At 33.5% G+C, this 115,343-nt stretch carries 106 protein-coding genes, 1 tRNA gene and 2 pseudogenes (1 of these 109 running past the window's edge); 53 read left to right on the forward strand and 56 right to left on the reverse strand.

All coding sequences use genetic code 11. The annotated features are described in order from the left end of the window. The first annotated feature begins 368 nt into the window (after positions 1 to 368). From ACM55F_RS05760 to ACM55F_RS05785, 6 genes and pseudogenes are all read left to right on the forward strand, one after another. A complete protein-coding gene (locus ACM55F_RS05760) occupies positions 369 to 1,361 on the forward strand; it encodes an NADP-dependent oxidoreductase (protein WP_416852805.1) in 993 nt (330 codons plus the stop codon). Positions 1,362 to 1,614: 253 nt separating this feature from the next. Next, positions 1,615 to 2,055, forward strand: a complete 441-nt coding sequence (locus ACM55F_RS05765; protein ID WP_416852806.1) for a nuclear transport factor 2 family protein — start codon at positions 1,615 to 1,617, stop codon at positions 2,053 to 2,055. Between the two features lie 98 nt (positions 2,056 to 2,153). Next, complete coding sequence (locus tag ACM55F_RS05770) at positions 2,154 to 2,777, forward strand: sugar O-acetyltransferase (RefSeq protein WP_416852808.1); 624 nt, start codon at positions 2,154 to 2,156, stop codon at positions 2,775 to 2,777. Then, positions 2,774 to 3,841 carry an alpha/beta hydrolase gene (locus ACM55F_RS05775; RefSeq protein ID WP_416852809.1) on the forward strand — a complete coding sequence of 356 codons (1,068 nt, stop codon included), beginning with the start codon at positions 2,774 to 2,776 and terminating at the stop codon, positions 3,839 to 3,841. Before ACM55F_RS05770 ends, ACM55F_RS05775 begins: the two co-directional genes overlap by 4 nt. 71 nt (positions 3,842 to 3,912) lie before the next feature. Further along, positions 3,913 to 4,056: pseudogene (locus ACM55F_RS05780) on the forward strand (2Fe-2S iron-sulfur cluster-binding family protein); the annotation flags it as partial. Positions 4,057 to 4,278: 222 nt separating this feature from the next. Beyond that, positions 4,279 to 5,904 carry a serine hydrolase domain-containing protein gene (locus ACM55F_RS05785; RefSeq protein WP_416852810.1) on the forward strand — a complete coding sequence of 542 codons (1,626 nt, stop codon included), beginning with the start codon at positions 4,279 to 4,281 and terminating at the stop codon, positions 5,902 to 5,904. Positions 5,905 to 6,059: 155 nt separating this feature from the next. On the opposite strand, the gene ACM55F_RS05790 is transcribed toward ACM55F_RS05785, so the two are convergent. Both ACM55F_RS05790 and ACM55F_RS05795 read right to left on the reverse strand, forming a co-directional pair. Further along, positions 6,060 to 7,073, reverse strand: a complete 1,014-nt coding sequence (locus ACM55F_RS05790; RefSeq protein ID WP_416852811.1) for a glycosyltransferase family 9 protein — start codon at positions 7,071 to 7,073, stop codon at positions 6,060 to 6,062. 43 nt (positions 7,074 to 7,116) lie between these two features. Beyond that, positions 7,117 to 7,722, reverse strand: a complete 606-nt coding sequence (locus ACM55F_RS05795) for a DUF4254 domain-containing protein (protein WP_416852812.1) — start codon at positions 7,720 to 7,722, stop codon at positions 7,117 to 7,119. 86 nt (positions 7,723 to 7,808) lie between these two features. Here ACM55F_RS05795 and upp point away from each other — a divergent pair, with 86 nt between their 5' ends. After that, positions 7,809 to 8,462, forward strand: coding sequence for a uracil phosphoribosyltransferase (upp, locus tag ACM55F_RS05800; protein ID WP_416852813.1), 654 nt, complete (start codon positions 7,809 to 7,811; stop codon positions 8,460 to 8,462). Here the strand turns inward: upp and ACM55F_RS05805 are convergent. Next, on the reverse strand, positions 8,457 to 9,386 hold the full coding sequence (locus ACM55F_RS05805) for a DUF6427 family protein (RefSeq protein ID WP_416852814.1): 930 nt from the start codon (positions 9,384 to 9,386) through the stop codon (positions 8,457 to 8,459). The two genes, upp and ACM55F_RS05805, sit on opposite strands and share 6 nt — an antisense overlap. A gap of 145 nt (positions 9,387 to 9,531) precedes the next feature. Here ACM55F_RS05805 and ACM55F_RS05810 point away from each other — a divergent pair, with 145 nt between their 5' ends. Further along, positions 9,532 to 9,762, forward strand: coding sequence for a DUF6341 family protein (locus ACM55F_RS05810; protein WP_416852815.1), 231 nt, complete (start codon positions 9,532 to 9,534; stop codon positions 9,760 to 9,762). 35 nt (positions 9,763 to 9,797) lie between these two features. Here ACM55F_RS05810 and purD read toward each other — a convergent pair whose 3' ends face one another. Next, the gene (purD, locus tag ACM55F_RS05815; protein WP_416852816.1) at positions 9,798 to 11,072 is read right to left on the reverse strand and encodes a phosphoribosylamine--glycine ligase; all 1,275 of its coding nucleotides are present in this window, start codon (positions 11,070 to 11,072) and stop codon (positions 9,798 to 9,800) included. Positions 11,073 to 11,205: 133 nt separating this feature from the next. On the opposite strand from purD, the gene ACM55F_RS05820 reads away from it, so the two are divergent. Next, positions 11,206 to 12,513, forward strand: a complete 1,308-nt coding sequence (locus tag ACM55F_RS05820; protein WP_416853181.1) for a phenylacetate--CoA ligase family protein — start codon at positions 11,206 to 11,208, stop codon at positions 12,511 to 12,513. Positions 12,514 to 12,643: 130 nt separating this feature from the next. Here the strand turns inward: ACM55F_RS05820 and ACM55F_RS05825 are convergent, their stop codons facing one another. From ACM55F_RS05825 to ACM55F_RS05845, 5 genes are all read right to left on the reverse strand, one after another. Continuing rightward, positions 12,644 to 13,420 (reverse strand): glycosyltransferase family 2 protein, encoded by a 777-nt coding sequence (locus ACM55F_RS05825; protein WP_416852817.1) that lies wholly within the window; start codon positions 13,418 to 13,420, stop codon positions 12,644 to 12,646. A gap of 1 nt (position 13,421) precedes the next feature. Beyond that, entirely contained in the window at positions 13,422 to 14,789 is a 1,368-nt protein-coding gene (locus ACM55F_RS05830; RefSeq protein WP_416852818.1) for an undecaprenyl-phosphate glucose phosphotransferase, read from the reverse strand. A 145-nt stretch (positions 14,790 to 14,934) separates the two neighbouring features. Then, positions 14,935 to 15,918 (reverse strand): UDP-glucuronic acid decarboxylase family protein, encoded by a 984-nt coding sequence (locus ACM55F_RS05835; protein ID WP_416852820.1) that lies wholly within the window; start codon positions 15,916 to 15,918, stop codon positions 14,935 to 14,937. Positions 15,919 to 16,112: 194 nt separating this feature from the next. Beyond that, positions 16,113 to 16,841, reverse strand: coding sequence for a class I SAM-dependent methyltransferase (locus tag ACM55F_RS05840; protein WP_416852821.1), 729 nt, complete (start codon positions 16,839 to 16,841; stop codon positions 16,113 to 16,115). Positions 16,842 to 16,859: 18 nt separating this feature from the next. Next, complete coding sequence (locus tag ACM55F_RS05845; protein WP_416852822.1) at positions 16,860 to 17,975, reverse strand: glycosyltransferase; 1,116 nt, start codon at positions 17,973 to 17,975, stop codon at positions 16,860 to 16,862. A gap of 228 nt (positions 17,976 to 18,203) precedes the next feature. Between ACM55F_RS05845 and ACM55F_RS05850 the strand changes: the two genes are divergently transcribed. Then, positions 18,204 to 18,590, forward strand: a complete 387-nt coding sequence (locus ACM55F_RS05850; protein WP_416852823.1) for a hypothetical protein — start codon at positions 18,204 to 18,206, stop codon at positions 18,588 to 18,590. Positions 18,591 to 18,620: 30 nt separating this feature from the next. On the opposite strand, the gene ACM55F_RS05855 is transcribed toward ACM55F_RS05850, so the two are convergent. The 7 genes from ACM55F_RS05855 to ACM55F_RS05885 all read right to left on the reverse strand — a co-directional run bounded on the left by ACM55F_RS05855 (position 18,621) and on the right by ACM55F_RS05885 (position 27,097). Beyond that, complete coding sequence (locus tag ACM55F_RS05855) at positions 18,621 to 19,745, reverse strand: O-antigen ligase family protein (RefSeq protein ID WP_416852824.1); 1,125 nt, start codon at positions 19,743 to 19,745, stop codon at positions 18,621 to 18,623. A gap of 130 nt (positions 19,746 to 19,875) precedes the next feature. Then, positions 19,876 to 20,946 (reverse strand): hypothetical protein, encoded by a 1,071-nt coding sequence (locus tag ACM55F_RS05860; protein WP_416852825.1) that lies wholly within the window; start codon positions 20,944 to 20,946, stop codon positions 19,876 to 19,878. Positions 20,947 to 21,022: 76 nt separating this feature from the next. Beyond that, positions 21,023 to 22,342 carry an MATE family efflux transporter gene (locus ACM55F_RS05865; protein WP_416852826.1) on the reverse strand — a complete coding sequence of 440 codons (1,320 nt, stop codon included), beginning with the start codon at positions 22,340 to 22,342 and terminating at the stop codon, positions 21,023 to 21,025. Positions 22,343 to 22,420: 78 nt separating this feature from the next. Then, a complete protein-coding gene (locus ACM55F_RS05870; protein ID WP_416852827.1) occupies positions 22,421 to 23,407 on the reverse strand; it encodes a hypothetical protein in 987 nt (328 codons plus the stop codon). A gap of 9 nt (positions 23,408 to 23,416) precedes the next feature. Further along, positions 23,417 to 25,096 (reverse strand): DUF6909 family protein, encoded by a 1,680-nt coding sequence (locus tag ACM55F_RS05875; protein ID WP_416852828.1) that lies wholly within the window; start codon positions 25,094 to 25,096, stop codon positions 23,417 to 23,419. 34 nt (positions 25,097 to 25,130) lie between these two features. Next, positions 25,131 to 26,618, reverse strand: coding sequence for a GH3 family acyl-acid amido synthetase (locus ACM55F_RS05880; protein ID WP_416852829.1), 1,488 nt, complete (start codon positions 26,616 to 26,618; stop codon positions 25,131 to 25,133). 80 nt (positions 26,619 to 26,698) lie between these two features. Continuing rightward, entirely contained in the window at positions 26,699 to 27,097 is a 399-nt protein-coding gene (locus ACM55F_RS05885) for a peptidase (protein ID WP_416852830.1), read from the reverse strand. A gap of 330 nt (positions 27,098 to 27,427) precedes the next feature. Between ACM55F_RS05885 and tatA the strand changes: the two genes are divergently transcribed. Then, positions 27,428 to 27,601 carry a twin-arginine translocase TatA/TatE family subunit gene (gene tatA / locus ACM55F_RS05890; RefSeq protein ID WP_416852831.1) on the forward strand — a complete coding sequence of 58 codons (174 nt, stop codon included), beginning with the start codon at positions 27,428 to 27,430 and terminating at the stop codon, positions 27,599 to 27,601. An 80-nt stretch (positions 27,602 to 27,681) separates the two neighbouring features. Here tatA and ACM55F_RS05895 read toward each other — a convergent pair whose 3' ends face one another. Both ACM55F_RS05895 and ACM55F_RS05900 read right to left on the reverse strand, forming a co-directional pair. Then, positions 27,682 to 29,805: a Tex family protein gene (locus ACM55F_RS05895; protein ID WP_416852832.1), complete on the reverse strand. Its 2,124-nt coding sequence runs from the start codon at positions 29,803 to 29,805 to the stop codon at positions 27,682 to 27,684. A 52-nt stretch (positions 29,806 to 29,857) separates the two neighbouring features. Further along, on the reverse strand, positions 29,858 to 31,156 hold the full coding sequence (locus ACM55F_RS05900) for a Fic family protein (protein WP_416852833.1): 1,299 nt from the start codon (positions 31,154 to 31,156) through the stop codon (positions 29,858 to 29,860). 118 nt (positions 31,157 to 31,274) lie between these two features. Here ACM55F_RS05900 and ACM55F_RS05905 point away from each other — a divergent pair, with 118 nt between their 5' ends. Further along, positions 31,275 to 31,544, forward strand: a complete 270-nt coding sequence (locus ACM55F_RS05905; RefSeq protein ID WP_416852834.1) for a DUF1294 domain-containing protein — start codon at positions 31,275 to 31,277, stop codon at positions 31,542 to 31,544. On the opposite strand, the gene ACM55F_RS05910 is transcribed toward ACM55F_RS05905, so the two are convergent. The 3 genes from ACM55F_RS05910 to ACM55F_RS05920 all read right to left on the reverse strand — a co-directional run bounded on the left by ACM55F_RS05910 (position 31,523) and on the right by ACM55F_RS05920 (position 34,181). Further along, positions 31,523 to 32,665, reverse strand: coding sequence for an ATP-binding protein (locus ACM55F_RS05910; protein WP_416852835.1), 1,143 nt, complete (start codon positions 32,663 to 32,665; stop codon positions 31,523 to 31,525). The genes ACM55F_RS05905 and ACM55F_RS05910 overlap by 22 nt on opposite strands. Before the next feature lie 130 nt (positions 32,666 to 32,795). Further along, a complete protein-coding gene (gene rpiB, locus ACM55F_RS05915) occupies positions 32,796 to 33,224 on the reverse strand; it encodes a ribose 5-phosphate isomerase B (RefSeq protein ID WP_416852836.1) in 429 nt (142 codons plus the stop codon). Positions 33,225 to 33,947: 723 nt separating this feature from the next. Further along, on the reverse strand, positions 33,948 to 34,181 hold the full coding sequence (locus ACM55F_RS05920) for a DUF2007 domain-containing protein (protein ID WP_416852837.1): 234 nt from the start codon (positions 34,179 to 34,181) through the stop codon (positions 33,948 to 33,950). A 119-nt stretch (positions 34,182 to 34,300) separates the two neighbouring features. Between ACM55F_RS05920 and rnr the strand changes: the two genes are divergently transcribed. The 3 genes and pseudogenes from rnr (at position 34,301) to ACM55F_RS05935 (ending at position 37,880) form a co-directional block, all read left to right on the forward strand. After that, the gene (rnr, locus tag ACM55F_RS05925) at positions 34,301 to 36,493 is read left to right on the forward strand and encodes a ribonuclease R (RefSeq protein WP_416852838.1); all 2,193 of its coding nucleotides are present in this window, start codon (positions 34,301 to 34,303) and stop codon (positions 36,491 to 36,493) included. Positions 36,494 to 36,498: 5 nt separating this feature from the next. Next, a pseudogene (locus ACM55F_RS05930) lies at positions 36,499 to 37,164 on the forward strand (head GIN domain-containing protein). A gap of 38 nt (positions 37,165 to 37,202) precedes the next feature. Further along, complete coding sequence (locus tag ACM55F_RS05935) at positions 37,203 to 37,880, forward strand: LysE family translocator (protein WP_416852839.1); 678 nt, start codon at positions 37,203 to 37,205, stop codon at positions 37,878 to 37,880. Between the two features lie 966 nt (positions 37,881 to 38,846). Here ACM55F_RS05935 and ACM55F_RS05940 read toward each other — a convergent pair. Continuing rightward, a tRNA-Cys gene (locus ACM55F_RS05940) sits at positions 38,847 to 38,917 on the reverse strand. 104 nt (positions 38,918 to 39,021) lie between these two features. Next, positions 39,022 to 39,381 carry a dihydroneopterin aldolase gene (gene folB, locus ACM55F_RS05945; protein ID WP_416852840.1) on the reverse strand — a complete coding sequence of 120 codons (360 nt, stop codon included), beginning with the start codon at positions 39,379 to 39,381 and terminating at the stop codon, positions 39,022 to 39,024. A 106-nt stretch (positions 39,382 to 39,487) separates the two neighbouring features. Between folB and ACM55F_RS05950 the strand changes: the two genes are divergently transcribed. The 4 genes from ACM55F_RS05950 to ACM55F_RS05965 all read left to right on the forward strand — a co-directional run bounded on the left by ACM55F_RS05950 (position 39,488) and on the right by ACM55F_RS05965 (position 42,897). After that, the gene (locus ACM55F_RS05950; protein ID WP_416852841.1) at positions 39,488 to 41,590 is read left to right on the forward strand and encodes a glutamine--tRNA ligase/YqeY domain fusion protein; all 2,103 of its coding nucleotides are present in this window, start codon (positions 39,488 to 39,490) and stop codon (positions 41,588 to 41,590) included. Positions 41,591 to 41,896: 306 nt separating this feature from the next. After that, positions 41,897 to 42,229: a YtxH domain-containing protein gene (locus tag ACM55F_RS05955; protein ID WP_416852842.1), complete on the forward strand. Its 333-nt coding sequence runs from the start codon at positions 41,897 to 41,899 to the stop codon at positions 42,227 to 42,229. 40 nt (positions 42,230 to 42,269) lie between these two features. Continuing rightward, positions 42,270 to 42,620, forward strand: a complete 351-nt coding sequence (locus tag ACM55F_RS05960; protein WP_416852843.1) for a phage holin family protein — start codon at positions 42,270 to 42,272, stop codon at positions 42,618 to 42,620. A 4-nt stretch (positions 42,621 to 42,624) separates the two neighbouring features. Further along, positions 42,625 to 42,897 carry a DUF6327 family protein gene (locus ACM55F_RS05965; RefSeq protein ID WP_416852845.1) on the forward strand — a complete coding sequence of 91 codons (273 nt, stop codon included), beginning with the start codon at positions 42,625 to 42,627 and terminating at the stop codon, positions 42,895 to 42,897. Between the two features lie 29 nt (positions 42,898 to 42,926). Here the strand turns inward: ACM55F_RS05965 and ACM55F_RS05970 are convergent, their stop codons facing one another. Beyond that, positions 42,927 to 43,913, reverse strand: coding sequence for an SPFH domain-containing protein (locus ACM55F_RS05970; protein ID WP_416852846.1), 987 nt, complete (start codon positions 43,911 to 43,913; stop codon positions 42,927 to 42,929). Between the two features lie 77 nt (positions 43,914 to 43,990). Between ACM55F_RS05970 and ACM55F_RS05975 the strand changes: the two genes are divergently transcribed. Both ACM55F_RS05975 and ACM55F_RS05980 read left to right on the forward strand, forming a co-directional pair. Continuing rightward, positions 43,991 to 44,632, forward strand: a complete 642-nt coding sequence (locus tag ACM55F_RS05975) for a porin family protein (RefSeq protein ID WP_416852847.1) — start codon at positions 43,991 to 43,993, stop codon at positions 44,630 to 44,632. Positions 44,633 to 44,720: 88 nt separating this feature from the next. Next, positions 44,721 to 46,181 (forward strand): hypothetical protein, encoded by a 1,461-nt coding sequence (locus tag ACM55F_RS05980; RefSeq protein ID WP_416852848.1) that lies wholly within the window; start codon positions 44,721 to 44,723, stop codon positions 46,179 to 46,181. 97 nt (positions 46,182 to 46,278) lie between these two features. Here ACM55F_RS05980 and gltX read toward each other — a convergent pair whose 3' ends face one another. Next, positions 46,279 to 47,784 (reverse strand): glutamate--tRNA ligase, encoded by a 1,506-nt coding sequence (gltX, locus tag ACM55F_RS05985; RefSeq protein ID WP_416852849.1) that lies wholly within the window; start codon positions 47,782 to 47,784, stop codon positions 46,279 to 46,281. 271 nt (positions 47,785 to 48,055) lie between these two features. Here gltX and ACM55F_RS05990 point away from each other — a divergent pair, with 271 nt between their 5' ends. The 6 genes from ACM55F_RS05990 (at position 48,056) to ACM55F_RS06015 (ending at position 58,216) form a co-directional block, all read left to right on the forward strand. After that, on the forward strand, positions 48,056 to 51,358 hold the full coding sequence (locus tag ACM55F_RS05990; protein ID WP_416852850.1) for a coiled-coil domain-containing protein: 3,303 nt from the start codon (positions 48,056 to 48,058) through the stop codon (positions 51,356 to 51,358). Continuing rightward, complete coding sequence (gene ybeY, locus ACM55F_RS05995) at positions 51,355 to 51,774, forward strand: rRNA maturation RNase YbeY (protein WP_416852851.1); 420 nt, start codon at positions 51,355 to 51,357, stop codon at positions 51,772 to 51,774. The genes ACM55F_RS05990 and ybeY overlap by 4 nt, the downstream gene beginning before the upstream one ends. A gap of 141 nt (positions 51,775 to 51,915) precedes the next feature. Next, the gene (mnmG, locus tag ACM55F_RS06000) at positions 51,916 to 53,787 is read left to right on the forward strand and encodes a tRNA uridine-5-carboxymethylaminomethyl(34) synthesis enzyme MnmG (RefSeq protein WP_416852852.1); all 1,872 of its coding nucleotides are present in this window, start codon (positions 51,916 to 51,918) and stop codon (positions 53,785 to 53,787) included. Positions 53,788 to 53,991: 204 nt separating this feature from the next. After that, positions 53,992 to 54,840, forward strand: coding sequence for a class I SAM-dependent methyltransferase (locus ACM55F_RS06005; protein ID WP_416852853.1), 849 nt, complete (start codon positions 53,992 to 53,994; stop codon positions 54,838 to 54,840). 244 nt (positions 54,841 to 55,084) lie between these two features. Then, positions 55,085 to 55,651, forward strand: coding sequence for an OmpH/Skp family outer membrane protein (locus ACM55F_RS06010; protein ID WP_416852854.1), 567 nt, complete (start codon positions 55,085 to 55,087; stop codon positions 55,649 to 55,651). A gap of 297 nt (positions 55,652 to 55,948) precedes the next feature. Beyond that, a complete protein-coding gene (locus tag ACM55F_RS06015; RefSeq protein ID WP_416852855.1) occupies positions 55,949 to 58,216 on the forward strand; it encodes a helix-turn-helix domain-containing protein in 2,268 nt (755 codons plus the stop codon). Between the two features lie 56 nt (positions 58,217 to 58,272). Here the strand turns inward: ACM55F_RS06015 and ACM55F_RS06020 are convergent, their stop codons facing one another. After that, on the reverse strand, positions 58,273 to 59,220 hold the full coding sequence (locus ACM55F_RS06020; protein ID WP_416852856.1) for an HU domain-containing protein: 948 nt from the start codon (positions 59,218 to 59,220) through the stop codon (positions 58,273 to 58,275). Positions 59,221 to 59,322: 102 nt separating this feature from the next. On the opposite strand from ACM55F_RS06020, the gene dprA reads away from it, so the two are divergent. Then, positions 59,323 to 60,423 carry a DNA-processing protein DprA gene (gene dprA / locus ACM55F_RS06025; protein WP_416852857.1) on the forward strand — a complete coding sequence of 367 codons (1,101 nt, stop codon included), beginning with the start codon at positions 59,323 to 59,325 and terminating at the stop codon, positions 60,421 to 60,423. A gap of 103 nt (positions 60,424 to 60,526) precedes the next feature. Here dprA and trpS read toward each other — a convergent pair whose 3' ends face one another. Beyond that, positions 60,527 to 61,501 (reverse strand): tryptophan--tRNA ligase, encoded by a 975-nt coding sequence (trpS, locus tag ACM55F_RS06030; RefSeq protein ID WP_416852858.1) that lies wholly within the window; start codon positions 61,499 to 61,501, stop codon positions 60,527 to 60,529. Between the two features lie 262 nt (positions 61,502 to 61,763). On the opposite strand from trpS, the gene ACM55F_RS06035 reads away from it, so the two are divergent. After that, the gene (locus tag ACM55F_RS06035; RefSeq protein WP_416852859.1) at positions 61,764 to 62,525 is read left to right on the forward strand and encodes a lysophospholipid acyltransferase family protein; all 762 of its coding nucleotides are present in this window, start codon (positions 61,764 to 61,766) and stop codon (positions 62,523 to 62,525) included. Here the strand turns inward: ACM55F_RS06035 and ACM55F_RS06040 are convergent. From ACM55F_RS06040 to ACM55F_RS06070, 7 genes are all read right to left on the reverse strand, one after another. Then, positions 62,509 to 63,954 (reverse strand): hypothetical protein, encoded by a 1,446-nt coding sequence (locus ACM55F_RS06040; RefSeq protein WP_416852860.1) that lies wholly within the window; start codon positions 63,952 to 63,954, stop codon positions 62,509 to 62,511. The two genes, ACM55F_RS06035 and ACM55F_RS06040, sit on opposite strands and share 17 nt — an antisense overlap. Further along, a complete protein-coding gene (locus tag ACM55F_RS06045) occupies positions 63,951 to 64,493 on the reverse strand; it encodes an RNA polymerase sigma factor (RefSeq protein WP_282727902.1) in 543 nt (180 codons plus the stop codon). The genes ACM55F_RS06040 and ACM55F_RS06045 overlap by 4 nt, the downstream gene beginning before the upstream one ends. A 14-nt stretch (positions 64,494 to 64,507) precedes the next feature. Next, positions 64,508 to 64,918, reverse strand: coding sequence for a lipoprotein (locus tag ACM55F_RS06050; protein WP_416852861.1), 411 nt, complete (start codon positions 64,916 to 64,918; stop codon positions 64,508 to 64,510). A 131-nt stretch (positions 64,919 to 65,049) separates the two neighbouring features. Then, positions 65,050 to 66,057, reverse strand: a complete 1,008-nt coding sequence (recA, locus tag ACM55F_RS06055) for a recombinase RecA (RefSeq protein WP_282727903.1) — start codon at positions 66,055 to 66,057, stop codon at positions 65,050 to 65,052. A gap of 200 nt (positions 66,058 to 66,257) precedes the next feature. Beyond that, positions 66,258 to 66,767, reverse strand: coding sequence for an acyl-CoA thioesterase (locus tag ACM55F_RS06060; protein ID WP_416852863.1), 510 nt, complete (start codon positions 66,765 to 66,767; stop codon positions 66,258 to 66,260). A gap of 49 nt (positions 66,768 to 66,816) precedes the next feature. Continuing rightward, on the reverse strand, positions 66,817 to 67,200 hold the full coding sequence (locus ACM55F_RS06065; protein ID WP_416852864.1) for a DoxX family membrane protein: 384 nt from the start codon (positions 67,198 to 67,200) through the stop codon (positions 66,817 to 66,819). A 4-nt stretch (positions 67,201 to 67,204) separates the two neighbouring features. Further along, positions 67,205 to 68,353, reverse strand: a complete 1,149-nt coding sequence (locus tag ACM55F_RS06070) for a DNA polymerase III subunit (RefSeq protein ID WP_416852865.1) — start codon at positions 68,351 to 68,353, stop codon at positions 67,205 to 67,207. Between the two features lie 220 nt (positions 68,354 to 68,573). Here ACM55F_RS06070 and ACM55F_RS06075 point away from each other — a divergent pair, with 220 nt between their 5' ends. From ACM55F_RS06075 to ACM55F_RS06110, 8 genes are all read left to right on the forward strand, one after another. Continuing rightward, the gene (locus ACM55F_RS06075) at positions 68,574 to 69,629 is read left to right on the forward strand and encodes a sensor histidine kinase (protein WP_416852867.1); all 1,056 of its coding nucleotides are present in this window, start codon (positions 68,574 to 68,576) and stop codon (positions 69,627 to 69,629) included. Then, positions 69,626 to 70,315, forward strand: a complete 690-nt coding sequence (locus tag ACM55F_RS06080; protein ID WP_416852868.1) for a LytR/AlgR family response regulator transcription factor — start codon at positions 69,626 to 69,628, stop codon at positions 70,313 to 70,315. Before ACM55F_RS06075 ends, ACM55F_RS06080 begins: the two co-directional genes overlap by 4 nt. A 144-nt stretch (positions 70,316 to 70,459) precedes the next feature. Further along, positions 70,460 to 71,191 (forward strand): dioxygenase family protein, encoded by a 732-nt coding sequence (locus ACM55F_RS06085; RefSeq protein WP_416852869.1) that lies wholly within the window; start codon positions 70,460 to 70,462, stop codon positions 71,189 to 71,191. A gap of 91 nt (positions 71,192 to 71,282) precedes the next feature. After that, entirely contained in the window at positions 71,283 to 71,969 is a 687-nt protein-coding gene (locus ACM55F_RS06090) for a pirin family protein (RefSeq protein WP_416852870.1), read from the forward strand. 179 nt (positions 71,970 to 72,148) lie between these two features. After that, positions 72,149 to 73,336 carry a phosphoglycerate kinase gene (locus tag ACM55F_RS06095; RefSeq protein WP_416852871.1) on the forward strand — a complete coding sequence of 396 codons (1,188 nt, stop codon included), beginning with the start codon at positions 72,149 to 72,151 and terminating at the stop codon, positions 73,334 to 73,336. A 298-nt stretch (positions 73,337 to 73,634) separates the two neighbouring features. After that, positions 73,635 to 75,491 carry a LysM peptidoglycan-binding domain-containing protein gene (locus tag ACM55F_RS06100; RefSeq protein WP_416852872.1) on the forward strand — a complete coding sequence of 619 codons (1,857 nt, stop codon included), beginning with the start codon at positions 73,635 to 73,637 and terminating at the stop codon, positions 75,489 to 75,491. Between the two features lie 48 nt (positions 75,492 to 75,539). Next, on the forward strand, positions 75,540 to 76,517 hold the full coding sequence (locus tag ACM55F_RS06105) for a DUF4837 family protein (protein WP_416852873.1): 978 nt from the start codon (positions 75,540 to 75,542) through the stop codon (positions 76,515 to 76,517). 41 nt (positions 76,518 to 76,558) lie between these two features. Further along, positions 76,559 to 77,005 (forward strand): GNAT family N-acetyltransferase, encoded by a 447-nt coding sequence (locus tag ACM55F_RS06110; RefSeq protein WP_416852875.1) that lies wholly within the window; start codon positions 76,559 to 76,561, stop codon positions 77,003 to 77,005. Here ACM55F_RS06110 and ACM55F_RS06115 read toward each other — a convergent pair whose 3' ends face one another. The 3 genes from ACM55F_RS06115 to rnpA form a co-directional block, all read right to left on the reverse strand. Beyond that, a complete protein-coding gene (locus ACM55F_RS06115) occupies positions 77,006 to 77,812 on the reverse strand; it encodes an OmpA family protein (RefSeq protein ID WP_416852876.1) in 807 nt (268 codons plus the stop codon). Then, positions 77,812 to 79,449, reverse strand: coding sequence for a S41 family peptidase (locus tag ACM55F_RS06120; RefSeq protein ID WP_416852877.1), 1,638 nt, complete (start codon positions 79,447 to 79,449; stop codon positions 77,812 to 77,814). Before ACM55F_RS06120 ends, ACM55F_RS06115 begins: the two co-directional genes overlap by 1 nt. A 103-nt stretch (positions 79,450 to 79,552) precedes the next feature. Then, the gene (rnpA, locus tag ACM55F_RS06125; protein WP_416852879.1) at positions 79,553 to 79,966 is read right to left on the reverse strand and encodes a ribonuclease P protein component; all 414 of its coding nucleotides are present in this window, start codon (positions 79,964 to 79,966) and stop codon (positions 79,553 to 79,555) included. A 125-nt stretch (positions 79,967 to 80,091) separates the two neighbouring features. Here rnpA and ACM55F_RS06130 point away from each other — a divergent pair, with 125 nt between their 5' ends. The 3 genes from ACM55F_RS06130 (at position 80,092) to ACM55F_RS06140 (ending at position 82,559) form a co-directional block, all read left to right on the forward strand. After that, positions 80,092 to 80,826, forward strand: coding sequence for a lysophospholipid acyltransferase family protein (locus ACM55F_RS06130; RefSeq protein WP_416852880.1), 735 nt, complete (start codon positions 80,092 to 80,094; stop codon positions 80,824 to 80,826). A 10-nt stretch (positions 80,827 to 80,836) separates the two neighbouring features. Next, positions 80,837 to 81,823 (forward strand): acyl-ACP desaturase, encoded by a 987-nt coding sequence (locus tag ACM55F_RS06135; RefSeq protein ID WP_416852881.1) that lies wholly within the window; start codon positions 80,837 to 80,839, stop codon positions 81,821 to 81,823. An 82-nt stretch (positions 81,824 to 81,905) separates the two neighbouring features. Beyond that, entirely contained in the window at positions 81,906 to 82,559 is a 654-nt protein-coding gene (locus ACM55F_RS06140; protein WP_416852882.1) for an HD domain-containing protein, read from the forward strand. Between the two features lie 94 nt (positions 82,560 to 82,653). Here the strand turns inward: ACM55F_RS06140 and ACM55F_RS06145 are convergent, their stop codons facing one another. The 7 genes from ACM55F_RS06145 to ACM55F_RS06175 form a co-directional block, all read right to left on the reverse strand. Beyond that, positions 82,654 to 83,058 carry a hypothetical protein gene (locus tag ACM55F_RS06145; RefSeq protein ID WP_416852883.1) on the reverse strand — a complete coding sequence of 135 codons (405 nt, stop codon included), beginning with the start codon at positions 83,056 to 83,058 and terminating at the stop codon, positions 82,654 to 82,656. Between the two features lie 146 nt (positions 83,059 to 83,204). Continuing rightward, positions 83,205 to 83,987, reverse strand: coding sequence for an enoyl-CoA hydratase/isomerase family protein (locus tag ACM55F_RS06150; protein ID WP_416852885.1), 783 nt, complete (start codon positions 83,985 to 83,987; stop codon positions 83,205 to 83,207). Positions 83,988 to 83,997: 10 nt separating this feature from the next. Further along, entirely contained in the window at positions 83,998 to 85,470 is a 1,473-nt protein-coding gene (locus ACM55F_RS06155) for a sensor histidine kinase (RefSeq protein WP_416852886.1), read from the reverse strand. Between the two features lie 2 nt (positions 85,471 to 85,472). Further along, positions 85,473 to 86,027 (reverse strand): CopD family protein, encoded by a 555-nt coding sequence (locus ACM55F_RS06160; RefSeq protein ID WP_416852887.1) that lies wholly within the window; start codon positions 86,025 to 86,027, stop codon positions 85,473 to 85,475. Further along, positions 86,014 to 87,369: an MATE family efflux transporter gene (locus ACM55F_RS06165; protein WP_416852889.1), complete on the reverse strand. Its 1,356-nt coding sequence runs from the start codon at positions 87,367 to 87,369 to the stop codon at positions 86,014 to 86,016. The genes ACM55F_RS06160 and ACM55F_RS06165 overlap by 14 nt, the downstream gene beginning before the upstream one ends. Continuing rightward, complete coding sequence (gene hemH / locus ACM55F_RS06170; protein WP_416852890.1) at positions 87,370 to 88,425, reverse strand: ferrochelatase; 1,056 nt, start codon at positions 88,423 to 88,425, stop codon at positions 87,370 to 87,372. A 95-nt stretch (positions 88,426 to 88,520) separates the two neighbouring features. After that, a complete protein-coding gene (locus ACM55F_RS06175; RefSeq protein WP_073209286.1) occupies positions 88,521 to 89,396 on the reverse strand; it encodes a helix-turn-helix domain-containing protein in 876 nt (291 codons plus the stop codon). 228 nt (positions 89,397 to 89,624) lie between these two features. Here ACM55F_RS06175 and hemA point away from each other — a divergent pair, with 228 nt between their 5' ends. The 12 genes from hemA (at position 89,625) to ACM55F_RS06235 (ending at position 101,380) form a co-directional block, all read left to right on the forward strand. After that, a complete protein-coding gene (hemA, locus tag ACM55F_RS06180; RefSeq protein WP_416852891.1) occupies positions 89,625 to 90,881 on the forward strand; it encodes a glutamyl-tRNA reductase in 1,257 nt (418 codons plus the stop codon). Further along, positions 90,881 to 91,798, forward strand: a complete 918-nt coding sequence (gene hemC, locus ACM55F_RS06185) for a hydroxymethylbilane synthase (RefSeq protein ID WP_416852892.1) — start codon at positions 90,881 to 90,883, stop codon at positions 91,796 to 91,798. The genes hemA and hemC overlap by 1 nt, the downstream gene beginning before the upstream one ends. Next, entirely contained in the window at positions 91,798 to 92,481 is a 684-nt protein-coding gene (locus ACM55F_RS06190) for a uroporphyrinogen-III synthase (RefSeq protein WP_416852893.1), read from the forward strand. Before hemC ends, ACM55F_RS06190 begins: the two co-directional genes overlap by 1 nt. A gap of 22 nt (positions 92,482 to 92,503) precedes the next feature. Continuing rightward, positions 92,504 to 93,529, forward strand: a complete 1,026-nt coding sequence (hemE, locus tag ACM55F_RS06195) for a uroporphyrinogen decarboxylase (RefSeq protein ID WP_416852894.1) — start codon at positions 92,504 to 92,506, stop codon at positions 93,527 to 93,529. A gap of 145 nt (positions 93,530 to 93,674) precedes the next feature. Beyond that, positions 93,675 to 94,055, forward strand: coding sequence for a hypothetical protein (locus tag ACM55F_RS06200; protein WP_416852895.1), 381 nt, complete (start codon positions 93,675 to 93,677; stop codon positions 94,053 to 94,055). Between the two features lie 83 nt (positions 94,056 to 94,138). Next, a complete protein-coding gene (locus ACM55F_RS06205) occupies positions 94,139 to 95,800 on the forward strand; it encodes an RNA-binding domain-containing protein (protein WP_416852896.1) in 1,662 nt (553 codons plus the stop codon). A gap of 64 nt (positions 95,801 to 95,864) precedes the next feature. Next, complete coding sequence (gene hemF / locus ACM55F_RS06210; protein ID WP_416852897.1) at positions 95,865 to 96,773, forward strand: oxygen-dependent coproporphyrinogen oxidase; 909 nt, start codon at positions 95,865 to 95,867, stop codon at positions 96,771 to 96,773. Positions 96,774 to 96,864: 91 nt separating this feature from the next. Beyond that, positions 96,865 to 97,857: a porphobilinogen synthase gene (gene hemB / locus ACM55F_RS06215; RefSeq protein WP_416852898.1), complete on the forward strand. Its 993-nt coding sequence runs from the start codon at positions 96,865 to 96,867 to the stop codon at positions 97,855 to 97,857. Between the two features lie 100 nt (positions 97,858 to 97,957). After that, a complete protein-coding gene (locus tag ACM55F_RS06220; protein ID WP_416852899.1) occupies positions 97,958 to 98,365 on the forward strand; it encodes a c-type cytochrome in 408 nt (135 codons plus the stop codon). Between the two features lie 215 nt (positions 98,366 to 98,580). Further along, entirely contained in the window at positions 98,581 to 99,051 is a 471-nt protein-coding gene (locus tag ACM55F_RS06225; RefSeq protein ID WP_416852900.1) for a methylated-DNA--[protein]-cysteine S-methyltransferase, read from the forward strand. 101 nt (positions 99,052 to 99,152) lie between these two features. Then, on the forward strand, positions 99,153 to 99,866 hold the full coding sequence (locus ACM55F_RS06230) for a 3'-5' exonuclease (protein WP_416852901.1): 714 nt from the start codon (positions 99,153 to 99,155) through the stop codon (positions 99,864 to 99,866). Positions 99,867 to 99,940: 74 nt separating this feature from the next. Continuing rightward, positions 99,941 to 101,380, forward strand: coding sequence for a nucleoside recognition domain-containing protein (locus ACM55F_RS06235; RefSeq protein ID WP_416852902.1), 1,440 nt, complete (start codon positions 99,941 to 99,943; stop codon positions 101,378 to 101,380). 117 nt (positions 101,381 to 101,497) lie between these two features. Here the strand turns inward: ACM55F_RS06235 and ACM55F_RS06240 are convergent, their stop codons facing one another. From ACM55F_RS06240 to trhO, 8 genes are all read right to left on the reverse strand, one after another. Then, the gene (locus ACM55F_RS06240; RefSeq protein ID WP_416852903.1) at positions 101,498 to 102,157 is read right to left on the reverse strand and encodes a CoA transferase subunit B; all 660 of its coding nucleotides are present in this window, start codon (positions 102,155 to 102,157) and stop codon (positions 101,498 to 101,500) included. Positions 102,158 to 102,208: 51 nt separating this feature from the next. Further along, positions 102,209 to 102,556 carry a four helix bundle protein gene (locus ACM55F_RS06245; RefSeq protein WP_196848721.1) on the reverse strand — a complete coding sequence of 116 codons (348 nt, stop codon included), beginning with the start codon at positions 102,554 to 102,556 and terminating at the stop codon, positions 102,209 to 102,211. 38 nt (positions 102,557 to 102,594) lie between these two features. After that, on the reverse strand, positions 102,595 to 103,296 hold the full coding sequence (locus tag ACM55F_RS06250; RefSeq protein WP_416852905.1) for a CoA transferase subunit A: 702 nt from the start codon (positions 103,294 to 103,296) through the stop codon (positions 102,595 to 102,597). A gap of 221 nt (positions 103,297 to 103,517) precedes the next feature. Next, entirely contained in the window at positions 103,518 to 105,827 is a 2,310-nt protein-coding gene (locus ACM55F_RS06255) for a penicillin-binding protein 1A (RefSeq protein WP_416852906.1), read from the reverse strand. A gap of 9 nt (positions 105,828 to 105,836) precedes the next feature. Next, entirely contained in the window at positions 105,837 to 106,316 is a 480-nt protein-coding gene (locus tag ACM55F_RS06260; protein WP_416852907.1) for a gliding motility lipoprotein GldH, read from the reverse strand. Then, on the reverse strand, positions 106,300 to 107,565 hold the full coding sequence (locus tag ACM55F_RS06265; protein ID WP_416852908.1) for a PSP1 domain-containing protein: 1,266 nt from the start codon (positions 107,563 to 107,565) through the stop codon (positions 106,300 to 106,302). The genes ACM55F_RS06260 and ACM55F_RS06265 overlap by 17 nt, the downstream gene beginning before the upstream one ends. A gap of 232 nt (positions 107,566 to 107,797) precedes the next feature. Continuing rightward, positions 107,798 to 108,259, reverse strand: a complete 462-nt coding sequence (locus tag ACM55F_RS06270) for a nuclear transport factor 2 family protein (RefSeq protein ID WP_416852910.1) — start codon at positions 108,257 to 108,259, stop codon at positions 107,798 to 107,800. A 58-nt stretch (positions 108,260 to 108,317) separates the two neighbouring features. Next, complete coding sequence (trhO, locus tag ACM55F_RS06275; protein ID WP_416852911.1) at positions 108,318 to 109,685, reverse strand: oxygen-dependent tRNA uridine(34) hydroxylase TrhO; 1,368 nt, start codon at positions 109,683 to 109,685, stop codon at positions 108,318 to 108,320. Between the two features lie 439 nt (positions 109,686 to 110,124). Between trhO and ACM55F_RS06280 the strand changes: the two genes are divergently transcribed. Continuing rightward, positions 110,125 to 112,665: a PAS domain-containing protein gene (locus ACM55F_RS06280; RefSeq protein ID WP_416852913.1), complete on the forward strand. Its 2,541-nt coding sequence runs from the start codon at positions 110,125 to 110,127 to the stop codon at positions 112,663 to 112,665. A gap of 83 nt (positions 112,666 to 112,748) precedes the next feature. On the opposite strand, the gene ACM55F_RS06285 is transcribed toward ACM55F_RS06280, so the two are convergent. The 4 genes from ACM55F_RS06285 to ACM55F_RS06300 all read right to left on the reverse strand — a co-directional run. Continuing rightward, positions 112,749 to 113,159: a BrxA/BrxB family bacilliredoxin gene (locus tag ACM55F_RS06285; protein ID WP_039108283.1), complete on the reverse strand. Its 411-nt coding sequence runs from the start codon at positions 113,157 to 113,159 to the stop codon at positions 112,749 to 112,751. Positions 113,160 to 113,247: 88 nt separating this feature from the next. Continuing rightward, entirely contained in the window at positions 113,248 to 114,402 is a 1,155-nt protein-coding gene (locus ACM55F_RS06290) for a lycopene cyclase family protein (protein ID WP_416852914.1), read from the reverse strand. Positions 114,403 to 114,437: 35 nt separating this feature from the next. Then, positions 114,438 to 114,902, reverse strand: a complete 465-nt coding sequence (locus tag ACM55F_RS06295) for a thioredoxin family protein (RefSeq protein ID WP_416852915.1) — start codon at positions 114,900 to 114,902, stop codon at positions 114,438 to 114,440. Further along, positions 114,902 to 115,343, reverse strand: partial view of a TonB-dependent receptor gene (locus tag ACM55F_RS06300; RefSeq protein WP_416852917.1) — the end only. Its footprint extends 1,811 nt past the window's final position; 442 of the gene's 2,253 nt are visible here — the last part of the coding sequence; its start codon lies off the right edge, out of view — the gene reads right to left on this strand; it ends in the stop codon at positions 114,902 to 114,904. Before ACM55F_RS06300 ends, ACM55F_RS06295 begins: the two co-directional genes overlap by 1 nt.

Genomic DNA, 115,343 nt, shown 5'->3' on the forward strand with positions numbered 1-115,343 from the left:
TTCACTATATTTGACATAGATATTGGTTTGTTTGGCGACATCAAGATACTGAAATTCAGTATCTTGACCAATATCTAATCCGTTTATTTTACTTCAAATAATTACACCCAACGGGTTATTTAATTCTAATTGATTAATCATCATCAATTAAAAATATTTAGTTGTTTACTTCCACCCACAAAATTAGCACAGAAACCAACTTGCTGTTTTGTTTTAAATGTCAATAATGCATTGTTTAAAATGTCATTATCAAAATCTAGAATCCTTTATATTTTTGACAATCTTAGCAAAGCAATTTTGACATTTTGAACAAAGCAAAAATTTCAAACTGGTTCTACCTTTGACAAATCATTTTAAATACAAAAACAATGAAAGCAATAATTTTAAAAGAAGTAGGAGGTCCTGAAAACTTAATTTTAGCAGAAGTTCCTGTTCCAACAATTAAAGACAACGAAGTCTTAGTTCAAGTAAAAGCAATAAGCATTAATCCAGTAGATGCGTTTGCACGCAGAAACCAAGCTGCATTGGATATGATTTATACCCGAAAAGGTGATGAAGAAAATATTATTCTTGGATGGGATGTTGCCGGTGTGGTAATCGAGACAGGTAAACGGGCAAAAAAATTCAAGCTGGGTGATGAGTTTTTTGGAAATTTTAACTTTATTGGTCAAGCAAATGCGTACGCTGAATTTGTAGCTGCTCCAGAAGAAGAAATGGTAATAAAACCGGCCAATGTAAGCTTTGAACAAGCCGCAGGCGCAACAATGGCTGCTTTGACGGCGTGGGCATCATTAGTGAAGTTTGCCAAAGTAAAAAAAGGAGACAAGGTTATTATCTACGGTGCATCTGGTGGTGTCGGACATTATGCCGTGCAGATTGCGAAGCATTTCGGTGCCTATGTTATCGGTGTCGCCTCTGGTGATAACAAAGATTTTGTTTTGGGTCTGAGAGCGGATGAATTCTTTGATTATAAAACACAAGCAGTGGAAGAATTTATAAATGATGCCGATATCGTGCACGACGCAGTTTGGGTAGAAGGAGATGTAAGCAGTACAGAAGATACCCATTTGGCTCGTTCATTAAAAACACTTAAACACGGAGGAATTTTGTCCAGCATTGTCGTTTACCCTGATCAGCAATTTATAGATAAGGCAAAAGCAAAGAAAAACGTGACCGTTCAGCGAGTAAATGTTACGCCAAACGAAAACTATCTAAAAGACATTGAAAATATTTCTCAACTTTTGTCTACGGGTGAAATTAAAACACATATTTCACACTTGTTTCCTTTGGCAGATATGGCAAAAGCACACGAGATTATACAGACCAAAAATACAGTGGGAAAGATAATTCTCGTTCCATAATTTACGGAATAAGTACTTGATAATAAATTAATTGTAAATTTATTTTATTTTTTGGCGATGAAATGGCAGGCAAATAGAAGATTTCAAATTCTTCTTTTTGCCTGCCTTTAATTTTTAGTTGCAAAAGAAATATTAAGAAAATGTAGTTACTAACCTTTAGGTAACGACTAATAAATTGTTATCAAATATACTATAGTTTTGTTGAGTAATAATAACAAAAATATTTTTCAACATTAATTTAAACAACAAAATTATGACACTAGAAATTTTAAAAACAAAAGAAGAACTTAGAAACTTAATTGATGATTATGCTTATTTAAGCGATGACAAAAAAATCGCTGAGGTGATGGATTTATTCACACCAGATGTTACTTATAAAGTGTATATGGGCGGTGCTTTGGTAGCCAATGTTTCCGGAAGAGAAAATATGGAAAGAGATTTCAACGGTCACGCTTCTCTAGTAAAAACCTATTTTACATTAAACGGACAACACACGGTAAAAATAGATGGCGATACGGCTACTGGCGTTTCTTTTTCTCAAATAAAAATGATTAGAGAGGTTGAAGGAAAAGATGTTTTGACTGATTACAGTGTAAAATATGACGACAGTTATTTGTTTCAAAATGGAAAATGGTTGATAAAAGATCGTATCGGATATTTTCTAATCATCGAAGCAAGACCTATTTCTTCATAAATATTTGAGCTTCTAAGAAAGATTGTTTGAGCCTTACAACAACACTGTTGTGAGGCTTTGTTTTTAAATTTGCTTCATACAATTTAGCTAAATACAGTATGAAAAATTTAGAAACAGATATATTAGAAACAGATATATTAGAAAGATTAAAAACAGGAGAACCAATTCGATTAAATGATTCTGAATATCATAAAATAACAGAAATTGTTACAAGAACTATAAAACTTTCTCAACAATTAAATACTTCTGATAACATTGATGATGCTCGTAAATTTTTAAGTGAGATTATTGGAACAAAAATAGATGAAAGCACAACCATCTTTCCGCCATTTTATACCAATTTCGGAAAGTTTACCAGCATCGGAAAAAACATTTTCATTAATCATGCTTGTTCTTTTTTGGATATGGGAGGAATTACGATAGAAGATGAAGTATTAATTGGTCCGAAAGTAAATCTTATTACAGAAAATCATCCGATAGATCCCAACGATAGAAGAGCTTTAATTACAAAACCTATTACCATAAAACGAAAAGTCTGGATTGGAGCCGGAGCCATCATTTTACCGGGTGTGACTGTTGGTGAAAATTCGATAATCGCAGCTGGAGCAGTAGTTTCTAAAGATGTTCCAGATAATGTAATCGTTGGCGGAATTCCGGCTAAAATCATTAAATCAATTGATTTAAACAGCAATATAAACAATAATAAGATTCAAATAAAATGAAGAAACTCTTAATAATCGCTGTGATTGTATTATTTTTTGGACAGCTTACAGCACAGACAACGCAAAAAAAATCATCAAATAAAAATTTTAAAAAAATGAATAATACAGAACAAGTTCAGCAGTATACTTTTCAATTAAGCGATAAGGTTAGCCGTCAAAAAGTTACTTTTAAAAACCGTTATGGAATTACCTTAACGGGCGATTTGTATCTTCCTAAAAATCGTGAAAGCGAAACATTAGCAGCACTTGCTATTAGTGGTCCGTTTGGTGCAGTAAAGGAGCAATCTTCAGGTCTTTATGCGCAAACAATGGCAGAGCGTGGATTTGCCGCATTGGCATTCGATCCATCTTACACAGGTGAAAGTGGTGGCGAACCTCGTAATGTTGCCTCTCCAGATATTAATACCGAAGATTTTAGTGCAGCGGTGGATTACCTTGGACTTCAATCAGTTATTGACAGAAACAAAATTGGCATTATTGGTATTTGTGGATTTGGCGGTATGGCATTGAATGCCACAGCTGTTGACAAACGTGTTAAGGCTGTGGCCACCACAAGTATGTATGATATGACGAGGGTTATGTCAAAAGGGTATAACGATTCTATGACGCTGGAGCAACGTACGGAAACACTGGATCGATTGAGCCAACAACGCTGGAAAGATGCAGAAAACGGAAAGCCAGCAGCTGGTCCACGTAATTTACCTAAAAAATTAAAAGGGGACGAACCTCAATTTGTAGTGGATTATTTCAATTACTATCGCACTCCCCGGGGTTTTCATCCCAACTCGGTTAATTCAAACGGGGCTTGGTTGGTTACCAATCCATTATCGTTTATGAATATGCCAATTTTAACTTATCTAAAAGAAATCTCTCCAAGACCAATCCTGTTAATTGCTGGAGAAAATGCACATTCACGTTATTTCAGCGAAGACATTTATAAAATGGCTTCCGAACCAAAGGAGTTATTGATTATCCCTAACGCTGTTCACGTGGATTTGTATGATAAAGTGGATATTATTCCATTTGACAAGTTGGAAACATTTTTCAAACAGCACTTAAATTAGGTTATTATTACCTAAAACTTAATCGTATGAAATATGTAGCAACCGTTTTGATTTTAGTTTCATTCACACTTTGTCTGGCTCGTGTTACATCAGGGACTGCCGAAATGACTAAAAACTCCATTCTTACCGATAAAGAAATTGCCGATGGATTGATCTTAACCTGTCAAGCGCATCCCACATCAGAAAGCATTTATGTAGATTATGACGATGTTTAAAAAGTCTAAATGATACCGGAAACTTCTCTGAAAAGGGAAGTTTTTTTATTTTAGGGAGGTTTTGATTTTTACTATATTAGCTGAATACTATTACAATCATAATCTACACCATTTAGGGGAGCCACTCATATATGTTTGATTTTGGGTGGCTTTGTGTGATTTTATCACACTTATATACAAGTTGGCAGCAATTTTAAAACATCAACAAAATAAAGCACTCTTATGAAAAACAGCACATTACTTTATTTATTTTTATTGTTATCCACAGGTTGTGTATCACAAACATTGCAAGATACTATTGCTCTTATTGACAAAGCAATGGGGATTTATTTACCAGAAAATCCGGGCTCACAATTGTCTATAAAAAGAAAGGACAAAATCATTTTCTCAAAAGCTTACGGGAACGCTAACCTTGAACATAATGTTCCCTTAAACCTGACATCTAAAATTGAAGCCGGTTCCGTTTCCAAGCAGTTTACGGCAGCAGCAATCTTATTATTGGAGCAGCAAGGCAAACTATCCTTAAATGATGATGTCAGAAAATATATTCCTGAACTTCCTGTTTACGGAAATATAATCAAGCTCGAACAAATGATGCACCATACCAGTGGCTTGAAAGATTGGGGAGAGATTGCCGGGCTTACGGGATGGGGCAGGTCTACAAAAAACTATACGAATGATGACGCACTGAACATTATTATTGCCCAAAAAACATTGAACAATATGCCCGGAGCAGAATATATTTACAGCAATTCAAACTATAATCTTTTTTCGATTATAGTAGAGCGGGTCAGCAGGCAGAGTTTGGCGGAGTTTACGAAGCAACATATATTTATTCCAGCGGGAATGACAAATACAGAATGGCGGGATGACCATAACAGAATTGTGAAAGACAGGGCTATTGCATACAACCTAACACAAAATGGCTATCAAACATTTATGCCTAATGAAGATGCCTATGGCAACGGCGGTTTGCTTACGACCACTGAAGATTTATTGAAATGGAATGACTTTTATCAGTCGGGTAAATTGGGAATGCCTTCGCTGCTCTCGAAACAGACCAAAACAGAAGCATTCAATAATGGCAAAATGAATGACTATGGCGCAGGTTTGAAAATCAGGAAATTTAAGGGGCGCAACCAAATTATGCATGACGGTTCCACCGCAGGTTATAGAGCCATGTTAGAAATATTTCCTGACATTAATCTTTCAATTGCTTTTCTAAGCAATACCTCTCAGTTTGATGGTTCGAAAACCCAACTGAACAACACTATAAGGAATATTTTTATTTCAGGAATAGAGCCCCCTGAAACCGATAAGAAAGAAACAGCGGAACGTGTTACCGAAACGCTTTTGAATTCGTATGCGGGTTGGTATAAAAATGACAGAACCGGGGCGGGATCTAAAATGGAAGTAAAGGATAAAAATCTGTTCTTTAACAATACTGCATTAATGCCACAATCTGAAAGTACGTTTAAAAATGGGCAGGCATTGATTGAAATAAATAACCAAAAAAGATCACTAAACGCTATCACAAAGACTGATACCGTTTCTTACTCTAAAGTTGAAACTCCTCTCGTCAACAAGGAATACCTTGATCATTATACAGGGAAATATTCTTCTGAGGAAACCAATTCCGCCATTATCATTTCTCAGAAAGACGGGAAGCTCATGCTGAAATTAAAACCAAATAACGAATTCCAATTAAATCCAACTTATAAAGATGCATTTACTATTTCTGATTACGGTGGCAATCTGTATTTTATAAAAAATAAAAAGAAGAAGACAATTGGCATGAAAATAAGCCAGGCAAGGGCAAGAAATATAGAATTCACAAAGTTGGAATAGATATAAATCAGAAAAACTGCAACAGCACAAAACCAACAATTGCTGGTTTTGTGCTAATGGAAAATAAAGCGTTCTAAAAGCCGCAACAGATTGGTAGCCACAAAACGTTAAAAATTCAAAAAATAAATTTATGGATAGTCTACATTACTTGTCTACTAAACCATAAACTGCGACTGAACACTAGAAACAACTTTCTCAACAGCAATCGTTCGCATGGCATCTTCATATCCTTGCACTTTTTTATTTCCATAAACCGAAGTGGGTAATTTTGGAAACAAATTTCTATCGGAAACCAAAGCATTTTCTAAAGGTTGATTAAAAGGCGAAAATCCTGCATAAGGATGCGTTGCGCCCCAAAGCGTAATCACTTTTACACCAAGCATGGCCGCAATATGCGCATTCCCGGAATCCATGGAAAGCATCACATCAAGATTACTGATGAGCTGTAATTCCTGCTTAAATTTGAGTTGCCCTGCCATAGTAATGACATTTTCTTTGTTAGCCGCAAGCGAATCCAAGATTTCAATTTCCTTTTTTCCACCGCCAAAAAGCAAAATGGTATTAGTTGTATCCAAAGCTAATTTATCAATCACTTCCTGCATCAAATCCAACGGATACACTTTAGAATTATATTGTGCAAAAGGAGCAATTCCAATTAATTTTTTGTTGTTTTCTCCAAGAATAATTGAAGTTTCTTTGTCTAAAACTACTTTTTTAGGAAATACAGGATTTGATAAATCAATGGAAAAACCGAGTTGACTGAACACTTCTACATGTCTTTCGAACATCGTTGGCAGTTGCTTGAAAATTTTATTTTCGGGTTGGGTCAATGCTTTTTTTTCGGATCTTCCTTTATCAACTGAAGCTACTTTTTTTCCGCTTAAAGCAAAAAAGTTTCTGACGATTTTAGAGCGCAAAACATTATGTAAATCGGCGAAAGCATCAACATTTCGTTTTTTTAAATCTTGGAACAAACGCAACAATCCAAGAAACCCTTTGTGTCGTTCTTTTTCATCGAAAGCAAAAAAAGAAACGTTGGGAATGGAATCAAAAAAAGGTTTGAAAAATGGTCTGGAAACGACCGTAATTTTAACTTCTGGATGCTGGTTTACAAAAGCGCGTAAAACAGGAACCGTCATGGCGACATCTCCCATTGCGGAAAGCCTCATGACGGTTATATGTTTGATTTTTTGGGACAAATTAAAACGAGAATTACTTCTTGTTTTGGTACAAAACAGGATTCAAATCATCATCATTGTACATTTTCATCTGCTTGTACACTTTCATGAATTTATCTCCATTTTCAATGTCTTTTATTAAGTCATCAATTGCGGTTGACAAATCAGTTCTTTGCTCTAATAAAATATTCAATTTCGCCTGACATTTATCTCTGTGATCTTGGGAAGCTGCTGCACGAGTAGCTTCTTCATTCATGTGATAAATTTTAAGAGCTAGAATCGACAATCTGTCAAAAGCCCAAGCTGGACTTTCTGAGTTGATTTTTGCATTCTCTTTTACTACAACATGACTGTATTTTTGAAGAAAATAACTGTCAATATATTCCACCATGTCCGTGCGCTCTTGATTAGAAGCATCGATTCTTCTTTTCAAAGTCAAAGCTGCAACCGGGTCAATATTTGGATCCCTGATAATATCTTCAAAATGCCATTGCACCGTGTCAATCCAGTTTTTATGATACAATAAATGTTCGAATTTATCCTTTGGAAACGGATTATTTATAGGCTGATCTACATTATCAAATTGATGATAATCTTTAATACTTTGTTCGAAAACTGAATAAGCTAATTTTGAAAACATATCTTTATATATTAAAACGCAAAGATACTTTTTTATACTTTTATAGTTTAAAAAAACTTTAGAAGTTTAATTCCAAAATTAAAACCATGCAAATCCATATTTTATCTGAAAACAATAGTGTTCTGAACCATTTTTTAGGACAAATTAGAAATGTGAATGTTCATAACGACAGCATGCGTTTTCGAAGAAATATTGAACGTATTGGTGAAATAATGGCTTATGAATTGAGTAAAGAACTGCATTATAAAAGCACCGATATTCAAACGCCACTTGGCATCAAGAAAACTACCGAAATTGAAGATAAATTGGTTCTATGCTCCATTTTACGTGCAGGATTGCCTTTACATTTGGGTTTTTTGAACTATTTTGACAATGCAGAAAACGGTTTTATTTCGGCTTTCAGACACCATCCAAACAATGATGATTACTTTGATATTGTAGTGCAATACCAAGCTATTGCTGATATAAATGGCAAAAATGTACTATTGATTGATCCCATGCTTGCCACTGGACAATCTATCGTCGCTGTTTTTAATAAACTAATGGAAAGAGGAACTCCAAAAGAAATTCACATAGCAGTTGTAATTGCAGCACCGGAAGGAATTGCCTATCTTAAAAACTATTTACCGGATACTTGTCATCTTTGGATCGCTTCATTAGACGAAAAACTAAATGAACACAGTTACATCGTTCCAGGGCTTGGAGATGCGGGAGATTTAGCTTTTGGGGAGAAATTATAATTGGGAGAAAAAGGCAAACAAACTACATAGAATAAAAACAAACAATACTAATTCCTGTTTCAATTTTAGCTGCACAATTTCAATATGACTTGTTGCCATGATTGCTAATGGCGCAAAGGTAAATAGCAATAAATCATTACTTTTATTTGAGGAAATCAAGAAAATTACTATTCCAATAAAGAATGAAGCTATTATTTTTTTGAAAGAAACATGTAAAATTTGTGGTCTGTTAGACAATGTGGCAAACATAGAAACAATAAAAAATAATGCGATGGTAGCATAGATCGAAAAAGCCGCATTTTGGTAATTATTGGTAAAATAATCAATCCGGAAATTGACTGTTACACTCCTCATTATGTATTCTATTATATTAACATTGAATACTGCAGCATATAACAAGAAAATAATTACCGCAGTAAAAAAGGCAATAAAAGGCAAGAACCAGTTTCTGTAATCTCTTGAAACGTGGAAAATTATTGATATAAAAACCAATACAATAAAAATAATGCTCCAAAAATGAAATAATGAGGCTAAAAAAATCCACAATGATGCATCAAATATTTTTTCTTTGGAAGCTTTAAGAGACTGCAGCGAAATTAATCGACGAAGGGCTAATAATATAAAAAAATTGGAAACAATTAGGTTCGTGTTGTCTAATACCGAAGGAAAAAAAAGCAACAATAAAAAATAGAAAAAAATGGTGTATGCACTGTCTTTACTGAGTCCGTTTTTTTTGACAATAAAATTTGTTATAAAAACTGAAGCCAATAAAATGCAGAAGAGTGTTACTTTTTTTAAAATTAAAAACAACGAATTAGTCCAAGACAAATCTTGAAATTGGTACATTAAAAAGAAAACCAGCATCAAAATTACAACCAATGAAAAATTTAATGGTGTAGATTTTTTAAAAACACTTGTTATCATAAGGATATTTTATACTTTTGTGTTTGTAAATATAATACTTGTTTAAAAAGGAAACCCTGCAAGTTCAAAAAGATTCTTCATAAAATAAGAACTTTTTAATATACAGAGTTACCTAAAACAATTAATAAAATTAATTTTATACATTATGAAATCATTTTTCGAAGGAATAGAATACTTATTTGTAAATATTTTATTTGCTCCTCTAGACTTTTTACGCACATTAGAACTAAAATCTTGGTTTGTTGCTAATACAATCAACTGGATTTTCATGATTATTTGTGCAGCTGCAATGGTATATTGGATCAAACAATTGAAAATTTTTGAAGACGAAGGAACAGAAAATCAAGATACTACCGCTCACTCTTTCTTAAAATAAGATTTAAAAAAAAGTGAACGATAGATAATTGGAAACTATTTTAAATCGTTTCCAATATCTTTTCTAAAATACATCTTATCAAAATTTAGTTTATCTATATTTTGGTAAGATTTTTTTATGGCCTCTTCAAAATCATTTCCATAAGAAGTTACCGTTAAAACCCTTCCGCCATTCGAAACAACATTTCCATTTTCTAATTTTGTTCCTGCGTGAAAAACAATAGAGTCTTGAATGTTCTCTAATCCTGAAATCACTTTTCCTTTTTCGAAATCTTCAGGATAACCACCAGAAACTACCATAATTGTAGTGGCGCTTCTTTCGTCAATTTCCAGTGTAATCTCATCTAGCTTTTCATTGGCCACAGCCAAAAATAATTCCACTAAATCAGTTTTCAATCTTGGAATAACCACTTCCGTTTCCGGATCGCCCATTCTCACATTGTATTCAATTACGATTGGTTCGTTATTCACATTAATCAATCCAATAAAAACAAATCCTTTGTATGGAATTCCGTCTTTCTGGAAACCGTCAATGGTTGGTTTTACAATTCGTGTTTCAATTTTCTCCATCAAAACAGCGTCAACATAAGGAACTGGAGAAACTGCTCCCATTCCGCCTGTATTTAATCCCGTGTCGCCTTCGCCAATGCGTTTGTAATCTTTGGCAGTTGGCAGGATTTTATAATTTTTTCCGTCAGTAAGAACAAAGCAGCTTAATTCTATTCCGTCAAGGAATTCCTCAATCACGACTTTAGAACTGGCGTCACCAAATTTTTGGTGTACTAACATGTTTCTTAATTCTTCTTTGGCTTCCGCCAAATCGTGAATAATCAAAACACCTTTTCCAGCTGCTAATCCGTCTGCTTTTAAAACATAAGGCGGTTGCAGTGTCTCCAAAAATTCACATCCTTTTTCAACTGTTTCGGCAGTAAAACTATCGTAAGCAGCAGTTGGGATATTATGTTTTATCAAAAATTCTTTGGCAAATTCTTTACTTCCTTCTAATTGAGCACCAATTTTTGATGGTCCAATAACCGGAATGTGTTTTAACTCGGCATCATTTAAAAAGAAATCGTAGATGCCTTTTACTAATGGATCTTCTGGTCCTACAACAACCATTTCTACTTTTTCTTGAAGAACAAAAGCTTTGATAGCGTCAAAATCAGTTGGACTTATATCAATATTGTTAGCTATTGTTGCTGTCCCAGCATTTCCTGGTGCTACAAAAAGTGTGTCGCAAAGCGGACTTTGAATCATTTTCCATGCAAAAGCATGCTCTCTTCCGCCTGAACCCAATAGTAAAATAGTCATGATGTTGTTTTATTTAGTTGTGGTGCAAAAATAATTGCTTTTGAACTTAAAAAATAATTAATTTTCAAAAAGTTGTTGGTTCTTGGTCATTAGTTGTTGGTAAATATTATTTTTGATGAAATATACCCTTAAAATGTTTCGACTTTTCGACTTATCACTGCAACTAAATGGTTTCCCGATGAAGGAAGCCAAAGCCGAATTGCGAAAAATTGTGTCTTTATCCGAAAAAGAACACGAAACTTTCCTTGAAAATAAAAAAGTAGAAATCGTTAATTTTCATTTACAGAATAATCCATTTTATCAGGAGTTAGTTGGTTCAAATGCTACCAACTGGCACGATTTACCCGTTTTAAATAAAAGAAACTTACAAAAACCATTGCTGGAAAGACTTTCGAACGGGTATTCTCCAAAAAACAGTTACGTTAATAAAACATCTGGTTCCAGTGGTGATCCATTTATTTTTGCCAAAGATAAATACAGTCATGCCATAACTTGGGCTTCCAATATTTATCGTTTTGATTGGTACAGAATTGATTTTAACAGTTCGTATCAAGCGCGTTTTTATGGAATTCCAATGGATTTTATTGGCAACAAAAAAGAGCGTTTCAAAGATTTTTTGAGCCATCGTTTTCGGTTTTCCATTTTTGATTTATCGGATTACGTTTTGGAAGGATTTTTGAAACATTTTCGAACCAAAAAATTTGATTACATCAATGGTTATACCAGTTCAATTGTTCTGTTTGCCAAATATTTAAAGAAAAAAAACATCATTCTAAAGGAAATCTGTCCTACTTTAAAAGTATGTATGGTGACTTCCGAAATGCTTTTTGAAGATGATAAAATTCTTTTGGAGCAACAATTTGGAATTCCGATTGTTAATGAATACGGCGCCTCAGAACTAGATTTAATCGCTTTTCAAAATCCTCAAGACGAATGGCAAGTGAATTCAGAAACACTATTTGTAGAGATTTTGGACGAAAATAATCAAGCGGTTCCAAACGGTACTTCAGGCCGAATTGTGATTACTTCCTTATTCAATAAAGCGCATCCGTTTATACGCTATGATATTGGCGATATTGGGATTCTCGACGAAAAAAGCACCTTGAAAAAGCCCGTTCTAAAGAAATTAATTGGAAGAACGAATGATATTGCTCTTTTGCCAAGCGGGAAAAAATCACCTGGATTAACGTTTTACTACGTAACAAAAAGTATCATTGAAGACGACGGTAATGTAAAAGAATTCATAATCAAGCAAACAAAAATTAATACATTTGAAATTAAATATGTGAGTGAAAATGAATTAAATTCGAAACAAATTCAAAAAATAGAGACCGCAATTGCCTTGTATCTGGAACCAAATTTGAAATTTAGTTTTATTAGAAAAAAAGCATTGAAAAGAAGCAAACGAGGAAAATTAAAACAGTTTAAATCGATGATTTGACACATAGACTTACACCATATAAGGTATCTAAGGAAATATAAGTATCAAGTCAAAATTAATTGATAGTTAAACTTACATGAACTTATGTTCCTTATATGGTTTAAAAATTAGGGATTAAAAAATTTCAATGTTAGAATTTAAGTTTCTTAATATAACCCGGTTTTATGATTAATTGCGTGAATAAAAACCCAATCATACAAAAGGACGCAACAACTATATTAAATCCATGAAAAGTCCTGTAAACCGTAAAATTATGCTTCAATAAGTCCAATTTAGAAGCTGAAAGTGAATGCTCTCTAATCCTATAAAAAGCTAGGCTTTCTGGAATAGGCTGTGCCGTTTTTATTTTTTTTAAAATCGTAAGCCATAACATCCAATCTTGGCGCTTCCTAATAGAAGAAATGGTGATTTTATCAAAATAATTCACATCATAAATACCAGTGAGATTCCCAACATAATTACAAAAAAACAGTTGTCTGTAGGAAAGATTTCCAGGCGCTTCCACTCTTTTGTTCAATGGCTTTCCTTCTTCATCAATGCAATCATAAAAGGAGAAAGTAAACGGTAAATTATTGGTTTTAAGAAAATCGATTTGTTTCTCCAGCTTTTGTGGTTTCCACAAATCATCTGCATCCAAAAAAGAAATATACCTTCCTTTGGTTTTAGCCAAAGCCGCGTTCCGGGCAATACCGGTTCCCGAATTTTTTTCGGATTGAAAAAATTTGATTCTATTGTCCTGAAGTGCCATTTTTGTAACAATAGAAACCGTTTCATCTGAAGAACAATCATCCACAATAATCATTTCCCAATTTTTGTAGGTTTGATTCTGAACAGACTGAATTGTTTCAGAAATGAATTTTTCAGAATTAAAAGACGGAGTTATAATTGAGACTAATGGTGTTTCCATTTTAATATGCTTTTTCTTCGCCCTTGAAAATATTAACTATAGTTTGGAAAATTATTTTTAAATCTAGGATAAGAGACCAATTTTCGATGTAAAAAACATCAAATTTTATTCTGTTAATCATATCATCTTCTGTTTCAATTTCGCCACGAAAACCTTTAACTTGAGCTAATCCGGTAATTCCGGGTTTAACGTAGTGGCGTACCATATATTTTTTAACTTTATTTCCATAGGTTTTATTTTGTGCCCAAAGATGTGGCCGCGGACCCACAACTGACATATCGCCAAGTAATACATTTATAAATTGTGGCATTTCATCTATACTTGTCTTTCTCATAAACTTGCCTATTCTAGTAACTCTCGGGTCATTTTTTGAGGCTTCTGTTTCAGTTTTTTTATTGATTTTCATAGAACGAAGTTTATAACAAAAAAACTCGTTTTCATCAATACCAGGTCTTCCTTGTTTAAAAAAAACCGGTCCACTAGATTCTAATTTTATTAAAACAGCTAATAATGGGATTAACCAAGATAAAATAAAAATAAAAATTATAATGGAGAAAACAATATCGAAACCTCTTTTAAACACCTTATTGGCAGGCTCATGCAATATCGTTTTCTTTAAAGAAAGTACTGGGAAAAATTCGTAATAGTCTATTTTTAAGTTTTTTGAAAAAATCTCTTTTGTATCTGGTATAAATTTTATTGTTTTATTGTTTTCATCAGCAAAATCGACCAAATCTTTCAAATATTCATTGGAAATTTCATTTAATGAGCAGTAAATTTCATCTACACAATTTTCAATTACAAAAGGTTTTAAATCTGCTAATTTTCCTTCAATATTTTGATTTGATTTTTTGTCTGAAAAGTAACCTAAAAAACGATATCCATAATCATTTCTTTTTTCAAAAAGATTTTTTAATTGGATTGATTCAGGTGTATATCCAATAATAACGGTACTTCTGTAATTACTTCCTGTCATTATTCTGTATTCTTTTAAATAATAAAACAATAAAAATTTAGAAATAGTAATCAACAATATAACTGATGATATAAACAAGGCAATCATCGTTCCACTAAAAACAGCTTGTTTTGAAAATGGAAAAAAAGCAATGATTATCAAAAGAAATAAAACTTTTTGCTTGATTATTTTCGAAATAATTTCAATAGGTGTTGTGAAACGATATATTTCATAAAATCGTATGAAAAAAGCAGCAGTAATCCATCCTATTGTTTGATAAATAAGATAATGTACAATGTTTAAATCGAGTTCTTTGAAGAAAAACAAGCTTAACACTGAAATAACTATTAGGTCAATTGAAATACTAATAGGTCTAATGTATTTTGAATATCTTCCTACTTGTGATGCCGCCATAATTAACGAATATAACCCATTACTATTTTTTTCATGGGTTCTTTTAAAAAAATTCCTGTTACTATTGAATTGAAATAATCTTAGGTATAATCATGCGATACGGAAACAAAATAGAGAGGCAGTAATTGCCTCAAAATAAATTTCTCTATTTTATATAGCCCGAAAAATCTTTATGTTCTTCTTTAGAAAGTTCATCTTTGGACAATGATTTAAAGTAGTCGTAAGTGATTTTCATTCCTTCAGCACGACCTATTTTGGCTTCCCATCCAAGCAATTCTTTTGCCTTTGTAATATCAGGTTGACGTTGTAATGGATCATTTATTGGCAAAGGAAAGTAAACCACTTTCTGATTAGTTCCTGTCAATTTTATAATTTCATCTGCAAAATCCTTGATGGTAATTTCATCCGGATTACCAATATTTACCGGATAAACATAATCTGAATGCAGTAATCTGAAAATACCTTCGACTTGGTCGTCCACATAACAAAACGAACGGGTTTGCATTCCGTCCCCAAAAATAGTTAAGTCTTCTCCACGAATAGCCTGACCTATAAAAGCGGGAATTACTCGGCCATCATTAAGACGCATTCTTGGACCATAAGTATTAAAAATTCTTACTATTCGAGTTTCAACTCCATGAAAAGTATGGTACGCCATAGTTATGGATTCCTGAAAACGTTTTGCTTCGTCATAAACGCCTCTTGGTCCAATCGTGTTTACATTTCCGTAATATTCTTCCGTTTGCGGATGAACCAATGGATCTCCGTACACTTCAGAAGTAGATGCAATAAGTATTCTCGCCTTTTTAACACGTGCCAATCCTAAAAGATTATGTGTTCCAAGAGAACCCACTTTTAAGGTTTGTATTGGAATTTTTAAATAATCTATTGGACTTGCAGGCGAAGCAAAATGCAGAATATAATCTAGTTGACCCGGAACGTGAACAAATTTGGTGATATCATGATGATAAAATTCAAAATTCTCTAGTTTGAACAAATGTTCTATATTTTTTAAATCTCCCGTAATGAGATTATCCATTCCAATAACAAAATAGCCTTCTTTAATAAAACGGTCACAAAGATGTGATCCTAAAAATCCAGCAGCTCCGGTGATAAGTATTCTTTTCATATTGATTTTATAGTTTGGATACCATAGAAGTAATTTATTAAAAGCAAATAATTACTTCTATCATACAACTCTCTTTGACTTCACAAAGAGGTTTCTGTCAAAAATAAACTTATCATTAGGATTGTGAAAGAAATATAAGCAAAATCTTTTTTTTCATAACCGTTTATCTTCAATCGTTGATGAAGCAATTCAAATTATTCAATTTTTTCTAAAACAAACACATTGTTAAAATAAGCTGTTGTATCAATTGGCAATAATAAACTGAACAGAACCCCAAAAAAATTAAAAAAGACAATAAAAGGAATTAGAAAAACTTGTCTTACGTTTTTATTATCAGGGAGTATATTCTTTATGTAATTTAAATTGAACTGAAAAATAACTTCTATATAATTTCCTGTTTTAAAGTTATCAACCACCTTAAAGCCATTTTTTTGATACAAATGTTTTAAAGCTGGTGTTGTATATCTTGCAAAATCATATGGCATTTCGTGTTCTTCCCACATAAAAGGAGTCGTTATTAAAGCCGTGCCATTTTTCTTTAATACTCTATTAAATTCCTTTAATAATTCATCAATATTAAAAACATGTTCTAAAACCTCGGTGCACAAAAGAGAATCAAATCTTTCATTTTCAAATGGAATTTTTTTGCCATCATAAAATTTATCTACTTCATTATAATTTTGTTCCCTTCCTTCAATCTTATAATCTACACCAATATATTCCTTCACATTAACAAATAGTTTTTTATAGGGCTTAGTTCCACAACCAAAATCCAATAGAGAACCATTAAGTTTATGAGCATTATTTTTTATGGTGCTTCGAATTGATTTTCGAATCAGAAAATTATAATTAATGAAAAACCCAATAATTCCGGGATGAAATTTTTCTTTATTAATCTTTTGTTTGATGAACTCTTTATACATTAACTTTTTTTTTCAATATTATTCTAAATAAATAGATTCCAGTTCATAAATATTTTTTTTAATATTATAGTTTTCGGAATACGAATTAAAAGCATTTTTTGATAATTTATCCAATAATTCTTTATCGATTAATAACTTTAAAATTTTAGTTTTGAAACCCTTTACATCCTCATTTTCAACAACAAAACCATTATAATTATCAATAATCAAGTCTTTATTTCCATCACAATTAGTAACTACGCAAGCTTTAGATAATGCTAAACTTTCAATAATAGAATAGGGCATTCCTTCATATCTGGAAGTTGAAATGTAAAACTTAGATTGATTGATTATATTAAAGACATCGGTTCTTTCTGTCCAATTTAAAAGCGTTACGTCATTGGTCATGTCTAACTCCTGAATCAAATTTTTAACGGATTCTAACTGACCTGATACTGGACCAACTCCCATTATGATTAAATGAATTTTAGCTTCTTTCTTAACTTCATGCAACACCCGTATCATTTGCTCAATATTTTTTTGATACGATGGACGTCCAACAGTACAAATATAATCTTCAGGCCACGTTTTAATAATGGTTAAGGGTTGTATTTTAGTTATTGGTTCAATACAATTGTTGAATACTATCGCATTTTTTGGTTTATAACCAACGGCTTCTATAGCTCGTTTTTTTTCGGACGCTGATGTGGCTAAAAGAAGACTATTTCCATTAGCAAGAAACTTTTCAATATTCAAAAAAAGGCTTTTTTTTAGACTATTTTGCGTACTTAAATAGGAGAAAGCGTGTGGTGTATAAATTACTTTTATTCCTAATAATCTTCCTGTAATTCGGCCTAGAATTCCACCTTTAGCGCTGTGTGAGTGTATTAGATTTGGCTTTTCCTTTTTTAGAATTTTATAGGTCTGAAATATTGACTTAATATCATTCAGTATTGAAATATCCCTAAAAATAGAAACTTTATATTCTTTTACTTTATTCCCGCTTTTATCAAAAAAAGGTTTTTCCGTGTCTTTAGTTCCATGAATAACAATGTTTTCAAACGAATCAGTATTCATATTTTCTAAAACAAGTCTCAAATAAACATCGACTCCACCTATAGAATGTAATATATGAACTATCTTTTTTTTTGCCATTTTTATGATGTAAAAGAATAATAATCATTCGTTATTCCTTGCGCATTTAGTATTAAAAATCAAATGTATCACAAATTTAATGATTACAAAGTATCGATCTAAATTATCTCATGAACACCTATTTTAAAAAGTATTCTTACTATATATAACTTCTATTAAATTTCTTTGATTAGAAAAAATAACGATATTTACGAAAATTTTAATTTCTATTATTTAAAATAAATTCAAATGAAAAAAACGTTTATGATTGCGACTCTAGTTGCTTTATTTTCATTGTCTTGTGGAAACAAGAAAGAGGAAACAACACAACAAGATGCCATTCAAGAGGTTGCGCCTAAAGCGTCTGATGAAATAAAAGTTGAAGTTACTGACTTTGACCGTTACGAAGGTAAAATTGTTTTGGGAACCAATGGTCAATGGTATTTAATAAAAGAAGGGGCTCGTTGGAGAACTAATTCTATAGCCGCAACAGATGATTATATCAAAACACTACCTGCCGGGAAAGATTATGTTGTAAAAAATGTACCAATCGAAACGCTACAACAATTTTCAGAAGTTGGAGAAATTTACCCGAATTTAGAATTTAAAAAAGATGTAATTAAGACCGCTAAATAAGCGGTTTTTTTTTGTGTCATTCTAAAAATATTATGCAGCAACCCGCTTGCTTTTTTGTTGAAGCCAATAACTCGCAAATATAGAAATCCATAATCCACTGAAAACAATTCCATCAAAACGAAGAAGGAAATCATCTGTAAGGTTTGAAGTGAAAAACAAAAAAAAGAAAGAAATTATAACTGCATTTTTTGTCTTAATTCCTAAATAAGCAATAAATCCAATATAAAATAAGGCTATAATTGGTCCCAATATTCCAAATTTCAATAAATAATCTAAAAATTGATTGTGCGTTGGAAACTCATATTTTGCCAGAAATATTTGATTCGTTTCTTTAAAATACTTTACTAATTCTATCTTCCCATCCGATGCTCCCACTCCAAAAGGAAGGTTTTTAAGGGATAATTCCCATGCTGATTTCCAGATGGATAATCGGGTTACAAAAGAACTATACACAGCTATTTCGGGATGATCTATTTCATCTAATCTGCCTACTTTGTCCATATTCGAAAAAATTTGAGACGAATACTTCTCTTTCATATAAGGATTCTTTTGTAGAAACAAAAATAAAACGGAACCAATCAAAACCAGTGTAATTATCGCTCGTTTGAAGATAACTTTAGAACTATAACTTTTGGAAATTTGGAAATAACCAACTGTCATAAAACCAAATAAAGTAGCTAATAATGCCATTCTGGTATTCACGTATAAAACAAAAAAGAAAGAGCTGATAAAAAGCACTAAATCTCCTATTTTATACCATTTATTATAATGTGCTTTTGAAGTTTCAAGCAAAAAATAAAGATTAGAAAAAGCTACAAAAGCCAAGTGCATATTGAGCGCCGGTGCATGAATACCAATACTGTCAGAAAACACATAACCCATTTCCCAAAGATGAATGCCATTGAGGTATTTAAAAAAATGCTCGGGATACAATACTATAAAACGCACAAAAAAGAATGCCATAATAAGTGTTGTACCAATACAATAGGCTTTCAAAATTTTAAGAAATTGAATTCGCTGATAACTTCCAATTATAAATATTGGAAAAAAAAGTAATGAAAGACTTTTCTCCAATGATTTGAATCCCAATACATACGAATCATTAGTCCCAAAAAACAACATTTCCAATAAAAACGGAGCTGCAATTACCAACATAATTGGTAGTTGGCTTTTTGAAATCTTTATTTTTTTTAAAAACAATAAATTGAAAATAACAAAAACTATCAGGAAAACAGTACATAGTTTTCTGAAAATTAAAGTAATCGCAATTAAAAATAAAAATAAATTAAATACTTTGTTGAATGTCTTTTCTGAAATGTTCATAATACAATGCAAAATATATTAAAGGGAAAAGGCCTATTTTATGTCTAATGGAAGTGCCTAAATCGGGTTCAAATATACCTTGAACTATAAAATAAGCAAACAAAATTAATAAGGTCCACAACTCAAATTGATATTGTTTTCTGTTTTTTAAACATCGTGAAAACCGAACAAATAAAATATAAAAAATCAATAATTGCCAGATTACAAAAGCCAATACTTGAGGAGATAAAATATGTTTAATTGCTTCAACTATAGGCACATTTACTGCCATAAAACCATAGACAATACCAAATGCTTCACCATACCAGGTGTCTTGTGATATTGGCGATACTATTGCCGTATTTATATTGTTTTTATTGATATTATTAATGACATAATTCTCCCTTGTTAGTTTAGAAATATACTCTCCCCTTACAACTCCATGACTCAGTGATAAAAAAATGGCAATCAGTAATCCATAAAAAATAGTAGAAAATGTTTTGTTCTCAAATTTGATAAATGACAATACATACATTCCTATTGCAAATATTGGCAGCAATATATAATAGGGCCTGAAAAATGAAAAACTAGCAATTAAAATAAGTGAAAAAATGATTTTAAATCTTGGCTTTTTATTGGATTGGAATATAAAAGGAATTGTACAAAACATTAAAAAAGTTATAAATTCCTTAGTAGGCATAGACATATATATCCCTGTGAGAAGAAGAGCAACATACACTAGACCATTCTTTACATTTAACTTATGGAAGTTTGAAGGCACTCCAATTTTATATAAGATGTAGGTTACTATAGGAAATTGAATTAGGGCAATAACAAAAAAAGGAAGATGTCGTAAACCCGTAAGTTTATAAAACATAATCGCAAAAGGATAACTGCCAAACCAGCCTATTTCTTTGCCTTTGTCAAATACTATTATTACAGTATCGTTAAAATATCTTTCCGGTAAAATATAAGGCGTCAAAAAGGCTATGATTAAATTGCAAAAAAACAACCCTATAAATACCGCTTTGTTTTTTTTTATTAGTGTTTTCATCAATGCTTTTTATAGAAAAACCTTATTTTATCCGTGAATAATTATATTAAAATGGGTGTTATTTCTCCTTCTTATTTTAATGAAATACAATTAATAATTTATCTTTTTTATAAACAATTATTGCTGTAACTATATTCCAAAAAAGTAAACTTGAAACAAAAGCAATTGCTGCTCCAGTCATAGAATACACCGGGATTAATATAATATTTAGAATTAAGTTGACTAATACAGCAAAAATTAAAACGATTTGGAAAGTACTTTGTCTTCCCGTCATATTCAAATATATAGCTGATACTCCAAAAAAAGAAGTAAACAATTGACCCACCATTAATATCAAAAGTGCTTGTTTGCTTTGTGTATAATTTTCTCCAAAGAAATATAAAATATTTTCGGAAAACAAACAAACAAATAAAACAACCGGTACTGTTAGTAAAACAATCATTCTGGCACTTTGTTTCAACGTGTTTAATAGTTCTTTTTTATTATTGTCTGTGTAAAGTTGTGCGATTTTTAAAGAAACAGAAATATACACCGAATTATTAATCATAAACAAAATAGAAACTAACTTCATTGCAATAGCATAATAGGCTACCGTTTCATCTCCTTTAAATTTTTTCAAAAACACTACATCGAAAGTCATCATCAAGAAAACAGCTAAATTACTTATAGCCATTGGATATGATTTGTGAGCAATAAAGGAGTACGAAAAAGGATTCGTGTCATTTGATAGTATTGAATCACCTTTTTGTTTTTTAAAAAGTCGAAAAATAATAATCGTTGTTATAATCGAAAGCGCAACAAATCCTATCAAAAAAGCATCTACCAAATAGGTTTCCTGGTGATAATAAAACAAAACAATCGCACCAAAAATAACAGAAACATACTTAAACGTATTTCTAAATAATTCAGCAATATAAATTTTGTCTAATGCTCGAATTGTTTCTGTATTAAATAAAGTTATTGAATAGAAAAACAACGCAATAATTGCTTTAGCCATCAAAAAATAAGTGCTTTTATCATTAAAAAATAAATTAATACTATTTTGACCAATGACAAAAAAAATAAGCAATACCAGTAAACACATTAAAAAAATAAGCACTACAATTTTTTTATAAATCGCCTTTAATTTTTCTGTTTCATTTGTGCTTTTTAAAATGCCTGTGAAATATAATATGGATTGATCAGTGCCGAGAACGCAAATACTGCTTAAAACCAATAAAACCATTCTTATAAAGTCAAATTGACCAATAATTTTTGGGTCGTAATTATGCGTTAGAAACAATGAAAATCCAAAAAGAGTAACTACGCCTATAATTCTTAAAAACATCGTTTTTAAACTCTGCGAAACAAATGGATTTTTTTTTATTTTATTGAAACCCACACTAATTTTTTTCAAAATTTTAGGAAATTATATTGGCTGATTAATTAAAACTCTATTTGGTTGTATTTAGTTTTAAAACAAGGTTAAAAATAATTATATCAATTTTAATTTTTTTATTTGACTTTTATAATAAGCTATAAATAAGTATATTAAAATAAATAAAAACAAAAACAAAACTGGTAAAACCAATTTTAACTTTCCTTTGACTGAGTTCGTATTTTCAATATTTAATGTTGCACTGTTGTCTTTTATAATTTTATCTAATCCAACTAATTCTACTCTATGAATTCCTTGTTCATTAATCAAAGTCTCTTTCGTCTTAATAACATCATTTAGCTGCGTGTTCTCATTATAATAAACCAATTTATCACTTTTTTGAGCGCCATTTACCATACTGGAAAATCCATTCAAAACACCATTTATTTGTGAAATAATAGTGTCATTTTGAATCATTTTTATTTGAATATTATTTACCGTTTCTTTTTGGACTTTTTTATAGTAATCCGTTTCGTTTAGATAAATTAAAATAGGTTGAACGGTTTCGGCATCGTTTGTTATTTTTTGGGTTTTGAAAGTAATCGTATGTAAGGTGTAATTTTTACTTGTCAAATTATCTTCGAGGATTTTTTTTATATCTCCACCCTCTGCCATCAACTTGATTAATTCAAAGTTCTCTGTCTTGTTTTCAATGAATTTATAAACATCCGTTATGGGCTTAATTTCTATTTTTATTATTTCTTTAGGCTTTTTTATCCCTACAATTTCTTTGAGAAAAACGGTGTCTCCCTCCTTGATTTTAGATTCAATCAAATCAATCTTTGAATATAAATAATCGGTGCTTCCAAAATTTGGAGTAGCTATAATTTGATGATTATAGGTTTTTTGCGTTTGGTCTAAAAATATTCCCAAACCTACTCCAACCAATACCAAAATTGAAATTACAATTGCATTTTTTACAAAAAACTGAATACATTTGAATATCATTGTATTAATGCCTTCAAAAAAACTTCTTATCTTTTTAGAAATTTGTGTTAAATCAATCTCCTGATCCTCTTGGTTATTGGGGTCATTTTTATTCATGCTATTCTTTTATTTTACGTTGAAAATTTGTTCCAATATCTTAATGGTAATCAAATAAGTAGGTTTTACTCCTGTTGTTCCCAGTCCTCCAGAAGCTAATGTACTTCCGGTTTCCAATGGATTATCCGAAGCATAATACGCATATCTCACTTTGATATCCAAAGGAACGCTTTTTCTGATTTTTGATGCGGATTGAATTGCTTTTTGATAATAAGAGCCTTCCATTTCTAAACCAATAACACTCCAGGTTGATTCATGGAAAAACTTCAATAAATCTCTGTTTTGCAGTGATGTTCCAAGTACGGTAACCATTGGTCCGGCAAAAACCGCAATTTCGTTCCCTTCAAACATCTCCGCCGATAATTCATTATGGAAAAAATAATTGTCTGCTGTTCCCTCATTGATGTGTGCATTCGGAATCATAATGTCCCCTTTTCCGCCTTCCAGGATTCCCGCTTTTCCCATGATGGAAACTGATTCGACATTCAATAATGTCTCTTTTTTATAAGGTTTTAATAATTCATCTATTGTTTCATACGCTTGTTCGCCAAAAGCATAATCCATAACAATTAACACTGGTTTTTTATTTCCTGTATTTGCTTTTGGAAACGATGTTTTTGCCCAATCAATCTTGGCTGTATCAAAAATTTGTACGTCAATATTAGTTCCTGAAGTATCCGGCAACGAAATCATTCCGTATTTCAAGGCAACATCTTCCACTTGATTGCGAACATCATAAGCACCAGATCTACTTAATTCTTCATATATAAAGAAATCTGGCTTGTCCTTAAACTTCTTTTTTAAAGCTGGTGTCGCAAAAATAGAGTTCATCACACTATGCATATTGGCACTAATCACATGAATTGGACGATCTAAAAGTTGATTTTCTTTCAAGACCTCCTTGATATTGGTAGCCCAAATTTCGCCATGAATATGATGTCCCAAACGTTCTCTCAAAATAGGGCTAAACGTTATGGTTCTTTTATTATTCTCGACCACTTCTTCCATCGCTAATTTCCCCAACCAAAATATAACATGCAAGAAACGATCTGGCGAAGTTACCGACCCAAAGGCATCATATATATCTAAAACTTCCTCAAATGTTCTTCCCAGAATGTTTGAAGCATGTGAAATCGCTTTCTCTTTTTCTACAAGAGTCAATTTTTTATTTTGCGAAACTGCCTGTTCCAGTTTGAACCAATCACGCGAAACTTCACCTGCATCATCAAGCAAAACTCTGTTTCTTATTTTATGGGATTCGATGAAAATAAAGGTCAAATGCGTCAAAATATCATAAATATCCGACCGTCCACGCGTAATCTCCACATTCATTTGTTCCTCGTCAATTCGATAACAATTACGACGCCTTTTTGGCGGAACAATCGCTTGAAAATGGGATTTAGAATACCCTTCATCCGAAGTTAAATTAATGAATCTACATTCTTCAATTCCTACCGGTAAACGCTCAATAACGTATAAAAGACCGTTCAATTCCACTTTTTCCTCACCAATATTACCATAAATTTCAGGGCGTAAAGCCAATAAAGCTTCTCTCAAAGTATCCCCGGAAACTCCCATTGGTTTATAAAATCCTCTATTGAACAAATGGCGCATCGTAATGTACATTTTTTCAATGGCTGCTGATGATTCTTGTGCTCTGGAGCGTGATATATGTTTAGTATCTTTCATTTATTCTATTTTCTAAAACTCAAATGTAACCCTTTTATTTTTTGTTTAATAAATCCACAATGGCTCTGTCATTAGAAAGTCTAGGAATTTTATTTTGTCCACCAAGCTTGCCTATCGATTTCATATACTCCTGAAAACCGTTTTTGGTCACTTTCGTAATCACAACTTTTCGCAATACATGTCCCACAATCAAATCGTCGTAATATACGTTTTGCTTTCTCATGGCATTATCTATCGCTTCCGCAAAAGATAAGCAGTCTTCCGGTTCGTTCTCGAATTCTATGAACCATTCGTGATACGGTAATCCTTCCGTTGGTGTGATTTGTGGCGCAACGGTAAATTCATTTATTCGAATAGTAGTTCCAATTATCGCTTCCTGTAAAGCGCTTTCCACTTCTTTTCCAATGACGTGTTCTCCAAAAGCCGAAATATAGTGTTTGATTCTTCCTGACACAATCACACGATACGGTTTCAATGACGTAAACTGAACCGTATCTCCAATATTATAGCCCCAAAGTCCTGCATTGGTAGAAATAATTAAAACATAATTTATGTTTAATGCTACTTCGCCAATGGTATAACGTCTTGGTTTTTCATTGTAGAATTCGTCTGATTTTATAAATTCATAGAAAATTCCGGAGTTCAAAAGCAGTAACATGCCGCGTTCTTTTTGTGAATCTTGGTATGCAAAAAATCCTTCCGAAGCAGGAAATAACTCAATGCTATCTACTTTTCGACCAATCAAATTTTCAAATTTGGCCCTATACGGTTCATAATTTACGCCACCGTAAATAAACAAATTGAAGTTTTTGAAGATGTCTCCTACTGGCTTCCCTCCCTTTTGCTGTAATTTTTCAAAATACATTTGCACCCAAGAAGGAATTCCTGAAATCACCGTCATATTTTCATTAAACGTTTCTTCGACAATTGCATTTACTTTGGTTTCCCAATCTTCAATACAATTCGTTTCCCAAGAAGGCATGCGGTTTTTTTGCAAATATTTTGGAACAAAATGAGCCACAATTCCGGATAATCTACCCAACTTAATCCCGTACTTTTCTTCCAGAATTGGACTTCCTTGCAGGAAAATCATTTTTCCGTCAATAAAATCCGCTTTCCCCGTTTCATGAATATAATGCAGAATCGCATTTCGCGCCGCTTCTATATGAAAAGGCATCGATTCCTTGGTCAACGGAATATATTTAGCGCCAGATGTTGTTCCCGATGTTTTGGCAAAATACAACGGTTTCCCTTTCCAAAGAATATTTTCGGCGCCTTTTACCACCTTATCAACATATGGTTTTAACGCTTCATAATCCCGAACCGGGACCTGATTCGCAAAATCGGTACTTGATTTTATAGTATCAAAATGATGATCAATACCAAATTGAGTTTCCTTAGCCTCTTTGATTAATTTTTGTAAAACCTTCTTTTGGGTTTCCACAGGATTATTGGCCCAAGCCTGAGTTTTTTTATAAATTTTAAGTGCAAATAGTTTTGCAGCGACTGATTTTATTGACATTTCTTACTGGTGATTTAATGATTTTTTGCCGCGAAGACGCAAAGGCACGAATTTTTTGTTGTAAACTGAAAAACTGATTTTTACTGTTTTGATTTTCTACTCCTTTCCTTCGGGGAGGCTGGGAGGGAATTTTTTTCTTCTTTCGCAACTTGTTCTCTTAATTCTAATTCCTCTTTTGAAGTAGATAAATTCATTGGAGGCTGAACTCCTTCAGTAGATTCAAGAATGGAATCTTTATTGAATTTTGCATATTCTAATTCTCCTGTTAATACTTTTTGAATGGATTTAATATAGTCTTCATTTTTCTTTAAAGCTAATGACAAGGAATCTGCTTTTAAAGCCAATTGAGTTGCATCTCTTTTAAGTTTAGAAGAAGAATATCCCGGAATAAATTCGCGTAAAGGGGTAAAAGCAATAATAAAAGTAGTAATAGTTATAATAATTATTGTACTCAAAGAAGCAAATACAAAGACATTCATCAAAGTAAGTTTTAAAGAAAACGTTTCCTCAAAAGTATCCTCGTTTAAAATTATTAAACGTCTTTTATTGAAGAGATTTTCTTTGATTTTGCGCCGTTTAAGTCGTTTTTTGGACATGCTTTTTTATTATTCAACAAATATAACAATTATTGTCATTAATTGCATTCACTTGCTTTTGTGCCACTATTCTTAACCTAAATTTATTTTTAATAAATTTTTAACGCTTTTGAAACCAAATAAATATATTAAAATGAGTTCCTATTAAGTTATTCTATATACCTTTGTAATTAGATTTATTACAAATTTGCTACGGCAATAAATTATTCAATCATGGGAAGATTAGGTGTTACAGAAATCCTTATTATATTGGCGGTTGTTTTATTACTTTTTGGAGGTAAAAAAATTCCAGAATTAATGAAAGGTTTAGGAAGTGGAATCAAAGAATTCAAAAACGCAGCCAAAGACAATCAGCCAGCTGATAAAAAAGAAGAAACTAAAGAGTAATCTCTTTTATAAAATTCAAATAAAAAATCCAAATTCTATAAGTATACTTATGGGATTTGGATTTTTATTTTAACTGAATATTACAAAATCATACTCAACTGAATGCGTTTTCTATCCTCATCCACTTCCGTGACTTTAACTTGAACATGTTGGTGTAATTTTACCACTTCATTCACATCACTTACAAAACCTGCTTTGAGTTGCGAGATATGAACCAGGCCGCTTTCTTTCACTCCAATATCAACAAAACAACCAAAATTGGTGATATTGTTCACAATTCCAGGCAAAACCATCCCTGATTTTACATCTTTTATCGTTTTTACATTGGGGTCAAATTCAAATACTTTGGCTGATTTTCTTGGATCTAATCCCGGTTTTTCGAGTTCTTTAATAATGTCTTTCAATCCCAATAAACCTATTTCTGGAGTAATGTAATTTTCTGGTTTTATTAACGCGGTTTTTTCTTTATTGGCAATCAAATCATGAACAGACAATTTCAAATCTTTTGCCATTTTCTCAACAATTCCGTACGATTCGGGATGAACGGCTGAATTGTCCAACGGATTTTTAGCATTCGAAATCCGGATAAAAGCCACACCTTGTTGGTAGGCTTTTTCGCCTAACCTTGGTACTTTTTTAAGTTGTTTTCGATCTGTAAAAGGACCGTTTTCGGAACGATATTGAACTATATTTTCGGCTAGCTTCTCTCCTATTCCACTCACATAACTCAACAAGTGTTTACTCGCCGTGTTGATATTTATCCCTACGGAATTCACGCAACGAATCACTGTATTATCCAATTCTTCTTTTAACTTATTTTGATCTACATCGTGTTGGTACTGGCCTACGCCAATCGCTTTCGGGTCAATTTTCACCAATTCAGCCAATGGATCACTTAATCGTCGCCCGATAGAAACCGAACCTCGAACCGTGACATCATAATCAGGGAACTCCTCTCTCGCGATTTTGGATGCGGAATACACGGATGCGCCAGCCTCAGAAACGATAAAAACCTGCACTGGTTTATCAAACGCTATTTTCTTGATAAAGAATTCCGTTTCTCGGGAAGCTGTTCCGTTTCCTATGGAAATCGCATCAATTTTATACGAATTCACCATCGAACGAATTTTTTTCATCGCCATCGCTTCCTCTTTTTGGGGCGCATGCGGATAAATGGTTTCATTGTTCAACAAATCGCCTTTTTCATCCAGACAAACAATTTTACAGCCACTTCTAAATCCCGGATCAATTGCCAAAATTCGTTTTTCACCCAAAGGCCGTGCTAATAATAACTGTCCCAAATTATTCGCAAAAACCTGAATAGAATTGGCATCAGCCTTAGCTTTTGCCTCTTGCAAAGCTTCATTTGAAATTGCAGGATTCAACAATCGTTTGTAACTGTCTTCGATGGCTAATTGTACATGAGGTGTTGTGCTATTTTGGCTTTTTAGGATTAATGTATCAATAATATCATACGCTTCATCAATATCAACTTCTACTTTAAACTTGATAAAACCTTCGTTTTCGGCACGAAGCATCGCTAATAATCGATGGGATGGCGCTTTAGTCAACGGTTCTGACCATTCAAAATATTGATTGAATTTCTGTGCCGCTTCTTCGTCTTTTTTAGTTTTTACTACTTTGGTGGTAATGATTGCTTTGCGTTCGTACAATCTTCGGAGTTGCTTTCGAACATAAATATTTTCATTAATCCATTCGGCAACAATGTCTCTGGCACCTTGTAAAGCAGCATCTTCATTAATCACATTTTCATTCAAATATTTAGAAGAAATAAAATCGATAGCATCATTATTTTGTGCCATGATGATTTTGGCTAAAGGCTCTAATCCGTTTTCACGAGCGACATCAGCTTTAGTTTTTTTCTTCTTTTTATATGGTAAATAAAAATCTTCGAGTTCCTGTAAATCAAAACTTTGTTGGATTTTTTTCTCTAATTCCGGCGAAAGTGCATTTTGTTCGGTAATGGATTTCAAAATTGCTTCTTTACGTTTTACAATCACTTCGTATTCTTTTTGAAGCTTTGCAATTTGTTCTATTTGTACTTCATCGAGATTTCCTGTTGTATCTTTTCGATACCGGGAAATAAACGGAATCGTACAATCTTCTTGTAATAATTGAACAGTATTTTGAATGTTTATCGCTGCAGTGGCAACGGACTTGGCTATAAATTGTATGTTGGTCATTTTAGTTTTTATTTAGTAAATAACTCGAGATTTTGCGATAATCTCGCATTATTTACAACTTATATGATTTTACTATTTGGTTAAAATTTTTAGACCGAATGAAATTGTGTTTTATTTTGTTTACTTGTATTTTTTCTAAAAAACCTAAACTTTCTAAATTATTCAAATCTGCTCTAGCAGTAAAATTTGAAATACTAAATCTATTTTCGATTTCTTTACTGCTTAACACTCTATCTGGATCTTCACTTAAAATTTTTAATATTTGTGCTTGTCTATCGTTTACATTTGGAATCTTAATAAACTTTGCAGCTTGAATTACCTCTTTTTGTTTTCTACCAATGTATTCCTTTAATCCAATGAACGCCTTTTCCATTGTTTTTAAATGATAGGTAATAAAATAAGTCATATCATTTTGATCTATTTCGGTGTATAAAAATGCCTTTTCATATTGATTTTTAGTATCCTTAATAATCGTTGAAATCGTAAGATATTCGGTTAACCAATATCCATTTTTTAGCATATACCAATAAAAAAGAGCTCTTGCAGTTCGACCATTACCATCTGTAAAGGGATGAATCCAACCAATCATAAAATGTATAATAATTCCTTTAATAATTGGGTGTATAAATACTTTTTGTTCATTATTAAAAAAATCTGCTAATTCATTTATCAGACCTTCAATTTCCAGATGATTGGGGGGTGTATGAACAACTTCACTATTAGAATAATTTACTACATAAATTTCGTCATTATCTCTAAAAACTCCTTCTTCAAGCTTATTATCTAAAGTTTCATTCGAAATAAGATTATGGATATAAAGTAACTTTTCTGGAGTTAAATCATCTGTTTTATTTTGTACAATATATTTCATTGTAACAAAATTGTTCATAATCATTTGTTCTGATTTGCTTTTAGGTTTCAGTTCTTTCTGAATCATTTCTTTAGCCTTTTTTCGGGTCGTGTTAGCGCCTTCCATTTGACTACTCGAAATAGCCTCTTCCATAATAGAGCTTATCATGAACTTAGTTTTATCGGTCTCGGCTATACCAATATTACTCCCAAGATTTCCACCAATATTCAAATCACAATAATGCACTAGTTGCTGTACATAATCAGTAGTTACAAACTGAAAAGTAGTATTACCAAAATGAATTATTTGAGCATTAATAGTTCTAGACGCCTTTATTGCACTCCAGTACTCTAAAGGAGTTGCAATTTTTGCTCTATATTTTATTTTATCCCAATATAAGTACGCATCATTTATTTCCTTTAACTCTCCATTATCACGTAACTGAGTATATAACGCAAATGTTTTTTCATCATATTTAAATGTTGGAGGTGACTCTATCATAAAGTATTTTTTGCTAATTTACTAAATAATGCGAGATTATCGTAAAATCTCGCATTATTTACTTGTTTAGTTTTTTATAAGTTAATATAGAATATCTTTGGCTCAAATTTCTGTGCAAATGTCTATTTTATTCTACTTTTTCATAATCCTAAACTGCCTTACTTTTTTAGTTACTGCCTATGACAAGCTACTAGCAATAAAAAATAAAAGACGCATTTCAGAACGTAATTTATTGCTTACGACTGTAATCGGCGGAACAATTGGTTCTGGACTAGCGATGCTTGTTTTCCGACATAAAACATCAAAAATGTCTTTTTTATGGAAGTTTTTTTTAATTGGTATACTCCAAGTTTTTATTGTGTATTTCTATGTGATAAAATCTAAATAATTACTCTTGTTAATTACTTCAAAAGTAGCATCTGGATAGGCTTTGGCGAAAGCGGCAGGAATTTTAACTTTTTTGGTTTCATTCCACTTAAACTCAAATCCCGCCAGTTCTTCTCCCTTTTCTTCAAGCCAATCTAGTTCTTGCTGATCATAAGTGCGCCAGAAATAATTATTCGTTTTTATTCTTAAATAGTTTTGTTTTTTAACGCGTTCTACTGCCAAGTAATTTTCCCATAAATCGCCCACATCTGTTCTGGAATCCAATCGATTGAAATTATTGATAATGCCGTTTCTAATGCCATTATCATAAAAATACCAACGACTGGATTTCACAATTTCTTTTCGAAGATTTCTGCTAAATCCTTCTACTTTAAAGATAATAAACACTTTAGAAAGCAAATCTAAATAGTTCGCCACTGTATTTTTAGACATTTGTAATTGATTTGCTAATTCCTGTAGCGATACTTCTTTTCCTAATTGATAGGCTATCAAACGCAGCAAATCATATATTTTATCGGCGTGTTTTATTCCTTCAAAAACTAAAATATCTTTCAATAAATACGAATTGATGATTTCATACAAATACTCTTTTTTATCCTCCCAATCTGAATATTGAATTAGTTCCGGATAACTTCCAAAAAGTAATCTTTCTTCTAATTTTTCAGTAGTTTGTTTGTAATTTTCGTATTGGGAATATTCCATTTGTGCCAATGGAAAAAGATACAACGTGTTTTTTCGTCCCACTAATGGTTCGCCAAGATTGTTGTTTAAATCAAAAATAGAGGAACCTGTCGCAATGATTTTGATTCCATCAATAGAATCCACAATTAATTTTAGAATCAAACCAATATCAGGAATCGTTTGGGCTTCGTCTATAACCAGTAAATCAATATTGAGTAATAATCGCTTGTAATTCGCTACGGAACGTTCTTTGAGTAAATTTGCATCATTGATATCTTCTCCATTCAGTTGCAAATAACTTCCATCCGGAATAGTTTGAAGATAATTTTTTAATAATTCTGTTTTTCCAACACGACGAGCACCCAGTAAAATCAATACTTTGTTAGGAAGTACTTTTTTACCAAAATCTTGAAATAGCACTCTTTTTAAATAATTTTCCATTCTATTTGATTTAAAAACCTAAACCAAATATAATCAAAAAATAGTAATTCAGTCAGTATACTGACTAAATTAATGTAAATTCAGTCAATACACTGACTGAATTAATGTAAATTCAGTCAATAAAAAGAGTCTAACAAGAAATTTTATCTACTCTTGTTTGATGTCTTCCACCTTCAAATTCGGTATTTAAAAACGCTTCTACCATTTCTACTGCTTGTGGAATTGAAGTAAAACGAGCGGGAATACTAATAATATTCGCATCATTATGTTGACGCGCCAAAACCGCAATTTCTTTCATCCAACATAAAGCAGCGCGAACTTTAGACTGTTTATTCACTGTCATAGAAATTCCGTTTCCGCTTCCGCAAATAACAATTCCAAAATCAGCTTTTCCCTCAGCAACATCAGTAGCAACAGGGTGACCAAAATCTGGGTAATCAACACTATCTGCTGAATCTGTTCCGTAATTAGTTACCTCATGTCCTTTTGCTTTAAGCATTTCAACAATTGCTTTTTTGTAATCTGGTCCTGCGTGATCGTTTCCTATGGAGATTTTCATCTTGTATGTATTAAGTTGTGTGGTGCAAATTTAAATAAAGAAATCTAGTTTTGTCGAATTTAAATTTCGCTTTCTTTAATGGTATAATTCAATTCAAATAAGTCCTTGTAATTAAAGTAAATGATAGCGATTATAACTATCAGATTGCTATTTGATTAGCGGTTATCAACAATTTTAATAAATCTATAAATAGCTGTTAATCAATGTATATTTTATATTTAAAATGTTAATTTTTTACATTGTTAATAGCAAAACGCAATCGCTTGATATTCAGTTAACTTTAAATTAACAAAACATGTTCATAACTTTGGATAGAATATTAGAAGTTTTTTTTGGTTCTAACTTAAAAATAAGTAATCCAAAACCCACATTAGAAATCCAAATATTGTTTGGTGAATTTTTAGAATAGTTATCATTATAAAAAAACAGTTTATTAACAAAAACTCAAAAAGTAGTTATTTACAAAATCAATTCGATTTGAATTATTAACCATTGTTAATTAAAATCAGAAAACACTTTAAAACTAATCCTTTACCTTAAAATAACATTGTTGATAAGTCGGTATAACAACTTTAAACTTCATTTCAATACCTTTTAAAATAAATTTATTGCGACTATTAACACACTATAATAACAACCAAGAAAGAATTTAAATTTAATTTTTCTTTTTGTTTATTTAAATATATGTTGACAACTTTGAAAAAATAAAAATTTAAAATTGAATTATACGATGGTTAGATTGTTATTCAAATGATCTAAAATTTCCTGAACCTTTTCAAAATCGTTTGGATGTACTTTTAACTTAATTCCGCCTAAAGCATTCGAATAAAAAGGGGCAACGGATAAAGTCATTTCATTTTCAAAAAAATAAGAAATTCCCTCCTGGTCTAAAATATGTTTCAGAACAACAATTTCATGCGAGTAATTAAAAATAGCAATGGTTTGAAAATCTTCCATTTTAATTGTTTTTATAAAGATACAACTATTCTGTAAAGTTATATTTTCTTTAAAACTGCTAACCGTTTATTGATAACGATTAACTATTTCGTAATTTTATGCGCAATAAGAAAAGAAGTATGAGTAAAAGATTAAGAAAGCCGATCAAAAAAGAGAAAGATTTCTCTGATAAAATATTAAAAATATTGTCACAAAGTGCTAATAAAGCATTCAATTATAAACAAATAGGAGCAAAGCTGGAACTCGATGATACCCAAAGCAGAAATCAAATTATAAAAGATTTGAAGATTCTTGCCTCTCAAGATAAAATTATAGAATCAGAACCTGGAAAGTATCTAGTAAAAGCGGTAAGCAAAGACTATTACGAAGGTAAGATTGATATGACAGGTCGTAAAACAGCTTATTTTGTTTGTCCAGATTTAGAAGAAGATGTTTTCATTCCCACCAATAATTTAAATCACGCTTTAGATAAAGATATTGTAAAAGTTTATGTTTACAATAGAAGAAAAGGGAAAAGACCTGAAGGTGAAGTGATTGAAGTGATTGAAAGAAATAAAACGGACTTTGTGGGTGTTATTGATATCCAGAAAAATTTCTCTTTTGTTTCTACTGCCAATCCAAAAATGTACACGGATATTTTTATTCCAAAAGATAAAATAGGAGAAGCGGAGCAAGGCGATGTGGTTTTAGTTCATATCGAAGATTGGCCGGATAGAGCCGATAGTCCTTTTGGAAAAGTAATCAAAGTATTAGGAAAACCAGGAGAACATGATACCGAAATTCACGCTATTCTTGCTGAATATGGCTTGCCGGCTGAATTTCCTATAGAAGTAGAAACTTATGCCCAAAAGATAGATACATCGATCGAAGCAAGTGAAATTGCCAAACGTCGTGACATGCGCGATACGTTGACTTTTACTATTGATCCAAAAGATGCCAAAGATTTTGATGATGCCTTATCATTTAAAAAATTAGAGAATGGTAATTACGAAATTGGTATTCACATTGCCGATGTTTCGTATTATCTTGAAGAAGGAACTATCCTGGATGATGAAGCGTATCAAAGAGCTACATCCGTTTATTTAGTGGATAGAGTAGTGCCAATGTTACCGGAAGTATTATCAAATTTTGCTTGTTCATTGCGTCCAAATGAAGAAAAATATACGTTTTCGGCAATATTCGAAATCACTGAAAAATCTCAAGTAGTCAATCAATGGTTTGGTAGAACTGTAATTTATTCGGATCAACGATTCTCGTACGAAGAAGCGCAGTATATCATAGAAACGAAGGACGACGTTATTCCCGAAGAAATTTCAATAACTGGAAGTTCGTATCAAGTTTCATCAGCAATTGTTGCTGCGACGCTAAAAATGGACGAATTAGCTAAAATTTTCAGAAAAAGAAGAATGGCCGATGGAGCCATTTCTTTTGATAAAGTAGAAGTGAAATTCAATTTAGATGAAGCCGGTGAACCTCAAGGTGTTTATTTTAAAGTTTCCAAAGATGCGAATCATCTGATTGAAGAATTCATGCTTTTGGCCAATAAAAAAGTAGCAGAATACATTGGAAAACAAAAGAAAACCTTCATTTACAGAATTCATGATGAACCAAACGAAGATAAATTAATTGCCATGCAAACGGTGATTGCCAAATTTGGTTACAAAATTGATTTTAGAAACAAAGGTGATATTTCAAAATCATTGAATGCTTTGATGGAAGAAGTAAATGGTAAAAAAGAACAAAATTTAATTGATACGCTTGCGATTAGAAGTATGAGTAAAGCCAAATATTCTACGGATAACATAGGACATTATGGTTTGGCTTTTGATTATTATTCGCATTTTACATCACCAATTCGTCGTTATCCGGATGTAATGGTGCATCGATTATTACAGCATTATTTGGACGGAGGAAAATCTGTTGATGAAGAAACGTATGAAACAAAATGTTTGCATTCTTCCACAATGGAAGGTTTAGCAACCAATGCAGAACGCGATTCTATCAAATACATGCAGGTAAAATACATGCAAGATCATCGGGATCAGGAATTTTTAGGAGTAATTTCTGGCGTGACAGAATGGGGAATTTATGTAGAAATTATCGAAAATAAATGTGAAGGAATGTGTAGAATTCGTGATATAAAAGACGATTATTACACCTTTGACGAAAAACAATATGCACTAACCGGCGCAATTTCTGGTAAATTATTACAATTAGGAGATGAAATTTACGTTAAAGTAAAAAATGCCGATTTAGTTAAAAAACAACTGGATTTTAATTTTTTAAGAAGAATTGAAGAACCAATTAAATAAAAAAAATGAAAAAATTAGTGATTATTGCCTTTGTATTGTTAACTCAAATTACAAATGCTCAGGTAAGCAGAAACTTAGGAGATTTTGATGAAGTAAAAGTATTTGATAAAATCAATGTAAAATTAATTCCAGCTTCAGAAAATAAAATAGTTATAACAGGAGACAGAGCAGATGAAGTAGAAACGGTAAATAAAAATGGTGAACTGAAAATTAGAATGCCATTTCCACAATTGTTATCAGGTGATGCTATCACAATAAAATTATATTTTAAAAATATTGAAAGTATCAGTGCAAGCGAGGGAAGTTATGTATCAAGTGAAACTGATTTTAAACAAACAATATTGGATTTGAATGCAAAATCAGGAGCAGAGATTAACATTGAAATTGATGTTGATAAAGTGAATGTAAAAGCTAGTGCAGGCTGAATAATTGATGTTTCTGGAAAAGCCACAAATCAAGATGTTGTTATTACTTCTGGTGGAATTTTGAAAGCATCTGATTTACTTACTTCACAAACAACAATAAGTGTTTCTGCAGGAGGAAAATCTGAAATTTATGCTACTACATTGGTTGATGCAAAAGTGAAAGCAGGAGGCTCTATTTTTATTTACGGTAAACCAAAACAGATTAATAAAGAAGTTTTTATTGGTGGAACAATCTTAGAAAAATAATAGTTTTGCATTTCTATTCTGATAAATTTTAAATTTTAATGATAAACGATATTTTATCTGGTATTCCTTGGGGAATTTTTTTGAGTTTTATGATTGGTCCTGTTTTTTTTATTTTACTGGAAACAAGTATTATAAAAGGATTTAGAGCTGCTTTAGTATTTGATTTAGGAGTAGTTTCAGGAGATATTGTTTTTATTGGAATTGCTTATTTAGGAAGCTACAGGTTGATTCAAAGTTTAAAAGATCAACCGGCACTTTTTATTTTTGGAGGTGTATTGATGTTGGTTTATGGTATAATTTCCTTTATACAATTAAAAAAAGAAGAAAAAATAAATACAGATATTATTGACAGGGAAATAGTCAAAAAAAACTATTTAAGCCTTTTTATAAAAGGGTTTTTGTTAAACATTATCAATATAGGCGTTCTTGGTTTTTGGTTGGCCATTATTATTTCAGTAGGACCAAAACTAGAAATGCAAACCTCCAGAATGATAACTTTTTTTACATCAGTAGTGGTTTCTTATTTACTTATAGATTGTATTAAAATATTATTAGCCAAACAATTAAAAACAAAACTAACACCTGTAAACATTCTTAAAATTAAAAAAGGAATCAGTATTGTAATGATGGTTTTTGGGATGGTTTTAATAACTCAAGGTTGGTTCCCAGAAGAGAAAGCAATGGTTAAAAAAGCGTTTGAAAAGATTGATAAATAGGTAAAAACGTTTTTCTTTCAAAAATAAAAAAGTCTAAATTCGATAGAAATATTCAGATTTAGACTTTTTTTGTAACAAATTTAGTAATTACAGCATTTCTTAAATGAAGTTATATTTTATATGTTGAAAATTCCAAACCATTTAAGGAATTTAAGTTTCATCAATAAATATTATGCTTTTTCGTAATAATACCTACAAAGAATCTGTGCCAATCCGTTTAATCTGTATAATCTGTGTGCTATTTTTTACCCCTAGGTAACATTGCTGATTAGTATTAAAACTCAATTTTATAAATATATTAATGGTTTACAATTGAGATATTTATATTAAAATTAGCCATAAAAAAACCTTCAAGTTTCCTTTAATATTTTAGTCGCATTGTCCGGATTCGAACCATAACTTTACTTAATTTTTTTTTAAATTAGCCATAAAAAAAACCTCCATTTTCCTTGAAGGTTTTAGCTGCATCTCCCGAAGTTTCGGTACGGATTCAAACTAAATTTAGCATTTCTTATATTCCTTATATGTTGAAAATTCCAAACCATTTAAGGAATATAAGTTCATTTAAGTTTCATCAATAAATATTATGCTTTTTCGTAATAATACCTACAAAGAATCTGTGCCAATCCGTTTAATCTGTATAATCTGTGTGCTATTTTTTACCCCTAGGTAACATTGCTGATTAGTATTAAAACTCAATTTTATAAATATATTAATGGTTTACAATTGAGATATTTATATTAAAATTAGCCATAAAAAAACCTTCAAGTTTCCTTTAATATTTTAGTCGCATTGTCCGGATTCGAACCATAACTTTACTTAATTTTTTTTTTAAATTTGACATAAAAAAACCTCCAGATTGCTTTGAAGGTTTCATCTTTTCGTCCGGATTCGAACTTATGTTTATTTAATTTTTTCTAAAAATTTACCATAAAAAAAACCTCCAAATTGCTTTGAAGGTTTTAGAGGCATCGTCCGGATTCGAACCGGAGTAGGAGCTTTTGCAGAGCCCAGCCTAGCCGCTCGGCCACGACGCCGTAGTTGAACGGATGGCAAAAGTAACTAAAAAGTTTAAAGTTTAAAAGTTTAAAGTTTAAAAAGTTTAAAAAATATTTATTAAACCCTTTGAAACATTTTTAATTTAACTTCTATATTCTTCCATTTCAATTGTAACCGCTTCAACGTCACCACCAATAGGAGGATTTAATTTTGAAACACCCAGAATAACTCTTGAAATGGCTGGAACTTCTTTCATAATCCTGGCAATGATACGTTGTGCAACATGTTCTAATAAGTTGGCTCTTATAGCCATTTCTTCAACCACAATTTGGTTTAACAACACATAATCAACTGTATCAACCAAGTTATCTGTAATTGATGATTGTCGCAAATCTGTTTTAACTTTTAAATTAACTGAATAATCAGAACCAATTTTTCCTTCTTCAATCAAACAACCATGATAGGAGTAGGTTCTGATATTTTTTAGTTTTATAAATCCCATTTTTTAATTTTTTGTTCAAAGTTTTTTAGGTTTAAAGCTATCTCTGGTAACTTTAAACAGTAAACTTTAAACCATTTATTTATCTTTGCTAAAATTAAACAAAAAAATGTCAACCGAAGAAAAATCACTCCATTTTATAGAACAAATCATTGAAGACAGTTTATCCAATGGTTTTCCACAAGATAAATTACGTTTTCGTTTTCCGCCGGAGCCCAATGGGTATTTACACATTGGTCACGCCAAATCTATTTGCTTAAATTTTGGTTTAGGATTAAAGTACAATGCGCCAGTTAATTTGCGTTTTGATGATACTAATCCAGCCAAAGAAGAGCAGGAATATGTAGATGCTATCAAAGAAGATTTGAAATGGTTGGGTTTTAATTGGACCGAAGAATTATACTCTTCTGATTATTTTCAGCAGTTATACGAATGGGCGTTTGCCATGATTAAAAACGGTAAAGCGTATATAGACAGTCAATCTTCTGAAGACATGGCGATTCAAAAAGGAACGCCAACACAACCCGGAGTTGATGGACCTTACAGAAACCGTTCCATTGAAGAAAATCTTACTTTATTCGAAGGAATGAAAAATGGTGATTTCCCGGAAGGAAGTCATGTTTTACGTGCCAAAATTGATATGACTTCAAAAAACATGCTGATGCGTGATCCGTTGATGTATCGTATTTTACACCGTCATCATCACAGAACAGGGAATGATTGGAATATTTATCCAATGTATGATTATGCACATGGAGAAAGTGATTATATAGAGCAAATTTCGCATTCTATTTGTACACTTGAATTTGTCATGCACCGAGAATTATACGATTGGTTTTTAGATCAGATTTATGATGAATCAAAAGTAAGACCACATCAATATGAATTTGCTCGTTTGAACTTGAATTACACGGTAATGAGCAAGCGAAAACTGTTGCAATTGGTTCAGGAAAATATAGTAAATGGTTGGGATGATCCTAGAATGCCAACGATTTCAGGATTGAGAAGAAGAGGATATACAGCTGCTTCAATTCGTAAGTTTTGTGATATAATTGGTGTTGCCAAAAGAGAAAATATAATTGATTTTTCACTTTTGGAATTTTGTTTACGTGAAGATTTAAACAAAACTGCCCCAAGAGTTATGGCAGTTTTAGATCCAATAAAATTGGTGATTACGAATTATCCTGAAGATAAAGAAGAATGGCTAGAAGCGGAAAATAATCAAGAAGATGAAAGTGCAGGATTTAGAAAAGTTCCTTTTTCAAGAGAATTATACATTGAAAGAGAAGACTTTTTAGAAGAAGCACCAGCCAAATTTTTTCGTTTGAGTTTAGGTAGAGAAGTACGTTTAAAAAATGCTTATATTATTAAAGGAGAACGTGTTGTAAAAGATGCTGCAGGAACTATTACTGAAATTCACGTGACTTATGATGAAGACAGTCGAAGCGGAAGTGGGAGTGAAGCCAGCCAAAGAAAAGTGGCCGGAACCTTGCATTGGGTTTCCATACAACATGCTTTAGAAGCTGAAGTTCGTTTGTACGATCGTTTGTTTATTGATGAAGCACCAGACAGTCATAAGGAGAAAAATTTCTTAGAATTTATGAATCCAAGTTCGTTACAAATTGTAAAAGGATTTGTAGAACCAAGTTTGGCAACGGTACAATCAGATGAAAAATTCCAGTTTCAACGTTTGGGTTATTTCAATGTTGATAAAGATACAGTTGAAGGTAAAATTGTCTTTAATAAAACCGTTGGATTGAAGGATGCTTGGGAAGAGAAAGGTAAAAAAGAAGAAAATTTATTGATGAACACCCAAAAAGAAATCAATAAATATGTAAAGGAAAAAGACGAAAAGAATGCGAATTTGATTCTAAACAACATTGTTGATAACATAAAAAGTATTGATAACTACAGTTTAATTATTCAGACTATTGTCAAAAATATTAAGAATGATAATAACTCGTTGTTGTTTTCTAATTTGATTTTACATCATTCAGATAAAGTACATGTAAAAGATATTGAAGAAGAATCTTTGACAAAATTATACACGATGTCATTAAAAAGTCAAATGGCTGCCGTGAGAATTTTAGCGATTCAAAATTTACAAAATGATTTGAATAATTTTAGTCTTTTCGAAACACAGCTTTCAGAATTAAAGAAGAATGAAAAAAACGAAAAAGTTTTAGAATTATTAAATGGACTAAAATTTTAGGACTAAATTTATAGTATAGATTTTAATGATTAAAAGCGTCTTTTATAAGGCGCTTTTCTTATTATAGTAAATTGATATTAAAATTTAATTTACTATAATATTTACTAATTAAAAACAACTTAAATAAACTGGATTTAAAGCATTTTTTTAAGTTTTACTAGTTCTAATATACTTGTTAAAGATTTGTTTTACTAGCGTGTTTTATTTCGTTTTTTAGCCTTGTTTAAAATAAATTAACTGCTTGTTAACAGCGATATGTTAATAAAATTAGTAATTTTAGTAATTAACAATCAAAAATGGAATATCATGTCGAATAACGCAGGAAATACATTATTGGCTCTATTAACTGGTGCGGCCATTGGAGCTGGAATTGGGATTTTGTTTGCGCCAGATAAAGGTACAAGAACAAGAGAAAAATTTAAAGATGGTTACGATGATGCCAAAAGAGATTTAAAACATAAATTCGAAAATGCATCGGATGAATTGAAAAGCACATTTTCTTGTGACAAAAAATACGATCTACAAGAAACGTATGAAGATTTGATTTCAAATGTGAGTCATAAAGCAGAAGACGTGATTTCTTTTTTAGAAACAAAATTGGCTGAATTGAAAGAACAAAACGCTAAACTTCAAAAATAATATTGGTTACTTTCTAATTGATATTAAAAATAAATAAATTATGGCTTTTGAAGAATTAAAAGAAAATACTGAGGATATTCAGGAACAAATCCAAGAATATTTAAAAAGCAATAAGGCTTATTATAAATTGTGGGGTTTTAAAGTAGCAATGAAATCTACTACCATGATTCTTAAGTTCACATTGATTTTTTTGTGTTTTAGTATGGTTTTATTATTTTGTTCCGTAGCTGCAGCTTTGGCAATAGGAAATTCTTTAGATAGTTATCCGTTGGGATTTTTAATTATCGGGGGTGTTTATCTTATTGCAACGGCTTTTTTATTTTTAATTAAAGATAAAATCGTTGAAGGACCAATGATGGAAAGATTTTCAGAAATATTTTTTAACGACTAAAATTATGGAAACTAAAAAATATTCTTCTTATGCTCAGATAGAAAGGGAACTGGAAATCTTAAAAATTGAAAAAGAAATCAGTTATCAAAAATTGGTTTATGGTGTTAAAAAAACTAAAGAGAGTTTTACACCACAAAACATTGTAAGTGATTTAATAGGAACCTATAGTTCCGCTATTCCTTACGGAACTATAGTATCAACGGCACTTCCTTTTATACTGAATAAAGCGGTTCCGTTTGTTAAAAATTGGTTAGCAAAAAGAAAAAGAGGCAATTAAGCCTCTTTTTCTTTAAATAACCGAGATTGTTATATTTCTATTTCAGGATTTTCTGAATCTTTTGGAGCTTGATAAGCTGTATGTTCATCTGTTTTTGGTTTTGGTTTTCTGCTGCTTTTCTTCATCATTTCGCCCACTTGATTTGATGCAGAAAATGAAGCTACCATGTTATTCAGCATATCACTTCCGGCTTGAGGGGAATTGGGTAATAAAATCAAATTAGAATTAGTGTCTGCGCCAATAGCCTGTAGGGTATCATAATGTTGCGTAACCACAATCAAAGCCGAAGCTTCCTGAGAGTTTATACCGACTTTATTTAGGACATCAACACTTTCTACCAAACCTCTTGCAATTTCACGTCTCTGGTCAGCAATACCTTGCCCTTGTAAACGTTTGCTTTCGGCTTCTGCTTTAGCTTTAGCCACAATTCTAATTCTTGATGCTTCTGCTTCAAATTCTGCAACGGTTTTCTCTCTATCTGCTGCATTAATTCTGTTCATCGCATTTTTCACCTGAATATCTGGATCAATATCGGTTACCAATGTATTGATGATCGTGTAACCATAAGTAGTCATCGCTTCGTTTAATTCTCTTTTTACAGCAATGGCAATATCATCTTTTCTTTCAAAAACATCATCTAATTTCAGTTTTGGTACCTCGGCACGAACAACATCAAATACATAAGAAGTAATTTGATCGTGTGGATATTCCAGTTTGTAAAAAGCATCATAAACAGTTTCTTTTACTACCATAAATTGAACCGAAACCTTTAGTTTTACAAAAACGTTGTCTTTGGTTTTGGTTTCTATGATAACATCTAACTGTTGAATTTTTAGATTTACACGCCCGGCAATTCTATCAATTAAAGGAATTTTAAGTTGCAAGCCAGATTGTCTGATACTTAAAAATTTTCCGAATCGTTCAACAACAACAGAGGTTTGCTGCTTGACGGTAAAAAAAGCAGAAAGGAAAATAAATAATCCGAATACAAGAAAAATAATTAATGGAATGTCCATAGTAAGAATAAATTAGTTAAAAAATTACTGTTAAATTACAAAAAAACTTTAGGTTTGTCTTTGTTTAATTTAATTTTATGAAAAAGGGATATCTTACTTTAGTTTTTATTTTAATTTCCGTAACAGTTATTGCTCAGTATGACTATAGGGATTCTAACAGGATAGGTATTAGTTTTGGTGTCAATCAATTTACTTTGAATACAAATAATTTCCAAACTAAACCTGCCACAGGATGGAATGCCGGACTTTCTATGCGTGGAAATTTCTATAATAATTGGGATATGGTTTATGCGATGCAGTTTAGTGAAAATAATTTTTCAGTAGCTACAAGAAGTCTTTTTTTAGCAAATAAAGATGTAAATTATAAACTGGCTTCTGCTCAAATATCATTGCAATTGAGTTATAAATTGATCGAAAATAATTTGAGTGTTGAATTTGGACCTTTAGTTCAAGTAAATGGAAAATTTAAAGTAGCTGCTGAAAACGAAAATAATATAATTTCAGGAACCACTTTGCTTGCCAAAGATATTGTGGATATTTCCAAGTTTAATTTTTATCCAACAGTTGGAATCACTTTTGGAGTTCGTCATTTCAGAGCTAATCTTTCGTATCAATATGGAGTAAATAACATGCTTGAAAACTTAAACAACAAAAATTTAGGAGTCAATTTCAAAGGGAATCCAGGGATTATAAATGGGAATTTGATTCTTTATTTATAAGAAAAATTATATTAAAAAACACAATTGATCCCTCTAATGTTTTATATTTGAGGGATTTCTATTTTTAACTTAATAACTAAATTTATTTATGAAAAAGCCACTTTTTTATTTTGTATTATTATCTAGCATTTATATGAATGCTCAAACTACTATTGTTGAAGAAAAATTTACCGATGATAGTACTCCAATGCGCTACCATTATCTTCCTAAAAGCAATAAAATTGTTATAGAAAAAGGCTCATATGTATTTAGGTCTTTTAATAGAAGGATAAATAACATAAGTAGTTATGATTGTTACGGTAAAAAAGAAATTTTGATAAATAATTTTGAATGCTTATTATCAAATTTTTCTATTACCGAAAATACATTTTTATTAGATGATTTTTCAAAATACGGGAATCCAAGCTATAAGTATGTTGTTAATGGGAAACAAACACCTACTTTAAATTATTCAGATGTAAGTCGTAATTATGGAGATCGTATTTTTAGTGTTAATGATCTTAACTATACATTTGGTAAAAAGTATTTTAATGATAAATACGAATTAGATATTGTTGATGAAAAAGGAAAAAACAAGGTCAATTTTGAGAAAGATGAACTTTATTTAGAGACTTTAGATTTTTTTTCAAAGGACAAAAGGATTATACCTATTATCAAACCTGATTTAAATAGATTATTAAATGAACAGTCAATAAAAACAGAGGAATTTTTAGGATATTCTGCAAATCTAATTGATAATGACAAATTTGAAATTATAACTAAATCTATTTCAAAAGATTATAAATCTTCTATTTTGTTTAGAACTTTTTACAACATGGATGGAAAAATAATTGAAGAGCAAAAACTCAATATTTCGTTACCTTCGGAATATTTGGTATATTCAGCCAACAATGCGGCGCGTATGCATGCTTCTAGAAATGGATTACTAATATTTTTCACAGATTTAGCAATTAATGATTTTATAGTGGATAACATAACTAAAGATATTTATGTTTTTGGTTTGTTTGGTGATAAAGCCAAAAATCTTAATGACGACAATTCCCCATCGGGTTATTATGTTTTTAAATTTGATAAAGAAGGTAAAAAAGTTTGGGAATCAATAAACAGAATTGATGACAAGGATGATTTTAATAAAAAAATTCATTTGGTAAAGGTTTTTAGTTCACTTTCATTTAGCAGTAACGGTTTACTTTTTGAAACAGGAGGCAGGTTTAAAGAAAATTATTTTCATTATAGCTTTATAGATAAAAACACAGGCAAAATTTCAAATAAAAATAAAATTTCTTATAAAGAAGATACGATATACACATTTAAAGGAGACTATAGGGCTTTCTTCCTTTCTTTTAATAAATGTGAAGGTTATAAAAATAAAGTATTTGATAATGACGGTTTGATAGCTATTGATACAAACAAAAAAGTAGCAGATTATTTGAAAAATATAGATTCAAAAAAGAAATTATTTTTCAATACTATTATTTCTGAAAAAGGAATTTGGCTACTAGAATCTGATAATGAAGACTATTATAAAGTTACTTTCTTTAAGGTATAAGTATAAAAAAAGCCTCCAATCCAGATTCAGGATTAGAAGCTTTTTTATCATTAAACCCTTTCAATCCCGAAGCTTCGGGACTGAAAGGGTTCTTTTTTTACAAAGTAGCTATAGCTTTTTGAATTCTGTTAATCGTTTCGTCTTTTCCAATTACTTCAACGATATCAAATAGGTGAGGACCTTTCAGCGCGCCAACCAAACTCAAACGAAACGGTTGCATTACTTTTCCCATTCCAATTTCATTTTTCGTCATCCAGTCTTTGACAATCGTTTCGATATTCATAGAAGTGAAATCGGTAATTTCCTCCACAACAGAAATCAATTCCTGCATTAATGCCGGTGTTTCTTCCTTCCAGTTTTTACTGGCTTTTTCATCATACGCTGTTGGAGCCACAAAAAAGAAATCACTCATTTCCCAAAATTCAGAAACAAAATGCGCGCGTTCCTTGATTAAAGAAACCACTTTTGTTAAGACATTTTCGGCTACAGAAAACCCTTTTTCAGCCAAAATAGGAGCATAGGCTTTCGCCAAAGTTGCATCTTCCTGCTTGATTAAATATTGGTGATTGAACCATTTATTTTTTTCCGGATCAAATTTAGCCCCAGCTTTATGAACTCTGTTCAAGTCAAATGCTTCCACTAATTCTTCCAGCGTGAATAATTCTTTATCCGTTCCGTCATTCCAACCTAATAAGGCTAAAAAGTTGATTACGGCTTCCGGGAAAAACCCTTTTTCTCTATAACCAGATGAAACGCCTTCTATGGTTTTCCAATCCAATGGAAATACAGGAAATCCCATCTTGTCACCGTCACGTTTGGATAATTTTCCGTTTCCAACAGGTTTCATAATCAATGGTAAATGTGCAAATTCCGGTGCTTCCCAACCAAATGCTCTGTACAATAAAACGTGCAAAGGCATTGATGGCAACCATTCTTCACCACGAATTACATGAGAAGTTTCCATTAAATGATCATCCACAATATTAGCCAAATGATACGTTGGCATTCCGTCACTTTTGAACAATACTTTATCGTCTAAAAGATTAGTTTCAAATTTCACATCACCACGAATAATGTCATGCAAATGCAACGTTTCATTCACCGGAGTTTTAAAACGGATGACATAATGTTCTCCATCAGCAATTCTTTTAGCAGTTTCATCTGCAGAAATCACTAACGAAGTGTCTAATTTTTCTCGGTTATGGTGATTGTATATAAAGGTTTTTCCTTGTTCTTCTTCTAATTTTCTTGCTGCATCCAAAGCTTCTGCCGTATCAAAAGCATAATACGCATTTCCTGTATTGATTAATTCAGCAGCATATTGTTGGTACAAATCTTTTCTTTCGCTTTGACGGTATGGACCAAATTTTTCGTTTTTACCAATAGTCTCATCTGGCGCAATTCCTAACCATTCCAGTGCTTCCATGATATATTCTTCGGCACCGGGAACAAAACGATTTTGATCCGTATCTTCAATTCTCAGGAAGAAAACGCCATTGTTTTTTTTGGCAAACAAATAATTGAATAATGCGGTACGAACTCCGCCAATATGTAAAGGTCCAGTTGGACTTGGTGCAAAACGCACCCGAACTTGTTTAGACATTGCTGTAATTTTTTTGCAAAGATAAGAAGTTCTTTTCGCCACGAAGACACAAAGACACAAAGTTCTCTTTTATTTAATCACCAAATAAGGTATTTTGATATAAACTTTATATGTTCTTAAATTCTTTATATGGTTTAATTTTTTTAATCCTTTGTGAACTTTAGAAACTTTATGGTGAACCAGTAATCAACTTTTTTGATTATTATATTTTTAACATGGACTGAATTTAAAAATGGTTACTTTTATTGGTTATAAAAACATGTTATAAATTTTGGAGCACTCAAATTTTATTTATCAAAAATTAGAAGCTTTCATCAGGAAGTTTTATACCAACGAATTGATACGGGGAACTATTTTCTTTATCGGTTTAGGATTGTTGTATTTTCTATTTACGCTTTTTGTCGAATATTTTCTTTGGCTCAAGCCAATGGGAAGAACCATTTTATTTTGGACTTTCATTGGAGTAGAATTGTATTTGTTGTTCCGTTTTATTTTGTTTCCAATTTTTAAATTATTCAAGCTTCAAAAAGGAATCGATTACAACCAGGCTTCGGCAATTATTGGAAATCATTTTGCAGAAGTTAGCGACAAACTGACTAACTTTTTACAATTATCAAATACGAATGAACATCAAATCAAATCGGAATTATTAGCCGCTTCGATTGAACAAAAAGCCAATGCATTGCAACTAATCCCTTTTGGGAACGCCATAAATTACAACGGAAACAGAAAGTATTTTCCTTTGGCTTTAATTCCAATTCTGTTATTTGCTTTCTTTTATTTCTCCGGAAACAGCAGCATGATTTCACAAAGTTTGAATAGAGTAGTGCATTTCAATTCGGCTTTTCTGCCGCCTGCTCCTTTTAAATTCGTGATTTTAAATTCGAATTTACAAACCGAACAAGGAAAGGATTTTATACTTCGAATAAAAACCGAAGGTAAAATCGTTCCTGAGAATGCGATGATTTTCATTGACGACGAAAGTTATTTTATGGAATCAGTTAAAGCAGGAGAATTTCAATTTAAGATGGCAAAGCCTTCAGAAAATATTTTGTTCCACGTGGAGGGAAATGCTATTTCTTCACAGGATTATGAATTGAAAGTGATAACTGTTCCTTCGATAGCTAATTTCGAAATGCAGTTGAACTTTCCTTCGTATTTGAATAAAAAAGCAGAAACAATCAAAGGAACAGGAAATGCGGTTATTCCAGAAGGAACGCGTGTAACTTGGAAAATGAATACACAAGCGACACAAAACGTGGAGTGGATGGATGGAATTACGAAAGCTTCTTTTTCGAAAACAGAAAACACCTTTATTTTATCCAAAAATATACTTCAAAACACAGATTATCAAATTCTTACTTCAAATGAGAAGGTAAAAAACCACGAAAAACTCAATTATCAGTTTACAATTGTCAAAGATCAGTTCCCAACGATCAATGTGAACAATGCACCGGACAGTTTGAAGGTTGCTAAGAACTATGTTTTAGGTCAAATCTCGGATGATTATGGTTTGTCAAGACTTCAGATTGTTTATTACGAAAGTGAGAAACCACAAACTGCTAAACGTGGAACAATTGCTATTAAGAAAAGTGCTTTTGATCAATTCGTATTTTCGTTTCCAAGCAATCTTCCGGTGGAGCAAGGCGTGTCTTATGATTATTATTTTGAAGTTTTTGATAACGATGCCATCCATAATTTCAAAAGTACGAAGTCTTCAGTTTTCTCGAATCGCGTTGCTACAAATGAAGAGAAGGAAGATCAAATTTTGCAACAGCAAAATGACAACATCAATAGTTTAGAGAAGTCTTTAAAAAACCAGGATAAGCAAATGGCTGAAATGGAGAAGTTGCAAAAAACCGGAAAAGAAAAAGAAAACTTGGATTTCAAAGATCAGCAAAAAGTAAATGATTTTATCAAACGTCAAATGAAACAAGATGGGATGATGAAAGAATTTACTAAAAAAATGAACGATAATTTGGAGCAATTCAAAATCGATAAAAAGGATGAATTAAAAGAAGAGCTTCAGAAACGAATGGACAAAGCCGAAAAGGAATTGGAAAAAAACCAGAAGCTTTTAGACGAATTGAAAGAACTGAACGATAAAATCCAGAATGAAGAGTTGTTGTCCAAGTTGGATAAATTCAAACAAAACAGTAAAAACCAAACTAAGAATTTGGAACAGTTGGTGGAATTGACGAAGAGGTTTTATGTAGAAAAGAAAGCAGAACAATTAGGAGACAAACTGGACAAGCTTTCTGAAAAACAAGATAAATTATCTAATGATGAAAAGGAAAATAAATTGGACAAACAAGAAGATATCAATACTGAGTTTGACAAAATCCAAGAAGATTTAAATGATCTGGAAAAAGAAAACAAGGAATTAAAATCACCTTTGGACTTGCCTAAAGACGATGCTAAAGAAATAAGTATTGATGACGATTTAAACAAAGCTTCTGAGGAATTAAAGAAAGACAAAAAAGACAAAGCCAAACCAAATCAAAAAAGCGCCTCCAAAAAGATGAAAGAGATGGCGCAAAAAATGGCACAAACTTTGGAGGAAAGTGAGATGGAACAGTTGCAGGAAGATGTTGCAATGTTGCGACAAATTTTAGACAATTTATTAGCGTTTTCTTTGTCACAAGAAGACTTGATGAATCAGTTTAAAAAGCACAAATCAGGGTCTCCGGCTTTTAATAAAAATATTAAAATCCAACAGGATTTAAAACAACAGTTCAAGCATGTTGATGATAGTTTATTTGCGATGTCGTTGCGCAACCCAAAAATAGCGGAGGATATAACCAAAGAAATTGGCAATGTAGTTTACAACGTCGATAAATCGTTATCCAGTTTAACAGATGCTCAAGTGCCAAAAGGTTTGTCGCACCAACAGTACACCATTTCAGCTGCTAACAAATTAGCAGATTTTCTAAGTGACATGCTTAACAATATGCAAATGCAAATGTCAGGAATGGGTTCAGGTAAACCAAAACCGGGTCAAGGACAAGGAATGCAACTCCCTGATATTATTAAAAAGCAAGAAGGTCTTGGAGAGAAAATGAAAGACGGAATCAAGAAAGGGGAGAAACCCGGTGACAATCAAAAAGGACAAAACGGCAAACAAGGCAAGCCTGGTGAGTCTGGTCAAGAAGGTGAGGGCGGTGAAGGTGATGCGCAAGCTATAATGGAAATTTATAAAGAGCAAAAGCAATTGCGTGAAGCATTGCAAAACGAATTGAACAAACAAGGATTGGGTGGAAATGGACAAAGCGCTTTAGAACAAATGAAGCAAATTGAAAAGCAATTATTGAACAAAGGTTTTAAGAACGAAACGCTTCAAAAGATACTGAATGTGAAACAGGAATTATTGAAATTGAATTCCGCTATTCAGCAACAAGGAGAGGAAAATAAACGCCAATCGGAAACCAATAAAAAGGAGTTTAATAATCAATCTAATGCGCTGCCAGTTGCTTTATTAGATTATTTGAATAGCATAGAAATATTAAATAGACAATCCTTACCTTTGCGCTCGAATTTTAATCAAAAGGTTCAAGAATATTTTAATAAAAAATGATTAATTTTAATTACGAAACCGACTTTAATTTAGACAACGAAGAAGCTACTGCTGTTTGGTTGGGAAATGTTATTACCTCGGAAAACAAGAAAGAAGGAGAGATAAATTACATCTTTTGTGATGATGAATATCTTCATAAAATAAATGTCGAGTATTTGGATCACGATACGCTAACGGACATCATCAGCTTTGATTATTCTATGGGTAATGAATTGCATGGTGATATTTTTGTTTCTATCGAAAGAGTGAAAGACAACGCCGCTGACTTTAATGTTTCTTTTGAGGAAGAATTAAAGCGCGTTTTAGTTCACGGCATTTTACACTACTGTGGCTACAAAGATAAAGGGGAAGCCGAAGAGCTTTTAATGCGTTCTAAAGAGGATGAAAAAATCGCTATGTTTCACGTGGAACAGTAGCGCTGTTTTTGTTTTTAAATCGAAAGTGTTTCACGTGGAACATTTAGTATTGGTTTGAAAATACGTTTACAATGTTTCACGTGGAACAAAATATAGATTTCAAAATTACAATCCTGAACAAGGATTAAATTATAAAAGAAGATGTTTCTAAATGAATATGATGTAATCGTTGTGGGTGCAGGGCATGCTGGTTCAGAAGCTGCTGCCGCTGCCGCAAATTTGGGTTCAAAAACCTTGTTGGTTACAATGAGCTTGCAGAACATTGCCCAGATGTCATGTAATCCAGCGATGGGTGGAATTGCCAAAGGACAAATTGTGCGTGAGATTGATGCGCTTGGAGGATACTCGGGAATTGTTTCGGACAGAACTGCAATCCAGTTCAAGATGCTGAACAAATCCAAAGGTCCTGCAATGTGGTCGCCGCGTGTTCAAAGTGACCGTATGCGTTTTGCCGAGGAGTGGAGAATGATGTTGGAAGGAACTCCAAATCTTGATTTTTATCAAGAAATGGTCAAAGGTTTGATTATTGAAAACGGAAAAATAAAAGGAATCCGAACTTCGTTAGGAGTAGAGATTCGGTCTAAATCGGTTGTGTTGACCAATGGAACTTTTCTGAACGGTTTGATTCATATTGGTGAAAAACAATTTGGTGGTGGAAGAGCAGGCGAGAGTGCCGCGTATGGAATTACCGAAGATTTAGTTGCGGCTGGTTTTCAATCAGGACGAATGAAAACGGGAACACCTCCAAGAGTCGATGGACGTTCTTTGGATTATTCGAAAATGAACGAAGAAAAAGGAGATGCTAAGCCGGATAAGTTTTCCTATTCGGATGTGACTTCGCCGTTGATTCATCAAAAATCGTGTCATATGACCTATACGTCTCTTGACGTTCACGATATTTTAAGAGAAGGTTTTGATCGTTCGCCAATGTTTAACGGAAGAATAAAAAGCCTTGGACCAAGATATTGTCCGTCAATTGAAGATAAAATAAATCGTTTTGCTGATAAGGAAAGACATCAATTGTTTGTCGAACCTGAAGGATGGAATACCTGTGAGGTTTATGTAAATGGATTTTCTACATCGCTTCCTGAGGATATTCAATTCAAAGCCTTGAGTTCTGTTGCGGGATTTGAGAAAGTAAAATTCTTTCGTCCAGGGTATGCAATCGAATATGATTATTTCCCGCCGACACAATTGAAACATACTTTGGAAACAAAATTGGTTGAAGGATTGTATTTCGCCGGACAAATAAACGGAACTACCGGATATGAAGAAGCGGCTTCTCAAGGATTGATGGCTGGAATAAACGCACATTTAAAAGTACATGAAAAAGCGCCGTTAATTTTGAAAAGAGACGAAGCGTATATTGGAGTTTTGATTGATGATTTAATTACGAAAGGAACTGAAGAGCCGTACAGAATGTTTACGTCCCGTGCAGAATACAGAACGCTGTTGCGTCAGGATAATGCCGATTTCAGATTAACGCCAATGTCACATGAAATTGGTTTGGCTTCAGAAGCGCGTTTGCGTAGAATGGAACACAAATTAAATGAATCTGAAAAAATGGTGGCTTTCTTCAAAGAAACAAGTGTTTCGGTTGCGGAAGCAAATCCTATTTTAGAATCAAAAGATACGGCGCTGATTACGCAAGGGGATAAAATGTTCAAAGTATTTTCTCGTCCGCAAATTGATTTAGAAGACATCATGAAATTTGAAAAGGTTGCTGCTTATGTCGCAGAAAATGATTTGGACCAAGAAATTTTGGAACAAGCCGAAATTCAAGTGAAGTATTCTGGTTATATCGAAAAGGAAAGAAATAATGCAGATAAACTGCTTCGATTGGAAGATGTAAAGATTCCTGAAAATTTCGATTACGATAAAATTAAATCGATGTCAATTGAAGCCAAACAAAAATTGAGCAAGATTCGTCCGGTAACTATTTCTCAAGCTTCACGAATCAGTGGTGTTTCGCCAAGTGACGTATCGGTGCTGTTGATTTATATGGGACGATAAGATTTTTGATTAACGATTTTTGATTTTAAATCTGCAATCAAAATTAATAATCTACAATCTTAAATCAACTGTTCCACGTGAAACTACGTTGTGAAGCCTTGCTATAATTGAAGAATCATAAAAATAAATAATTCAGCCCTGAAAGCATCCGTTGGTGTTATCAGGGTTTAGTTTAAAATTAAAATATAAAAGCACTATTAATTAATGGACATTTCAAACCAACAGCCTTTTTTAACCGTTAAAGATTATTCTGTTTCTCAGGAAATTTTCGACTTATATCATGACGCCAAATTAGATATGCTGATTACTTCTCCGCAACCTAGTTTAGAAAATTTAGGAAAGTATTACGAAAGCGTGGATTATATTTCGCACACGGATAGCAAAAGGTCTTTATTTGAAAAAGCATATCATTTTGTAAAAACCATCGCGCTAAAAAACAAACTGAATTTAATTAATTCATTGCAACCGAATAAAGGAAGCATTTTAGATATTGGTGCCGGAACAGGAGATTTTTTATTTGTGGCCAAAGAAAACGGTTGGCACACCATAGGAGTGGAGCCAAGTGAAAAAGCAAAAGCGATTGCAAAAAAGAAAGGTGTTTCATTTGTTGGGGAAACCAGCGAATTAGACAATCATTCTTTTGATGTGATTTCGATGTGGCATGTTTTGGAACACGTTCCAAATTTGGAAAACCAAATCAAAGAATTGAAACGATTATTAAAACCAAATGGAACTTTAATAATTGCTGTTCCAAATTTCAAATCTTTCGACGCAAAACATTACGGAAAGTTTTGGGCTGCTTATGATGTGCCAATTCATTTTTGGCATTTTTCTAAAACGGCTATAAAAATACTTTTTGAAAAAGAAGAAATGAAATTGGTTGAAGTGCTTCCTATGAAATTCGATTCTTTTTACGTCAGCTTACTTTCGGAAAAATACAGAACAGGGAAAATGAATTATATAAAAGCCTTTTTTGTTGGATTGCAATCGAATTGGGAAGCGAAGAAGAATTTTGAGTATTCTTCACACATTTACATCCTAAAAAACAACTAAAAATCAATTTAAGCGTATTTAAGCTTGTTTTTTAGTGTAGTCGAGAGTGAATGTTGGATTTTTAAACTAATTCGTTTATTTAAAAGATATACAACTCACTTTTAATAGTCATAAATTATACATTCATAAATCATAATAATAAAATCTTATATCATAAAAAAGTAGCATTTTGTAAACTTTATGTCAATACTATCTATTTTTTTATATTTTTGTCACCAATACTCAAAACTAGAAATTCATCAAAATGAAAAAAGCATTAGTAATTATCGCACTTTCAATTTCACTCGTATCTTGTAACAAACCGGCCGCAGAAGTTAAGGAAGTAAAAACAGCTTACGTAGATACTTCAGTGTTAATGAAAGAATATACAGAAGCAAAAGACCTTGAGGCAAAATATAAAGCAAAATCGGAAGAAAAAGGAAGACAGCTAGAGGCAGAAATTAATCGTTTCAAACAAGAAGCGGCAGGTTTTCAAGCACAAGCACAAGCCAACGGTCAAGCTTGGGCACAACAAAAAGGTGCTGAATTGCAAAAAAGAGAGCAACAATTGGGTTATGCGCAACAAGCGTTGTCTCAAGAATTGCAACAAGAAAGCGGAAAAGAAATGGATTCTTTAGTAAGCGGAGTGAAAAAATTCATCAAAGCGTATGGTAAAGAAAAAGGATATGCATACATCTACGGTACTGGTGACGCAGCTTCAATTTTATACGCGGAAGACAAATTTGATATCACAAAAGAAATCATCAAAGCCTTGAACGACAAATACAAAGCGCCTGCTAAAACGGAAGAAAAAGTAGAAGCTAAAAAATAATTTTTTTATATTAATTCAAAAAATTGCCTTCGTCTACCCTTAGATTGAAGGCATTTTTTTTGAAGCTATTTCCCGCTATCCGCTGTAATCTCTCGCTTAGCAAGTGTTTTTTCTTACCCATAAAAGGAGCTTCTTTTAGTCGCTCTTTTCCGGCCAGAAAAAATCACTTTCTAAATTTCGAGGATTTCCGCTGCTATCGGGGCTAAAAAATAGTCGAATTATAATCCTAAAATGTTTTCCAAAAATTAAAATAGTGTTCTTAATTTTCAATACTTTAGCTTTATATATACACGCCTAATGCAAACCATTTCAGAAGCCGCCGCTTACACCTTACGATTCATCAATCAAACCCATCGATCCGTTTTCCTGACCGGGAAAGCAGGAACGGGAAAAACCACCCTTTTACGGGAAATTATTCAAACCACGCACAAGAATACTGTAGTTGTGGCACCAACGGGAATTGCCGCTTTAAATGCTGGCGGTGTAACGATTCATTCCATGTTTCAGTTGCCGTTTGGAGGGTTTATTCCGGATAATTCATCGCCTCAATTTTCTGAAAGCACCAAATTTGAAACTAAAGCAACCTTGCGCAGGCATTTCAAAATGAGCGGTTTGAAGAAATCGGTGATTCGCAATATGGAATTATTGATTATTGATGAAGTTAGTATGCTTCGTGCTGATTTACTGGATGCTATGGATTATATGATGCAAACCATCCGTAAAAAAAACAGTGCTTTTGGTGGCGTTCAAGTCTTGTATATTGGCGATTTATTACAGTTGCCACCGGTAATTCGGGACGAAGAATGGCGTACGCTGAAAACGTATTACAAAGGAAAATTCTTTTTCCATTCGCATGTGGTGCAGCAAAATCCACCTTTATACATTGAGTTGTCCAAGATTTTTCGCCAGACTGATGATACGTTTATTTCGGTTTTGAATAATCTGCGCAACAACCAGATTTCGCAGCAAGACATTCAAACCTTAAACCAATACGTAAAACCCAATTTTGATTTAAAAGCAAACAAGGGATACATCACATTAACTACACACAACAACAAAGCCGATACGATGAATGCGCAGGCTTTGGAAGATCTGGAAGGGAAGTTAGTTGTTTATAAACCGGAGATAACCGGAGATTTTCCGGACAAGATATTTCCCGTGGAACAACAACTGCAGTTGAAAGTGGGCGCACAAATCATGTTTGTAAAAAACGATTTGTCCTTTCATAAAAACTTTTTCAACGGAAAGATGGGGGTTATCAAATCGCTTTCGAGTCAGGAAATTCTGGTTCATTTTCCGGAAGAAAACAAAACCATAGAAGTCGAAAAATATGAATGGCAAAACATCCGCTACAAAGTAGACGAAACCACCAAAGAAATTGAAGAAGAGGTTTTGGGAACTTTTGTGCATTATCCCATCAAATTAGCGTGGGCAATTACGGTTCATAAAAGCCAGGGATTGACTTTTGATAAAGCTGCGCTTGATGTTTCGCAGGTTTTTCTTCCGGGACAGGCTTATGTCGCATTATCGCGTTTACGCTCGTTAGAAGGGCTTATTTTGCTTTCTCCGCTGCGCATGAATGGCATTTCAAACGATCAGGATGTGATGGATTATTCATTAAACAAAGCTTCGGATTCGTTTTTAGAGAATGCCTTGCATTTTGAAACCAAAAATTTCATACATAACTATCTGATAAACACATTCGATTGGAGTGATTTGGCTCAGGAATGGCGCAATCATAAATTCAGTTACAACGAAAAATCAGAAATTTCAGAGAAATCCAAGCATGCCGTTTGGGCCAAAAAACAAACGGAAGTTATTGAAGAGCTTTTGGATCCATCCAAAAAATTCATTTCGCAATTGAATAAACTTTTTGGTAAGGAAACCGTCGATTTGAATCATGTTTCGGAACGCATTCAAGCCGCTTTCAGTTATTTTCTTAAACCGATGGACGATTTGGTTTTTGAAATACTTTGGAAACTGGAGGAAGTAAAACGCATCAAGAAAGTAAAAGCATTTTATGATGAATTAATCGTGCTGGAAGAATTGCAAACCAAAGCCGTTTTGCGATTAATGAAAGCCAAATTATTGATAGAAACCGTTGTTGCAGGAGAAACCATTTCGAAAGAGAAATTGACGTCCTCAGAAATAAAAAAATACATCAGCCGAAAAACGGAAGCCATTCAAAATCAATTCAAGGAAGTAAATATCACGTTGATTGAAGACGAAAAAGACGTGGAACGTTATACTTCGAAAAAATCAAAAACAGCAGTACCTAAGAAATCAACGGTTCAGGAAACGTATGAATTGTGGGTGGAAAAGAAATCAATTGCCGATATTGCAATTATCAGAGTGCTGACCAAACAAACAATTTACTCGCATTTTGTAAAACTGATACAAACCAAAGCGGTTTCAATTTCGGAGGTTTTACCGGAGGATAAAATACGGGATTTAGCAGCTGCTTTTGCCGGATACAAAGAAGAATCATTGAATACTTTGATGGAAAAACACGGTCATAAATTTTCTTGGGAAGAAGCGAGAATGTATAAAGCGAGTTTGAATTAAAACCGCAAAGCTTTAAAATTTAAAAACCCTATTCGGTAAGAATAGGGTTTTTGTTTTTATAGTGATTGAATCAATATCCAAGCTTCTGGATTGTGCTTTTCATGAATTTCTTTTTTTGCTTTTTCTGCTTCAGCAAATGTGGCATAGCTGCCATATAAAACTGGGAATAAACCGTTTTTGTTAGGAGCGATGCGTTTGGCATCATATCCTAAGCGAGTTAAAATTCGCAAAGTCTTATTTGCATTTTTTTCTTCTCTGTATACTCCGGCCATAATGTGATACGGCATTTTTGTTTCCTTAGTCGACTTAACGGATAGTGTAACTGCCGGAACCGGACTTTCGATGAAGAAAGTGGCTTGCTGAATTTTATTTTGAACTTGTTTTTGAACGGCAGTTTCAACAAGAATCGTTTCTGAGGCGATTTGGTTTTGATACATTGGATAACCAACACTTCCTGCAAGTCCCAATCCTAATACAAAAATAGCGGCGTATTTTAAATACGGATTCGCTGTTCTTGTTTCTTCAGGGACCATTGTGATGATTGCTTTTTCTTCAATTGCTTCAACTTCTTTTTCGAAGATTGCTCTTTTTACAAGTGGTGAAACAAAAGGAGCCAACCCAAAAGAACTGGTTAAGTAATTCGTTTGATCATAAGGCGTGAAAACTATATTGTGATCCGCGTTCAAACGAAGATCACCAACATTTTTTATAGAAAATACTTGATTTTCTTCTAATGCTTTTTTCCAATTAAAAACCTCATATTGAATTGCGCTTACCGCATATTCATAAGACGTTTTCTCAGCTAAAGCGATATGATTGGCTAATAAGCCATCATTGTTTTTCAAATTAGCATTGAAAGCGATCATTTTTTTGGGAGGAGAAAATGAATTCAAGCTTTCGTTTAGTTTAGCCGATTGAGTTTCGGTCAAAAAAGCTCCCAAACCAGGAACGGTTACACATTGATAACGGTATAAAAGCTGCGCGATGTATAGTTCGATTTTCATACTTACAAAGTTATACAACGAAAATAGTTATCAAAATTTTATTCACAATTTTTATTAACAATCCGCATAAAAATTTATACATTTCACTCTCAAATAATTAGCATGAAAGAGCAGGATTTATTTTATTTATTGGCATTGCAAAGAATAGAAGGAGTGGGCGACATAATGGCCAAAAAACTGCTCACCCATTTTGGAACCGCGGAAGCTATTTTTAACACAAAGGCATCGCAACTTGCTGCTATTGATGGAGTAGGGTCTGTTTTGCTGAAAAATTTAAAGGATAAATCTGTTTTCGATAAAGCAACTCAGGAACTGGAATTTATAAAAGCAAATGAAATCAACCCGGTTTATTTTCAAGACGAGGAATATCCGGAACGGTTGAAACATTGTATTGACGGACCACTTTTATTATTTACTTCGGGAAATATTAATTTAAAAAACAGAAGAATAATTAGCATTGTAGGTACGCGTCAAATTACCTCGTACGGAACGGAATTTTGCAGAAAACTGATTGAAGATTTGGCTCCGCTGGATCCTATAATCGTCAGTGGATTTGCCTATGGTGTTGATATTGTTGCACACCAACTGGCGATGGAACATAATTTACAGACGATAGGAGTAGTGGCACATGGTTTGAACCAAATTTATCCGAAAACCCATAAAAAATACGTGGCCAAAGTAGAACAAAACGGTGGTTTTATGACCGAATTTTGGAGCTCCTCTAATCCGGATAAAGAAAACTTCGTGCGAAGAAACAGAATCGTTGCGGGAATGTCTGAAGCGACAATCGTAATTGAATCAGCGGATAGAGGCGGATCATTAATCACGGCGAACATGGCGAATGATTACAACCGTGATGTTTTTGCGGTTCCGGGGCGTGTTACGGATAAGTTCAGTCAAGGTTGCAACAATTTGATAAAAACCCAAAAAGCAAATGTCTTGACAAGTGCCGCGGATTTGATTTATATTTTGAATTGGGACATTCAAAAAGAAACAAAATCGGTACAAAAACAATTATTTGTAAGCTTAGATGATGACGAACAAAAAGTATATGATTACCTCCTTAAAACTGGAAAAGAACTGATGGATATTATTGCTTTGCGCTGTGATTTTCCTATTTATAAAATCTCTGGAATGCTCTTGAATATGGAACTGAAAGGCGTGATACGGCCTTTACCAGGGAAATTGTTTGAGGCGATTTGATTTTAACATATAAGTCATATAAGCTATTGTGAAATAGTATTACATTAAACTATAGCAACTTTAAAAAAAGCTTGAATGACTTATATGTTTAAAAAACGGATTATTACACCTCAAATCCTAATTTCTCTCTCACTCTTGCTAAAACGCCATTTGCAACAGCAGTAGCTTTTTGGGCACCAATCTTTAAAAGTGCATCTACTTCAGGAAGGTTATTCATGTAGTAATTGTATTTTTCTCTTTCGGTTTTGAAAGTCTCTGTAATCAACTCAAACAACGCTTGTTTGGCATGACCGTAACCGTAATTTCCGCCAAGGTAATTGGCTTTCATAGCTGCTATTTGTTCTTCATTTGCCAATAAAGAATAAATAGCAAAAGCATTGCACGTATCCGGATTTTTAGGATCTTCCAGCGGCGTGCTGTCGGTTTCAATACTCATCACTTGTTTGCGTAACGCTTTGTCATCCAAAAAGATATTGATAATATTATTGGCTGATTTACTCATTTTTCCGCCATTGGTTCCTGGAATCAGCATGCTGTCTTCCTGAATTTTTGCCTCGGGAATCACAAAAGTTTCTCCCATTTGGTGGTTGAATCTGGACGCTACATCACGCGTAATTTCAAGGTGTTGCAATTGGTCTTTTCCTACCGGAACAAATTCTGCATCGTATAATAAAATATCGGCAGCCATCAACATTGGATACGAAAACAAACCAGCGTTTACATCTTCCAATCTATCGGCTTTGTCTTTGAAAGAATGCGCTAATGTCAAACGTTGAAAAGGAAAAAAACAACTCAAATACCATGATAATTCAGCTGTTTGTGGCACATCCGATTGTCTATAGAAAACTACTTTGTCTACATTCAAACCACAAGCAAGCCAAGCTGCAGCGGTACTGTAGGTATTGGTTCGTAAGGTTTCACCGTTTTTTATTTGCGTTATCGAATGTAAATCAGCAATGAAAAGAAAGGATTCGTTTTCAGGTTTATTTGATAATGCTATTGCGGGAATGATTGCGCCAAGTAAGTTTCCTAAATGCGGTGTTCCTGTACTTTGAACTCCTGTAAGTATTTTTGCCATTATTTCTTTTTTCTTAATCGCAAAGTTCGCAAAGTTTTTTATTTTTTACCGCAAATTCGCAAATTATAAAAATCAACTTGTTCGAAATTGCATCAGCAAAATTTTCTTTTAACCATATATGTCATTTAAGTCAATAAAACGTTGATGATTAAAAGAACGAGTTAAAATTGAGCAGTAACATAAAACTTAGATGACTTATATGGTGAAAAACGTAAGAAATTTTTTTGAGCATCATAACGTCTGATTTCTTACTTTTGAACTTATGAAAGGATTAAAAATTATTTTTTGGGTACTGTGGCGCATATGGTTTTATATTTTGATGGCCATTCCCATATTGGTGATGTTTCCTTTTCTGGTATTGTCTATTTTGACGGAAAGCGGTTATCCTTATTTTTTTAAGATGGCTCGTATTTGGGCAAAATTTATTCTTTTTGGGATGGGATTTTATTACAAAATAGATAAAAACCAAGAAATGGAATACCAAAAAAGTTACATGATTGTTGCCAATCATACTTCTATGGCCGATATTATGTTGATGCTTGCCCTAACCAGAAATCCGTTTGTTTTTGTAGGTAAAAAAGAACTTTCAAAAATTCCTTTGTTTGGGTTTTTCTATAAAAGAACCTGTATTTTGGTAGACAGAAGTTCTTCAAAAAGCAGAATGGAAGTCTTTAATCGCGCTCAAAAAAGAATCAATCAAGGATTGAGTATCTGTATTTTTCCAGAAGGAGGCGTTCCGGATGACGAATCAGTTATGTTGGACACTTTCAAAGACGGTGCTTTCCGCTTGGCGATAGAACATGAAATTCCGATTGTTCCTATTACTTTTGCCGACAATAAGAAGAGATTCTCGTATACTTTTTTTAGCGGAAGCCCAGGAATTATGCGTGTAAAAATGCATTCACACGTAGAAACTTTGGGCAAAACGGGCGTTGACCGTAAAGAAATTCGCGAAGAAGTACGCGAAATAATTTACAATCAACTAATAGCTTTCGATTCTGATCCAATTAAAAGCTATAGCTAATACCAGAATACAATCCGATAAATAACGGTTTAAAGTCACCCGAGTTGTTTGAAAATGTATTCAATTGATATTTTACCATTGGTTCCACATTAATTTGGAATGATTTTATAATTTGGTACTTAAATCCCAAACCCACATTAGTACTGAAATGGACTTGATTCAGGTTTTTTGCCTCTCCTAATTTTACATTGGTTTCAGATGAAACTAACGATATTTTATTCTGGCTGAGAAACAAAGTACTTACGCCTCCAATAACGTTAATTCCGAATTTTTTATCCAAAACAGCATAGGATACTTCCAAAGGAACTTCATAATAACCCATTTTTTGATTGATGGCGCCTGTATTGGTTTTTTGTAGGTCTTTTTCGAAAGTGATTAATCCGTTCAAAGCGGATTGATTTTTAATCTCAATTAATGCATTTGAAGAATAATTGATATTTGCCAGATTATTGTTTGCCAAACCGGTTGAGTAGACTACGTTATTCGTGTTGTATCCTAACGAGAGCTTGTTAATTCCGCTTCGTAAGGCTATTTTTTTAGAAACAGCATAATTTACTCCAATACCAAAACTTAAGCTGTTATCGGCTGTTTTTTGATTTTCTGAAAATTGAGGGTCAATGGCAGAACCGCCTGAATTCGAATTCAGATATACAGCCGCTATATTTGGCGTAATTTGCCACTTGTTTTTTTGATTGAGAACCACAGCTTCTTTTTCTTCTCCTTTTTTATTTTTAAGGATTTCTTCTAATTCGTTCGGTGTTTCAACACTACTTTCGGGCTGTTTTTTAGGATCTATTGCAGCAATTTTAGCGTTTTCATTCTCTTTTAAACTGCTTTTTTCGAGTGTTTGATTTTGTTGAATATTTTCAAACGGGTTATGGGTTTTTGTGTTGTTTTTTTCAGCGATTACAGCAGTAGATTTTAGCTTGTCAGTATTTGCTGTTGCTTGTTTTAGCGGTGAATTATTTTTTTGGAAATAAACAACAGAACCGTTCTGATTCTTCTCTTTGCTCGAATTGATTTTAAATCTATCAGAAGATATAATTTCTTTTTCATTTGTTTTCCCTGTTTTACTTTTGTTAACTACGATCGGAGGAATTGTTTTCACTTCTAAAGGATTACGCTCTTTTTTTGTTTTATCAAGAGTAGAATCCTTTCCATCAAACGAATTTTTTAAAACTTTCGTGTCTAGAACGACATCATTTTTTATTTCAACAGTATTGTTTAAAACGGTGTTCAATGCAAAAAAACCTAAAAGGAAAGCAGCCGCAATCCCAGAAGATTTTATCCAAAACGGAATTACTTTTCTGTCCTTTTCTTTTTCTTTTAAAGAGGCCTGAATATTTATCCAAACCTTTTTACTTGGCTCTGATTCAAAATCTTTGAATCGCTCTTGAAACAATCGGTCTATATTTTTTTTATCGTTCATTTTGCCAATGAATTTATTTTAATTTTTGTGTAATGATCAATTTTTTCTTTCAAAATCCCTCTTGCTCTGGCAAGATTTGACTTTGTGGTCCCGGTACTGATTTTAAGCATTTCGGAAACTTCTTTATGAGAATATCCATCAAGTACATAGAGACTAAAAACTAATCTATACTGGTCTGGTAACTCTTGAATGATTTGCATTAGATACTCGATAGAAATATTTTCATCTTCAATTTCGACTTCTTCCTCAGGAATATTGTCATTTATGACTTCCATATATCTAACGCCTCTGAATTTTTGAAGGGCATTGTTAATTAATATTCTCTTTGCCCATCCTTCAAAAGAACCTTTAAAATTATACTGCTCAATTTTATCAAAAATGATCAAAAACCCATCCTGTAGATTGTCTTCGGCATCTGCATAATCACTGGAATATTTTAAACACACTCCAAAGAATTTTTTAGAAAACAATTGGTACAATTGCTCTTGTGCCTTGGGGCAGTTTTTTTTACATTGATTAATTATTTGATCTAATACCACAGTTTTTAAGGACATTAATTAGTCACTGGAATTTCAACCTCTTCAAATATATTTTGACCATTGGCGTCCTCGCCTTTGTAAAACTTAAAAATATAGGAACCGGTATTGGTTACATAAAAATTGAAAGAAACCTCAATGGGCTCCGTAGTTAAAGGTGTGCAATTTGTACTTTCAAGAACGGTAGTTTGTATACCAATTGTTCTTACGTTTAAATTTTTATCGTAATAGATTCCTTGAAAAGAATGGCAATCTGAAGGTTTTTTGTACTTCAATTTTATTTCATAGGTTTGCCCTAAAGTGAAAGATTGAGGCACTGTGTAACTGTCTATTGGAAGTACTTCATAGCTGTAATTTGGTTGATCATCATCAATACTACAGCCCGTCAGGGTCAATAAAAACAGGGTGAGTAAAACAATTTTTTTCATCTTTAATAATTAAAAGTTAATACTATTCCGTCAATTTAAAAGTTTTTATTGACGGTTTTCTTAATAGATGAAATTTTTTTAAAAGGTTGCGTTATAAATTAAAAAAACCCGAGAATATCGGGTTTTAGTTTTTATGCTGCTGCTAATTCTTTTATTCTGGCTTTAATTTTTTCTTCAAGTTCATCCGCTAATTCCGGATTGTCTTTTATTAAAGATTTAACAGCATCACGACCTTGTCCTAATTTGGTTTCACCATAACTGAACCAAGATCCCGCTTTTTTGATGATTTCAAACTCTACTGCAAGATCTAAAATTTCTCCTGTTTTTGAAATTCCTTCACCATACATGATGTCAAATTCAGCAATTTTAAATGGTGGAGCTACCTTGTTTTTCACCACTTTTACTTTGGTTCTGTTTCCAAGGACATTATCACCATCTTTAATTTGTGTAGAACGACGGATATCTAAACGAACCGAAGCGTAAAACTTCAATGCATTTCCTCCCGTTGTAGTTTCCGGATTACCAAACATTACACCAATTTTCTCTCTCAATTGATTGATAAAGAAAACAGTACAATTTGTTTTACTGATGGTTCCTGTTAATTTACGTAACGCTTGAGACATTAAACGAGCGTGAAGACCCATTTTAGAATCTCCCATTTCTCCTTCAATTTCACTTTTTGGAGTCAAAGCGGCAACCGAGTCAATTACTACAATGTCAATTGCTCCTGAACGAATTAAGTTTTCAGCAATTTCTAAAGCTTGTTCTCCGTTGTCGGGTTGTGATATGATTAAGTTTTCGATATCTACTCCTAACTTCTCTGCATAATTTCTATCAAAAGCATGTTCTGCATCAATAAAAGCAGCAATTCCACCCGCTTTTTGAGCTTCGGCAATGGCATGAAGTGTTAAGGTTGTTTTTCCAGAAGATTCTGGACCGTATATTTCAATAATTCTACCTCTTGGGTAACCGCCAACGCCTAACGCTAAATCGATTCCCAAAGATCCTGATGAGATGGTTTCCACTTCTTCAATGGCTTTATCTCCCATTTTCATCACAGTTCCTTTTCCGTACGTTTTGTCTAGTTTGTCAAGCGTAAGTTGTAGCGCTTTTAATTTGGATTCTTTCTCTGTACTCATCTTCTCTTTTACCTTTTCTTTCATCTATTTGTATTATTTTATAACTCTAAGAAACTGACAGAATGACTAATTATCCTGAAAATTTCATTTATGTGCGAACATTTATTTTCGTAAAAATACTTCTTTTTTTAATGTAAATTTTCTCTTTAAAGAATATTTTAAATCTAAATTTCAATAAAAAAATAAGTTGATTATTTGTATTACTGGAACAAGGCCTTCAATTCAGTAGCTTCGTGAGGATTTAATTTTCCTGCTAAAACTAAACTGAGTTGTTTGCGTCTCAATGCGGCATCAAAACGTTGTTTTTCCAGCTCTGTTTCCGGAATGATTTGTGGCACTTCTACCGGTCTACCGGTGTCATCAACTGCAACAAAAGTATAAATTGCTTCATTGGCTTTGGTACGGTTTCCGGATTGTCTGTCTTCAACCCAAACATCAATAAATATTTCCATTGAACTTCTAAATGATCTGGAAACTTTGGCCTCTACAATAACCACGCTTCCTAGAGGGATGGCTTTATTGAAAGCCACGTGATTTACAGATGCTGTCACGGCAATTCTCCTAGAATGTCTTCCTGCGGCGATACTGGCTGCACGATCCATTCGGGCTAACAATTCGCCACCAAAAAGATTGTTTAAAGGATTGGTTTCACTTGGCAAAACCAAATCAGTTAATATAGTCAGGGATTCTGAAGGATGTTTTGGAGTCATGTTTTTTATGTAAAAGGGAATTGTTGTTTTTTATAATCGTTTGGAAATTTTAGTTTAGCCAATAAACCGCTAATATAGCGGGTATAAAATAGATAACTATTGTTCTTGCACCATCATAATCTTTGGCTAATCGCTGTCCGAAAAGTAACATCAATAAAGTGATACAGGAGAAAACTGCCCCGTAAAAACCGAATATTCTGCCATTATTTACGAATAATTCAATGCAACCAACAATGCATAAAATACCGGAAATTAATTCTAATACTAAAATATTCAGTAAGGCCAGCGGCACTTGATTTTTTAGTGGAGTTTTGGCAAAATGACCTTTCAACCAGTCCACATTATCTTTCCAATAAAAAAGTTTGTCGTAACCGGATTGCAGGAAAGTAATGGCCAGGAAAATTAAAATTAAAATAGAAGTAATGTTGTTCATTTTATTATTTTTTGTGAATTAAACGGGTGAGTTTTATAGATAAATCGGTTAAAATAATTTTTGCGTTTCCGTTGCGCTCGATGTGATACATGGCATCCGAAAGTTCTTTGAAAATATCATTTATGTTGTTGCCATTTACAAAAGGAGCAAAATTTTCCAATCTGAATTTTTCCACTTTTGGCTCCATGTAAACCAAACTTTCCGTTTGGTAATTGAGTAACAATGCCTGACGGAACATATCAATACAAAAATGTAAAAACTTCTTTTGGGTTTCTCTTCCTAAACTGGCAATTTGCTCGCTCCATTGGATCAAATCCTGAATGGCGGCTGCATTTCCTTTGGCTCTAAAAGCAGCACGAACCCAATCAACAAACCATTTTTCGAAAAAAACGGATTCGCTGTCCGGTAGTAATAATTGCAATGCTTTGTTATAATTTCCTTGTGCTTGATGCGCTATTTTTAAAGCTTCTTTTGATTCCGTGTTCTCTCTTGAAACTAAGGCTTCGGCGATAACGGTTTCACTTAACCCGTTAAAATGTAGGACTTGGCATCGGGAACGAATGGTTTGGATTATATCTTCTTCGTTTTCTGAAATCAGGATAAAAACCGTTCTATCCGTAGGTTCTTCGAGTAGTTTCAATAATTTATTGGAAGCGGCAATATTCAATTTATCGGCCATCCAAATAATCATGACTTTGTATCCGCCTTCGTAGGATTTTAAAGCGAGCGATTTCAAGATTTCCTGGGCATCGTCAACCCTAATTTCTCCTTGTTTATTTTTAACGCCAAGAGTTTGATACCAATCAAACAAACTTCCGTACGGGTTTTGGTTTAAAAATTCTCTCCATTCCGTGATAAAATCGATACTTTTTGGTTTTGTTTTTACATCTTCGGTACTTACGGTTGGATAGATAAAATGCAAATCCGGATGCGAAGTTTTCTGGAATTTGATGTTGCAGGCTTCATTTGAACCCGAATTTTCTGCGTTTTTATTGCTGCAGATAATGTATTGTGCATAAGCAATCGCCATGGGTAAAGTACCGCTTCCTTCAGGGCCAACAAACAGTTGCGCATGGGGAATTCTGCCCAAATCAGCACTTTTTGTCAAATGACTTTTAATGTGTTCTTGTCCTAAAATTTCTGAAAATTGCATAAAGCAAAGATAGCAGAAAATGGTTTAGTCTAAAATTTTAGGATGCAAACTTTCACGTTAGGAAGTTTGCAAAATGATTCTTAAAAAGGGATTGAATTTCATAATCAAACACCGTATTTGTTTAAGATAATTTGTAATTACCTCAATAATTAACGTTTTCACCGTAATAATTTGAATGCTACGGGTTAGAATCTTAAATTTGATTGGTTAAGTTTGATTTATGAAAAAAGATATTTCCTTTTACGTGTTGCATTTATGCTTGTGCTTAGCATTTATGCTTTTGCCGTATGCATTTACTTCGTCAGGAAGTATTTTTAGTTTACCGAATTTAGCAAGTAATGGTCATGATAGAATCTATTTTCTGATCTATTTTATGTTGCTGGTTTTCTTCTACTTTAATTATTACTATTTAATTCCGAAAGTTTATTTTTCAAAAAAACTGATACTGTACTTTATTGTTATAGTCCTATTTTTATTATTCTTTCTATGGATTGCCACTGTTTTTGATCATCCGGAGCGTAATTTTCTGGATTTTGGACATGGAAACCCGCCAAAAGGAGGAATGCCTCCGCCAAAACCTATGGATTTAAGACCGATGGGAGGACCACCAACGCAATATGGGCACACAACTTTAGTTTATTTAATTGGAGTTGTTTCCAGTTTGTTATTTGCCATTAATATTCGGTTACAGAAAGTGGAGAAGGATAAAATGAAATCGGAATTATCCTTTTTGAAAGCACAAATTAACCCTCATTTTTTGTTTAATACCTTGAATAGCATTTATTCTTTAGCGATAAAAAAAGATGATAAAACGGCTGATGCAGTGGTACAATTATCCGAACTAATGCGGTATATCATAACGAATGCTAATGATGATGTGATTGCTTTGGATAAAGAAATTAATTACATCAACAATTTTGTTCAGCTTCAAAAAACGCGTTTGGGCAACACCGTAAAAATTGATTATGTTGTTGAGGGTAACGCTTTTGGCAAATGTATCACACCACTTATTTTAATCTCATTTATCGAAAATACATTCAAGCACGGTGTGAACCCAAATCAGAATTCTGATATTGCTATTCGGATTACAATTGTTGGAGATTATTTAACTTTATTTGTTTCTAATTATAAAGTGCAATCCATTCAATCGGATAGTGGGATTGGACTGCAAAACACAATCGAGAGATTGTCTCTTTTGTATCCCAATAACCATGTTTTAAAAATTGATGATAATCAGGAAAATTATACCGTAATCTTAACAATCAAAGTAGGATGATAAAAGCGATTGCTCTTGATGACGAACCGCCAGCATTGGATATTTTGCAAAGTTTTTGTGATAAAATAGAATATGTTGATTTGCAAAAAACATTTACTAAATCAGAGGAAGCATTCAAATACTTGAAAAAATATCCTGTCGATTTATTGTTTTTGGATATTAATATGCCGTCCATTTCCGGAATTGATTTCTTTAAAAATTTACCACATAAAACAATGGTGATTTTCACAACCGCTTATTCTGAATATGCTGTTGAAGGATTTACGTTGAGTGCTACCGATTACATTTTGAAACCATTTTCATTTTCCCGATTTCAACAGGCAGTAGAAAAAGCCTTTTTGCAATGGAAATTGCAAAACCAGGATCCAGAGCAATTGTATTTATTTATTCGTGCCGATTATAGTTTGATAAAAATCCTGTTTTCGGATATTTTATACATTGAAGGATTAGACGATTACCTTAAAATTCACATACAAAATCAGAAAACTATTGTCGCCAGAATGACTTTGAAAACAATCCTTCAAAAGTTACCTGTTCCGGAATTCATAAGAGTACATCGTTCTTTTATTGTTCCCATTTCTAAAATTGAAAAGGTCCGAAACAAAATAATTTATATCAATCAGGAAGAAATTCCGGTGAGTGCGAGTTATGAAAGTGCTTTTTTTGCTGTAATAAATAAAGAATAAGTGTTGTGTTTATTGTTGAAAAATTACAAATTTAGCCTGATTTTTATTTGTTTACCGCATAAAATCTTTCGGTTACCTCATAAATTTTAGCACTTATTTACATTTAAATACTTTTATAATTGTAACATTAAAATGGTATTTGCTATGGAAAGAAAAGAATTTTTAAAAGGATTGGGCTTATTAGGATTAGGATCTTTGGTCATTCCTATAATTAAAGCCTGTAACAGTGATGCTGCGAATTCTTCAACAGGAACTGCAGGTTCTACTTCTACATCAGGAAATTGTACAGTGACTTCCTCAGAAACTGCGGGACCGTTTCCTACTAAAACACCTTCGTCACTAGTAACGACTAACATTGTGAGTGATAGAACGGGAGTAGGATTTACCATTAATGTTGCCATAAAAAACACCAATGCCAATTGTGCTGCGTTAGCTGGTGCCATTGTAGATATTTGGCATTGTGATAAGGACGGTTATTATTCAGAATATGGAGGAACCGGAATGCAATCAGTAGATTTTACGGCAGTTCATTTTTTAAGAGGAAGACAAACTACAAATGCCAATGGAATAGTTAGTTTCAAATCTATTTTCCCAGGATGGTATAGAGGCAGAGCAACCCACATTCATGTCCATGTTTATAGTGCTTCTGGAACCTCGTTATTGGTTACTCAAATTGCATTTCCTGAAGGCTCAAATAGTGCTGTTGTGTTAGTAAATGCCTCGACAGCTAATGGCTATTCTAAAGGAATGTCAGGTTACACTTATAATGCCAGTGATAATGTGTTTTCAGATGGTGTGGCCAATGAATTGTCAACAATTACCGGAAGCATTGCTGAAGGATTTGTTTTGGAACATACTATAAATGTTGCGGGTTAAGTTTTTTGAATTAGTAAATAAAAAACAATACCAAAACCTGTAAGATTTTAAAATTTTGCAGGTTTATAGTTTAATTGTAAAGGCTATTTTTATGATACAACAAAATCCTGCACAAATATTCAAATCTGAATCGAGAGGCCAGTTGGTATCAAATGGACACGGCTGTTTTTCTACTTTTAATTTTGGAAGTTATTTCGAAGAAAGTAGAAAACCATTCGGAGTTTTACATGTTTTAAACGAAGTAATATTGGCGCCCCAACATTCGATGAAAACGGTTTTGGAAGTCAATACTGCAGTGCTTATTTTACCGCTGTTTGGCGGAGTAGATTATAAAGACAGTTTGTGTAATGAAAGTTTTATAGGAGTCGAGCAAATTCGAATTGTTTCTGCCAAAAAAGGAATGACTTTCGAGCTTACTAATTCTTACGAGCAAGAAAATGTCAGTTATTTACAAATAGGGTTCAATACCAAAATTCAGGATTTCGAAAACAATTTTCAACAGTTTAATTTTGGTTTAACCAATAAAAACCAACTGATTCCATTATTCGAAATTTCAAATACATTGGGTTTTATAGGAATGTATGAGGCAAGAAAAGAAGGATTTTATTCGCTAAAGAACAATTCGAAAGGCGTTTTTGTTTTTGTAATTAATGGTGCTTTTGAAATTGAAAATCGGTTATTAGAATCAAAAGACGGATTAAGTTTATCCGGAATTGATTCTTTAGAATGGGAAGCTTTATCCCAAAATGCGCTTCTTGTTGTTTTAGAAATCCCGTAAAGGAAAGATTTTAGAGACAAATATTTTTTGAAATTAATTCCAAAAAACAAATAATTTGAGATTATTACAACGTTTTCGTTAGTTAATTTCCTTAATTTTAGAACTATTCTTATTTTTTAGTTCCTGAAAAGTTCTATATTTGTTATTCTTTCAAAAAAAACAAACTAAAAATATACTTAATGAAAACTTTAAACGATTTTGATTTTGCAACTAAAAAAGCAATAATACGTGTTGATTTTAATGTGCCTTTGGACGAAAATTTCAATGTAACAGATGCCACTCGTATCGAAGCGGCAAAACCTACAATTGATGCCATTCTTGCTCAAGGCGGAAGCGTAATTTTGATGTCACATTTAGGCAGACCAAAAGGTGTTGAAGAAAAATATTCATTGAAACATATCTTGAAAACAACTTCAGAAGTGCTTGGAGTACCTGTTCAGTTTGCTTCAAACTGTGTTGGTTCAGCAGCTAAAGATGCTGCTGAAAAATTACAAGCTGGAGAAGTTTTATTATTAGAAAATCTACGTTTTCATGACGAAGAAGAAGCTGGAGATGTTGCTTTCGCAAAAGAATTAGCATCACTTGGCGATATTTATGTAAACGACGCTTTTGGAACTGCACACAGAGCACACGCTTCGACTACAATTATCGCTCAGTTTTTTCCAACTGAAAAATGTTTCGGATTATTATTGGCTAAAGAAATCGAAAGCTTGAACAAAGTTTTGAAAAATAGTGAGAAACCAGTAACAGCAGTTCTTGGTGGATCTAAAGTTTCTTCTAAAATCACGGTTATTGAAAATATTTTGGACAAAGTTGACCACATGATTATTGGTGGTGGAATGACATTTACTTTTGTGAAAGCATTAGGAGGTAAAATTGGAGATTCTATTTGTGAAGATGACAAACAAGAATTGGCATTGGAAATCTTGAGATTGGCTAAAGAAAAAGGAGTTCAAATCCATATTCCTGTTGATGTTGTTGCTGCAAATGCATTTTCAAATGATGCTGAAACGCAAATTGTTGATGTTAATGCAATTCCAGACGGATGGCAAGGACTTGATGCAGGACCAAAATCTTTGGCAAACTTTGAAAAGGTAATCATGGAGTCTAAAACCATACTTTGGAATGGACCATTAGGCGTTTTTGAAATGGAAAATTTCGCTAACGGAACAATTACTCTTGGTAAATATATCGCAGCTTCTACAGAAAATGGAGCATTTTCTCTTGTAGGTGGAGGAGATTCAGTAGCAGCGGTAAAACAATTTGGTCTGGAAGACAAAATGAGTTACGTATCAACTGGTGGTGGTGCTATGTTAGAAATGCTTGAAGGTAGAACATTGCCAGGAATAGCAGCTATTCTTGACTAATATCGTATTGCTAAACAAATATAAACCGGTTTGATTTGTAATGTTTCAAATTAAAAAACCGGTATCAGAATTCAATGAAAACCTTAGCGATATTATTTATCGCTGAGGTTTTTTTGTTAAATTTCAAGAATTGATTTTTTAAAGGGTTTTTTACCTCAAAAACCAGTGAAAATTCTTTACAAATGAACGAAAGATTGCATTTTTAACAATATTTATAGAATTTTTTAGTTTAAACCTGTTAAGTTTGTAAAAACAAGCTTTGTAATCATTTGAAATATAGGTCTTTGATCGTAAAAATATGAATATAAAAAATACCGCCCTATCGTTTTTTCTATTAGCATCCGTGCATTTATTTTCGCAAGAAACAGTTGTAAATAAAGACGTTGTAAAAGTAGAAACAAAATTATCCTATTTAGATTCCATCAAGAAAACCTTCATAAAAGATGACCTGGCATCTTGTGTTGACAGTTTGTGGATGAAAGAATTGACAAACTTAGATTTGTACAACAACCTATCAGATGATATTAAGAACATTAATATTGACCAAATAGTGGATTATGAATTACCTACTGCCCTTTTGAAAGAAAGACTGGCGGCAATGGATGCCAAATCACCTTTCAATATTGAGTACAATCAAGGGTTGGAAAATATCATTAAATCATTTCTAAAGAACAGAAAGAAATCATTTGAGCGCTTGATGGGCACATCAGAATATTATTTTCCGCTTTTTGAAGAAGCTTTGGCGAAACAAAATGTTCCTTTGGAGATAAAATATTTGGCTATTGTAGAATCGGCTTTGAATCCAAAAGCAGTTTCTAAAATGGGCGCTACAGGACTTTGGCAGTTTATGTATCAAACTGGAAAACAATATGGGTTGAAAATCGATTCGTATGTTGATGAACGCAGCGATCCATTGAAAGCCAGTGAAGCCGCGGCGCAATACATGACAAATATGTATAAAATATTTGGGGATTGGGATTTAGTTTTGGCCTCTTATAATTCTGGTCCTGGTAATGTTGCAAAAGCCATTAGACGTTCTGGAGGGCAACAAAACTATTGGAACATCAGAAAAAATCTTCCTAAAGAAACACAAGGATATGTACCCGCTTTTCTCGCTACAATGTACATTTATGAATACCACAAAGAGCACGGAATTGTTCCCAACAGAGCCTCAGTGAAACATTTTGCCACTGATACTATTGTGATTAAGAAACAGATGACATTCAAGCAAATATCTGATTTGTTAGATGTTCCGGTGGCACAATTGCAGGTTTTGAATCCATCATATAAGCTAAATGTAATTCCGTTTTATCATGATGAAAATCATTATTTGAGATTACCACAAGAAAAAATAGCCGTTTTTGCGTCAAATGAAGACCAGATTTATGCATTTGCCCAACATGAACTTGATTTTCGTGAAAAACCATTTCAGGTTACAAAAGCGATTGTTGTTCGTGATACAATGAACTATACCACACAACGGATTACGATTCCTAAAACAAAATATTACAAAGTAAAACGCGGAGATAATCTAAGTGAAATTGCCGATAAGTATGACGTTGCTGTTGCAGATATAAAAAAATGGAATAAACTTCGAAGCAATTCCGTTTCTTATGGAAAAACCTTAAAAATAATTACTGATCAAAGTATCGTAAGAACGGTTAAGAAAGAATCAAAAGTGGAGGCAGTTCCTTCAGAACCAATTTCTGAAAGTCAAAGAGTAGTTGCTTCTGAAGTTAAAGTTAACAAAGAAGAAGAATTGGCTTCTAATCCAGAACGAAAAGACATAGAATATGTGGTTCAAAAAGGAGATAATCTAGGGAATATTGCCCATAAATTTGGGGCTTCTTTAGCCGATGTGAAAAAATGGAATAATTTATCGAATCATAACATTGCTTTAGGGGCAACTTTGATTGTTGCCAAGAACGAGATTGTAATTGCTACTGATAATGCAACATCTGGTTCCTTCAAGAAAAAATCCAATATAGCGGGAATATCCAAAAAAGAGAGTGTCGAGTATTATGTAAAAAAAGGAGACTCTTTATTTAGCATTGCCAAAAAATATCCAGGAGTAAGTATTTCAGATATTAAAAAATGGAACGATATTCGCGGGGAAGGTATTAAACCCGGAATGAAGTTAAAAATAAACGGATAATACGATAAACTTCTATAAATTTGGGTTTTATTTCATAATTAAATTATAATGAATAAAACCCATTTTTTATTGCTTCTTGTTTCCTTCTTGTTTTTTTCTTGTGCAAAGAAGAATGATGATTTTCCGCGAAAAACGACTGGAAAAATCAATACTATTTCGGTAATTATTGATGATCAGTTGTGGAATGGTGAAATAGGAGACAGCATTCGTAATAAGTTTGCGTCATCAGTAATTGGATTGCCGCAGGAAGAACCGCTTTTTACCATAAATCAATATCCGGTTAAACTTCTGGAAGGTTTCATGACGGATACCAGGGCGATTATTGTGGTAAAGAAAGAAGAGCAAAATAAATTTGAAATAAAAAAAAATCAATACGCATCACCTCAAAATGTGTTTCATATTTCAGGAAAAACCGCCGCAGATATTATTGTATGTCTGGAAAAAAATGCACCACAAATGATTCGATTAATCAAGCAGACGGAAATCGCCGAAAGCCAGAGAATCAATAGTCAATCATTGCTTAATCCACAACTGATTAATAATAAGTTCCATATCTCATTAAAGATTCCTTCCGGTTATACGTATGTGCTTCACAAAAGCAATTTCATGTGGTTAAAGAAGGAAATTATTGGAGGAAATACGAGTCTCTTAATTTATCAAGTTCCTATAAACTCAATCAAAAAGGACTCTAATCTGATTTCGAATATCATTAAAATGCGAGATTCGATAGGTAATTTATATATTAGCGGAACCGAACCGAATACTAGTATGATTACCGAAGAGGCCTATGCACCATATCTTTCAAAGATCAATCTTGACGAGAAAGAAACATACGAGACCAAAGGAACTTGGGAATTAAAAAATGATTTTATGGCAGGTCCTTTCATCAATTATGCGATTATAGATGAGCAATACAATAGAATTTTGGTTTTGGAAGGTTTTTGTTATGCACCATCAAAGGAAAAAAGAGACCTGATGCATGAATTGGAATCTATTATTAAATCAATTGTAATTGTGAAAAGATAAAACACACTTACTTTAAATTATCATTAAAAAGGAATAATAAAATGGCATTAGAATGGAAAATAAAGCCTTTTGAGGCGCTTTCAGTTCATGAACTATATGATATACTCAAACTAAGAAGTGAAATCTTCGTAGTAGAGCAAAATTGCGTTTATCTTGATCTTGACGGCAAAGATAAAGTAGCGTTACATCTTATAGGTGAATTTGAAGGCAAAATTGTGGCTCATTCCAGATTATTCAAACCCGGAATCAGTTTTGATAATGCCTCTATCGGAAGGGTAACTGTTGATGCGAATTATCGCGACAGAAAATGGGGACATGACTTAATGCGGGAATCAATTGCCGGAATCGCTCATCATTTTGGCGAAAGCAAAATCACTATTGGAGCACAGTTGTATCTAAAAAAATTCTACGAAAACCACGGATTTGTACAAACCAGCGAAATGTATCTGGAAGATGATATTCCGCATATTGAGATGCAGAAAGTTTAACTATATTTTTAAAATAAGAAACTCTACTCTTCGGTTAAGCGCATCTCCTTTTTCTAAAGGGAATTTATTTCCGTAACCTTTGTAAGTCATTCGTTGCGGACTAATTTTTTTTGACATCAGATATCTATAGACATTTCGGGCACGATTCAGGGAAAGTTTTCTTTCATGAGTAAATTCATCGATTGCATCAGTATAATAATTGGGTGTGCAGCATACATGTCCTCTAATTTCAAATTGCAGCGTTTGGTTTTTTTGCAATACCATTATAGTTTTGTCTAATTCTTGCTTGGATTGTTCGGTAAGTTTACTACTTCCCATTACAAACAAGATATTTTCTAAATAAACACGATCGCCAACTTTGTGGTTGTCCTGAAATGAGTTATAAATTCCTTTTCCGAAACTATTTTTTCTAACAATAAACAGATCGACGCGTCTGTTTTTAGACCGGGTTTCAGCTACGTTTTCTTCAATATCTTTTTTCAAAATTACGCGTCCTTTTCCTTCAATAAGAACAATTTTGTTTTTATTAAAACCATTAGAAGTAAGAATATTTTGGACCGTTTTTACTCTATTTTTTGATAATTCATAATTATAATCATTGTCACCTCTGTCGTCACAATAACCATAAATTTGGATAGACTCAATTTTAGTAGTATCTAATTTTTTTGTAAAATCAATTATAGTTTTAATTTGTTGATCATAAAGGCTGTATTTATCAAAATCAAAATAGACAGTTTGTACGGATTTTTCTTGAGCTGAAACATATCCAAAAAACGATAAGAGTATTATTTTAAAGTATTTATGCATTACAATTTTAAAATGGATTTGTATTCTGTATTATTATTCAAAATGCCTACGGATTTTTTAATTTCAGAATTGTTGTTTATATAATATTGATACAGGCCTTCTTGGTATTGATATCGTTTAATAATTTCTTCTAGAATTAAATTCTTGATTTCTTTTTGATTTTTATCCAGCAATGTTTCTTCGCTTTTTTGAAGAGCAGCAAGCAATTGTTGGTATTCTGTGATTATGGATTCGTCTATTTTTTCTTTTTTGGCTACAGCCAAAGTGTTTTTTAGTGCCAACTCCGTTTCGGTATCAAAAGAGAATTTTTGTGCTTTTAAAAACTGTTTAAAGTCTAAAAAATCGGCATCAGAAATCGTTGGGATGGTATTGCCTAGATTTGGATTTTTATAATAATAGCTTGTCACATAATTAAAGATCCCATCGTTTTTTACTAACGCATTTGTTATCGGACTTAATTTTGTTTCGTCAAGTTCAATGTCCGGCTGAATACCTCCGCCGTCATAAACCGTTCTTCCTTTACGGGTTTTGAAAGCAGTATAGTTTTTTTCTTCCGTTTTTGTGGCTAGCCCATTTTTGTCTTTATGGGCATAATTCAAGGCTTGAATACATCTGCCCGAAGGCGTGTAATAACGAGAAATGGTCACTTTTAGTTGCGTTCCATAGGTTAAATTAACCGGCGTTTGCACCAATCCTTTTCCAAAACTTCGACTTCCTAATACCACAGCACGATCTAAATCTTGTAGAGCACCTGAAACAATTTCTGAAGCCGAAGCACTTTTTCCATTTACAATAATGATCAAAGGAATTTCAGTATCAATGGGTTCTCTAGTTGTTTTATAAGTATTGTTGAATTTTTCTGTTTTTGATTTTGTGGTTACTATGATTTCATTTTTGGCAACAAAAAGATTACAAATATTTACCGCTTCGTTCAAAAGTCCTCCAGGATTGTCTCTCAAATCTAAAACAATTCTTTTTGCACCTTCATTTTTTAGCTGTTCCAATGCCATTTTAGTTTCTACAGAAGCCTTGTTGTTGAAATGCGATAAAACGATATAACCAGTTTCAGCATCTATTTTTCCAAAAAAAGGAACCGACTTTATTTCAACTTCATCCCGAACGATTTGGGTAGTATAGCTTTTTCCCTGACGGATGTATCTGATGTCAATTTTAGTGTTTTTTGCACCTTTAAACAATGGAGAAGCATCTTCTTTAAAATCAGACAAAAGAATGTCTCCAACATGAGTAATTTCGTCACCAGCCTTTAGTCCCGCTTTATCAGCCGGAAAATTTTTATATTGTTCTCTAACTATTAATTTTCCGTCTTTTCGAGTCAGTAGAGCACCTATTCCTGTATATTCTCCAGTGCTGTTTATTTTAAAACTGACTACATCTTGCTCGTTAAAATAAACAGTATAGGGGTCTAAACTGGCTAACATGCCTTTGATGGCTTTATCCATTAAGTCTCCGGGATTAGTCTCGTCAACATAATTTTTATTCAACTCCTTGAAAAGGGTGGTAAAAATCTCTATCTGTTTTGCAATTTCAAAAAAATCGTCTTTGAAACTAGCACCAACATAAAGAAATGCCGAAGCGACAACAGGGATTATGAATTTTTTTTTGAAAAAGAAGTTCATGTTTTTTGGACTAAATTTGAGATTACTAAATTAAGAATAAATCACCAATAATTATAAGGGATAAAGTGCAAACGCGATTCTGTCTTATTTAGTAAAATTTGGGTTACTTATTTTCTAAATCTGAGTCATTTTCGGATAACGTTTTTTTGTTGTTTTGAGCCAAGAATTTCTCAAACAATTGAATGGTCTTGGTATTAATTTCCGCATACGTCAACCGGTCTTTAGTTTGGTAAAAAAACATAAAAGCATAAGGCTGGTCCAGATTATCAATCAATAAATGTTTGTTGAGACGATAGGTTTCGCGCAACACACGTTTGAAATAATTACGATCAACGGCTTTTTTAAAGTTTTTTTTAGAAACCGAAACTCCCATTTTAATTTTTTCACTTTCGTCAAAAGAACCGGCTTTATACACCAATCGCAACGGATATTTAGATACTGATTTCCCTTCGGTAAACAGTAATCCAATGGTTATTTTACTTTTTAGCTTTTCGTTTTTTGGGTAAGTGAAGTTCATTTTAATAGAAAAAAGATATAGATTTTGACGTGCAAAGTTACGATTAAACGTTTAGCCTTTATATTGTTTCCAATTTAAATCGGGCTAAAAATATATTTCTTACTTTTGTGGCAAATTTTTAAAGCATGCAAAAACTAATTTCGTATCCCATTTCCGTAATTTATTATTTATGTTTTGGTCTTACATTGGTTATTTTTCATCCAATTCAGTGGGTTTGCTTCAATGTTTTTGGTTATCAAGCCCATAAAAAAAGTGTTGATTATCTGAATTTTTTCTTATTAAAATGTACGAATCTTTTAGGAACAACCTATAAATTTGAAAATATAGAAAGCATTCCTAAAGATGTTCCTTTGATTTTTGTCTCCAATCATCAAAGTATGTACGATATTATTGCTATGATTTGGTTTTTCCGCCGATTTCATTGTAAATTTGTTAGTAAGAAAGAATTAGGAAGCGGCATTCCAAGCGTATCTTTTAATTTGCGTCATGGAGGTTCCGTCCTTATTGATCGGAAAGACCCTAAGCAAGCTATTCCAGCCATCAAAGGATTGTCGGAATATATAGAAAAGCACAATCGTACGGCAGTTATTTTCCCGGAAGGAACAAGAAGTAAAACAGGTGAACCAAAAGAGTTTGCTCAAAGTGGATTGAAAATTTTATGTAAATATGCGCCATCGGCATACGTGGTTCCAATAAGTATAAACAATTCTTGGAAAATGGTTAAATACGGATTTTTCCCTTTAGGTTTAGGAAATCATCTTACCTTTGTAGTACACAAACCGTTAGCGGTTAAAGATTATAATTTTGCTGAATTAATGAAAAAAACAGAAACAGCAGTTGTTCAAGGAATAAAAATTTAATTTATATATAATGTCAATAAAAAACATTCGATTAGAAGTAATGCAGTTTTTGGAAAAAAACGTAGACAGCTTTGTCGATCAGTATCTAATTCCAGTGGAGAAAATATGGCAACCAACTGATTTTTTGCCTAATTCCCAAAGTGATACTTTTTTTGATGAGGTCAAAGAATTACGTGAAATTGCAAAAGATTTACCATATGATTTCTGGGTAACTTTAGTAGGGGATACCATTACTGAGGAAGCATTACCAACATACGAATCCTGGTTAATGGACGTAGAAGGGATTGATAATGTGGAGAGAAACGGTTGGTCTAAATGGATCAGACAGTGGACTGGAGAGGAAAATCGTCACGGTGATTTACTGAACAAATATTTGTATCTGTCAGGTCGTGTAAACATGCGCGAAGTAGAAATGACAACGCAACACCTTATCAACGATGGTTTTGATATTGGGACAGGAAGAGACCCATACAAAAACTTTGTATATACCAGTTTTCAAGAGCTGGCAACTTATGTTTCACACAACAGGGTAGCGCAAATGGCTAAGAAATATGGCGATAACAAATTGTCTAAAATGTGCAAAATGATTGCTGGTGACGAGATGCGTCATCATCATGCGTATAGCGAATTTGTAAACCGTATTTTTCAAGTTGATCCAAGTGAAATGATGCTTGCTTTTCAATACATGATGAAAGCAAAAATCGTTATGCCTGCACATTTCTTGAGAGAATCCGGTGAAAAAATCAGTACTGCTTTCGAACAATTTTCTGATTCGGCACAACGTATTGGAGTTTACACCGCGGCGGATTATGTGGATATTATGCAAAAACTTATTGACAAATGGGAAATTGACAAGATTTCTGGTTTAACTGATGATGCAGAAAAAGCCCGTGATTATTTGATGAAATTGCCAGGAAGAATGGCCAAAATTTCAGAAAGATTGGTCATTCCACAAGAGTCACATATTTTCAAATGGGTAGAGCCAGCTAGACTTTAAATTTTTAATTTAAGAATAATTAATGTTGAATTTTGAAGTTATAACTTTGAAATTCAACATTTTTTTTTAAGATTATACATACATGATAAATCCTGATTTAATAAGCAAAACCATTCTTTTTGTAAAAGCTAAACTAGAAAACGCCGAAGGCGGACATGACTGGTTCCATATCGAAAGAGTGTTTAAAAATTCCGTTTTGATTTCCAAAAATGAAGTTTGTGATACCACTGTTGTTAAACTTGGGGCTTTGCTTCATGACATTGCCGACAGTAAGTTTCATGATGGTGACGAAACCGTTGGGCCAAGAATAGCAAGAGCATTTTTGCAATCAGAAAATGTTGATGAAGAAATCATCACTCATGTGGTGAATATCATTGACAACATCTCGTACAAAGGCGGTAATTTCGAAAAGAAATTCTCTTCAATAGAATTGGATGTGGTTCAGGATGCAGATCGTTTAGATGCGATTGGCGCCATTGGAATTGCCAGAACATTCAATTATGGTGGGTTTAAAAATAGAGCACTCTACGACCCTAAAATTGCTCCAAATTCCAGTATGACTAAGGAGCAATACAAGAAGAACGATTCACCAACGCTCAATCATTTTTACGAAAAATTATTGCTTTTGAAAGATAAGATGAATACCCAGACCGGAAAACAAATTGCAGAAGAAAGACACCGCTATATGGAAGGATTTCTGGCGCAGTTTTATGCGGAATGGGAAGGGGAGAAATAGGATTTTTGATTGCGGATTAACGATTTTAAATTTCAGATGTTTTTTCGATTGCTGGTTTTTTAAATCAAAAGTCAGCAATCGTTAATCAAAAATCTTAAATCGAAATCCCTTTAGCTTTCATTTCAAGAATCACATCTGAAGCGTTTTTAAAAGTTGGCGCTTGCTCAATAATGCTTCCTACTCTTTTTTTATTGAGTTTAAAGGTGATGTCATTCTCCGTTGTAAACAACAAAGCGGTTAAAAACGGGTTATTCATATACGGAGCCAATACAATAAATGCTTCGTCAAGCGTATGGAAACTTTCTATTTCTTCGGTTTTGTAACGCGCGGTAACCGAAAGACTAAATACGTCATTTTCCAGTAAAACGGGGCGCACATAAATATTTTTCAGTTCCGTATCACCAATAGTTTTGGCAAGTGTTAATTTGGCGTAAGTTCCATTTTGGATGCTTTCTTTTACATTTTCCCAGAAAAGTGCAAATACAGGTTGGAAGGACATAAGTTTAATTTTAGATGGTGTGTTATATTCCGAAACGGGTCTGTAAAATTAAGTGTTGTAAACCAAACAATCCGTTTTTGAGGGAAGATTATTTAACGTAATCACTTGTAAACTGAAAAGAGAACCAATGTAGCTCTCTTTTGTTATTATTTTCCAGTAAACACTGCTTTCCTTTTCTCCAGAAATGCTGTTGTTCCTTCTTTAAAATCTTTGGTTCCAAAACATTTTCCAAAGGCTTTTATTTCTGCTTCATAGCCATTTTTTCCTTCTTTGAAATTAGCATTGACTGCTTTTATCGCTTTGCCAATGGCATACGGTGAATTCTTTATTATTTTATTGGCCACACTCACACAATAATCTAAAAGTTCTGCTTCAGGGACTACGTGATTTACCAGTCCAGTTCTGTAGGCATCTTGCGCCGTTACCATTCCTGCGGTCATAATCATTTCCATCGCACGCCCTTTTCCTATCAATTGTGGCAAACGTTGTGTTCCTCCATAACCCGGAATTACGCCCAGTGAAACTTCAGGCAATCCCATTTTTGCATTTTCCGAAGCGACTCTGAAATGACACGCCATCGCTAATTCTAATCCGCCACCCAATGCAAAACCATTTACCGCTGCAATTACCGGAGTTTTTAAATTCTCTATAAAATCAAATAATTTTTCTTGTCCTTCTGCCGCCAATTGTGTTCCTTCTTCAATCGAAAAATTAGCAAATTCTGAAATATCAGCACCGGCTACAAAAGCTTTTTCACCGCTTCCAGTTAGAATAATAGCACGAATTTCGTCATTTTTTCCTAATGTTTTGAAGGCTTTATTCAAATCAGAAATAGTGGCAACATTTAGAGCGTTTAGTTTAGTTGGACGATTAATGGTAATCGTTGCGATGTTATTTTCAGTTGCAATTAAAATATTTTCGTAATTCATAATTGTATTTTTAGGTGTTAATTATTGGAAGCGAAACAATAAAAGTTGTTCCTTTTCCAAATTCAGTTTCAAAGGTAATTGTTCCTTTATAATTTTCGATAATGTTTTTTATAATACCAAGACCAAGCCCCATTCCACTGTTTTTGGTGGTGAATTTTGGTTCGAATATACGGTCGATGTCTTTGGGTTGAATACCAATTCCGTTATCGGCAACGGTAATTAGAACGTTGTTTAATTCTTTCTTTACGGATACAATAATGGACTTGTTTTCCTGCTGTTCCGGAATGGACTGAATGGCATTCTTCGCTAAATTCGTGATGATTCGAATGAGTTGTGTTCGGTCAATTTTCGAAATAATTTCGGGTGAATCACTTTGGAATTCAATGTATTCTTCGTTGAAAATATCCATGGCAAGTTCTACTACTTCCACCACGTTTAAGGTTTCATTTTGCTGCGCCGGCATCGATGCAAAATTCGAAAAAGCCGAAGCCACCGCGCTCATCGTATCAATTTGCTGGATTAAAGTTTCGGAGTAGTCATTCATTTTCTGCTTTACATTGGGGTCAGTCGGGTCAAATTTACGCTGAAAGCTCTGCACCGTTAATCGCATTGGCGTAAGCGGATTCTTGATTTCATGCGCCACCTGTTTCGCCATTTCGCGCCAAGCTTCTTCACGTTCGCTTTGCGCTAATTTGATAGCACTTTTCTCCAGTTCATCCACCATTCCGTTGTATGCTTTTATCAAAAGATTAATTTCTTTGCTGCTGGCTTCCAGAACAATTTTCTCGTTTTTTTGATTCAAACTCGTTTCGCTTAACTTATCTGAGATTGTTTTCAATGATTTAGTGATGTATGAAGAAAGAAAATAGGCCAATGCAAACGCGACGATAAGCATAAAGGAATACACTTGTCCCAGGCGAATTAGAAAGCTTTTTAATTCGTTTTCATAATAGCCGTCGTCTTCTACGTAAGGCAGGTTTAAGATTCCTAACGGTTTGAATTTGTCGTCTTTGATTTGGCTGAAAGCAGAGCGGTTCTTTTTGCCATCAATAGTTTTAATGTCCACGTATCTTTTTTCAATCGAAGAGCGAACCAGTTTTAAAATGTACTTAGGAATTGGCGGAGCCACTTTATCGACAGAAAATGATTCTTTGGAAGATTTTAGCAGTTTTCCGTCAAGGCTGTATATGTTGATTTCGATGTTATGGATGTGTGCTAATTCATGAATTTTATCTTTAAAGATCAAGTCTAAATTGCCAGAGGTCAACGGATAAGTGGTGGTGGAAAGTATGAAGTTGATGTGCTGTTTTACTGCGTTTTCATTTCGTTCCAGACGCTCTTGGTGGTATTCTTTAGCTTCATTTTTAAATTGGATAATAGAAATGGAAGCTAATATGACAGAAGCCATTAATATCAATACGATCATCGAAAGGAAAATCCTGATTCGTAACGAAAGCATTGCTATTTTGAAACTTTTGAACATAATTAAGATTGATTTCTTTCTCTTATTTTTTTATAAAATTTAAACCCAAGCATAATTAAAATGGAGAAGAGAAAGATTCCAATTACACCGTAAATCCAGTTGACCGCATTTTTTAAAATTACTAAAAAAACTACTGCAAAAAGGATAATTGTCGCGCCTTCGTTCCACAAACGCATGAAATTTGTTGAGTATTTCACTTCGTCATTTTGCAATTGCTTGAATATTTGATGGCATTTTGCATGGTATAAATACAACACAAATACGAAGCCAAGTTTTACGTGCATCCAAGGCATTTGCAACCAAGAACGCCCTAAATCCGTAAAAAACAACATCCAAAAAGCAAAAATACTGGCTAAAACGGCTGATGGCCAAGTGATAATGTACCACAGGCGATAGGTCATTATTTTGTATTGTTTTTGTAAAATTTCTTTCTCTGGCGAAGGTTTTTGTGCCGCTTCAATTTGGTAAACGAACAAGCGAACAATGTAAAATAATCCTGCAAACCATGTAATTACAAAGATGAGGTGCAGAGATTTAAGGTAATTATAGTATTCCATCGTTAGTTTGAATCAGTTTTGTATTCATTTCTTTTTTTAGAAAATAGCCAGTCAATAGTGTTGATAAAATATCAGCAATTGGGAATGCAATCCACACTCCAAAAATACCTAAAAAATTTGGTAGAATCAGCACTAACGGAATCAGGAAAAATCCTTGCTTGCTTAAAGTCAAAAGCAATGCTTTTTTTGCCTTTCCCGCCGCTTGAAAATAAGCCGCACCAATAAGTTGAACGGCAATAATTGGCGAAGCCGCAAAAACCCAGCGCAACGCTTCCGGAGTTTGGGCAATCACGAGTGGATCTGTAGTAAAAACAGCGACTATAGGTTTGGCAAAAATTAGAATAACCACAAAAATAACAGTGGCTAAAAAGGCAGCATATTTTATCGAAAGCAGCACACTTTCTTCGACTCTTTCATAATTTCCTGCTCCGTAATTAAAACCTGCAATTGGTAGAAATCCTTGCGTAATTCCCAGAATTGGAAACAAAGCAAACATCAACATTCGGCTTATAATTCCATAAATTGCAACAGAATGTTCGCCACCGTGCGTGTATAAAGTATGATTCAGTATTATCGCTAAAATACTCACGACTCCTTGTCTTGAAAAAGTAACAAAACTCAATTCGGTTATTTCCTTTGCAATGGGAATATTGAATTTGAAATGTCTGGCTTTTAGTTTTAGTTCACTTTTAAAATAAAAAAACCATAACACAAATAAAAAGCAAGTGAGATAGGATATGGCTGTCGCCAAAGCAGCGCCAAACATTCCTAAATTCAAGTATTTTATAAAAATAATGTCTAATAAAATATTTATAAATGCGGGGATAATCATGGCGACCATCGCAAACTTGGCCTTGCCTTCTGCACGAATCACGTTGTTCCCCATCATGCAAAGTGCCAAGAACGGAACGCTTATAATTATGGGAATAAAAAATTCTTTTGCGGGTTCCATTATGGCTCCTTTCGCACCAAAAAGAAGCAGCATTTCGTCGCTGAAAAAAAGACCAAATAGCACAAAAACAGACGCCAATAAAAAAGTCATCATAATTTGATTGCCAAAGGTATGCAATGCTTTTTCTTTGTGATTCGCTCCCAATGCTCTGGAAAGTACAGAACCTCCGCCCACACCAATCGCCATTCCCAAAGAAGAAATCAAAAAGGTGATGGGCAAAACTACGGTTACCGCCGCAATGGCCAAAGAACCAATCCATTGACCCACAAATATGGTGTCAATTAAAATATTAACCGACATGAATAAAATTCCAATAGAAGACGGAACCGCCTGTTTTATCAAGAGTTTTTTGATGTCCTGAGTTCCTAACTCATCGGCGGTAACAGCCATTTAAGCGTTCATTTTTTCGGAGTCAACTTTAACGGTTGAAGAGGCGTTCGACCAATTCGTAATCCAATTGCTTACTGTTTTACACCAATCGTCACTGTCGTTCAAACACGGAATTGCTAAAAATTCCTCACCACCATGAGCTTTGAATTCATGATTGGCTTCCATGGCAATTTCTTCCAAAGTCTCCAAACAATCCGATACGAAAGCAGGTGTTACTACAGCAAGTTTTTTAATTCCTTTTTCAGGCATTTTGTTCACTTCCACATCCGTGTAAGGTGTCAACCATTTGTCACCTGCCAATCGGGATTGAAAAGTCTGGCTGTATTTTCCTTCTGGGATTCCTAATAATTTTACCACTTGTTTGGTCGTTTCGTAACATTGGTGACGGTAACAAAATTCATGGGCCGGTGAAGGTGTGCTGCAACAAGAGCCATCAATTTTACAATGTGATTTGGTAATATCCGTTTTGCGAATGTGACGCTCCGGGATTCCGTGATAGGAGAATAATAAATGGTCGTAATCAAAACCTTCTAAATGACATTTGATAGAATCGGCAAGGTTTTTTATATAATCAGGTTTGTTATAAAATGCAGGAACAATTGTGAATTTCATTTCCGGAAAGTGCTTTTTACGCAAGTCTTCGGCCAGTTCTAGTATTGTAGTTGTAGATGCCATAGCATGTTGTGGGTACAATGGAAAAAGCAGCACTTCATTCACCCCTTTATCATGCAATTCTTGTAAACCAGACAATAAAGATGGGTTTCCATAACGCATCGCTAAGGAAACGGGAACATCAACTAATTGCTTTACTTTGGCGTGCATTCTTTTGGAAATCACCACAAGCGGAGAACCTTCGTCCCACCATATTTTTGCGTAAGCGGCAGCCGATTTTTTAGGTCTTGTTTGTAAAATTATTCCACGAACTAATAATGCCCGTAACAAAAACGGAACGTCAATTACGTATTTGTCCATTAAAAATTCATCTAAATATGGTTTTACATCTTTAGGAGTTGGACTTTCCGGAGAACCTAAATTAACTAATAATACACCTTTCATGTTGTCTTTTTTTGTTGGTACAAAAGTAAATAAACTTACTTTTTTATAAATTGCGATTAACTATTTTTTATTGTTTAATATAAGAAATCAATTGTTTACTGCATATTTGGGTTGATTGACATCAAATATTTCTTTGGCGTAGTGGCAAATTTCTTTTTGAAGGCTGCGATGAAATGACTTCCGGTGCTGTAACCAATTTTCAATCCTACTTCATTTACATTATAGGAACCGCTGTCCAATAATTTTCGGGCAAAATCCATTTTGTAGTCAAATAGAAAACCATAAACGGTATCGCCATAAATTTGTTTGAAACCCATTTTTAGTTTCTTTAAATTCAAACCTATTTCATCAGCTAATTCTTGTAATCCGGGCGGTTCAGCCATATTGGCAATGATGATTTCTTTGGCTTTTCTAATCTTCATCACATTGTCTTCGTCTATTAAAAACGGACATTGTTCTGCATTTGGATCTTCGGTTCTATTGAAGTACAAACTCAGTAATTCGTATCCTTTTCCTTTATAGTACAGGTTTTTTATCGACGGATGCAAGCTGTAATGAAACAGTTGTGACAAAACAATTGCCATCGACGGGCTGATATTTCCTTCGTTATAATACTTTTTGTCCTTATTATCAGCGCTTAAAAAAGTAATATAATCTGCTTCTGTAGAAAACAAAGCATGAAACTTTTTGATGGAAATAATCACCGATATCACCCAAGAATTTGGCGCTAATTCCAGATTCAAAGGCAGTTCCTTTTGTGGATTGTACAAAAGCAATGATTTCTCCTCTTTCAGTTCTAATGCATAGTTTCCTTGATTAAAGATAAATTTTGCATTTCCTTTTAATCCAAAATGAAACTGAATCAATCCACTGCTCACTTCACGTTGGGCTTGAAAGGCATCGGTGCCGTCATTCTGAAAGCGAATTAAGGTAAAGTCATCTTCAATTTTTATAATTTCTTGAGAACCCATAGCGATGTTTTTTTAACGTAAAAATGATAATTATCAGGTTGTTTTATTTAGAAACACTCTAAATAGAGTAATTAAAAGCACCCGTTTCTGCTACAAAAATAAGGGTTTTTATAATAAAACAACGATTTAAAACTAAAAAAACACATAGCGATACAAAAAGTACTTCTAGCGTTACTTTTATAAATACTATAGTTCTAATTTTGTTTCACTTTCTTGAAAAGTGCAAATATGGAAAACAATAACACATCAAAGCATCACTATTTTTACGCAGTTGGATTAAGCTATAAAAAAGCAGATGCTGAGATTAGAGGTAAGTTTAGTTTAGACGCTGCTGCAAAAACGCGTTTGCTGGAACAAGCTAAGAATGAAGGAATAGAGAGTTTAATAGTCACTTCTACCTGCAACCGTACTGAAATTTACGGTTACGCGGAACATCCGTTTCAATTAATCAAATTAATTTGTGAGAATAGTCAAGGCTCTGTTGAATCATTTCAAAAGGTAGGTTTTGTCTATAAAAATCAGGAAGCGATAAGTCACTTGTTTCGTGTAGGAACTGGTTTAGATAGTCAGATTCTGGGTGATTTCGAAATTATCGCACAGATAAGAAATTCTTTTTCACAATCAAAATCATTGGGTTTAGCCAATGCTTTTATGGAAAGATTGGTGAATGCGGTTATACAAGCCAGTAAAAAAATAAAAACCGATACAGAGATTAGCTCAGGCGCTACCTCGGTTTCTTTTGCTGCGGTTCAATATATTTTTAAGAATGTAGAAGACATTGGAAACAAAAACATTCTATTGTTTGGTACTGGTAAAATTGGTAGAAATACGTGTGAAAATTTAGTAAAACATACTAAAAACGAACACATTACCCTAATTAATAGAACCAAAGAGAAAGCAGAGAAATTAGCCGGGAAATTGAACCTGATCGTAAAAGATTATTCTGAACTGCATTTGGAGCTACAAAAAGCAGATGTTGTTGTGGTAGCAACCGGCGCACAAAATCCAACGATTGACAAAGCGATTCTGAATTTGAAAAAACCAATGTTGATTTTGGATTTATCGATTCCGAAAAATGTTAATGAAAATGTGGAAGAAATAGAAGGCGTTACGCTGATTCACATGGATTATTTGTCACAACTTACAGACGAAACTTTAGAAAACAGAAAAAAACACATTCCTGCTGCTGAAGCCATCATCGAAGAAATCAAAGAAGAATTTATTACATGGACCAAAGGCAGAAAATTTGCACCGACAATCAATGCTTTGAAAGCAAAATTGAATGCGATAAAAACATCTGAATTGGATTTTCAAAGCAAGAAAATTTCAAATTTCAATGAAGAGCAAGCCGAAATAATCAGCAACAGAATTATCCAAAAAATAACGACTCATTTCGCTAATCATTTGAAAGATGATGATACGATGGTAGATGAAAGTATTGAATGGATTGAGAAAGTTTTCAAAATAGGAGCGACTACAAAATAATGAGCAAAATTATACGCATAGGAACCCGCGACAGCGAACTCGCGCTTTGGCAAGCCCACGCCGTTGAAAAAAAGCTAAATGATTTAGGGTATAAAACCGAAATTTTAGCGGTAAAATCACAAGGAGACATTATCCTTGACAAACCACTTTACGAATTAGGAATCACAGGAATTTTTACTAAAACATTGGATATCGCTATGATAAATGGCGATGTTGATATTGCGGTGCATTCCATGAAAGATGTTCCTACGGCTTTGCCAATAGGAATTGTGCAGGCTGCCGTTCTGGAAAGAGCGAATACGTTGGATATTTTAGTGCACAAAGGAGACCTTGATTTTCTTAATGGCGAAGGTACAATTGCCACAGGAAGTTTGCGTCGTCAGGCACAATGGCTCAATAAATATCCCAATCATAAAGTAGTTGATTTACGTGGAAACGTAAACACCAGAATGCAAAAATTGCAGGACAGCGATTGGAACGGAGCTGTTTTTGCGGCAGCAGGACTGGAAAGAATCAACTTGAAACCTTCCAATTATATTGATTTGGATTGGATGATTCCGGCACCGGCTCAAGGCGCAATGGTAATTGTGGCTATGGCAAATGATGATTTTTGCAGAGAAGCCGTTTCTGAATTGAATGATATTGATACTGAAGTATGTACACATATCGAAAGACAGTTTTTAAAAACACTCGAAGGCGGTTGTACGGCACCAATTGGCGCTTTAGCAGTTTTTGTAGAAGATGATATTTTGTTTAAAGGCGTTTTGTTTTCTATCGATGGTAAGCAAAAAATAGAGATCGAAAAAACTGTTCCGATGCAAGAATGGAAAAAATTAGGCTTTTATTGCGCAAAAGAAATTTTAGAAAATGGCGGAGCAGAATTGATGACAGAAATTAAAATTAATTTGAAGAAATAATGAGCCAAACAAGCATTTTATCCACCAAAACATTGTCGGCAGAACAAAGGCAAGTATTTCTTGACGCTAATTTTGATCTTTTAGAACAAGATTTCATCGAAATTAAAAACAACCTTTTTGAACTGAATACAATCAACAACAACTTAATTTTTAGTAGCCAAAATGCTGTTTTAAGTTTGATAGAACAAAACGGTTGGGAAGTTTTAAAGACTAAACCTGTTTTTTGTGTAGGTATTAAAACCAAGGAATTACTTGAATCGCATGGCTTTACAGTGGATGTTTATTTGGATTACGCATCTGAATTAGCCGAAATAATCACTTTAATTTACAATAAAGAAAGCTATACTTTTTTAAGCGGAAATTTGCGTAAAGAAACTTTGCCTGAAGCATTAAAAAGCGCAGGAATAACTTTTAATGAAATCGAAGTTTATCAAACAACACTTGCGCCTTTTAAAATATCAGACCAAGAAAATTTTGACGGAATTCTGTTTTTTAGCCCATCTGCCGTTGAAAGTTATTTGACAAATAATAAAATCAAGAATGAAGTTTGTTTTTGCGTAGGCACTACTACAGCATCAGCATTAGAAACAAAGAAAATTAAAAACATAGTAATTGCCGAAACACCAACTATCGAAGAGGTAATTTCGGAAGTTATTGAATATTATAAAACGGAAAGCATCTAGCAATCTGCTAAAATTTAAATACATGATTAAGAACGACCTATTTTTAAGAGTACTAAAAGGAGAAACAGTACAACGTCCACCAGTTTGGATGATGCGTCAAGCGGGAAGATATTTACCTGAATTTATTGCTTTGCGTGATAAATATGATTTCTTCACCCGTTGTCAAACTCCGGAATTAGCTGCTGAAATCACCGTACAACCAATACGAAGAATTGCCCCGGATGCTGCGATTTTATTTTCGGATATTTTGGTAATTCCACAGGCCATGGGAATTGAAGTGTTGATGAAAGAAAATTTTGGTCCGTTTTTACCAAATCCTATTCGTACGATTCAAGATGTAGAAAAAGTAATCGTTCCAGATGTAAATGAAACATTAGGATACGTTTTTGACGCTATCAAATTGACCAAAGAAATGTTGAATGATGAGGTGCCATTAATTGGTTTCGCAGGTTCTCCTTGGACAATTATGTGTTATGCCGTGGAAGGGAAAGGTTCTAAAAGTTTTGATATGGCCAAAGGATTTTGTTTCCAACACCCAGAAGCTGCGCATGTTTTATTGCAAAAAATCACGGACACCACTATTTTATACCTAAAAGAAAAAGTAAAAGCAGGAGTAAATGCCGTGCAAATTTTTGACTCTTGGGGTGGAATGTTATCTCCAGTGGATTATCAGGAATTTTCATGGAAATACATCAACCAAATCATTGAAGCTTTAGCTGATGATGCACCGGTAATTGTTTTCGGAAAAGGATGTTGGTTTGCGCTTGGCGAAATGGGGAAAAGTAGAGCGTCTGCGTTAGGAGTTGATTGGACTTGTTCTCCAAGAAATGCAAGATACTTGTCAGGTGGAAACATCACGTTACAAGGAAATTTTGATCCGTCAAGATTGTTATCACCGATTCCAACCATCAAAAAAATGGTTCATGAAATGATTGACGAATTCGGAAAAGACAAATACATCGTGAATTTAGGTCACGGTATTTTACCAAATATTCCTGTGGATCATGCGAAAGCGTTCATTGATGCGGTGAAGGAATACAATCAATAGTAAACATTGTTCAGAAAACTGGACTAAAGTCCAGCCTTGCAAAATGTACCGAGCCGATGGCTCTCAGAAGTACGTAAAAGTTCCATAGGAACGGCGTGTCTTGTAGCAACGGATTTTAATCCGTTGAATAATAAATAATTAAACAATGCTAAACAAAGGATTACGAGACCAGGAAAGTATCCGAATAGACAATGTACTAAAGACGTTGCTTTCCATAGTTTTTGTGCCTAAGTTTTGGAATTTAGAAGATAAAACAAACATAGAAGATCAATTGAAAGACTTTGGATTAAACATTCAAAGTCTGATTGATTGTAATGAAAAGGATTTAATTACACAGTTGTTACGTTGTCATTTGGACTGGAATCAGCTGGAGCAATTTGCCGATTTTTTAGTGATTGCTTCGAAAGGCAATCCGTTTGATTTTTCTGAAAAAGCAATTGCCATTTACAATTATATTCAGCACGAAAGCAGAATGTTTTCGTTTGGAATCAATAGTAAAATAGCTGCTGCAAAAGCAAATTTATAAAAACGTTGATGAAATCGATTATTTGCTTGAATTGAAAACTAGATTTGCTTCTCTATATTTGTAATTAACAAATGCACAAAACAATGACTGAAAAAGAATTACATGATTATTTAAAGACAAACTATCCAATCGAAAATGAAAAATGCGAGTGGAAAGAATTTAAGTCTTTAAAGAATTCTGTTTCAGGAGCTGCTGGTAGTGATATAATCTCCTATATTTCTGCCATATCCAATATGCAAGGTGGAAATTTGATAATTGGAATTCAAGACAAAACCTTGAATATTGTAGGAATTCAAGATTTTGCCGGTTATACAATTGAAAATATTAGATTTAGAATTAATGGAAATATTACTAATCTAAACGTAGAAGCATTTAGCGTTCAAGAATTCATTACATCTGACACCAATAAAGTGGTTTGGATTTTCCATATTCCAAAACATCAGTTCAGGTTACCGGTTTATGCTAATAAAAAAACTTGGCAACGTATTGATGATAATTTGGTCGAAATGACCAAAGCAAGATTGGATGCAATTCTTGAGCAAGTTCAGGTTAACAAAGATTGGTCTAAAGTAACTATTCCAGAAGCAACTTTGGAAGATTTAGATTCAGAGGCTATAAAAAAAGCCAGAGTTGAATTTAAAAAAAGAAACCCTAAATATTCAGATGAAGTTGACAATTGGAATGATTTAGATTTTTTAAATAAAGCAAAACTTACCATTAAAGGAAAGATAACTAGAACGGCTCTAATTCTTTTAGGAAAAGATGAATCAGAACATTATTTAGGTTCTTCCGTAAAAATTAGGTGGAATCTAAAAACGATTGATAATCAAGATAAAGATTTTGAAATATTTTCTATTCCATTCATATTATCAGTTGATGAAGTTTATAAAAAAATTAGAAATTTAAAATACCGCTATTTACGAGATGGGACGTTATTTCCAGATGAAGTATTGCGATACGAGCCATTTATTATAAGAGAATCTTTAAATAATGCTATTGCGCATCAGGATTATTCTAAAGGGGCAAGAATTAACGTTGTCGAATTTGAAGATGATCATTTAGTGTTTTCTAATTATGGCTCATTTTTACCAAAGTCAGTTGAGGATGTGGTTTTGAATGATACGCCGGAAGAAGTGTATAGAAATCCCTTTTTAGTTGAAGCAATGAAAAATTTGGATATGATTGAAACCCAAGGAGGAGGAATTCGAAAAATATTTAACTTCCAAAAACAAAGATTTTTTCCTTTGCCAAATTATAATTTTGAAGATAATAAAGTTAAGGTAACGATAACGGGTAAAATTTTAGATGAAAACTTTGCTAAAATTATTATCAAAAATTCAAACTTAGGCTTAGACGAAATCATTTTGTTGGACAAAGTTCAAAAACACAAAGAAATTTCAGAAAATGAATTTAAACATCTAAAAAAATTAAAGTATATTGAAGGGGGTAGACTTAATTTTTACTTATCATATCAAATTATTGAGTCTACAAATGATGAAAATTTACAAGCTGAATATTTAGCTAATCGTAGTTTTGACGATTCTCATTTTAAAGATATGATACTTGAATGTCTTAAAAAATGGGGAAAAACGAAACGTAATAAAATTGATAACTTAATTATTCCTAAATTATCAACTGCTCTCTCGGAAGAAAAGAAAAAAAACAAGGTTACTAATTATCTTTCTGCATTAAGAATGGAAGGTAAGATTGTCAACACGCCAGGGTATTTTTGGGAAATTATTTAAATACTTTTTAAACACTTTTAAACACTTTTAAACACTTTTAAACACTTTTATATTGTTTTCAAAAATGAAAGAACAATTCTATTCCTACATACAAAACCTTCAAGATCAAATCTGTAAAGGATTGGAAACAGTTGAAGGTCAAGCCAAATTTCGAGAAGACCTTTGGGAACGTCCGGAAGGTGGCGGCGGAAGAACCCGCGTGATTGAAAACGGAAAAGTTTTCGAAAAAGGCGGTGTCAATATTTCAGCAGTTCACGGGAAATTACCGGAAGCCATGCAAAAAATGTTCAATGTAGGGGAAGCTGATTTTTTTGCCTGCGGATTGAGTTTAGTTTTGCACCCAAAAAACCCAATGGTCCCTACGGTTCATGCCAATTGGCGTTATTTCGAAATGTACGATGACAACGGAAATGTAATCCAGCAATGGTTTGGTGGCGGACAAGATTTAACACCATATTATCTGTTTGAAGAAGATGCAATTCATTTTCATCAAACCTGTAAAACCGCTTGTGACAAACATAATCCCGAATTTTATCCAAAATACAAGAAACAATGTGATGCCTATTTCTGGAACGCACATCGTAATGAAGCACGAGGAATTGGCGGATTGTTTTTCGATTATTGTAAAGCAACTCCAGAGATGAGTATGCAAGATTGGTTCAACTTTGTAACCGAAGTGGGCAATAGTTTCCTAGAAGCGTATGTCCCAATTGTAGAAAAAAGAAAAGATTTACCGTATACTCCAGAACAAAGAACGTGGCAGGAAATCCGTCGCGGTCGTTATGTGGAGTTTAATTTGGTACACGACAAAGGCACTTTATTTGGACTAAAAACCAACGGAAGAATCGAAAGTATCCTGATGAGTTTACCGCCTCATGTCCAGTGGGTTTATGACCATCACGCTGAAGCTGGTAGCAAAGAAGAAAAATTAGTAAACGTATTAGAAAATCCGAAAAATTGGATTGCAGGTTGATGATTAACGATTTTTGATTTCAGATTTTCTGTCATCAACATTTCGTTTTAAATCATAAATCAGCAATCGCTAATCTAAAATCATAAATCATATGTTCCCATTACACAGAGGCAGAAGATTAAGAACAAACGAATCGATTAGAAGTTTAGTTCGTGAAACAAGTTTAAGTCCGTCGGATTTTATGTTTCCTATGTTTATTGCTGAAGGTGAAAATGTCCAAGTGGAAATTCCTTCCATGCCAGGAATATTTCGTCGTTCGATTGATTTAACCGTAAAAGAAATCCGTGAATTATTCGATTTAGGGATTCGTGCGGTCAATATTTATGTAAAAGTCAGTGAAAATTTAAAAGACAATACAGGACTGGAAGCTTGGAACCCAAACGGATTAATGCAAAATGCCATTCGTGCCATTAAAGCGGCTTGTCCGGAAATGATTGTAATGCCAGACGTAGCTTTGGACCCCTATTCTATTTATGGTCATGACGGAATTATTGCTAACGGCGATGTAGCAAACGATTCAACGAATGATGCTTTAGTGAAAATGGCCGTTTCTCATGCGCAAGCCGGAGCCGATTTTGTAGCGCCATCGGATATGATGGACGGACGCGTATTGCGTTTGCGTGAAGGTCTGGATACTGCCGGTTTTCATAACGTGGGCATCATGAGTTATTCTGCAAAATATGCTTCTGCATTTTACGGGCCGTTCCGTGATGCGTTAGACAGCGCTCCTGTTGATGCCACTGAAATTCCAAAAGACAAGAAAACCTACCAAATGGATTATGCGAATCGCATTGAAGCCATCAAGGAAGCATTGTGGGACGTAGAAGAAGGCGCCGATATGGTCATGGTAAAACCAGGAATTGCGTATTTAGACATCGTTCGCGAAGTCAAAAACGCGGTAAATGTGCCTGTAACAGTGTATCACGTTTCGGGAGAATATGCGATGATCAAAGCCGCTGCCGAAAAAGGTTGGCTGGATCATGATAAAATAATGATGGAGCAATTAATGTGCATCAAAAGAGCAGGAGCAAGCTTGATTTCGACTTATTTTGCTAAAGAAGCAGCCATACTTTTGAACAAATAAAATTCAGATTTTTTGATTCTAATAATTTTAATTCTTTTTTTGTTTTTAATTCCAAAAAATAAATTATTTTTGAAAAAACTATAAAACTAAAAAAACTAAAATGAAAAAAGTATTAATAATTGCAATTGCATTTTTAGCCTTTTCTTGTAAGAAGCAAGAAGCAGAACCAACAGAAAAAAAAGCTGAATCTGAAGCCACAGTCTCTGAAGGAATGCAAGAAGAAATTCAAACACCTGAACAATTAGGAGAGGCCCTTTTTAAAGGAAAAGGAACCTGTGCTTCTTGTCATAAAGTAGATACAAAACTAATAGGTCCAAGTTTACAAGACATTGCTAAAATTTACAAAGAGAAAAATGGTAACATCATCACTTTTCTAAAAGGAGAAAGCGAGCCTATAGTAGATCCAGCCCAATATGACTTGATGAAACCAAATATCGTCCTTACAAAAACGATGACCGACGAAGAATTAAAAGGATTAGAAGCGTATCTTTATTCAACTTTGAAATAGAAATTTTTATTTAGAAGCTAATCCCGCTATCATTCCAATCTTTTCTTTTTTAAAGAAAAAAAGAAAAGGATTTTCCCTTCTATCGGGGCTAAAAAACAAAAACCATTCGTCTCAGCGAATGGTTTTTGTTTTTCAATAGTTTTTAAGTATTTATTTCTTTGTGGACTTTGTACTTTCTTACCAAACTTTGGGGTTAAATTAATTATATTTATCAAATGGAAACAGCTCACATCAAAACCCCTTTAGGAATCGCAACTATTATTGGAGATGAAAGTGGGATTTCAGTAATTTCAGTTGCCGAAGAAGGAGTAGTTTCAAATAGTATTTCAGCAGTTTTGCAAGAAGCCGTTACCCAACTCAACGATTATTTTGAAGGCAAACGAACTCATTTTGACTTTGCGCTCAATCCAAAAGGTACTGAATTTCAACAAAAAGTCTGGAAAGGATTACTCGAAATTCCATTTGGAAAAACCTGTAGCTATATGGATTTATCCAAAAAACTGGGCGATGTCAAAGCCATTCGAGCCGTCGCTTCTGCCAACGGGAAAAACCCGCTTTGGATTGTTGTTCCGTGTCACAGAGTCATTGGAACAGATGGTTCATTAACAGGATATGCAGGCGGTTTGTGGCGAAAAAAATGGTTATTAGAACATGAAAACCCAACGACACAACAAAGTTTGTTTTAAAATAGACTTCTTAGATTTTTAGACGGTTAGACAAGTTAGATTTTAAAAGATCAAACAAGTCAATAAGTTAATAATCTAAAATGTCTAACAAAATCTAAAAAATGATAGAAAAAATAAACCTCAATAACATTCTGTTCCTCGACATAGAAACCGTTCCGGAAGCGGAAGATTTTAATGCTTTGGACGCCGAAATGAAAGATCTTTGGGAACATAAAACCCAGTATCAGCGCAAAGATGAATACACACCTGAGGATTTTTACGACCGTGCGGGAATTTGGGCCGAGTTTGGGAAAATTGTTTGTATTTCGGTGGGTTATTTTACCATCAAAGGCGATATTCGGAATTTTAGGGTGACTTCTTTTTTTGGAGAAGAAAAGAAAATATTGCTCGATTTCAATAATTTGCTGAACAATCATTTCAATCAGCCGCAACATGTTTTGTGTGGGCACAATGCCAAGGAATTCGATATTCCTTTCCTTGCCCGACGTATGATTATCAACCAAATTGCCATTCCTAACAAGCTGAATTTATTTGGAAAAAAACCATGGGAAATTCCTCATTTAGATACCTTGGAATTATGGAAATTTGGCGATTATAAACATTTTACTTCTTTAAAATTGATGTGTAAAGTCCTCGGAATTCCTTCTCCAAAAGGCGATATCGACGGTAGCCAAGTAGGACATGTTTTTTATGTGGATAAAGACATTGACCGAATTGTAACCTATTGCGAAAAAGACACCATTGCCGTGGCGCAAATTTTCTTGAGATTACGTAGAGAAGAATTGTTGATTGAGGAGGAGATTATTCATGTATAAGCATTCCGTTATTGTCATTGCAATTGATAATTGAAATTGTTATTGATTTATTACATTTACAAAAATTATAAATTATGGTATTGAGTAGATTTTGGTTGGTCATTTTTATTTCGTCAATTATTTTTATTGTTTTCAGTTTGTTTACTGCCAATACCTATACCATTGATTATGTTTTGAATGGAAAAAAAGATGATCCAATTCTGGTTTCTGAGAAATTTGCGGAACAACTCCCTGCTTTTATTAAAGACAGTATAAAAAAAGCACCAGAGCAAACCATGATTATCAATCGTGATACGCTAAATGCGGATACGACTTATGTTTATAAAAACAAAACTGTAAAAATTTACAGTGGTGTTCAAAAATCAGATGGTTTATTGCCAACTTGTAAAAGTACTTTACTAGAATTAATCCTTCCGCTGATGGCTTATTTGGCTTTTTTCTGTGGATTGATGGAACTTTTAATCATTTCCGGAGCCTCTGGAAAGTTGGCTAAAGCATTGAGTCCTGTTTTTGTAAAAGTGTTTCCCAGTATTCCTAAAAACCATCCGTCGATATCCTATATGACCTTAAATTTTGCTGCCAATTTCTTAGGATTAGACTCTGCCGCAACTCCTTTTGGACTAAAAGCCATGGAGAGTTTACAAGAAATAAATCCGGATAAAGACAAGGCGAGTGATGCACAAATTATGTTCATGTGTTTGCATGCATCGGGTCTTACTTTAATCGCTACGTCTATTATAGGTTATCGTGCTGCGGCAAACGCAAGTAATCCTGCTGATGTGATGTTACCTTGTATTATCACGTCTTTTATTGGTACTATTGCAGCTTTTTTAATTGTTGGAATCAAACAAAAAATCAATTTCAAAAGTGCTTCTTTGGTGATTGTATTGATGACATTAATAGCTGGAATTGTTGGTTTGTTGATGTATGTAAATCATTTGGATTTAATTGGAAAAAACTATTTTACCTCTAATCTTTCTGCTTTAATATTAATTGGAATTATTGCTTTTACCTTGATTTTTTCGTTTATTCATGAGAAAAAATTTACTGAAGCATCTACTACGGTTTTTGAAAGTTTTGTAGTGGGAGCAAATAATGGTGTGAAAACTGGAGTGACTATTTTTCCTTATGTTTTGGGCATGCTGGTTGCTATTTCTCTATTCAGAAACAGTGGTTTATTTGAAATTATAAGCAATTGGATTGCTTTCATTTTTTCTAATATGGGAGTAAGTAAGCAAATTACGGATGCCTTACCAGTTGCCTTACTTCGTCCCTTTAGTTCTGCCGGATCAAGAGGATTTTTGATTGATTCGATGAATACTTTTGGGGCCGATTCCTTAACGGCAAGATTGAGTAGTATTTTTCAATGTAGTGCCGAAAGTACTTTTTATGTGATAGCCGTTTATTTCGGTTCTGTAAATATTAAAAACACGCGTTATGCACTAGGGACGATGCTTATAGTTGATTTGATTTGTGTGATTACAGCAATTTTTGTGGCGACTTGGTTTTTCTAAAAATAAGAATTTTGAAGCGATTTGATTCCTGGATGGAAACGCAAATCGAAGTATAAAAAAAACCACAATCTCAATACTATTTGGGATTGTGGTTTTTGTGTATTTTAAGCGTAGGTGTTAATCAATTTCCATCTCTGGAACGTCACCTTCAATAATTAAATTTGCTTCAGTGGAAGCGATGATATGTTCAACGGTTACACCCGGTGCGCGTTCCAATAGTTTGAAACCTTGAGGTGTTATTTCTAAAACGGCTAATTCAGTAACCACTTTTTTAACGCAACCTACCCCCGTTAATGGTAACGTACATTTTTTAAGTATTTTTGATTCTCCAGCTTTATTAACGTGCATCATGGCTACAATAATATTTTCGGCAGAAGCCACTAAATCCATTGCGCCTCCCATTCCTTTGACCATTTTGCCAGGGATTTTCCAGTTGGCAATATCACCGTTTTCGGCAACTTCCATGGCACCAAGGATTGTTAGGTCAACATGTTGTCCACGAATCATTCCAAAACTGAATGCTGAGTCGAAGAAACTTGCTCCGGGCAAAGTAGTGATGGTTTGTTTTCCTGCGTTGATTAAATCAGCGTCTTCATCGCCTTCAAAAGGGAATGGACCCATACCGAGAATTCCATTTTCGCTTTGAAATTCAACGTCAATTCCTTCTGGAATATAATTAGCCACTAATGTTGGAATTCCGATTCCGAGATTCACGTAATAGTTGTGTTTTAATTCTTTTGCAATGCGTTTTGCAATTTGATTTTTATCTAAAGCCATTTCTTAATGTATCAATTTATGAATGTAACAATATATCAATTTTGACAATTGTTACTTGTTATTTTTACTAGTGCTTAGGATTTTGTAAACTATTAATCCTAATTCATTAATTTGAATTTTTAGGCTCTCATCAAAAGGATATGAGGATGCTTTCTCACAAAGCAAAAGCCAGTATTTTGTTTCCTCTAGTTCTTTGGCAGCAATTTTAATTTTATGAATAAAATCCGCTCTGCTTTCTGCATTTTGTGCTTCATGAATATTAGCGCCTATACTTGTTCCTGACTTTAATAGTTGATTGGCAATAATAAATTTGCGTTTATTTTCTAATATTTCACAAAAAGCTATAATACCTAATGCAAAATCAATGGATTTAGTAACAACAATATTCTCTTTATCCATTTTTTATTAATTGTTATATTGAAAAATTGCTAAATTGTTTAATTTTTTGCACGAACCGTTCTTTGTTCAATTCTTTTTTCATATTTCTCGCCTTGAAAAATTCTATTTACAAGTATTCCCGGAATATGAATTTCGTTTGGATCTAAACTTCCTGCAGGCAATAATTCTTCTACTTCGGCTATGGTGATTTTTGCTGCTCCGGCCATACAAGGGTTGAAGTTTCTTGCGGTTCCTTTGAAAATTAAGTTTCCGGCTTCGTCACCTTTCCAGGCTTTTACGATGGCAAAATCTGCGTTGAAAGCGTGTTCCATAACGTGCATTTTTCCATTGAATTCGCGAACTTCCTTCCCTTCAGCTACTTCAGTTCCATAACCGGCTGGTGTGAAAAAAGCTGGGATTCCTGCTTGTGCCGCACGACAACGTTCGGCTAAAGTTCCTTGAGGGATAAGATCCACTTCGAGTTCTCCAGAAAGCATTTGGCGCTCAAATTCGGCATTTTCTCCTACATACGAAGAAATCATTTTTTTGATTTGACGCTTTTGCAAAAGCAATCCAAGACCAAAATCATCTACACCGGCGTTGTTTGAAATACAAGTTAAATCCGTAGTTTCTTTTTTTACTAATTCGGCGATGGAATTTTCCGGAATACCACATAATCCGAAACCGCCAAGCATGATGGTCATCCCGTTTTCAATTCCTTGAAGGGCGTCCTGAACGTTGTTTACTTTTTTGTTAATCATAAAAATGAGTTGCTATTTGTCGAATTTTAATTTAAGGAATAATGAAATTTGCTATACTAATAAGAACCACAGGGATTTAATTTTGAGAACCAAAGCCCTAGCCCAGATAAAAGCGACATCCTTTCTGGTCCTGATTTTTTTAAGGACCAGAAAGATATAGCGGATTGCTACGCCTGTTCAGCTTTCAGCCTCGAGTGCTGGATTAGCTCCAGAAGAAAATTTTACAATTCAAATTCTTCGGTATCTTGTTCTACGGCCGTCGTGTCTACTACTTTTCTAGGTACGTAACAGTCTACTTTTATAGAAAGATTTGCAGGTCTTTCGAAGCCTTCCTTAGAAACTTTAAGGGCTGGATCAGCGTAACACAGCTTCATGAAATACCCCCAAACCGGCAATGCTGCTGTAGCTCCCTGACCATAAGTGATACTTTTGAAACGGGCTGAACGATCCTCGCAACCTACCCAGACTCCAGTTACAAGATTAGGAACCATTCCCATAAACCAACCATCAGACTGGTTTTGAGTAGTTCCTGTTTTTCCTGCAATAGGATTTTTAAACGAATAAGGATAGCCTGTCCAGCGGTTGTCACCGTTACCGCCGCCAGTGGTGCGCAAACGATCTCCTGAACCACCTTCGGTTACACCTTCCAGTAATTTGATAACTGCATAAGCAATGTCTTTATTTAAAACATCATGAGATTCTGGGATTGGTTCGTAGATGATGACGCCGCTTTTGTCTTCAATTTTTGAGATAAATTGAGGTTTCATATAAACCCCTTGATTGGCAAAGGTGCTGTACGCGGCAACCATGTCTTCGACTGTAATTTCGACTGCTCCCAATGCAATGGAAGGTTGGTTTACAATTTCGGATTTTACCCCTAATTTGTGGGTTAAATCGATTACTGCTTCCGGACCAACTTTATCGATTAATTTTGCGGATACCGTATTTATGGAATTGGCCAAACCTCTTTTTAAGGTAACCATTCCGCGGTATTTATTGTCTGAGTTTCTAGGTTCCCAATCTTCGGTAACATGATGGCGTCCTTTTCTAATGACAAATGGACCATCAATAATCGAGTCACACGGGGACATATTCAATTGCTCTATAGCAGTGGCGTAAACAAACGGTTTGAAAGTTGAACCTACTTGTCTGGCACCTTGTCCTACGTGGTCGTATTGAAAATATTTGTAGTTGATACCACCAACCCAAGCTTTTATATTGCCAGTTTGCGGTTCCATTGCCATCAATCCGGATTGTAAAAAGTGTTTGTAATACCGAATAGAATCCAATGGAGTCATGATAGTGTCCTTTTCTCCTTTCCAAGAAAACACGGTCATTTCTGTTTTTTCGCTGAACGATTTTATAATTTCTTCATCGCTTTTATCCATTGATTTCATCACAGCCCATCGGCTAGATGATTTCATTGCCTGATTCAGAATTCGTTGTGTTTCTACAGAAGAAATATTAACAAAAGGAGCGTTTTTATTATCCTTAGATTGACTAAAAAACTCTTCTTGAAGGTTTGCCATGTGTGCCGTAACCGCTTCTTCAGCATGCAATTGCATTCTGGAATCAATCGTGGTGTAAATTTTCAGACCGTCTTTGTAAATATCATAATCGGAACCGTCCGGTTTTTTATTTTCTTCGGCCCATTTTTTCATGTAATCACGCAGGTATTCTCTAAAATACGTAGCCGTTCCGTCTTTGTGTGTTTCTAATTTGAAATTTAACTTAATCGGTAAACTTTGAAGTCTTTCTTTCTCTTCTTTTGAAATGATTTTTCCTTTTTCCATTTGCAAAAGCACCACGTTTCTTCTGTTTTTTACACCTTGTGGATTTCTGATAGGATTGTATAAACCAGAGTTTTTAAACATTCCCACTAATATTGCCGATTCACTGATGGTTAAATCTTTCGGTTCTTTAGAAAAATAGGTTTTTGCTGCAGAACTTACTCCAACAGAATTATTTCCAAAATCATATACGTTACAATACATGGCAATGATTTCATTTTTAGTGTATTGTCTTTCTAATCGAATGGCGATAATCCATTCTTTTATTTTTTGTACAATTCTAAAAGGCAGAAATTTAGACCCTTCTCCGTGGAACAATTGTTTGGCTAATTGTTGTGTTAACGTACTCGCTCCACCGCTGGTTCCTAAGCTGGAAATAGCTCTCAAAGTTCCTCTTCCGTCAATACCGGAATGCTCATAAAAACGAGCATCTTCAGTAGCGATTAGTGCTTGTACCAAGTTTTTTGGTAAGTCAGAGTATTTTAACTGAGACCTGTTTTTTTCAAAATATTTACCCAAAACAACACCGTCAGCCGATATGATTTCGGTAGCTAAGTTTGAATCTGGATTTTCTAAATCTTCAAAAGAAGGCATCGAACCGAAAAGTCCCCATGAAGCAAATAAGAAAAACAAACCGACAGCACCCATTCCATAAAAGAAGATTTTCCAAAATTTCTTTTTGTAGTAAGTGATGTCCTTATCAATATTTTTTGTCTGATTGTTATTTTTTTTGATAGCCATAATACTATTTTATTCTTTTTTTTCTATTCTAAAACCTACCTCTGTAATTCCATCTAAAGCCGTTACGCCGGGAACTTTGCCGTTTTCTCTAACCGCTTGTTTGATATAGACTTTGTATTTTGATTTGAACCGTACATTTTCCTTGTAAAACAGTTTGCTTTCTTTTATGTCAGAAAATCCATCGCCTAAAAGTGTTCCGTCCGGATCTGCCATTTGGTATTCAAGCGTGTCCACTTTTGTGAAACCATTTGGTAATTCCAATGCCACAATTAAAAACAGATTGTTATACTGATAATTGTCATTGGCTCTCAAATTCACAAATAGATTGTATCGTTTTGTGGAATCTAATTCCGGTAAATTGAACGTTACAATGCTGTCTTTGTGCCAAGCACTACCAACAGATTTATATTCATCAAAAACTCTTTTTTTATCACATGAAGAAAAGAGAATCACTACTAAAAGAAGTAAAGCGCTATTTTTTATCCACATTTTTAGTAATAATTATAGGTTTTCTAGGTTCCGCAGGCTTTTTGTCATTTGAATTCTGACGGTTATTATTGTTATTGTTTGCGGGCTTGTTGTTATTTGCTACAATTGCATTTTCACCAGCCGGTTTGCGTTTTTTATTTGGTTTTTTCTTTGGTTTTGGCTGATCAAAACGAGTCAAACTTTCCTGGCCCATTGCATTGTTGAAGTTTTTCTCTGGCTCGGCAACAATCTCGATAGCATAATCTTCTAACGAAGAAACTTTGTTTTTTAGTTTGTTTTCGGCAACAATTTCTTTGACTTGTTCAATTTTTAGAACATGCCAATTAGCAAAATTATTGGTGTAAGCAAACCACATTAAACCTTTGAAAATATCTTGTTTCTGGCAAATGGCATCTCCTTTTTCGGTTACCAATTTTGTTTCGAAATCCGGAAAATCTTTCAACGCATCCATGTACGTATCCAGCTCATAGTTCAAGCAGCATTTTAATTTTCCGCATTGTCCTGCCAGTTTTTGTGGATTCAAAGACAGTTGCTGGTAACGCGCTGCTGAGGTGTTTACACTTCTAAAATCTGTTAACCAGGTAGAACAACATAATTCTCTTCCGCATGAACCAATTCCGCCTAAACGAGCTGCTTCCTGACGGAAACCTACTTGTTTCATCTCGATTCGGGTACTGAATTCTTTAGCAAAATCTTTAATCAACGCACGAAAATCGATACGATCATTTGCAGTGTAGTAAAAAGTAGCTTTAGATCCGTCACCTTGAAATTCGATATCCGAAATTTTCATTTCCAGTTTTTGAGCAATCGCCAGTTCACGAGCGCGAACCTTCATAGGCTCTTCCTTGTCTCTTGCGGTTGACCAAATATCGATATCTTTTTGGGATGCTTTTCTATAGATTTTAGGAACATCATTGCTTAGATGATTGACTCCTTTTTTCTTCATTTGAATTTTTACTAATTCGCCTGTCAAAGTTACAATTCCTATGTCGTGTCCTGGTGAAGCAACGGTGGCAACGATGTCGCCCATGCTTAAGGTTAATTTCTCCGTATTGCGATAAAATTCTTTTCTTCCATTTTTGAAACGTACTTCAACACAGTCAAAAGGAGCATCGCCATTAGGTAAACTCATATTAGAAAGCCAATCGAAAACCGTTAATTTATTGCAGCTATCGGTGCCGCAAGTCCCATTATTTTTACAACCCTTAGGTGCGCCACCATCAGAAGTTGAACAACTTGTACATGCCATAATCTTATATGTAGTGTTGTGACGCGCACAACTTAAGTTCTTAAAACGTTTTGTGTGTAAAGATAGTATTTTTTGATTGAATGTTTCAAAGCCAAAATACTACTAAAATCATAAATTTTCAGACACTTAAAAAAGGAGTTTTTAACAAAAAAAGCTCCTTGAAATTATTTGATTTCAAAGAGCTTTGATTAGAAATAGGAATTAAAACTGATGGATTTAATCGTTTAACAAATTAAAACATTGGATGATTATTTGCTGATTTTTCCGGAACAGCCTGCATTACATCCCAATGTTCCACAATTTTGTTGTTTTTAAGTTTAAAAATATCAATAACTGAAGTAAGTTTTCCATCAGCACCTTTAGATTTTAAGTGAATAAAAACCAAATCACCATCAGCGGCTATATGTTGAATGTCAATTTTTTCCTTTGGTGCACCCACAAACCATTTTTCAACTCCGTCTTTTAGTGCTTTTCTTCCATCTGCCACCATAGGATTATGCTGAATGTAATCTTCTACAATATATTTGTCAATTGCTGACGTATCTTTGTCGCCAAACAAAGATTGATAAAGAGTAGAGACAATTTTTTTATTGGTTTCTTCCTGTTTTATATTTCTTTTTGATTGGGCATTTATTCCAATCGACATTGATAAAAGTAAAATTAAAACGGTTGATTTTGAAAATATGTTATTCATTTTTTAAATTTTGAGTTATTTGATGTGATTGTAGAATAGGGAGTTAAAGGTATTGAAATTACTCTATAATTTTATATAATTTATCAGATAATCTAATTCTGAACGGCAGTTTAAAAGTACAAGTGTCTCCGAAAATCGCTTTTTCTTGTGCCAAATCGTTAACCAGCATTTCTTCGATTACTAATTTTTGTTCGCCGGTTGTGGAACCTTTGATTAGAATGGTATCACCAATTTTGATTTCGTTTTCTTCGATTAAAAATTGACCAATACTTGGTTTTGGAAAGAAATGCGTTCCTTTTCCAATATAAATTTTCTTAACTTTTTGTTCTTTTTTGACTGTAGTCCCGACGCTTCGGGATGGTTTTTCTGCAACAAAAACACCATGCGTTTCTTCGTTGTTTTTGAAAGTCAAAACGTCTGATTTTCCTTTTTTGAATATCTTATTTCCGTTTTTTATTCCTCTTCGAATGGCTTTTTGTTCTTCTTCCGGCAAGTGAATTACACTCACACATTCAGCTGAACAACAACCTTCCATTGCCGTAGCACATTCCTCACATTGGATAAAAAGTAAATGACAGCCTTCGTTCACGCAATTGGTATGCACATCACAAGGTGCTCCACATTGATGGCATTGGGAAACAATATCGTCCGTAATTCTTTCGCCCAAGCGATGATCAAATACAAAGTTTTTCCCGATGAATTTACTTTCTAATCCTTCAGTTTTTACCTGACGCGTGTATTCTATAATTCCGCCTTCGAGTTGGTATACATTTTCAAAACCTTTGTGTTTGAAATAAGCACTGGCTTTCTCGCAACGAATTCCTCCGGTGCAATACATCAATAATTTTTTGTCTTGTTTGTGTTCAGAAAGTTGTTCTTCTATGATTGGTAAACTTTCACGGAATGTGTCAACATCTGGTTTTATGGCTTTGATAAAATGTCCAATTTCACTTTCGTAATGATTTCGCATATCGACCACAATGGTGTTTGGATCTTCGAGAAGTTCGTTGAATTCCTTAGCTTTTAGGTGAATTCCTATATTAGTTACATCAAAAGTTTCGTCAACTAAACCATCAGACACAATCTTATCACGGACTTTTACGGTCAGTTTCAAGAACGAATGATCATCTTGCTCTACGGCAATATTCAAACGGATGCCTTTCATGAAATCATAGACTTCGATGGAATCTTTGAAGGCATAGAAATTATCTGCAGGAAGAGATAATTGGGCGTTGATTCCCTCACTGGCTACATAGATTCGACCCAGGACTTCAAGAGCGTTCCAAGCCAGGAATAATTCGTTACGAAATTGTGTTGGATCTGAGATTTGCGCATAAGCATAGAAAGACAGCGTAAGACGTTGTTTTCCGGCATCATCAATCATGATGGCTCTTTCTTCTGCGCTTAAGGTGTTATACAGTTGCATGCTATAAACAGTTTTAAGTTGAGAAATTTATTTTCGATAAAATATTCAAGTTAATTTTCTTGAACGGTGCAAAAGTAAGGATTAATTTGGAAATGAAATAATTTCCTAATCCCAAATGCCTAGCCCCGATAAAAGTGGAAATCCCATCTCGTTTTTTTAACGAGATGGATTGAAACGGATAGCGGGAAATTGCTCCAAACAAAAATTTGGATATGCTTAAAGACAGTGTTTTTTATCTTATAAAGTGCTCTAATGTTTTTAGCATATTTGTTTGACTGTGGATGTATTTCTTTTTTTTAGGTTAAGCGGGTAGTTTCGAGATAATATGTTAAAATCGATTGCGAAAATCGAATATAATTCACTAACTTTCATGTGTATAAGTAGATTATTTTTCGGTTTGTTGGGGTTAATGATTGTTAAATTTAATGCCATTTTTATTATGAAAATTTCTTTTGAAAAAAAAATATTACTGGGATTTATTATCAATTTACTAGTTGTCATTGCTTCAGGGTGGGTTTTCATTTCCAGATTTAATAGACAAAGAGATGAGGCAATGGATTCATTGCTAAATTGGATAGAACTTTCATTGTTTGTTCTTTCTATTGTTTTACTGACCATTGTCTATTTTATTATTAAAGCGCAATTGCGAGCTAAAAACATTTCCCAAAACTTACTTTTGGAAAACAAACAATTGCTTCAATCTATCATTGATAACACTTCCAATCCTATATCCATTAAAAAAATAAACGGGGAATATGTATTGATTAATAAACAATTTGAATCTTTATTTCAAATCTCGAATGAAGAAATAATAGGAAAAACTGATCATGATTTTTTACCAAAAGAAGTGGCTGATGGTTATCGAAATTCTGATCTTGAAGTGGCAAAGGCATTAAGAGAATTAAAAATGGAAGAAACGATTCAACAGCCGGATGGTCCCCATACCTATATTGCAGTTAAATTTCCACTGTATGATTCAACAGGGAGAATTTATGCTATTGGAGGAATTTCCACAGATATCTCAGAAAGGAAAAAATTAGAAGAGTCTTTCAAAGTAACAGATAAATTTTTTAATATGTCTTCGGACATGATGATTATTGGAACGAAAGAAAAATTTGGTAAAGTTAACCCTGCTGTTATTAGAATTTTGGGGTATTCTGAGGCGGAGTTGTTGAGCAAGCCTTATACTTTTTTTGTACATCCTGAAGACTTAGACATCACAAAAAGAGAAGTTGGTAAACTTCAAAAGGGTGCTTTAATGATTCAGTTTAAAAATAGATTTGTTTGTAAAGACGGATCAATAAAATGGCTTGTATGGTCCATTTCCCCTGAACTTTCAACGGGATTATTATATGCTGTTGCACGGGATGTTACAGCGCAAAAAGAAACGGAAGACTCTTTGGTCATTGCCGATAAATTTTTCAATATGTCCAATAACTTGCTTGTTGTTGCAAAAGGGGAGTATTTTATAAAAATAAATCCGGCTTTTACCAAAACACTTGGCTACACTCAAGAGGATATGGATACTATAAAATTCATGGAATTAACGCATCCCGATGACAAAAACATAGCTGACGAAGTGTTGGCTAAACTTCTAAGGGGGGATGCAATTGTAAATTTTGAAGATCGTGTTCGTTGTAAAGATGGCACTTACAAATGGCTGGACTGGCATAGCACTATTGATGTACAACAAGGCATATTGTATTCTGTTGCACGTGATATTACCGAAAAAGTTAAAAATGAACAATCCTTAAAAATAGTCAGCAATTTTTTTGAGATGTCATTTGATGCTTTTTTTGTTGAAAAAGAAAAGAAAATCATAAAAATTAATCCTGCTTTCACTAAAATTTTGGGTTATAATCAAAATGACTTAGAGAAAATGTCACTTTTAGATCTACTGCATCCAGATTATATAAAAATTGTCAATGAAAGGAGAGCAAAACGGTTGAAAGGAGAGGAAGTAGAGGCAGATGTTATGTTTCCAATATTATGCAAAGATGGTTCCTACAAATGGACTGAATCAGTGGTGTCAACGGATGTTAAAGAAGGAATGATATATGCCGTTTTACGTGACATCACCCAAAAAAGGCTTGATGGAGAATTGTTAAATAATTATACTCAGAAATTAAAAGATAACGAACAGCAAATACAAACCATTTTTGATGGTGCTCCTGATCCGGTTATCGTAATTGATAGTAAAAGCAATGTTTTAAGATGGAATCCAAAGGCAGAATCTGTTTTTGGATGGAAAATTGCCGAAATTATTGGGAAACCCCTTTTTGAATTCATTGTTCCTACACGATACCGGGAATTACATAAGACAGGTATGGAGCATTTTTTAACATCTGGAATCGGGCCTATCTTAAATAAACCGTATGAAATAGAAGCGGTTAATAAAGAGGGAACGGAATTTCCGGTATCTCTCAGTGTTTCACCTGTCAAAATGGGAGAAAAATATTTCTTTATTGGTTTTGTAAGGGATATTACTGAAAGTAAACAAGCCATTAACGAATTGTATGAAAATGAAGAAACGTTACGGTTGATTATAGAGAATATAGGTGAGGGTGTTGTCGTTGCAAATGCAGATAAAGAAATAGTAATGGCCAACTATATGGCCAATGAAATTTTCGGGATTGAAGAGGATAGTAAAATATCACTTAATTTATCGGATCATTTTGAGTTGTATTTTCCGGATGAAAAAACTGTTTTCCCCTCCCAAAACTTACCGATGGAACGTGCGCTAGGTGGCGAAGAAACAAATGATGTTGATATTGTACTTTGGAATCCAGTTGCACAGGAAAAGAAACGTGTTCTTATTAGCGGAAGACCATTAATTGATCAAAATGATAAAGTAATAGCTGCTGTGGTGACTATAAAAGACATCAGCAAATACAAAAAAATGGAAGAAGAATTAAAAGAAACAGAATTGAAGTACAGACAGTTAATTGGCTTTAGAAAAGGTGGTGATACCGTGATTTGATATTTTTAATTGTAACAAAAAACGAGAAATAATTCTAAAAAAAAACCACGATAAGTCGTGGTTTTTCTGTTTTTTTTATTGAGTTAACAATATTCGTTGAAAGCGTCTTTTAGGTTCTCAGCAATCAATTCAGCTGGACGTCCTTCAATGTGGTGACGTTCTAACATGTGAACTAGTTCTCCGTTTTTGAACAAAGCCATACTTGGCGATGATGGAGGAAAAGGAAACATGTGTTGTCTCGCTGCATCAACAGCATCTTTGTCTACTCCCGCAAAAACTGTGATTAAATGGTCTGGTTTTTTTGCCCCATCTAAACTCATTTTTGCTCCCGGACGTGCATTTCTTGCAGCACAACCACACACTGAGTTTACTACCACTAGTGTTGTACCTTCAGCTTTCATTGCGTTTTCAACTGCTTCAGCACTATGTAAATCTTGAAAACCTGCAGCCGTTAATTCAGCTTGCATTGGTTTTACCATTTCTTCTGGATACATATCTTTTTTATTTTAAATAAATAATAACTTCAAGTTGCAAAGTTACGAAGTTTAAAAGGAACTCTATTAGTTGAATTATAAAGTTTTGTTATAGTTTGATTGCTTTTAAAGCAACATGAAAAATAGCTTTAATAAATAGTATTTTGGGACATTTTAAAATGACCTTAATGTCTTCAATAAAAGAAGTTTCCTCGTCCAGAAATTTAAAAATCAAGCTTGGATTTCCTTTTTTGAACATCGAAGAAAAGATGTGGGAACCGATTTCGTTTTTACGGTCTAAAATATCTAAAAGTAACAAATCATAAAACCAGAATTTGGTTCTTTTATGAAACTTGGTAAAGTCTGTTTCCCTTTGAAGAAAGGAAACTAATTGACTTGATTTTTTATCTGAATTTTTGAAAGTATATCCTGTACTCGCTTTGGTCCAACCGCCGGAAGTACCAATGTTTATTACGTTTTTAGTATTCGCTTTCCAAAAAGGATAACAGGTCATTGGGATACTTCCTTGCTCTTTTTCAACGATTTCATAATCGGTGATGCCAAGATTTTTAATGTACTTTTGAATTTCGGTTTCGTATTCCTGGTTTTGCAGTAAATTTTCAGAAAACAAAGTATACTCAATTAAAGCCTCCCTTTCGGAAGAAGGCAATACATACATAAAGCGCGTATTTCCTCTTTGTTCTACTGAGAAATCCATGAAAGTGGCTTGTTCCGGATTGAAAACAGGCTGTTCGCTTTTTATAAACCAACCAATAAAATGCTGTTGTAAAACTGGATATTCGGTTTGACTTTCGGCTTTTTGTTTGTTGTAAATGCTGTTGAAAAGTTTGGTACACGAAAAGCTTTCAGTGTCGGTTTGTACCAGAATTAGATTTTCTGATTCTTCAATTTCGAGTACTTTCTGATTGAGGAAAGTGATGTTTTCCTGTTTTGAAACCAAATCAAATACTTGGGTGTAAAAATCCAAACCTTTCACCATATTGTATTGATACGGTTTTAGAACCAAGTCTCTTCTAAAATTTTCATCAGCAAAAAGAGCTGAATTCCATTTTTTTTGGATGATTGTCTCCCAAATTCCATTTGAATCATCCCAAAAGCACCACGTTCTATCATTCGTTTTTTTTGGATTTTCATCCAATAACAAGATGCTTTTATCATTGAATTTTCCGGATTGCACCATTTTATAAACGGTCATCAAAGCCGATAAACCTGCGCCGGTAAAAATGTAATCGAAGTGTTTCATGTTGATTTTAGGAAGTTCTTCTCAAAAGTAACTAATTATTTCATTTTCTCAAGGATAGGAATAAGTCCTTTAGCATTTAGAAAAGAATGTTTTTGGAACAAAATTGAAAAATCAGGGGCAAGAATGGTAATTGTAGGATAAACCACTTCGCCGTCAATTGTGGCTAATGTTGTAGCCAACTCATGGATTCCGGTATTTTGTCCTTTTGGTATGAATTTGAAAGCATGATTGTTGAAAATAATCTCTTTTTTGCTTTCGGCATCTAATGAAATGAAGTAAAAATCATCATTTAAAACTGTAATTATTTCTGGATTTTTAAAGGTAGAATGCTCCATCATTTTGCAGTATTTGCACCACGATGTATGAATAAAAATAACAATAGGTTTTGGATTTTCTTGAGATAGTTTTTCTACTTCTTCAAAGGAATAGGTTTTCAATTGGGCAAAACCGGATGGAATTGCCCAAAAGAAAATCAAGAATATGAAAAAAAAATTCTTCATTATTTTAAAGTATAACGCAATCCAAAGAAACTACGAATTCCTTGATTTGGCCCATAAACATAGCCAGGATCAAAGGTTAAAGCATACGGATTATCAGGTGTAGCCTGAACATTTCCATTGGTGTCAAATTGTACATTTTTATCGAAAGGGTCGTTGGCTCTTGCAATAATAAATGGGTTGCCTTTGTTTGGTGTCCAATTCAGCAAATTTTTTATTCCAAGATAGATTTCGAAATTTTTGAGTTTATTAAAAGTAAACTGAATATTTTGGATGCTCCATGTTGGAGAATATTCCTTTCTTGGGTCTAATGCTCCCAAAAGCGGTAAACGCATAGGTCCATAAAGATTTCCCGTATAATCAATGTCTAAAAAATATTTTGGAATTCGGTAGGAAATAGCCCAAGTTCCAGTAAATTTTTCAGTTAATATTTGTTGTGTTGTA

This window comes from Flavobacterium melibiosi (assembly GCF_048158545.1).
GTDB classification, from domain to species: domain Bacteria; phylum Bacteroidota; class Bacteroidia; order Flavobacteriales; family Flavobacteriaceae; genus Flavobacterium; species Flavobacterium melibiosi.

Excerpts from the sequence above, each read along its gene's own strand:
- ACM55F_RS05760 (WP_416852805.1), top strand. The coding sequence starts at position 369 with ATGAAAGCAATAATTTTAAAAGAAGTAGGAGGTCCTGAAAACTTAATT.
- ACM55F_RS05765 (WP_416852806.1), top strand. The coding sequence starts at position 1,615 with ATGACACTAGAAATTTTAAAAACAAAAGAAGAACTTAGAAACTTAATT.
- ACM55F_RS05770 (WP_416852808.1), top strand. The coding sequence starts at position 2,154 with ATGAAAAATTTAGAAACAGATATATTAGAAACAGATATATTAGAAAGA.
- ACM55F_RS05775 (WP_416852809.1), top strand. The coding sequence starts at position 2,774 with ATGAAGAAACTCTTAATAATCGCTGTGATTGTATTATTTTTTGGACAG.
- ACM55F_RS05785 (WP_416852810.1), top strand. The coding sequence starts at position 4,279 with ATGAAAAACAGCACATTACTTTATTTATTTTTATTGTTATCCACAGGT.
- ACM55F_RS05790 (WP_416852811.1), bottom strand. The coding sequence starts at position 7,073 with ATGAGGCTTTCCGCAATGGGAGATGTCGCCATGACGGTTCCTGTTTTA.
- ACM55F_RS05795 (WP_416852812.1), bottom strand. The coding sequence starts at position 7,722 with ATGTTTTCAAAATTAGCTTATTCAGTTTTCGAACAAAGTATTAAAGAT.
- upp (WP_416852813.1), top strand. The coding sequence starts at position 7,809 with ATGCAAATCCATATTTTATCTGAAAACAATAGTGTTCTGAACCATTTT.
- ACM55F_RS05805 (WP_416852814.1), bottom strand. The coding sequence starts at position 9,386 with ATGATAACAAGTGTTTTTAAAAAATCTACACCATTAAATTTTTCATTG.
- ACM55F_RS05810 (WP_416852815.1), top strand. The coding sequence starts at position 9,532 with ATGAAATCATTTTTCGAAGGAATAGAATACTTATTTGTAAATATTTTA.
- purD (WP_416852816.1), bottom strand. The coding sequence starts at position 11,072 with ATGACTATTTTACTATTGGGTTCAGGCGGAAGAGAGCATGCTTTTGCA.
- ACM55F_RS05820 (WP_416853181.1), top strand. The coding sequence starts at position 11,206 with ATGTTTCGACTTTTCGACTTATCACTGCAACTAAATGGTTTCCCGATG.
- ACM55F_RS05825 (WP_416852817.1), bottom strand. The coding sequence starts at position 13,420 with ATGGAAACACCATTAGTCTCAATTATAACTCCGTCTTTTAATTCTGAA.
- ACM55F_RS05830 (WP_416852818.1), bottom strand. The coding sequence starts at position 14,789 with ATGGCGGCATCACAAGTAGGAAGATATTCAAAATACATTAGACCTATT.
- ACM55F_RS05835 (WP_416852820.1), bottom strand. The coding sequence starts at position 15,918 with ATGAAAAGAATACTTATCACCGGAGCTGCTGGATTTTTAGGATCACAT.
- ACM55F_RS05840 (WP_416852821.1), bottom strand. The coding sequence starts at position 16,841 with ATGTATAAAGAGTTCATCAAACAAAAGATTAATAAAGAAAAATTTCAT.
- ACM55F_RS05845 (WP_416852822.1), bottom strand. The coding sequence starts at position 17,975 with ATGGCAAAAAAAAAGATAGTTCATATATTACATTCTATAGGTGGAGTC.
- ACM55F_RS05850 (WP_416852823.1), top strand. The coding sequence starts at position 18,204 with ATGAAAAAAACGTTTATGATTGCGACTCTAGTTGCTTTATTTTCATTG.
- ACM55F_RS05855 (WP_416852824.1), bottom strand. The coding sequence starts at position 19,745 with ATGTTGGTAATTGCAGCTCCGTTTTTATTGGAAATGTTGTTTTTTGGG.
- ACM55F_RS05860 (WP_416852825.1), bottom strand. The coding sequence starts at position 20,946 with ATGAAAACACTAATAAAAAAAAACAAAGCGGTATTTATAGGGTTGTTT.
- ACM55F_RS05870 (WP_416852827.1), bottom strand. The coding sequence starts at position 23,407 with ATGAATAAAAATGACCCCAATAACCAAGAGGATCAGGAGATTGATTTA.
- ACM55F_RS05875 (WP_416852828.1), bottom strand. The coding sequence starts at position 25,096 with ATGAAAGATACTAAACATATATCACGCTCCAGAGCACAAGAATCATCA.
- ACM55F_RS05880 (WP_416852829.1), bottom strand. The coding sequence starts at position 26,618 with ATGTCAATAAAATCAGTCGCTGCAAAACTATTTGCACTTAAAATTTAT.
- ACM55F_RS05885 (WP_416852830.1), bottom strand. The coding sequence starts at position 27,097 with ATGAATGTCTTTGTATTTGCTTCTTTGAGTACAATAATTATTATAACT.
- tatA (WP_416852831.1), top strand. The coding sequence starts at position 27,428 with ATGGGAAGATTAGGTGTTACAGAAATCCTTATTATATTGGCGGTTGTT.
- ACM55F_RS05895 (WP_416852832.1), bottom strand. The coding sequence starts at position 29,805 with ATGACCAACATACAATTTATAGCCAAGTCCGTTGCCACTGCAGCGATA.
- ACM55F_RS05900 (WP_416852833.1), bottom strand. The coding sequence starts at position 31,156 with ATGATAGAGTCACCTCCAACATTTAAATATGATGAAAAAACATTTGCG.
- ACM55F_RS05905 (WP_416852834.1), top strand. The coding sequence starts at position 31,275 with ATGTCTATTTTATTCTACTTTTTCATAATCCTAAACTGCCTTACTTTT.
- ACM55F_RS05910 (WP_416852835.1), bottom strand. The coding sequence starts at position 32,665 with ATGGAAAATTATTTAAAAAGAGTGCTATTTCAAGATTTTGGTAAAAAA.
- rpiB (WP_416852836.1), bottom strand. The coding sequence starts at position 33,224 with ATGAAAATCTCCATAGGAAACGATCACGCAGGACCAGATTACAAAAAA.
- ACM55F_RS05920 (WP_416852837.1), bottom strand. The coding sequence starts at position 34,181 with ATGGAAGATTTTCAAACCATTGCTATTTTTAATTACTCGCATGAAATT.
- rnr (WP_416852838.1), top strand. The coding sequence starts at position 34,301 with ATGAGTAAAAGATTAAGAAAGCCGATCAAAAAAGAGAAAGATTTCTCT.
- ACM55F_RS05935 (WP_416852839.1), top strand. The coding sequence starts at position 37,203 with ATGATAAACGATATTTTATCTGGTATTCCTTGGGGAATTTTTTTGAGT.
- folB (WP_416852840.1), bottom strand. The coding sequence starts at position 39,381 with ATGGGATTTATAAAACTAAAAAATATCAGAACCTACTCCTATCATGGT.
- ACM55F_RS05950 (WP_416852841.1), top strand. The coding sequence starts at position 39,488 with ATGTCAACCGAAGAAAAATCACTCCATTTTATAGAACAAATCATTGAA.
- ACM55F_RS05955 (WP_416852842.1), top strand. The coding sequence starts at position 41,897 with ATGTCGAATAACGCAGGAAATACATTATTGGCTCTATTAACTGGTGCG.
- ACM55F_RS05960 (WP_416852843.1), top strand. The coding sequence starts at position 42,270 with ATGGCTTTTGAAGAATTAAAAGAAAATACTGAGGATATTCAGGAACAA.
- ACM55F_RS05965 (WP_416852845.1), top strand. The coding sequence starts at position 42,625 with ATGGAAACTAAAAAATATTCTTCTTATGCTCAGATAGAAAGGGAACTG.
- ACM55F_RS05970 (WP_416852846.1), bottom strand. The coding sequence starts at position 43,913 with ATGGACATTCCATTAATTATTTTTCTTGTATTCGGATTATTTATTTTC.
- ACM55F_RS05975 (WP_416852847.1), top strand. The coding sequence starts at position 43,991 with ATGAAAAAGGGATATCTTACTTTAGTTTTTATTTTAATTTCCGTAACA.
- ACM55F_RS05980 (WP_416852848.1), top strand. The coding sequence starts at position 44,721 with ATGAAAAAGCCACTTTTTTATTTTGTATTATTATCTAGCATTTATATG.
- gltX (WP_416852849.1), bottom strand. The coding sequence starts at position 47,784 with ATGTCTAAACAAGTTCGGGTGCGTTTTGCACCAAGTCCAACTGGACCT.
- ybeY (WP_416852851.1), top strand. The coding sequence starts at position 51,355 with ATGATTAATTTTAATTACGAAACCGACTTTAATTTAGACAACGAAGAA.
- mnmG (WP_416852852.1), top strand. The coding sequence starts at position 51,916 with ATGTTTCTAAATGAATATGATGTAATCGTTGTGGGTGCAGGGCATGCT.
- ACM55F_RS06005 (WP_416852853.1), top strand. The coding sequence starts at position 53,992 with ATGGACATTTCAAACCAACAGCCTTTTTTAACCGTTAAAGATTATTCT.
- ACM55F_RS06010 (WP_416852854.1), top strand. The coding sequence starts at position 55,085 with ATGAAAAAAGCATTAGTAATTATCGCACTTTCAATTTCACTCGTATCT.
- ACM55F_RS06015 (WP_416852855.1), top strand. The coding sequence starts at position 55,949 with ATGCAAACCATTTCAGAAGCCGCCGCTTACACCTTACGATTCATCAAT.
- ACM55F_RS06020 (WP_416852856.1), bottom strand. The coding sequence starts at position 59,220 with ATGAAAATCGAACTATACATCGCGCAGCTTTTATACCGTTATCAATGT.
- dprA (WP_416852857.1), top strand. The coding sequence starts at position 59,323 with ATGAAAGAGCAGGATTTATTTTATTTATTGGCATTGCAAAGAATAGAA.
- trpS (WP_416852858.1), bottom strand. The coding sequence starts at position 61,501 with ATGGCAAAAATACTTACAGGAGTTCAAAGTACAGGAACACCGCATTTA.
- ACM55F_RS06035 (WP_416852859.1), top strand. The coding sequence starts at position 61,764 with ATGAAAGGATTAAAAATTATTTTTTGGGTACTGTGGCGCATATGGTTT.
- ACM55F_RS06040 (WP_416852860.1), bottom strand. The coding sequence starts at position 63,954 with ATGAACGATAAAAAAAATATAGACCGATTGTTTCAAGAGCGATTCAAA.
- ACM55F_RS06050 (WP_416852861.1), bottom strand. The coding sequence starts at position 64,918 with ATGAAAAAAATTGTTTTACTCACCCTGTTTTTATTGACCCTGACGGGC.
- recA (WP_282727903.1), bottom strand. The coding sequence starts at position 66,057 with ATGAGTACAGAGAAAGAATCCAAATTAAAAGCGCTACAACTTACGCTT.
- ACM55F_RS06060 (WP_416852863.1), bottom strand. The coding sequence starts at position 66,767 with ATGACTCCAAAACATCCTTCAGAATCCCTGACTATATTAACTGATTTG.
- ACM55F_RS06065 (WP_416852864.1), bottom strand. The coding sequence starts at position 67,200 with ATGAACAACATTACTTCTATTTTAATTTTAATTTTCCTGGCCATTACT.
- ACM55F_RS06070 (WP_416852865.1), bottom strand. The coding sequence starts at position 68,353 with ATGCAATTTTCAGAAATTTTAGGACAAGAACACATTAAAAGTCATTTG.
- ACM55F_RS06075 (WP_416852867.1), top strand. The coding sequence starts at position 68,574 with ATGAAAAAAGATATTTCCTTTTACGTGTTGCATTTATGCTTGTGCTTA.
- ACM55F_RS06080 (WP_416852868.1), top strand. The coding sequence starts at position 69,626 with ATGATAAAAGCGATTGCTCTTGATGACGAACCGCCAGCATTGGATATT.
- ACM55F_RS06085 (WP_416852869.1), top strand. The coding sequence starts at position 70,460 with ATGGAAAGAAAAGAATTTTTAAAAGGATTGGGCTTATTAGGATTAGGA.
- ACM55F_RS06090 (WP_416852870.1), top strand. The coding sequence starts at position 71,283 with ATGATACAACAAAATCCTGCACAAATATTCAAATCTGAATCGAGAGGC.
- ACM55F_RS06095 (WP_416852871.1), top strand. The coding sequence starts at position 72,149 with ATGAAAACTTTAAACGATTTTGATTTTGCAACTAAAAAAGCAATAATA.
- ACM55F_RS06100 (WP_416852872.1), top strand. The coding sequence starts at position 73,635 with ATGAATATAAAAAATACCGCCCTATCGTTTTTTCTATTAGCATCCGTG.
- ACM55F_RS06105 (WP_416852873.1), top strand. The coding sequence starts at position 75,540 with ATGAATAAAACCCATTTTTTATTGCTTCTTGTTTCCTTCTTGTTTTTT.
- ACM55F_RS06110 (WP_416852875.1), top strand. The coding sequence starts at position 76,559 with ATGGCATTAGAATGGAAAATAAAGCCTTTTGAGGCGCTTTCAGTTCAT.
- ACM55F_RS06115 (WP_416852876.1), bottom strand. The coding sequence starts at position 77,812 with ATGCATAAATACTTTAAAATAATACTCTTATCGTTTTTTGGATATGTT.
- ACM55F_RS06120 (WP_416852877.1), bottom strand. The coding sequence starts at position 79,449 with ATGAACTTCTTTTTCAAAAAAAAATTCATAATCCCTGTTGTCGCTTCG.
- rnpA (WP_416852879.1), bottom strand. The coding sequence starts at position 79,966 with ATGAACTTCACTTACCCAAAAAACGAAAAGCTAAAAAGTAAAATAACC.
- ACM55F_RS06130 (WP_416852880.1), top strand. The coding sequence starts at position 80,092 with ATGCAAAAACTAATTTCGTATCCCATTTCCGTAATTTATTATTTATGT.
- ACM55F_RS06135 (WP_416852881.1), top strand. The coding sequence starts at position 80,837 with ATGTCAATAAAAAACATTCGATTAGAAGTAATGCAGTTTTTGGAAAAA.
- ACM55F_RS06140 (WP_416852882.1), top strand. The coding sequence starts at position 81,906 with ATGATAAATCCTGATTTAATAAGCAAAACCATTCTTTTTGTAAAAGCT.
- ACM55F_RS06145 (WP_416852883.1), bottom strand. The coding sequence starts at position 83,058 with ATGTCCTTCCAACCTGTATTTGCACTTTTCTGGGAAAATGTAAAAGAA.
- ACM55F_RS06150 (WP_416852885.1), bottom strand. The coding sequence starts at position 83,987 with ATGAATTACGAAAATATTTTAATTGCAACTGAAAATAACATCGCAACG.
- ACM55F_RS06155 (WP_416852886.1), bottom strand. The coding sequence starts at position 85,470 with ATGTTCAAAAGTTTCAAAATAGCAATGCTTTCGTTACGAATCAGGATT.
- ACM55F_RS06160 (WP_416852887.1), bottom strand. The coding sequence starts at position 86,027 with ATGGAATACTATAATTACCTTAAATCTCTGCACCTCATCTTTGTAATT.
- ACM55F_RS06165 (WP_416852889.1), bottom strand. The coding sequence starts at position 87,369 with ATGGCTGTTACCGCCGATGAGTTAGGAACTCAGGACATCAAAAAACTC.
- hemH (WP_416852890.1), bottom strand. The coding sequence starts at position 88,425 with ATGAAAGGTGTATTATTAGTTAATTTAGGTTCTCCGGAAAGTCCAACT.
- ACM55F_RS06175 (WP_073209286.1), bottom strand. The coding sequence starts at position 89,396 with ATGGGTTCTCAAGAAATTATAAAAATTGAAGATGACTTTACCTTAATT.
- hemA (WP_416852891.1), top strand. The coding sequence starts at position 89,625 with ATGGAAAACAATAACACATCAAAGCATCACTATTTTTACGCAGTTGGA.
- hemC (WP_416852892.1), top strand. The coding sequence starts at position 90,881 with ATGAGCAAAATTATACGCATAGGAACCCGCGACAGCGAACTCGCGCTT.
- ACM55F_RS06190 (WP_416852893.1), top strand. The coding sequence starts at position 91,798 with ATGAGCCAAACAAGCATTTTATCCACCAAAACATTGTCGGCAGAACAA.
- hemE (WP_416852894.1), top strand. The coding sequence starts at position 92,504 with ATGATTAAGAACGACCTATTTTTAAGAGTACTAAAAGGAGAAACAGTA.
- ACM55F_RS06200 (WP_416852895.1), top strand. The coding sequence starts at position 93,675 with ATGCTAAACAAAGGATTACGAGACCAGGAAAGTATCCGAATAGACAAT.
- ACM55F_RS06205 (WP_416852896.1), top strand. The coding sequence starts at position 94,139 with ATGACTGAAAAAGAATTACATGATTATTTAAAGACAAACTATCCAATC.
- hemF (WP_416852897.1), top strand. The coding sequence starts at position 95,865 with ATGAAAGAACAATTCTATTCCTACATACAAAACCTTCAAGATCAAATC.
- hemB (WP_416852898.1), top strand. The coding sequence starts at position 96,865 with ATGTTCCCATTACACAGAGGCAGAAGATTAAGAACAAACGAATCGATT.
- ACM55F_RS06220 (WP_416852899.1), top strand. The coding sequence starts at position 97,958 with ATGAAAAAAGTATTAATAATTGCAATTGCATTTTTAGCCTTTTCTTGT.
- ACM55F_RS06225 (WP_416852900.1), top strand. The coding sequence starts at position 98,581 with ATGGAAACAGCTCACATCAAAACCCCTTTAGGAATCGCAACTATTATT.
- ACM55F_RS06230 (WP_416852901.1), top strand. The coding sequence starts at position 99,153 with ATGATAGAAAAAATAAACCTCAATAACATTCTGTTCCTCGACATAGAA.
- ACM55F_RS06235 (WP_416852902.1), top strand. The coding sequence starts at position 99,941 with ATGGTATTGAGTAGATTTTGGTTGGTCATTTTTATTTCGTCAATTATT.
- ACM55F_RS06240 (WP_416852903.1), bottom strand. The coding sequence starts at position 102,157 with ATGGCTTTAGATAAAAATCAAATTGCAAAACGCATTGCAAAAGAATTA.
- ACM55F_RS06245 (WP_196848721.1), bottom strand. The coding sequence starts at position 102,556 with ATGGATAAAGAGAATATTGTTGTTACTAAATCCATTGATTTTGCATTA.
- ACM55F_RS06250 (WP_416852905.1), bottom strand. The coding sequence starts at position 103,296 with ATGATTAACAAAAAAGTAAACAACGTTCAGGACGCCCTTCAAGGAATT.
- ACM55F_RS06255 (WP_416852906.1), bottom strand. The coding sequence starts at position 105,827 with ATGGCTATCAAAAAAAATAACAATCAGACAAAAAATATTGATAAGGAC.
- ACM55F_RS06260 (WP_416852907.1), bottom strand. The coding sequence starts at position 106,316 with ATGTGGATAAAAAATAGCGCTTTACTTCTTTTAGTAGTGATTCTCTTT.
- ACM55F_RS06265 (WP_416852908.1), bottom strand. The coding sequence starts at position 107,565 with ATGGCATGTACAAGTTGTTCAACTTCTGATGGTGGCGCACCTAAGGGT.
- ACM55F_RS06270 (WP_416852910.1), bottom strand. The coding sequence starts at position 108,259 with ATGAATAACATATTTTCAAAATCAACCGTTTTAATTTTACTTTTATCA.
- trhO (WP_416852911.1), bottom strand. The coding sequence starts at position 109,685 with ATGCAACTGTATAACACCTTAAGCGCAGAAGAAAGAGCCATCATGATT.
- ACM55F_RS06280 (WP_416852913.1), top strand. The coding sequence starts at position 110,125 with ATGAAAATTTCTTTTGAAAAAAAAATATTACTGGGATTTATTATCAAT.
- ACM55F_RS06285 (WP_039108283.1), bottom strand. The coding sequence starts at position 113,159 with ATGTATCCAGAAGAAATGGTAAAACCAATGCAAGCTGAATTAACGGCT.
- ACM55F_RS06290 (WP_416852914.1), bottom strand. The coding sequence starts at position 114,402 with ATGAAACACTTCGATTACATTTTTACCGGCGCAGGTTTATCGGCTTTG.
- ACM55F_RS06295 (WP_416852915.1), bottom strand. The coding sequence starts at position 114,902 with ATGAAGAATTTTTTTTTCATATTCTTGATTTTCTTTTGGGCAATTCCA.